This is a genomic window from Streptomyces sp. NPDC020747, from assembly GCF_044334695.1.
In the GTDB taxonomy this organism is placed as follows: Bacteria; Actinomycetota; Actinomycetes; order Streptomycetales; family Streptomycetaceae; genus Streptomyces.
Genome location: NZ_JBIRTJ010000001.1, coordinates 57672 through 173014, shown reverse-complemented (window position 1 = coordinate 173014; position 115343 = coordinate 57672). Strand labels below are relative to the sequence as shown.

Genomic DNA, 115343 nt, shown 5'->3' with positions numbered 1-115343 from the left:
ATCGGTCTCGTAGGCGTTGATGCCCTCGGCTTCGAGCGCCTCGTTGAGGCCGATCTCCTGCGTGGCCATCGACTTGACCTTGACGACCTCGCTCTCGCCGGTCGCCTTGACGAGGTACGTGACGATCCGGTTGGCCTCGTCCGCGTCGGCGGCCCAGTGCACGGTGCCGCCGGCCGCCGTGACCGACTCCTCCAACTGCACCAGATACCGGTCGAGATGACGGAGTGTGTGGTCCTTGATCTGCTTGCCGGCCTCGCGCAGCTCGGCCCAGTCGGAGACCTCCGCGACCGCGTTCGCGCGCTTGGCGCGGATGGTGTGGGTGGCGTGGCGCAGATTGCCGCGCAGGGTCTGGTTGTGGACGGCCTCGTGCGCGGCCTTCGGGAAGGACGGCATCCCGACGAAGGTCCCACCGCTCATGCGCTCGGCTCCTCTCCACTGTGGCTGTTCACGCCGACGAACGTCCCGTTCATGAGAGGGGCTCCTCCTCGGTGCTCGCCAGGATCTCCGCGATGTGCACCGGACGCATCTCCGTCCTGAGCCGGGTCATGGTGCCGCCGATGTGCATGAGGCAGGAGTTGTCGGCGGCGCACAGTACGTCGGCGCCCGTCGACTCGGCGTTGCGCACCTTGTCGGCACCCATCGCCGCCGATACATCGGAGTTCTTGACGGCGAACGTGCCCCCGAAGCCACAGCACTCGTCCGCGCCGGGCAACTCCTTGAGCTCAAGTCCCTTGACGGACTGGAGCAGTCGGCGCGGCCGGTCGCCGAGCCCGAGGCTCCGCAGCCCGTGACAGGTGGGGTGGTAGGTGACGGTGTGCGGGTAGTACGCGCCCACGTCCGTCACCCCGAGCACGTCCACCACGAACTCGGTGAGCTCGTACGTCTTCGGCACGACCGGCGCGAGAGTGGCCGCCAGGGTGTCCCCGCGGCCCTCGGCGCGCGCCCGCTCGCCCATCCGCGGATACAGCTCCCGCACCATCGCGCCGCACGAACCGGACGGGGTCACGATCGCTTCGTACCCACCGAAAACATCGGAGAAATGCCGGGCCATCGGCTCGGCCTGGTGGCGGTAGCCGGTGTTGTAGTGAGCCTGCCCGCAGCACGTCTGCGCCATCGGGAAATCAACGTCCATGCCCAGCCTGGTCAGCAGTTTCACCACGGCGCGGCCGGTGTCCGGATAGAGCGTGTCGTTGACACAGGTCAGGAACAGAGCGACACGCATCGCGGCTCCTTGGGATCGATCATCGGATGAGTGCACGATACGCGGCGCCGGCTTTGCTGGGAATGAGGTTGCCCTCCGTGCGGGGTGCCGTTTCCGGGCCGACGTTCCCTGGACGCGCCTTTCGGGTCCACAGGTCGTTCGTGGCTGGGCGCGAAGTTCCCCGCGCCCCTTTGGGGCGCGTCATCGCTCGGCCAGCCGAGCCTCGGCCGCTTGCCATATTGCGGCGGAGGTCCGCGGCTCGTAGCGGGTCAACGACTGCGTACGCGCCAGCAGTTCGCGCATCGAGGTGCGGTCGCCCACCAGGCCGTGGGTTCGGGCCTGTACGAGGACGTTGCCCAGGGCCGCCGCTTCCGCGGGGCCCGACACGACCGGGAGGCCGCAGGCGTCGGCGGTCAGCTGGCAGAGCAGGGCGTTGCGGGTGCCGCCGCCCACGATGTGTACGACGTCGACCGGGTGGTCGGCCAGTTCCTGGGCCTGGGTGATCGCCCGGCGGTGGGCCAGGGCGAGTGAGTCGAGGATGCACCGCGTGATCTCGGCGGGTGACCCGGGCACGGGCTGCCCCGACTCCCGGCAGGCGTCGGCGATCCGGGCCGGCATCCGCCCGGGAGCCAGGAAGGCGGCGTCGCCCGCGTCCACGACGGACCGCAGTACCGGTACCTCGGCGGCGGCCGACAGGAGGTCCCCCAGGTCGGGATCCCCCCATTCCCGTACGCACTCCTGGAGCAGCCAGAGCCCCATGATGTTCCGGAGGTAGCGGACCGTGCCGTCCAGGCCGAGCTCGTTGGTGAAGTTGGCCGCGCGGCTCTCCTCGGTGAGGACCGGCGCCTCCAGTTCCAGGCCCGCCAGGGACCAGGTGCCGGTGCAGATGTACGCGAAGCGCTCGCCGCCCACGGCCGGAACCGCGGCCACCGCGGAGGCGGTGTCGTGCGAGCCGACCGTCGTCACCGGCACGGGACCGGTCAGCCCGGTCTCGTCCAGCACGCTCTGCCGGAGCAGCCCCGCCGGGTCCCCTGGCTGCCGCAGCGGCGCGAACAGCGTCAGGTCGATGCCGAGGCGCTCCGCGATGTCGTACGACCAGTCGCGGGTGCGCGGGTCGATCAGCTGGGTCGTGGAGGCGTTGGTGAGCTCGGTGCCCAGCTCGCCCGTGAGCCAGTACGTCAGCAGGTCGGGGATGAGCAACAGGCGGCGCGCGTAAGCCAGTTGGGGCGTCGAGCGGGCGGCCACCAGCTGGTACAGCGTGTTGAAGGGCGCGTACTGGAGCCCGGTCGCCGCGTACAGCTCGGCGGCGGGCACGGTGGCCCACACCTTCTCCGCGACGCCCTGGGTGCGGGCGTCGCGGTAGTGCACCGGGTTGCCGAGGAGCGCCCCGTCGGCGTCGAGCAGGCCGTGGTCCACGGCCCAGCTGTCGATGCCGACCGAGTCGACCTGCCCTGCCGCGCGCAGCCCGTCGAGGACGCCCGAGTACAGCGCGAGGATGTCCCAGCGCAGCCCTTCGGGCGTCCGCACCGGCCGGTTCGGGAAGCGGTGCGCCTCCGTCAGCTCCAGCGTGTCGGGGCCCACGCGGCCGACCATGACGCGCCCGCTGGACGCGCCGAGGTCGACCGCGGCGTACGACTTCACAGCCGCCTCCTGAGGTTCACTGTCGCTTCCTGAGTCACGTTCGTCACCGGAGGAACGCGGCGGCGACACCGGCGTCGACCGGGACGTGCAGACCGGTGGTGTGCGTGAGGTCGCCGCCCGTCAGGGCGAAGACGGCGTTGGCGACGTGCTCGGGCAGTACCTCGCGCTTGAGGATGGTCCGCTGGGCGTAGAACTCGCCGAGCTTCTCCTCCTCGATGCCGTACGTGGCCGCGCGCTGAGCACCCCAGCCGCCCGCGAAGATCCCGGAGCCGCGGACTACCCCGTCGGGGTTGATGCCGTTGACCCGGATCCCGTGCTCACCCAACTCGGCGGCCAGCAAACGCACTTGATGGGCCTGGTCGGCCTTGGTGGCGGAGTAGGCGATGTTGTTCGGACCGGCGAACACGGCGTTCTTGGACGCGATGTAGATGACATCCCCGCCGAGCCCCTGCGCGATCATCACCCGGGCCGCCTCGCGCGAGACGAGGAAGGAGCCGCGGGCCATGATGTCGTGCTGGAGGTCCCAGTCCTTGGCCGTGGTCTCCAGGAGAGGCTTGGAGATGGAGATACCGGCGTTGTTCACGACCAGGTCGACGCCGCCGAAGGCGAGCACCGCCGCCTTGAAGGCCTCGGCGATCTGCTCCTCGGAGGTCACGTCGACGGTGACGGCGACGGCCTTGTCGGGCCCGCCGAGCGCGGTGGCGACGTCGGCCGCGTTCTCCGCGTTCAGGTCCGCGATCACGACACACGCGCCCTCGGCCACCAGCCGCTCGGCGATCGCCTTGCCGATACCGCTGCCCGCACCCGTCACCAGCGCCACGCGCGTGGCCAGCGGCTTGGGCTTCGGCATCCGCTGGAGCTTGGCCTCCTCAAGGGCCCAGTACTCGATGCGGAACTTCTCCGACTCCTCGATCGGCGCGTACGTCGAGACCGCCTCGGCCCCGCGCATCACGTTGATCGCGTTGACGTAGAACTCGCCGGCCACGCGCGCGGTCTGCTTGTCCTTGCCGAAGCTGAACATGCCGACTCCGGGGACGAGCACGATCGCCGGGTCGGCGCCGCGCATCGCGGGGGAGTCGGGCAGGGCGTGCCGCTGGTAGTAGGCGGCGTACTCCTCGCGGTACTCGGCGTGCAGTTCGTTCAGCCGCGCGATCGCCTCGTCCAGTCCGACGGTCGGCGGCAGATCGAGGACGAGCGGCCTGACCTTCGTACGGAGGAAGTGGTCCGGGCAGGAGGTGCCGAGCGCGGCGAGCCGCGGGTGCTCGGCGCTCGCGAGGAAGTCGAGCACGACCTCGGAGTCGGTGAAGTGACCGACCTGCGGACGGTCCTGCGAGGCCAGCGACCGGATCACGGGCGCGAGGGCGGCGGCCCGCTCCCGGCGCTCGGCGCCACCGAGAGCCGCGTACCCCTCGATCACCGGACCGAAGGGCTCGTCCTTCCCGCGCTCGACGAGGAACTCCTCGGCGGTACGGATGATGTGCAGCGAGTTCCGCTCGCACTCCTCGGCCGTGCCGCCCCAGGCGGTGATGCCGTGCCCGCCGAGGACGCAGCCGACGGCCTGCGGGTTCGCTTCCTTCACGGCGGCGATGTCGAGACCGAGCTGGAAGCCGGGCCGACGCCACGGCACCCACACCACACTGTCCCCGAAACACTCGGCGGTCAGCTTCTCCCCGTCGGCCGCACAGGCGAGCGCGATCCCGGAGTCGGGATGCAGATGATCCACATGTGCCGCGTCCACCAGCCCGTGCATGGCCGTGTCGATCGACGGAGCCGCCCCGCCCTTCCCGTGCAGGCAGTAGTCGAACGCGGCCACCATCTCGTCCTCGCGCTCCACCCCCGGATACACGTCCTTCAGCGCCAGCAGCCGGTCGATCCGCAACACCGCGAGCCCGGACTCGGTGAGGGTCCCCAGGTCGCCCCCGGACCCCTTGACCCACATCAACTCGACGTCCCCACCGGTCACGGGATCGGTGTCGGTGCCCTTCGCGGAGGTGTTCCCGCCCGCGTAGTTCGTGTTCCGCGGATCAGCGCCAAGCCGATTGGACCGGGCCAGCAGAGCGGCGGCTTCGGGATGGGGTGCCATGTTCCTAGTCCTTAAGAAGAGTGCGTACGTATGCTCGTGCCCCGTAAGGGGCACGGGGAACTGCGCGATCAACTGAAGCCGACCCGCAGTCAGCCACCGACCTGCGGTCCTCCGGTGAATGGACCGGTCAAGCCCGTGCAACGGCTACGCCCCCCATCCGGCCTGCTGCCCACCAACCCGCTCCCCAGCGATCTTCTCCGCCCACCCGGAGCGGCGGTACGCCGCCATCGGGTCCGCATCCAACTCCAGCTCTTCACGAACCTCCGCCACCAACGGCCGCACATCCGTGTTGTACGCGTCCATGACGACGGCGTTCGCAGCCAGCACGTCCCCCGACCGCTGGGCGACGACAAGAGCCTCGCGGTCCACCAGGAGCGCCTTCGCCGTGGCCTCCTGGACATTCATCACGGACCGGATGATCGCCGGGATCTTCGCCTCGATGTTGTGGCACTGGTCGAGCATGAACGCCACATCCGGACTGAAGCCACCCCCACGGATCACCTCGTACATGATCCGGAACAGCTGGAACGGGTCGGCGGCCCCGACCATCAGGTCGTCATCGGCGTAGAACCGCGAGTTGAAGTCGAACGCCCCGAGTTTCCCCTCGCGCAGCAGCGTCGCCACGATGAACTCGATGTTGGTCCCGGGAGCGTGGTGCCCGGTGTCGACGACGACCTGTGCCTTGGGCCCGAGCTTCAGACAGTGGGCGTACGCCGTGCCCCAGTCGGGCACGTCCGTCGTATAGAAGGCGGGCTCGAAGAACTTGTACTCCAGCAGCATCCGCTGGTCGTCGCCGAGCCGCTCGTACACCCGGGCCAGGCCCTCGGCGAGCCGGTCCTGGCGCTCGCGGATGTCGTCCTGGCCGGGATAGTTCGTACCGTCCGCGAACCACAGCTTCAGGTCCTTCGAACCCGTGGCGTCCATGATGTCGACGCACTCCAGCAGGTGGTCGAGCGCCTTGCGGCGGACCGCCGCGTCCGGGTGGCAGACGCTGCCCAGCTTGTAGTCGTCGTCCTGGAAGGTGTTGGAGTTGATCGCGCCGAGCTTCAGACCGCGCTCCTCGGCGTGCTTCGCCAGGGCCGCGTAGTCCTCGACCCTGTCCCACGGAATGTGCAGCGCCACGGTCGGCGCGGCCCCCGTGAACTCGTGCACCTTCGCCGCGTCGTCCAGCTTCTCGAAAGGATTGCGGGGGACTCCGGGCTGCGCGAACACCTTGAAGCGGGTCCCCGAGTTCCCGTACGCCCATGAAGGCGTCTCGATGGCCTGGGTCCTGAGGGCGGCCTTCACAGCGGAAACGTCGGATCGGCTCGTCATCGTCAGCGCTCCTGTATGCCATGCGGTCGGTCAAGCGGGTGGCTCACCGAGAGAAGTGTGAATCGTTTCATTGCCGTGAAGCTAGGCGTGGCCGCCAGGGCTGTCAAGAGGGTGAGCGGTGATGGTCGCGTGACCGGGGCGTTATATGACCCAGCAGCGAAACTTTCGGACTCAGACCCATTGACTCCGCCGGGCTGGCGCGTCTAGCTTCCGTGAAACCTTATTGAAACCTTTCACGACGTCAAGAGATCGCCTTCGACGTTGAGGAGCCCTCATGAACGACTCCGACGCGGGCCCGGCCCCTGTCCTGGCCCTGAAGGACGTCTCCAAGTCCTTCGGCGCCGTGCGGGCCCTGCATGACGTCTCGCTGCAGCTCTTCCCGGGCGAGGCCCACGCGCTCGCCGGGGAGAACGGCGCGGGCAAGTCCACTCTCATCAAGACGCTCGCGGGCGTGCACCGGCCGGACGCCGGCCAGGTGCTGCTCGACGACTCTCCTGTCACCTTCCACGGCCCGGCGGACGCCCGGGACGCGGGGATCGCTGTGATCTACCAGGAACCGACGCTGTTCCCCGACCTCTCGATCGCCGAGAACATCTTCATGGGCCGCCAGCCCCGCCGGGCGCTCGGCCGCATCGACCGCAAGGCGGTGCACGCGGCCACCGCGGAACTCATGGCCCGGCTCGGCGTCACCCTCGACCCGCAGCGCCCCGCACGTGGTCTGTCCATCGCCGACCAGCAGATCGTCGAGATCGCCAAAGCGCTCTCCTTCGACGCCCGCGTGCTGATCATGGACGAGCCCACGGCGGCCCTCACCGGCAGCGAGACCGCGCGTCTCTTCTCCGTCGTGGAGACGCTGCGCGCCGAGGGCGCGGCGGTGCTGTTCATCTCGCACCGGCTGGAGGAGATCTTCCGGCTCTGCCAGCGGGTCACCACGCTGCGGGACGGCCGCTGGATCTCCTCCGAGCCGATCGACAGCCTCACCGAGGACGACCTCGTCCGCCGGATGGTCGGGCGTGACCTCGGAGAGCTCTACCCCAAGCAGGAGACACGGATCGGCGAGACCGCGCTGTCCGTGCAGCGCCTGACGCGTGAGGGTGTCTTCCGGGACGTCTCCTTCGAAGTGCGGCGCGGCGAGATCGTGGCCCTGGCCGGACTCGTCGGCGCCGGGCGCAGCGAGGTCGTCCAGGCCGTCTTCGGTGTGGACCGCGCCGACGCGGGCGAGGTGCACGTGGACGGCAAGCGCCTGACCGTGGGCTCGCCCACCGCCGCCATGGACGCCGGCGTCGCCCTCGTCCCCGAGGACCGCCGGCAGTGCGGGCTCGTCATGGAGATGTCCATCGAGCGCAACATCGCCCTCACCGGCCTCGACAAGCTCGGCAAGGGCGGACTCGTGCGCCGCGCCCTCGAACAGGGCCGCGCTGCCGACTGGTCCGTCAAGCTGCAGCTCAAGTACAACAAGCTGTCCGACAGTGTCGGCGTCCTGTCGGGCGGCAACCAGCAGAAGGTCGTCCTCGCCAAGTGGCTCGCCACCGAGCCCTCCGTGCTCATCGTCGACGAGCCCACCCGCGGCATCGACGTCGGCACCAAGGCCGAGGTGCACCGTCTGCTCTCCTCACTCGCCGCGGAGGGGCTCGCCGTACTGATGGTCTCCTCCGATCTGCCCGAAGTCCTCGGCATGGCCGACCGCGTCCTCGTCATGCACGAGGGCCGGCTCGTCGCCGAGATCCCCCGCACCGAGGCCACCGAGGAATCCGTGATGGCCGCGGCGACGGGACGTAACGGAAAGGAGAGGGCAGCATGAAGTCGGCACCGTCGGCACTGTCGGCACGCGAGAAGCCCTCCGCCGCGCCCGCTCCGGAGAAGAGCGACGCCCGCAACCTCGTCGACGCGGTCTTCCGGGCCCGCGAGATCAGCATCGGCGGCGCGCTCGTCCTGCTGATCCTCGGCACCTGGCTCGCCAACCACTCCTTCCTGGACAGCCAGGGCGTCAAGGACCTCTTGCTCAACTCCTCGATCCTGGTGCTGCTGGCCGTCGGCCAGTCCGTCGTCGTGGTGACCCGCAACATCGACCTGTCGGTCGGCTCGGTCGTCGGTCTCACCGCCTTCACCTGCGGCGACTTCGTCTCGGGCACCAACCACGGACCCTTGACCGTGATGCTCCTCGGTATCGCCATCGGAGCCCTGTGCGGCCTCGTCAGCGGTGCCCTCGTCAGCATCGGCAAGGTGCCCGCGCTGGTCGTGACCCTCGGCATGCTGTACGTCGTCCAGGGCATCGACTACGCCCTGGCCGAGGGCGGCCAGATCAACGCCGTCAACCTGCCCGACTCGGTGCTCTCGCTCGGCAGCGGCAGCATCCTCGGCATCCCGTACCTGCCGCTGATCTCGGTCGCCGTACTCGCCGCCACCGCCTACTTCCTGCGGACCTACCGCAGCGGCCGTGAGCTGTACGCCATCGGGTCCAGCCCCGAGGCCGCCCGGCTCGCCGGCATCCCCATCCGCCGCCGGGTCCTCGTCGCCTACGTGTTCTCGGGCGCCATCGCGGGCCTCGCCGGAGCTCTGTGGCTGGCCCGCTTCGGTACCGTCGTCGCCAACGCGGCCAGCGGCTGGGAACTCACCGTGGTCAGCGCCGTCGTCGTCGGCGGCGTGGCGATCACCGGCGGCATCGGCTCGGTGTGGGGCGCGGCGCTCGGTGCCCTGCTGCTCACCACCATCTCCGGCGCGCTGATCGTCCTCAAGGTCGACCCCTTCTGGGAGCAGGCCATCACCGGTGCCCTGCTGATCCTCGCCATCACCGCCGACCGCATCGTGCAGGTCCGCACCACCAACGCCCTGAGGAAGAGGAGCAGGCGATGACCGCGCTCACCAAGTTTTTGCGCTGGGACAGCGTCGTCGGCATCCTGCTGATCTCCGTGTTCCTCGTCGGCACCGGCAGCACCGAGGGCTTCGCGGACACCGCCAACCTCTCCGCCGCCCTCAACGACATCGCCGAAGTCGCCCTGATCGCTCTGCCGATGACCCTGCTGGTCGTCGCAGGGCAGGTGGACCTGTCCGTCGCCTCGATGCTGGGCCTGTCCAGCGCGTTGGCGGGTTCGCTGTGGGACGCCGGCTACGCCTTCGAGATGATCGTGCCGATCTGCCTGCTGGTCGGCGCGCTCGGCGGATTCCTCAACGGCTGGCTGGTGACCCGTGTCGGGCTGCCCTCCCTCGCCGTCACCATCGGCACCCTTGCCCTCTTTCGAGGCCTGGCCTCGGTGGTCCTCGGAACCAAGGCCGTCGCCGACTTCCCGGCGACGTACGCCGAGTGGGCCACGTACACCGAGACCGTGCCCGGCACGTTCATCCCGTACCCGGTCGCGCTGTTCATCGTGCTCGCGGTGATCACCGCGGTCGTGCTGCACTGCACCGGCTTCGGGCGCTCCCTGTTCGCCATCGGCGCGCAGGAGGACGCCGCCTACTTCGCGGGCATCCGGGTCAAGCGCTTCAAGCTGGCGCTGTTCGTCGTCTCCGGAGTGGTCGCCTCCTTCGCCGGGATCGTCTACACCCTGCGGTACGGAAGCGCCCGCGCCGACAACGGCCTCGGTCTCGAACTCGTCGTCATCGCCTCCGTCCTGCTCGGCGGCATCGACTTCGACGGCGGCAAGGGCACCCTCGGCGGCGCGGTCGCCGGAGTACTCCTCATCGGGCTGCTGCGCAATCTGCTCACCCTCAACGACATCTCCAGCGAGATCCAGGTCGTGGTCACCGGGCTGCTCCTCATCGCCTCGGTACTGACCCCGCGCATCATCTCCGTGGTCTCCGAACGCCGACATCGGCGTGCCGCGACGACACCCGGTCCAAAAGCTCCACAACCCAGTTCATAAGCCGCGCTTTTTCCACCTCGTACACCGTCGTACGTCCCGAAAGGCACCCTCATGCGACTCCACACCCGAACCCGAGGCCGCGTGCTCGCCGCCGCCTCCGTCGTCTGCGCACTCACGGTCACCCTGGCCGGGTGCAGCGGCACGACCAAGGACTCCGCGAAGAGCGACACGAAGTCGAACGGCAGCAGCGCCAAGGCCAACCCCGACGCGGAGCTGAAGAAGGGCCTCAAGCTGGCCTTCCTGCCCAAGCAGATCAACAACCCGTACGAGAAGATCGTCGACGACGCCGGCATCGCGGCCACCAAGGAGTTCGGCGGCACCGGCAAGGAGGTCGGCCCCTCCGACTCCAGCGCCTCCTCCCAGGTCTCGTACATCAACACGCTGATCCAGCAGCGGCAGGACGCCATCCTCATCGCGGCCAACGACCCCAACGCGGTCTGTACCCCGCTGAAGAACGCGATGAAGAAGGACATCAAGGTCGTCGCCTACGACTCGGACACCGCCAAGGACTGCCGCCAGCTCTTCATCAACCAGGCCAGCTCCGAGGAGATCGGCCGCAGCCAGGTCCAGCACATCGCCAAGCAGCTCGACTTCAAGGGCGAGATCGCGATCCTGTCGGCCACCCAGAACGCGACCAACCAGAACACCTGGATCGACTTCATGAAGGACGAGCTGAAGAAGCCCGCCTACAAGAACATGAAGCTGGTCAAGGTCGCCTACGGTGACGACGACGACCAGAAGTCCTTCCAGGAGACCCAGGGTCTGCTGAAGGCGTACCCGAAGCTGAAGGGCATCATCTCGCCCACCACGGTCGGCATCGCGGCCGCTGCCCGCTACATCAGCTCCTCCTCGTACAAGGGCAAGGTCGTCCTCAACGGCCTCGGTACGCCCAACCAGATGCGCAAGTACGTCAAGGACGGCACGGTCGAACAGTTCTCGCTGTGGGACCCGAAGAAGCTCGGCTACCTCGGCGCGTACGCGGCGGCGGCCCTGGCGTCCAGGCAGATCACCGGCGCCGAGGGTGAGAAGTTCAAGGCCGGCGAGCTCGGTGACTACACGGTCGGCAAGGACGGTGAGGTCATCCTCGGCCCGCCCACCGTCTTCAACAAGGACAACATCGACGACTTCGACTTCTAGGAGTCCCGCACCATGCAGCGTGTCTGCTTCTTGCTGAAGGTCCGTCAGGACCGCCTGGAGGAGTACCGCGAACGGCATGCGGCCGTCTGGCCCGAGATGCTCGACGCGCTCTCCGCCACCGGCTGGCACAACTACTCGCTGTTCCTGCGTGAGGACGGCCTGCTGGTGGGCTATCTGGAGACCGAGGACTTCGCCAAGGCGCAGGCCGCCATGGCCGCGACCGAGGTCAACGCCCGCTGGCAGGCCGAGATGGGCGACTTCTTCGAAGCGCTCGACGGGGACCGCCCCGACGCGGCGATGAAACCGCTCACCGAAGTGTTCCACCTCGCCTGACCGAGGCGTCCCCCGCATAGGAGCATGACCATGAGAAGACGGTCCCTGGCCGCCGCGGCGGTGGCCACCGCACTGCTCTCCGCCGCATCCCTGACCGGCACCGCTCGCGCGGCCGACCCCGCCCCGGCGGTCAGCAGGATCGCCGACACCCAACTCGACGCCCAGGCCCTGTACTTTGTGTCGTACGACGGCCTGGTCAACAACAACTCCTTCCAGAAGAACGGGTTGCTGACCTACAAGGGCTATCAGTACGCGGCCTGGTACACCGCCGACCGCAGCGCGGTGATCGCCCGCCGCGCGCTGGGAGCGTCGAGCTGGCAGACCGCCGAACTCCCGCACAAGCTGCGGTACAACGACTCCCACAACGTCATCTCCATGGGCGTCTCACGCATCGACGGACGCCTGCACATCAACATGGACTCGCACAGTGACGGCTTCTTCTACGTGAAGTCCGAGGCGGGGCTCCTCGACGATCCGGCCAGCCGGTCCTGGACCGCGAGCCGCTTCGGCTCCGTGCAGACCACCCTCGACGGCGTGGGCCTCACCTCGCAGTTCACCTACCCGCAGTTCGTCGCCACGCCCGAGGGCCGGCTGCAGCTCAGCTACCGGGTCGCCGTCTCCGGCAACGGCCGCAACGCCCTTGCCGAGTACGACGGTTCGAAGTGGACGGCGCTCGGCGAGTGGTCCAGCTCCACCGGCACGTACACCAGCGAGCACGGCTCCAGCACCGCCCGCAACATGTACCTGCACGGCATCGACTACAGCGCCGACGGCACCCTGCACGCCTTCTTCACCTGGCGCGAGCAGAACGGCGCCGTGATGTGCAACGGCGGCGGCATCACCAACCACGACACCGGTTACGTCTATTCGACCGACCGCGGCCGCACCTGGCGCAACGCGGCCGGCACGGCCGTCGGCACCACCGGCGGCAGCGACAAGGTCGCCGTCAACGACGCCGGGCTCGTCGTGGACGCGCTCAACCCCGACCACTCCCTGATGAACCAGGAGAGCCAGGCCACCGACTCCGCGAACCGCCCGCACGCGATCATCAGCTATGTCCCGGGCCGCTTCACGCAGTGCACCACCAACTACGTGGACGACCGTACCGCCAACGGCCGCGCCTTCCACGTCCGCAAGGACATCACCACCGGCGCCTGGCGGAAGACCGAGATCCCGGTGCCGCTCAACTCCAGCCAGCGCACCAAGCTGATCCTCGACAAGTACGACAACGCCTACGCGATCATGCCGTTCGGACGCATCGTCGGAGCCTCGAAGGCCTCCAACTACACCGACTGGAAGGTGCTGTTCGACGGCAGCGGTCTCAACGCCTTCGGTGAGGTCGTGCTCGACGAGGCCCGGGTCGCCCAGGACGGCGTGCTGTCCATCATGTACCAGCAGAAGTCCAGCGGAACGACGCCGTCGCCGATCCGTGTCGTCGACTTCGCCCTGCCCAAGTGACTCTGCCCAAGTGACCGTGCCCAACCGACCGGCCCCGTGACCGGAGGGACCACCATGACCGCCGTACGCACTCCCGCCGTCGCCCGCAAGCCCCGTATCGGGCTCGTCGCGGGCGGACTCGGTGCCTACTGGCCCCAGTTCCCCGAACTGCTGCCCCAACTCCAGCGCTCCGCCACCCGGGTCACCGAGCGGATGCAGGAGTTCGACGCCGAGGTCATCGACGTGGGCTTCATCTCCGACGCCCAGGAGGGCGCGGCCGCCGCCGAGAAGCTGCGCGCAGCCGACTGCGACCTCATCGTCGGTTTCCTCACCACCTACATGACCGCGACCATGCTGGTCCCGATCGCCCAGCGCAGCGGTGCTCCCGTGCTGCTCATCAACCTCCAGCCCACCGAGTCGATGGACCACGCCTCCTTCGACACCGGCGCCTGGCTCGCCTACTGCGGCGCCTGCCCGCTGCCCGAGATGGCCAACGCCTTCGAGCGGGTCGGCGTCCCCTTCCGCTCGGTGTCCGGGCATCTGGAGGACGAGCGGGCCTGGCAGCGCATCGGCCGCTGGATCCGTGCCGCGGGCGTCCGGTCGGTGCTGAGCCACGGCCGGCACGGCCTCATGGGACACCTGTATCCCGGCATGTACGACGTCTCCACCGACCTGACGATGGTTCCGGGCAACACGGGCGGCCATGTCGAGGTCCTGGAGTTCGACGACCTGCGGGTCCGCGTCGAGCAGGTCGGGGACGACCAGGTGGCGGCCAAGCTCGCCGAGACCCGCAAGACCTTCGAACTCGCCGACTCCGTCGTCGAGGACGACCTGGTCTGGGCGGCCCGGGTCTCCGCCGGACTCGACCAGTTGGTCGCCGACTTCGATCTGGACTCGCTGGCCTACTACCACCGGGGCCTCGACGGCGAGATCCACGAACGGCTCGGCGCCGGCATGATCCTCGGCTCCTCGCTGCTCACCGCACGCGGCATCCCGGCCTGCGGCGAGTACGAGTTGCGCACGTCACTGGCCATGCTGATCGCCGACCGCCTCGGCGCGGGCGGTTCCTTCACCGAGCTGCAGGCCCTCAACTTCCGAGACGGCGTGGTCGAGATGGGCCACGACGGGCCCGGCCACCTCGCCATCAGCGAACGCAAGCCCCTGTTGCGTGGGCTGGGCGTCTACCATGGCAAGCGGGGCTGGGGCGTGTCCGTCGAGTTCGATGTCAAGCACGGACCGGTGACACTCATCGGCCTGGGCCAGGCACGCGACGGCCGGTACAAGCTGATCGCATCCGAGGGTGAGGTCGTCGGGGGACCGCTGCTGGAGATCGGCAACACCACCTCGCGCGTCGACTTCGGCGTCGACCCGGGCGAGTGGACCGACGCGTGGAGCGCGAGCGGTGTCGGCCACCACTGGGCTCTCGCCACCGGCCGTCTGCTGCCGGAGCTCCGGGCCGTCGCGGAGCTCACGGACCTGGAGCTGGTGGAGGTGACCGGCTGACCGCTTCCCACAGGGAGGGGCGTGGCGGGCAGCCACGCGGATACGCTGGCACTCTCGGCCCGAAGGGGCAGGACAGCAGGACGGAGTACGTGAGGCACATGGTCGGCATCAAGGACGTGGCACGGCACGCCGGGGTGTCGGTGGGGACGGTCTCGAACGTCATCAACCGCCCGGACACGGTCGCCTCCGAGACCCGCGCCCGCGTGCTCTCCGCCATCGACCGGCTCGGCTACGTCCGCAGCGAGTCGGCCCGGCAGCTGCGCGCCGGACGCAGCCGGATCATGGGCCTGCTCGTCCTCGACATGGGCAACCCCTTCTTCGTGGACGTGGCGCGCGGCGCCGAGCGGGCCGCCCGTGAGACAGGGCTCGGCGTGATGGTCTGCAACAGCGCGCAGAGCGCCGGCGAGGAGGCCGACTACCTCTCCCTCTTCGCCGAGCAGCGGGTGCGGGGCGTCCTGCTGACCCCCGCCGACGCCACCGGGCGCAACATCGAGGCGTTCCGCCGCCACGGCATCCCCTTCGTGCTCGTCGACCGCGTCGCCGAGGGCACCACCGAGTGCTCGGTGTCGGTCGACGACGTGGCGGGCGGCGCCCTGGCCGTACGACACCTGATCGACGCCGGCCACCGCTCCATCGCGTACGTGAGCGGCCCGCCCGGCCTGAACCAGGTCAGGGACCGCCGTACGGGCGCCCTGAAGGCGCTGGACGAGGCGGGGCTCGGCCCGGAGTGCCTGCGCGAGCTGCCCACCGAGCGGCTCGACGTGGCCGCGGGCCGGGACGCCGGTGCCCGCCTCCTCGGCCTCGGCGACCGTCCGACCGCCGTGTTCTGCGCCAACGACCTGCTCGCCCTCGGCGTCCTTCAGGCCATGTTCGCGGCCGGGGTGACCGTCCCGGACGACCTCGCGATCGTCGGCTACGACGACATCGAGTTCGCGGCCGCGGCGGCCGTCCCGCTGACCTCCGTACGGCAGCCCGCCGTGACGATGGGCGCGCTCGCCGCCTCGCTCCTCCTGGAGGAGACCGAGGCCGAGACGGCACCCACCCCGCACGAGCACCAGCGCGTGGTCCTCCAGCCGGAGCTGGTGGTGCGGCGCTCCAGCCTCCCGCCGCGCTGAGCGGTTGTTCGGTACGCAGGCGGTTCCCGGCCTGATCGGCCGGTCAGTACGAATTTCTTGATCCCCGGCCTCGGCTCGCCGGAGAACTTGTGCTGAACTGGTTCGCAGTCAGGAATCCATCCGTCTCGGGAGCCCCTTTTGAGTGCCAGCTATCGTCAGCCCGGTGTCGTCCTCAGCGACCGCCGCTTCACCGTGCCCCTCGATCACGACAACCCCTCCGGGGAGACGATCGAGCTGTACGCCCGTGAAGTGGTCGGCAGCGACAAGGCGGACCAGGATCTGCCCTGGCTGGTGTACCTCCAGGGCGGCCCCGGCTTCGGGGCGAATCGTTTCGTCGGCCAGCAGGCCTGGCTCGGCCGCGCCCTGGAGGAGTACCGCGTCCTGCTGCTCGACCAGCGCGGCACCGGCAGCTCCACGCCCCTCAACCGGCAGACCCTCCCGCTGCGCGGCGGCCCCCGCGAACAGGCCGACCACCTCGCGCTGTTCCGCGCCGACTCCATCGTCCGCGACTGCGAGGCGATCCGCCCGGCCGTCACCGGCGGCGCCCCCTGGGCCGTCCTCGGCCAGAGCTTCGGCGGCTTCTGCACGGTCAACTACCTCTCCACCGCGCCCGAGGGCCTCAGCACCGCCCTGATCACCGGCGGCCTGCCCACCCTGGACGGCCACGCCGACGACGTCTACCGGGCCGCCTACCCGCGTATCGAGCGCAAGGTCGCCGCGCACTACGCGCGTTACCCCCAGGACATCGAGCGGGCCCGGCGCATCGCCGAGCACCTGCTGCGGCACGAGCCCGTCCTGAACGGCGGCTACCGCCTCACCGTCGAGGCCTTCCAGTCCCTCGGCATCCTCCTCGGCGGCAGCGAGGGCAGCCACCGCCTGCACTACCTCCTGGAGAACGCCTTCGTCCGCACGGCCCAGGGCCCGGCCCTCTCCGACGCCTTCCAGGAAGACGTCCTGTCCGTCCTCTCGTTCGCGGGCCATCCGCTGTACGCACTGGTCCACGAGGCCTCCTACGCCCAGGGCGACCGCCCCACCGCCTGGTCCGCCGAGCGGATCCGCGCCGACTTTCCGCAGTTCGACGCCGCCAAGACCCTCGCGGGCGACGGTCCGGTCCTCTTCACCGGCGAGTCCGTCCACCCCTGGACCTTCGACTGCGACCCGGCCCTGCGCCCCCTCCGCGAAACGGCCGACCTCCTCGCCGAGCGCACCGACTGGGCGCCGCTGTACGACCCCGACCGCCTCGCCGCCAACGAGGTCCCCGTGGCCGCGGCCGTCTACCACGACGACATGTACGTCGACACCGAACACTCCCTGAGCACCGCCCGCACGATCCGCGGCCTGCGCACGTACGTGACGAACGAGTTCGAACACGACGGCGTACGGGCGGGCGGCCCACGGGTTCTGGACCGCCTGCTGGCGCTCACACGCGACGAGGCCTGACGACAGGGGCGCGCCCAGCCGCACGCCGCCCGCGGAATTCGGATGACAAGGCCGACGAAACGCCTATTCTGCGACCATGACCGTCTCGACGAACGACCAGCTCAAGCCCATGCCCGAGGACTGGAAGCGCGCGCTCGCCGTCGTCGCCCACCCCGATGACCTGGAATACGGCTGCTCCGCGGCGATCGCGTCGTGGACGGACGGCGGCCGCGAGGTCACGTACGTCCTGGCAACGCGAGGCGAGGCGGGGATCGACACCCTGGAGCCGGAGAAATGCGCCCCGCTGCGCGAACGCGAGCAGCGGGCCAGCGCCGCCGTCGTGGGCGTCACCGAGGTGGAGTTCCTCGACCACAAGGACGGTGTCGTCGAATACGGCACCGCCCTGAGGCGGGACATCGCCGCGGCGATCCGCAGGCACCGCCCCGAGTTGGTGATCACCCTCAACCACCGCGACACCTGGGGCGGGGTCGCCTGGAACACACCCGACCATGTCGCCGTGGGCCGGGCCACCCTGGACGCGGCCTCGGACGCCGGTAACCGCTGGATCTTCCCGGAGCTGGGCCTGGAGCCCTGGAACGGAGTGCGCTGGGTCGCCGTGGCGGGCTCCAGCACCCCCACGCACGCGGTGGACGCGACCCCCGGCATGGAGCGCGCGGTGCTCTCCCTGCTCGAACACCGCACCTACATCGAGGTGTTGACGGACGAGGAGCCGGAAGCGTACGTACGAACCTTCCTCACCGGCTTCGCGCAGACGACGGGCGAACGCTTCGGTGGCAAGCCCGCTGTCGCCTTCGAACTCTTCGGCCGCTGAGCGAGGACGACCGACCCGCGAAGACGCCCTCAGGCCGCCACCGGCTCGCGCATCGTGCGCAGCGGGCCCACGACGCGTCCGTCCGGCAGGAGTTCGCCGGTGTCGTCGAAGACGACGGTGCCGTTGCACAGCAGGTTCCAGCCCTGTTCCGGGTGGGCGGACACGGTGACCGCGTCGTGGTGGTCGGGGCTGTCGGCGGTGGGGCACGTGGGCCAGTGGGTGCACATGATGGCTCTCCGGGGTCTGTGAAGGGGCTCTTTCCTCCGCGGTGGCGGAGTCTGTTCTCAGCTGTATTGGAGACGCCTCCGGCGCCGAGAACTCATCGGTGAGTTCGTTCCCCGCGAGGGAGTTGGATGCGCGCTGCGTAGGGTGGGAGACATGCAAGACGAAACCGGCACCGAAGCATCCGCCCCCACCGAACTCAAGGCGGACTGCACCCAGTGCTTCGGGCTGTGCTGTGTGGCACTGCCCTTCACCGCCTCGGCGGACTTCGCGATCGACAAGGCCGCCGGAAGCCCCTGCCGGAACCTCCGGACGGACAACCGCTGCGGCATCCACACGGAGTTGCGGCAGCGCGGCTTCAACGGCTGCACGGTCTACGACTGCTTCGGCGCGGGCCAGAAGGTCTCGCAGGTGACCTTCGAAGGCGCGGACTGGCGCTCGGGCTCCGGGGAGCGGGCCCGGCTCATGTTCGACGTGTTCCCGGTCGTACGACAGCTCCACGAGCTTCTCCGGTATCTCACCGAGGCGTTGGACCTGTCCGCGGCCCGCCCGATCCACTCCGAACTGCGCCGCGAGCTCGACAGGACCGAGGCGCTGACCCGTCGGGCCCCGGAAGAGCTCGCCGGGCTGGACGTGTCGTCGGTCCGCCAGGACGTCAACGTCCTGCTGCTGCGCGCGAGTGAGCTGGCGCGTGCCGGCCTCGGCCGGGGCAGGAAGAAGGAGCGTCGGGGCGCCGACCTCATGGGCGCCCGGCTCAAGGGCGCCGACCTGAGCGGCGCCAACCTCCGTGGCGCGTACCTCATCGCCGCCGACCTGACGGGCGCCGATCTGCGGAGCGCGGATCTGATCGGCGCCGACCTGCGTGACACCGATCTCACGGACGCCGACCTGACCGGCGCGCTCTTCCTCACCCAGCCGCAGGTCAACGCCGCGAAGGGCGGCCCCGGCACCAGGCTTCCGGCGTCAGTCACCCGCCCCGGTCACTGGACACCGTGAGGCCGAGGGCGTCTCCGACACCGCCGGGACCTCCGGTTGCGCGGGAGCCGCGGGAGAGCGGCGGTCGAGGTGCAGTGTCAGCCCCTCCGGCATCAGCGTGAGCCGCTCGGCCACCCGCAGCCGGTACGCCGGATCCGGCCGCAGCTCGTAGCGGCGCAGCAGCAGCCCGAGCACCAGCGTCGCCTCGTGCAGCGCGAACTGCCGCCCGATGCACGCCCGCGCACCGGTGCCGAACGGCTTGAACGTGTGTGCGGGCCGGGCCCGTACGGCACCCGGCCCGAAGCGGTCGGGATCGAACCCCTCCGCGTCCGCGCCCCACACCTCCGGGTCGCGGTGCAGCAGTGGGATCAGGACCAGGGCCCACGCGCCCCGGCGCATCGGATGGACACCGCCGAGGACCGTGTCCTGTTTGGCCTCGCGGGCGTACGCCGGCGCCGTCGGCCACAGGCGCAGCGACTCGTCGAGCACCCGTCGTACGTACCGGAGCCTGGCGACCTGCTCGTAGGCGGGCCGGGGTGTGTCGCCCCAGACGCGGTCGACCTCCGCGCGGGCGCGGGCGGCGATGTCGGGGTGCTGCGCGAGGTAGTGCAGGGCGAAGGAGAGCGCGCCGGACGTCGTCTCGTGGCCCGCGATCAGGAAGGTGATCACCTGGCGGCGGATGTTCTCCGGTGTGAGGCGCTCACCCGTCTCGGGATGGGCCGTGTCCAGCATCCGGTCCAGCAGATCGCCTTCCCCCGCAGGCCCGTTGACGCGTGCCTCGACCACGTTGTCGACCGTGCGGTTCAGGTACGCCACGTCCGCGTCGTTGCGGCGGGTGGCGGAGCGCATCAGCACCGGGGCCAGCGGCACGGGGACGACGTTGAGCCGCTGCGCGTACATCAGGGCGCCCACCATGGACGTGACGAAGGGGTGCGGCCGGGTGCGTTCGAACGAGCCGAAGTCGTGGCCGAAGCCGGTGCGGGCGATCGTCTCCAGCGTCAGCTTGGTCATGTCGCCGGGCACGTCGACGGCCCGGCCCGCCGCCCGCTCGCCGTCCCAGCGGTCCGTCAGCCGGCCCGTGACCTCCAGCATCATCGCGTGATAGCTCTCCATCGCGTCGCGGCTGAAGCCGGGCGCCAACACGTCGTGCGCCAGCCGCCAGTTGGGCTCGTGGTTGTACGCGGTGAACAGGCCGTCCCCGGCGACCGGCCGCAGGTTGGCGACCCCAAGGCCCACGTGCTTGGCGAACCGCGACTCGTCCGCCAGCTCGCCCGAGAGCTTCGCACCCCACACGAAGACGATCTCCTTGCCGAACCCCTTGCGCCGGAAGATCGGCCCGAGTTGTCGCCCGACGCGCAGCGAATCCTGCAACGGGGTGCGGAGGTTGACGCCGACGACGTCACCGACCAACGGCACGCGGTGCGGCGGACGCGGGATGCGGCGCAGTTCGGGCCAGCCCAGCTCGGCACTGCGGAACCCCTTCGGCAGCGTGCTCCTCGTCGTCCCCGCCATCACGCCATCTCCCTTGTGCCGAACGCCGGTTGGGCTTGTTGTACGCGGATTCAATAGCGACTGTCAGTCTGATCCCGCTGTTGAACCGACGTCAAGTAAGGTGCGGACATGGCCGCCAACGAGGGGGAGCGCACACGCCGTCGGCTCAGCACCGAGGAGCGTCGTGAGCAGTTGCTCTCGGTCGGAGCGCGGCTGTTCTCGGAGAGCCCGTACGACGACGTGTGGATCGAGCAGGTCGCCGAACTCGCGGGCGTCTCACGTGGGTTGCTCTACCACTACTTCCCGACCAAGCGGGACTTCTTCGCGGCCGTGGTGGAGCGCGAGAGCAAGCGGATGCTGCGGGTCACCGCCGCCGTGCCCGGGGTGCCGGTGCGCGAACAGATCGACGCCGGACTCGACACCTTCCTGGAGTACGTGCAGGCGCACGCGCACGGCTTCCGCGCCTTCCACCGCGCCGAGGCGGCGGGCGACCAGGCCGTGCGCAGGGTGTACCGCGAGACGCTCGCCGAGCAGCAGCGGCAGATCCTGGAGGCGCTGGCGGCGGACCCGGAGACGGCCTGGACCGAGGAGGACCTGCCGACGCTGCGGATCGCCGTGCGGGGCTGGCTCGCCTTCATGGCGGCGGCCTGTCTGGAGTGGCTCAAGGAGCCCGGGCTGTCCCGGGATCAGGTGCGCGACCTGTGCGCACGGGCGCTGTTGGGTGCCATCACTCCGTGAATTCCCCGTCACCAAGGTGTGACGACCGGTGCCATGTGGTTGGCGTACACCTCGATCTTCGGTAGGTTAGGCAAGGCTTACCTAAGGGAGGTTTGGGATGGGTGACCGTCACAGCTGGACGGCCGCGCCGGCCACGGCACAGCGTGCCCGCTCGGTGCTCGCCGCGGCATGGTCCTGCGCGGTGACCGCGGAGGGCGGTCGGGAGGAGTTCATCGGCGTGCACACCGTCGCCGAGGACGGCCGGGTGCTGCTGCACCTGCCGGACGACAGCACGCTCGCGGCGGCCGCGATCTGCGCGCCGCGCGGAGAGCCGTCCGCCGTCCTGGAGTTCGCCGACGTGGCGCCCGTTCCCGTACGGAACCGGATCCGCGCCAGGCTCTGGATGGCCGGCTGGTTCGCGCCCGAGGAAGGGCACTTGGCGTTCCACGCCACGCGCGCCGTGCTCCGCGAGCCCGGCGGGGCGGTCGTCGTCGACCTCGACGAGTTCGCCGTCGCCGAACCCGACCCGCTGGCCCTCGCGGAGGCGCAGCTCCTCACACACCTCGCCGACGCGCACCCGGACGCGGTCGAGCGGCTGACCCGCCTCGTCGAACCGGACAGCCTGCACGGCGCCGTGCGCGTACAGCCGCTCGCCGTCGACCGGCACGGACTGACGCTGCGCATCGAGCGGGCGCGCGGCCACGGCGACGTACGGCTGCCCTTCCACCGGCCCGCCGACAACGTCGGACAGCTCACCGAGCGCATGCACGTCCTGCTCACCCAGGCGAGCAGCGCGAGCTGCCCGCGTGCGCTGCAGCGGCAGCGCACGGAGGGCGACGGGTGAGGTGAACACTCCGGCCGCGGGCCGGAGCCGGTTTCACCACTCGCCGTCCACGACGGGCTGGCCCGGTGCGTCTCCCAGCGGCTTCACCTGCTGGGGCGACGGCGGCTGCCACGGAGTGTGGTCGTCGCCGAGCCAGTCGCCGACCGGCTTGACGTCGCCGAGCGTGTCCGTGGGAGCGAGGTCCGCGGCGTCCTGGTCGTAGTAGTCGAACCAGGGCAGCCCGGCCCGGGTGTAGGCCGCCCGGTCGACGGGCGACGGCGGGGGCGCCTCGCCCGTGATGCGGCGCCACTCGGGCGGCGTCACGAGGTGTACGAAGACACGGCCGGCCGCCGCGGTCGCCCAGTCCGACAGCGGACGGTCGTCCTCGTAGACCTCCTGACGCATCGAGCCGCCGACGCCGAGCCCCATCGCCGCCGCGGCGCGCGGCGCACCGCCCGCCGGAGCCGGCGCCGGAGCGCCCCACTGGGGCGCGGAACCTGGCGCCATGGGCATCGCCGCGCCGTAGCCACCCGCCGCGGCGCTCCTGCGGCGCTGCTCCACCGCCTCCGCCAGCCGCCGCTGCTCCTCACGCCAGGCGTGCAGCGCGGTGTCGTTCAGCGGGAACGACTGCAGCTGTACGCCGCCCCACACCTCCTCGCCGGTGACCTGGCCCTCGACCGTGGCACCGAGACCGAGCGGGACCGCCACGAACTGACGGACCGTGCCCTTCCCGGAGTTGATGCCGTCGAGCCACGGCTGACGGGGCAGGACCACGTAGTTCTGCGGCTTCCGCGACGGCCCGGGGCTCCACGGCTTGCCGGAGACCGCGCACACCTTCCCGACGCCCACCTGGAGAGCGGCCGGTTCCGAGGTGCCGCCGAAGCTCAGCCACATCGCCTCGCGCAGATACACCGGCAGCATCACCCCGCCGCGCGCCAGCCACTCGGCGGGCACCGTCTCCGGGTAGTCCTCCACGCGCCGCAGCGGGAACTCGCCGAGCCCCGGGGGCAGGGGATGCGTACCCGTCTCGGGCAGGCGCAGGGTGCGGATGAACCGGACCTGGACACCGCCCGCCAGCCGCAGTGAGTTCCCGTCGATCCGCACGGTGCCGTCGGCCATCCGTAACTCCCTCTGTCTTCATATGGACATGTCGTTCCGCGGTCGCCATGGACGTCCGTCGTCGGGACGTCGTACGGCGATCAGCACGTCACGTAGTACGACGTGACGGGGCGGTACGGTTCCGCCGGGCGGAGCGCAGCCGTCGGCGGAGGCGGTCCAGGCGGGGCATGCGATCGCGCTGTTCCTGCGCGCAGCGGTCCAGCTCCTCCAGGAGCCGGCGCGATCGGTGCTCCATGTCGAGTTCGTCGAGTATCCGGGTGACCTCGGTGAGGACGGCCCCGTGGAACTGCCACTGCCGGGCGTCCCGCTGGACCTCCTCCAGGAGGAGCTGGCCCAGCTTGTCGCGGGTGGCGGTCGCGGCGACGAGCTCGGAGGCGAGCCGGGACTCCGCCGACTCCGCGCTGTGACTGACATCCGTGGTGACGAGGACGGCGAAGCTGACCACCGCGTCCCCGACCTCGGCGAGCAACTGCTCCAGGGTCGCCCCGATCTCCGTCTCGAACAACGGCTCGGGCGCCCGCTCCTTGGCGAGGTCCGTGAGGGTGCGGGCGAGGACCCGCAGCACCACCGTGCAGATCTCCAGCGTGTCGAGGCCGGTGCGCAGCACGACCCGGTGCAGCAGCCCCTCCCGTACACGCGGATTGAGCCGCAGGCTGTCCTCGGCCTGTTTGAGGGCCGCGTCCACGTCGACGATGTCGTGGTCGAGCTCCCGTGCCTCGTGGAGCCGCGCCGCCGCGACCGCCACCGGAGTGCGGCCGGCGGCCTCCTCGCCGACGCGCAGCAGCAACTGCCGCATCCTGCGCGCCAGATCCTCGATGGAGTCGCCCGCCGCGCCGACCCACACCGGGGGAGCGAACAGCAGATTGCAGCCGAACCCCACCAGAGCGCCGATCACCGTCTCCAGGATCCGCGCCCAGGCCGTGTCGCCGACCCGGGTGACACCGAGGACCAGCATCGCGCTGATCGCCACCTCGGGCACGAACTCGCTGACCCGTACCAGGTGTCCGACGGCCAGCGAGGCGAGGATGAGCAACCCCAGGCTCCACCAGGTCAGCCCCACGAGGGCGCTGAAGCCGATGGCGATGAGGACGCCCGCCACCACGGCGTTGACCCGTCGTATGCCGGTCGTGAGGGTGGCGTAGAGCGTGACCTGGACGACGAGGAGCGCGGTCAGGGGAGCGGTGAGAGGCGCGGCCTCGGGACTGAACCGCAGCGCCACCACGTACGCGATCGTCGCGGCGGCCGCGGAACGGACCGTCTGGACGATCACCGGCTCCTGGCGCCACTTCGCGACCCGGGCCCTGCCCGCGGCCCACGCCTCACGTACATCTCGCATCCTTGGGCACTTCCCGTTCCACAGCCGCACCGAACCAGTCCAGACGGCGCAGCTCACCCGAGACGATGGCAAGGAGGCACAGGCCGAGCGGCCAGTCTGACACGGCCGAGAACGCGTTGACCAGGGCCGTTCGTGCCCCGTCCGCGTCGCACGCGGCGGCCGTCCTGAGGAAGACCACAGGCGTGCGCACGTGGCTGACCTCAGGAGAGAACGGGGGTGTGCCGGATGGTCCCGGGCCGTGTTCGCGCGCGAGCCTTGGATCATGAAATGGCATAGGTCGGGATTCGTCTTAGCCCTGCTCGTCTGTCTCGGCATCGTGGCGTCCGGCGCGACACCGGCGTCGGCCGCACCCACGGACAGGGAGGTCGTCGAGGCCCTTCAGCGCGCCGCCCATCCGCTGCGAACCGTCGAACCGCGGGGCGACACCCGCGATCTCCGCCCCCTCGCCCGCATGATCGGTGACGCACGTGTCGTGGGCCTGGGCGAGGCCACCCACAGCTCGCACGACTTCTTCGCCATGAAGCACCGCGTCTTCCGCCATCTCGTCGAGGAGAAGGGCTTCCGCACCTTCGCCCTGGAGGCCAGCTGGAGCACGGGCCTGCGCCTGAACGACTACGTCCTGTACGGCACCGGCGACCCGCGGCGCATCATGCGGGACGAGTTCCAGCGCGACTACCGGCTGTGGAACAACTCCGAGTACCTGGAACTCGTCGAGTGGATGCGCGCGTACAACCGCCAGCACCCGGACGATCCGGTGCGGTTCATGGGCGACGACTTCGCCTACAACGGCCCCGAGCTGTACGACCTCGTCACCGACTATGTGGCCCGCAACCACCCCGGCCTGCTGGACCGTGTCAACAGGCTCTACCGCGGCCTGCGTCCGACCGTCCAGGCCGGCGAGTACATCGAGCGGTACCTGAACCGTCCGCTCGCCGAACGCAGGGAGATGGCGGTCAGGACCGGTGAGGCACTGGAGCTGATCAAGGGCGCCAGTGGGGCCGGCGAGGCGTACGACTGGGCGGTCCAGCACGCGACAGCCATCGACCAGACAGCCCGCGGGTACGACTTCGACGCCGAGGACCCCGAGCAGGTCGCCGCCTGCATGCTCTACCGCGACCGGATCATGGCGGACAACGTGGCCTGGTGGCAGCGGCACACAGGCGCCAAGGTCCTGCTGTCGGCGCACAACGCCCACGTCGGCTATGTGACGCACGAGCCGGAGTGGTACCCGAAGATGCAGGGCGCGTTCCTGCGTGACGCACTCGGCCGTGACTACGTCAGCGTCGGATTCACCTTCGACCGGGGCTCGTTCAACGCGACGGGACCGGACGGCAGGCTCCAGCGCTTCACGGTGGGGCCGGCGGCCCCGGGGAGCAACGAAGCCACCCTGGACCGCGTGCGCCACCGTGACTACGTACTCGACCTGCGTACCGCCCCGGCCGCCGCCCGTGCGTGGCTGTCGACGGCGAGGCCGACGCGCAGCATAGGCACGGACTACCCGGAAGCGGACCGCGACATCGCACTCGCCCCGTCCCACGACATCCTCATCCACCTTCACCGGGTGGAGGCCTCGCGGCTGCGGGACGGTTAGGCGCGGCGATCCGTCAGGCGTACAGCCGGTCCAGGAAGGCCGACAGATGGCCGGTCGCTCGGGCGATCTGCTGGTCCAGGGTGAGGCTCTCCTCGATACGGGAGCCGGAGTCGAGCTGTTTCCTGCCGCGTAGGTAGAGGGAGCAGGCGAGGTCGGCGCACATGTAGATGCCGACCGAGTTGCCCTCGCGGCCGGCCGGCCCCGTCTTGCGTGCCGTCATCAGGGAGACGCCGTTGCCCGGGTGGGTCGTCAGGCAGACCGAGCACATGCTGCGGTGCGGGAAGCCGCGTTGCCGGGAGGGGAAGCGCAGGGTCACACCGGTGAGCCGGTCGGCCCGCTCGGTCACCAGATAGCTTCGGTCGGGTGCTCCGGGGTCTCGCCAGCCCAGGAAGTCCAGGTCGTCCCATGGTCGTTCCGCCAGATCGCGCGGTATCGGCAGTCGTTTGGCCTCGCCCTTGGAACAGTTGATGAAACAGGTTCGGATGTCCTGCTCGGTGAGTGGTCTCATTGTGAGGGGTTCTCCTGGTGAGTCGTGACCGGCTGGGCTGAACCTAGGGGTACTAGGTTCTGACCTAGGCTACTTAGTCGCGTCGAGGGAGATCCAGTGAATTTCGGGGACACCGGCTCACCGCGGGCGCGGGCCCTGCTCCATGTCGCGGCGCTGTCGTCCGGGCCCGCCGTCGATCCGGCACTGAGGGTGACGCTGAATCTGCACCCGGACCGGCTGGCGCGCGGGCGCCCGATCCTGGAGGCGCTGGCCGAGGACGGCACGTACCACTCGCAGTTCGTCACGGGTACCAGTAACGGCGGGCTGACGGCGCGTCCGGGCGGCGACCGTTGGCGTTGGGAGAGCCGGATGTTCGGCGGGGCGTACGACGCGGCGGCCCCGCACGAGCGGCCGGTGTACGGCGCGCTGAACTTCCGGCACCAAGTGGTCGGCGCCGCACCGAGATTCGGCTCCGCGCACTTCCGGCTGACCTCGGACGCGCTGTGGCGTGCCACGTTCTGCTATCCCGACAGCTCTGTCGATCCGACGGCGTTCGGGGTCGCCGACGGGATGTCCCTCATCGGCCTGGCCGAGGCGGACGACCGGGACGCCCTCGACGACTACATCGAGGCGCAGGTGCACGGACGGGTCGCCCTGGAGCGGGACATGGAGGCACTGGTCCTGGACCCCTGCTACCGCGGCACCACCGTCGAGGCCGCGGCCCGGCGGCTGCCCTGCCCGGTCGAATGGCACCCCGGATACCGGCTCTCCGTCGAGGAGTTGAGCCGCCATCCGGATTTTCGCGGTCCGCGGTACGTCGAGTTGGGGGCGCGGATCGCCGAGGACGGGCACCTCGACCCTCGGGTCATCGGTGACGCCGCGCGCACGGGGCGTCACGACCCGCAGGACCTGAAGAAGGTGTGGCACTGCCTGGCCAGGTTCGGGGCGCCCGCCGGGCGACCCGCCTCGGCCGGCGAGGCTGCGGGCCGGGCGGCTCGTTAGCCGAGGGGAGCGGCGGACGGCGGCCAGGTGCCGGGGGTGAGCACGCCCAGGGCGTAGGCGCGGGCGACGAGTTCCGTCCGGTTGGCAGCGTTCCAGCGGCGGGTCAGGCGGCGCAGATGGTAGTTGACGCCGTCCACGGTGAGGCTTGTCTCGCGGGCGGCGTGCGCGGTGGTCGCGCCGCCCGCGAGCAGGGCCAGGATGCGGGCCTCGGCCGGAGTGGCGGGCGGCTCGGCGGGAGCGGGCGCCGGTGTCTTCGGCTCTTGCTCACCGAGCATCCGTAGCAGGACGAGCAGGGTGGTGGTCGCGTCGACGGTGTCGCTGACAGGGTCCGCCGTCAGCTCGCCGTACCGCTCGGTGCCGCCGGGGGTCCGCCAGCGGACCGAGATCTGGTAGCGCGAGCGGTGACGCAGACGCAGCGCCTGGGCGATGCGCTCCACCTGTGTCGCCTCCTGGGGCTGGAAGAGATCCAGTACGTCCCGGCCGCGGAGGCCTCCCGGAGTCGCGCCCCATTCCGCCGCCATCGCCGGGTTGGCCAGGATGATCGCCCCGTAGACGTCACACACCGCGATGGGCATGGGGATGCGGTCGAAGAGGGTCATGGCGCGGTTGCGCCAGACCACCGCGGATTCGGGAGGCACGTCGGACATGGTCAGGCGTCGTCGTCGCTGTCGTCGCTGTCGTCGTTGTCCGTGCGCGTGTTCGAGTTGGACAGGCGGAGTGCGAGCCCGCGCAGGAGTTCGGTGCTCTTGATGTCGATGCGGCCGGTGTCGTGGACCTCGGCGAGTTCCGAGAACAGGAAGGCGAAGGCGCCGACCAGGGAGATCGCCGCGGGCATCAGGGCGTCGACGACGGCCTGACCCGCCTCTGCCGGGGTCGCGTCGCCGGGGACCTCGACCGACGGGAACACCTCGGTCACCAGCCTGCCGAGCTGCGCCTCTCCGGCGTCTATGTCGACCTCGACATCCTCGTTGAGCCTGCGCACCATCTCCTGGGTCTCGGTCAGGACGCCGATGGCTCGCAGGATGATCTCGCTCTGTTCCATGTGGCGGAGCCTATGCGCTCCGCTTGTTCGGCGGGGGAGACGGCCGGGCGTGTGTGTTGGGTGCGGGTCCGCTGTGGCTGATCGCGCAGTTCCTCCCACCCCTGAAGGGGCGGGAGGGGTGACCGGTGCTTCAAGGGGCGCCCCGGTTGCAAGGGCCGCCGGACGGAAAGCGCTACACGATCGTGTAGCTCTGTGGCGCGAACGGTCCCGAGGACTGGTTGAAGCTGGGACGGCAGTGACTTCCGTACCACGAAAGGCAGTTGTCGCGTCATGCCCCCCACCGTGTCGCATCCGCAGGTCGTCGGGACCCTTGACGGTGTTCCTGTCGTCGACATTTCCGCCGTTGGACCCGGCCGCACCCCGCTGCAGCAGGTCATGGAGTTGAGCCGTGCCCACGGGTCGGTGCTCGTGCGGCGGCTGCACGGCCGGGACACCCTGTTCGTGAGTGACCTGGAGCTGGTGACCGAACTCGCCGACGAGACGCGGTTCGCCAAGCATGTCGGGCCCGCTCTGCAGAACGTGCGGGAGTTCGCCGCCGACGGACTCTTCACGGCGTACAACGACGAGCCGAACTGGGCCAAGGCGCACGACATCCTCATGCCGGCCTTCGCACTCGGGTCGATGCGGACGTATCACCCGGTGATGCTGAAGGTGGCGCGCAGGCTGATCGGCTCGTGGGATCGCGGGGCCCGGGACGGGGCTCCGGTGAACGTCCCCGACGACATGACGCGGATGACGCTCGACACCATCGGTCTTGCCGGGTTCGGCTACGACTTCGGGTCCTTCGAGCGGGACGAGCCGCATCCGTTCGTCGAGGCCATGGTCCGGTGCCTGGAGTGGAGCATGACCAGGCTGAGCCGTCTTCCCGGCCAGGACCACTCCGCGGCGGACGCGGCCTTCCAGAGCGACTCCGACTACCTGGCGCAGGTGGTCGACGACGTGATCGAGGCCCGGGTCTCCGAAGGAGACGGCACCGCCGACGACCTGCTCGGACTCATGCTCTCCGCCGAGCACCCCGCCGACGGCACCACGCTCGACACCGCCAACATCCGCAACCAGGTGATCACCTTCCTGATCGCGGGCCACGAGACCACGTCCGGCGCCATGTCGTTCGCGCTCCACTACCTCTCCAAGCACCCCGCCGTGCTCCAGCTCGTACAGCGTGAGGTGGACGCGTTGTGGGGCGACACGGCCGACCCCGAGCCGACGTTCGAGGAGGTCGGGCAGCTCGCGTACACCCGGCAGGTGCTCAACGAAGCGCTGCGGCTGTGGCCGACGGCCGCCGTGTTCGGCAGGCACGCACGTGAGGACACGCTGCTCGGCGGGCGGATCCCGGTGCGGGCCGGGCAGGGCGTCATGGTGCTCGCTCCGATGCTGCACCGGCAGCCGGTGTGGGGCGACAACCCCGAGCTGTTCGACCCCTCGCGCTTCACACCGGAGGCGGAGGCCGCGCGCTCACCGCATGCGTTCAAGCCGTTCGGCACCGGTGAACGCGCCTGTATCGGGCGGCAGTTCGCGCTCCACGAGGCGACCATGCTGCTGGCGATGCTCGTCCACCGCTACCGGCTGCGCGACCACGCCGACTACCGGCTCACGGTGAAGGAGACGCTGACACTGAAGCCCGACGGCTTCACGCTCACGCTCACCCCGCGCGCGACGGCCGACCGGGAGCACGCCCAACTCCCGGGCGCCGTGCGGCAACAGGACACGGTGGCCGACGAGAGGACGCTGCCCGCCCGGGTACGATCCGGCACCCGAGCGCTCTTCCTGCACGGCAGTAACTACGGGACCTGTCGTGAGTTCGCCGCTCAAATGGCCGACGAGGCAGCCGTGTTGGGGTGCGAGACCGAGGTGGCGGCGCTGGACGCGTACGCCGACGGGCTGCCCACCGGCCGCCCCGTCGTCATCACCGCGGCCTCCTACAACGGCCGGCCCACCGACGACGCCACCGCGTTCGCCGCCTGGCTCGACGGGGCCCCGGCCGCGCCGGACCTGACGTACGCCGTCCTGGGAGTCGGCGACCGCAACTGGGCCGCCACGTACCAGCACTTCCCGACCCGCATCGACGACCGGCTGGCCGGACTGGGCGGTACCCGGCTCCTGGACCGCGCGGCCGCCGACGCCTCGGGCGACCTGAACGGGACCGTCCGCGGCTTCACCGCCGAGCTGCGCACCGCCCTGCTGGAGAAGTACGGCGACCCCGACGCCACGGACGACACCGCACCGGACGACACGGCGGCCTACGAGGTCCGTACGCTGACCGGCGGCCCCCTCGACACGCTCGCCGCCCGGCACGACCTCGTCCCGATGACGGTCACCGAGGCCTACGACCTCACCGCCCCAGGGCACCCGCGGACCAAGCGCTTCGTGCGGCTCGCGCTGCCCGACGGCACCGCCTACCGCACCGGCGACCACCTCACCGTGCTGCCCGTCAACTCGCCGGAACTCGTCGAGAGGGCAGCGACCGCGCTCGGCGTGGACCTCGACGACGTGCTCGACATCCGGGCGAGTCGTCCGCGCCGCGACGGGATCGCAGTGGACCGGCCATTGACGGTCCGTCAACTGCTCCTGCACCACGTGGAGTTGCAGGAGCGTCCCACCGCCGACCGGTTGGCGGTACTCGCCGCCACCAACCCGTGCCCGCCGGAACGGGCCGCCCTCGCCAAGCTCCAGGACTCCGATCCGCGCACCCTGATCGAGCTCGTCGAGGCGTACCCCGCGCTGTGCGGCGCACTGGACTGGCCGCTGCTGCTCGAAGAGATCCTCACGCCGCTGCGCCCCCGCACCTACTCGATCTCGTCCTCGCCCGCCACCGACCCCTCTCACGCCGACCTGATGGTCTCGCTGCTGGAGGCGCCGGCCCGCTCGGGGAACGGCATCTACACGGGGACCGGCTCCGGTCATCTGAGCGCGGTCAAGCCGGGTGACACGGTGCTCGCCCGGGTCCAGCCGTGCCGGGAGGCCTTCCGCGTCGACCACTCGGCACCGGTCGTCATGGTGGCCGCGGGAACGGGCCTCGCCCCCTTCCGCGGAGCCATCGCCGACCGTGCCGCTGTCGGCAGCCAACTGGCCCCCGCTCTCTGCTACTTCGGCTGCGACGCCCCGGACGCGGACTTCCTGCACGCCGAGGAGCTCCTCGCCGCCGAGACCGCCGGAGCCGTCTCCCTGCGCCCTGCCTTCAGTGCGGCTCCCGTCGACGGCGTGAGCTTCGTCCAGCACCGGATCGCCGCCGAGGCGGACGAGGTGTGGGACCTGCTGAACTCCGGTGCCCGCGTCTATGTCTGCGGCGACGGTTCACGGATGGCACCCGGGGTGCGCGACGCCTTCCGTATCCTGTACCGGGACCGTACGCAGGACGCCGACGACGCGGCCTGCGAGCGGTGGCTCGACGAGCTGATCGCGGCGGGCCGCTATGTGGAGGACGTCTACGCGGCCGGGTGAGTCGCGCGGCGGCGGTCGCCGACCGAGCGACGCAACGACGAGAACGGGGTGGGGCGGAATGTCGGAGGAGCGGGCCCGACGGATCCTGGAGGCGGCCGGGTTCCCGCCCGGCAGCCTCGTCGGCTGCCGGGCGATGAGCGGCGGGACGTACAACACCGTCGAGGAACTCCGCCTCACCGACGGCAGCCGGTACATGTTGAAGATCCCGCCCCCGCCGGCCGTCCCCGGCATGAGCCACGAGCGTGAACTCCTCGTCTCGGAGGCGGAGTTCTACCGCGCCGCCGCCACGGTCGACCTGCCCGCGCCGCGAGTCGTGCACGTCTGCCTGGACGCGCCCGAAGGCTCCCACCTCCTGATGACGGCCTGCCCCGGCGATTCATGGGACACCTACCCAGAGGCTGAACAGGCAACTCTGCGCCGGGAGTTGGGGCGACATGTGGCCCGCCTCCACCAGGTGACCGGCCCCGGCTTCGGCTACCCGTCCGGTGCCCTCGGCCCCCTGTCCGCAGACTGGCGTACGGCCTTCACCGCCATCTACGACGCCGTCCTTGAGGACGCCCGCCGGTACGAGGCCTGGCTGCCGCGCCCGGTGGACGAGGTGGCCCGCGCGGCCAAGTCGGCGTACGACGCCCTGGACGAGGTCACGGTCCCGCGCCTGGTGCACTTCGACCTGTGGCAGGGGAACATCCTGGTCGACCGCCCGGAAGGTGGCGGCGAGCCCAGGATCGGCGGACTGATCGACGGCGAGCGGATGTTCTGGGGAGACCCGCTCGCCGACTTCGTCTCGCTGGCGCTGCTCGGTGACATCGGGAAGGACCACGACTTCCTGACGGGATATCAAGAAGAGGGCGGACAAGCTGAGTTCACCCACTCGGCCCGTCAACGCCTCGCCCTCTACCGCAGCTATCTCTACCTGATCATGCTCATCGAGACCGTCCCGCGTGGCGCGGGGGACGAGCAGGTCGCCTGGGTCAGGGAACGCGTCGCCCCGGAACTCACCGCGGCCCTGGACGAACTGGGCCAGTGAGCCTCGGACTCGGCCGGCGAGCCTCGGACTCGGCCAGTGAGTCCCGGACTCGGTCGGTGAGCTCCGGAGGAACTCCGCCGGTGAGCCTCAGGCCGCCCTCCGCGCCCTCCCGCCGTGCTCCCGGATGATCTCCGCGTACCGTCGCCCGCTGCCCTTCACCGTGCGCCGCTGCGTCCGGTAGTCGACGTGCACGAGCCCGAAACGCTTGTCGTAGCCGTACGCCCACTCGAAGTTGTCCAGCAGCGACCAGGCGAAGTAGCCCGCCAGTGGAGCCCCCTTGCGGGCGGCCGACGCGCAGGCAGCCAGATGCTGTTCCAGGTACAGGGCGCGCTCGGGGTCGTCGACCGTACCGTCGGCGCGGACGACGTCCGGGTAGGCGGAGCCGTTCTCGGTGACGTACAGCCGCCGGGCGCCGTAGTCGTCGGTGAGGCGCAGCAGCAGGCTCTCGATGCCGGACGCGTCGACCTCCCAGTCCATGCCCGTGCGCGGGATGCCCGGCCGGCGGACCGACCGGGCGAACGGAGCCGGGCCGCCGGGGTCGTCGGCCACGGCCGACGGGAAGTAGTAGTTGAGGCCCAGCCAGTTCAGCGGCTGGGCGATCGTTGCCAAGTCGCCCGCCCGCTCGGGCAGTTCGACTCCGTACGCCTCGCGCATGTCCGCCGGGAAGCCGCGGCCGTGCACCGGGTCGAGCCACCAGCGGTTGGTGTGGCCGTCCACGCGCCGGGCCGCCGCGATGTCCTCGGGGCGGTCGGTGGCCGGCTCGATGCTGGAGAGGTTGTTGACGATGCCGACCTCGGCGCCCGGGGCCGCGGCGCGGATCGCCTGCGTGGCGAGGCCGTGGCCGAGCAGCAGGTGGTACGAGGCGCGGACGGCCGCCGTGAGATCCGTGAGCCCGGGAGCCATCAGCCCTTCCAGGTGGCCGATCCATGCGGAGCACAGCGGCTCGTTGAGGGTCGTCCAGTGCCGGACCCGGTCACCGAGACGTTCGGCTACGGCCGTCGCGTACGCCGCAAGGTGGTACGCCGTGTCGCGCTCGGGCCAGCCGCCCCGGTCCTGGAGCACCTGCGGCAGATCCCAGTGGTAGAGCGTCACCGACGGGGTGATCCCCGCCTCCAACAGGCCGTCGACCAACGCGTCGTAGAAGTCGAGCCCCTTGGCGTTCACCGGACCGTCGCCGCCCGGCACGACCCGCGGCCAGGCCACCGACAGCCGGTACGCGTTGGTGCCCAGCTCCTTCATCAGGGCGATGTCCTCGCGCCAGCGGTGGTAGTGGTCGCAGGCGACGTCCCCGTGGTCGTCGCCGTCCACCCGTCCCGGCGTGTGCGAGAAGGTGTCCCAGATGGAGGGCGAGCGGCCGTCCTCGGCGACGGCACCCTCGATCTGGTACGCCGACGTGGCCGTCCCCCACACGAAGTCCTGGGGGAGCGCGGCGAGGTCGATGGTCACAGAAGTCCTTTCGGAGAAGGGGGAGTCGGAGCGCACGGAGGAGACGCGGGAGGTGGCGGAGTCGGTCACTTCACGGCCCCGGCGGTGAGCCCTGCGACCAGATAGCGCTGGAGCAGCAGGAACCCGGCGACCACGGGGACGCTCACGACGAGCGAGGCGGCCATGACCTGGTTCCAGTACACGTCGTTCTGTGTGGCGTAGCCCTGGAGGCCGACGGCGAGCGTGCGGGTGGTGTCGTTGGTCATCACCGACGCGAACAGCACCTCGCCCCACGCGGTCATGAACGCGTACACCGCGACCGCGACGATCCCGGGGACCGCGGCGGGCACGACGACCCGGAAGAGCGCGCCGAGCGGCCCGCAGCCGTCCACCATCGCCGCCTCGTCCAGGTCCCGCGGCACCGACTCGAAGTACCCGATCAGCATCCAGATCGAGAACGGCAGCGAGAACGTCAGATACGTGAGGATCAGACCGATCCGCGAGCCGAACAGTGCGATGCCGGTGGCGTTGCCGATGTTCACGTAGATCAGGAACAGCGGGAGCAGGAAGAGGATCCCGGGGAACATCTGGGTGGACAGCACGGTCACGGTGAACAGGCGCTTCCCGCGGAAGCGGTAGCGGCTCACCCCGTAGGCGGCGAAGATCGCGATCATCACCGAGAGAATCGTCGCCGTGCCCGCCACGATCAGCGAGTTGACGAAGTACTTGGCCAGCGGAACGGTCGACCAGATGTCGATGTAGGGGCGGATCGTCAGCCCGCTGGGCACCCAGCGGAACTCGCCCGACACGTCCTGCAGCGGTTTCAGCGAGCTGGACAGCATCACGTACACGGGCAGCAGGACGAAGCCGGTCAGCAGAGTGAGGAAGATCCGGCGCGACCAGAGGAAGGAGCGCGGCGCGGCCATCGGCGACCGCGGCGCCGACAGCGACCGCTTGGGCGGTGACTGGCTGGACGACTCCTTGGACAGTGACTGGCTAGACATCGGCGGCCCTCCGTCCGCGCGAGGTCAGGGCGAGGTAGACGCCCGTCACGACCAGCAGGAACAGCAACAGCAGCACGGACATCGCCGACCCCGTCCCGAAGTTCCAAGTCACGAACGACGACTGGTAGATGTGGATCGAGATCAGGTCCGCCGCCTCCGGAGCCGCCTTGCCGAACAGCACGTACGGCGTGTTGAAGTCGTTGAACGTCCACAGGAAGAGCACCAGGACCAGCACCTGGTTGACCGGCCGCAGCGAGGGCAGCGTGATGCGGCGGAGCTGCTGGAGCATGCCGGCCCCGTCGATGGCCGCCGCCTCGTACAGCTCCTTGGGGATGTTCTGCAGGCCCGCCATCACGATGAGGAAGGCGAAGGGCCAGCCCTTCCAGACCGACACGACGAGCAGCGCGACGAAGCTGTTGTCGCCGATCAGCCAGAAGGACGGGCTGTCGGTGAGGCCCAGCTGGTCGTGCAGCACGTGGTTCACCAGGCCGTTGTCACGCTGGAACATGAACGCCCAGGTGATGACGGCCGCGTAGACCGGAAGCGCGTACGGGACGAGGAAGATCGCCCTTAGGAGGCCGCGCCCGCGGAACGTCTCCTGCATGTAGACCGCGGCCGTCGTGCCGAGCAGCCAGCACAGGCCGACGGACAGCACGGTGAAGGCGCAGGTCACGACGAAGGAGTGGAGCAGCGCCTCGCCGACGGGCGCGTCGAAGTCCACGGACAGGCTGTAGTTGTCGAACCCCGCCCAGGGCGCGGCGCCCCAGTCGCGGATGTAGAACTGCGTGAGCTCCTTGAAGCTCATCACGATGCCGATGACCATCGGCACCAGATGCACGAGGAGTTCGAGCAGCAGGGCGGGCAGCAGGAGCAGATACGGCAGGGCGATACGGCGTACTCGCCCGGTGCGGCGGCGCGGGGTCGGCCCCGTCGCACCGGGCAACGCCTCCTCCCCGACCGCGGGTTGAGCGGTCACGGTCATCGAACGCTCACTTCTTCGGCATCTGCTGCTGAGCCTCGGAGAGCTTCTCCTCGACCGAGGCGGTCGTCACCGGCCGTCCGGCCGCCGCCTCCGCGAACAGCTCCTTCACGGCTGTGCCGACCGCCGTCTCGAACTGCGACTCGTTGGGCACCTGCGGCAGTGGGGCCGCGCTCTTGGCGAGCGTGTCCCGGATGACCTTCAGGGCGGGCGTGTTGAACGCGGGGTCCTGCTGGGCCGCCTTGACCGGCGGGATCGACCCGTAGGTCTTGTTGAGGATCGTCTGCTCGTCCGCGCTCGTCATGAAGTTCACGAACTTCACTGCGCCGTCGATGTTGTCGGTGTTCTTGAAGACGGCCAGGTTGATGCCCGCCACCATCGAGTTGACGGCGGTGTCCGCCCCCGGGCTGCCGGACTGGACCGGCACCGGCGCGACGCCCCACTCGTCGGCGCTCATGCCGTGTGCCTTGAGCGTGGTCGCGGCGGTCTGCCACAGCACCATCGCAGTCTTGTCCTTGGCGAAGTCCCGCAGCGACTGGTTCTGCGCGTACTCGGCGTTGCCGGGCGCGACGACCTTGTCCTTGCCCATCAGGTCGACGTACTGCTTGACCGCCGCGACGGCCCCGTCGGAGGTGAAGTCGGGCATCCCGTCGGCGTCGAAGAAGTCGGCGCCGTGCTGCTTGCCGAGGACGAAGACGTGGTGGATGTTCTCCGACGGGTTCGAACCCTCTGCGCCCAGCGCCCACTTGCCGTCCTTGGAGATCTTCTTCCCGTCGGCGACCAGGTCGTCCCAGGTGGCGGGCGGCCCGGATATCCCCGCGTCCGCGAACATCTTCTTGTTGTAGTAGAGCGCGTACGCCATCGAGTACAGCGGCACCGCCGCCGGATCCGAACCGGTCGCCCCGGCCGAACCGAGCGCCGACCCGACGAACCGGTCCCTGCCGCCGATCTTGCCGAAGTTCTCGGCGTCCCAGGGCACTAGAGCCCCCGTCGCCTGGAGCGAGGCCGACCATGTGTTGCCGATGTTGAGGACGTCCGGGCCCTGGCCCGAAGTGGCCGCGGCGAGAATGCGGTTGAGGAGGTCGGACCAGGGGATGACCTCCAACTCGACCTTGATCCCGGTGTCCTTCTCGAACTTCTTCAGCTCGGGCGTGAGGATCTTCTTGTCGGCCTCGATGCTCGGACCCTGGTTGGAGGCCCAGTAGGTGAGCGTCTTCGGCGAGTCGTTGGACCCGCCGTCCGTCGACGAGCCACCGCCGCAGGCGGTCACGGCGGCCAGCAGTGAGACGGTGACCGCGCTCGCGGCCGCGGCTCGGGTTCTGCGCATGACGTCTGGCGTCCCTTCCCGGAGGGCGATGCGCGAGGGCCCCGCGTTCACTTCCCGAACACCCTCACGGCTTAATTTAGAACGTGAGTTAAGACGCGGAGGAAACTCGCGTCAAGGGATGGCGCAGCGGTATCTTGCAGGTCGGGGGACGGCGGGAAGGAACCACATGGCGGGGCGGAACGGACGCACGGTGCGTGACCTGCGGCGGGGCAATCGCACAGCTGTGCTGCGGCGGCTCTACTTCGAGGGGCCGATGAGCCGCTTCGAGCTCGGCCCGGCCACCGGACTGAGTTCCGGTTCCATCAGCAATGTCGTCGCCGAGCTCGTCGCCGACGGTCTGGTGGAGGAGGCGGGCAGCGTCGACTCGGACGGGGGCCGCCCACGCACTCTGCTGCGGGTCGCCCCCGCCAGCGGTTACATGATCGGCGTGGACGTCGGCGAGACCCGCGTACGCGTCGAGCTCTTCGACCTGACCCTCACCGAACTCGCCCGCACGGAACGGCCCTTGGAGCATCAGGGCTACGACGTCGACGTCATCGTCGGCCACATCCGCGACGGCATCGCGGAGGTCCTCGGCGCCGCCGGGATCGCCCCGGAGAGGCTGCTGGGCGTCGGCATCGGAGTGCCCGGGATCGTGGAGCGCACCCCGGCCGAGGGCGCCGTGGTGCACGGCCAGACCATCGGCTGGCCGGCCGTCCCGCTGGAGTCCCTGCTCCGAACCGCCTGCGGGCTCCCGGACTCCGTCCCGTACTTCACCGACAACGGAGCCAAGACGCTCGGCCAGGCCGAGATGTGGTTCGGCGCCGGACGCGGCGCGGACAACGCGGTCGTCGTCCTCTTCGGCTCCGGCGTCGGCGCCAGTCTCGTCACGGACGACGTGGAGCGGGGTCGGGCCGTGGAGTGGGGGCATCTGACCGTACGGGTCAGGGGGCGCCGCTGCCGGTGCGGTGCGCTCGGCTGTCTGGAGGCCTACGCGGGTGCCGAAGCCCTCCTGGAGCGCTGGGAGGAGGCGGGCGGACGGCCACCGAAGCGGGTCGACGAGGAGACCGCCCTCACCGCGATGCTTGCCGCCGCCTATCCCGCCGACGGCTCGGCGGCCGACCCGATGGCGCTCGCCGTGCTGGAGGAGACGGCCGAGTACCTGGGCGCGGGCCTGTCCGACCTGATCAACCTCTTCCAGCCCGAGCGCATCCTGATCGGCGGCTGGGCCGGACTCCAGCTCGGCTCCCGCTTCCTGCCCGCCGTCCGCGAACACGCCGTCTCGTACGCGCTGCGCCATCCCGCCGAGCGGGTCACCATCGAGCTCGGCGCCCTCGGCCCCGACGCGGTCACGGTCGGCGCCGCGATCCTCCCGCTCGCCGACTTCTTCGCCCGCGGCGGACGACGCCCGGGCCCCGTACCGGGCGACAACCAGCTCCCGGCATGGCGCGCGGCCATGGAGGAACGCTCCCCGCACTGACGCCCTCCGGGGGTTTCACCGGCCGCGTCGGCAGGTACCCGCACCAGGGCCGACAAGGACGAGTTCCGTCCGGTCCGTCCGGCAAAGGGTTCCGTCCGACGAGGAGTGCCGCCGGGCGGGGAGTGCCACCGGGCCGGGAGTTCGGGTCGGCCAGGAGTTTCACCCGACGAGGAGGGGAGCGCGCCGTGAGCGACGACCGGACGAAGAGGCCCGAGGAGGACGCGGGTCCCGTCCCCCGGGACATGCCGGACCAGCAGGCCCAGGAGGGCGGGGACCGCTGGGACATCACGCCCGCCGACCCCACGCGGCGCGAGGGCTCCGCCGAGGACGCGCCGGAGCAGCACACCGACATCCCCGACACCGACGAGGCGGGCACACGACGCCGGGGCGACGAGCACTCCAGCAGCACCGTGCACCCCGAACACCCGGGGCCGGAGGAGTCTCCGGCCTGAGCGGACGAGGCGGAGCCGCGTGACGTCACAGCCCCGCGCCGCTCAGGGGGTCTGCGGCGAACCGGACGTCACCGGCCCGCGCGGTCGTGGTCGGGCGGGTGCTCAGGCGAAGGCGTTCACGCCCGTGAGTTCTGCGGAGAGGCGGAGAAAGGGAAAGGCCCCGACCGGACGGGGGAATCACGGTCGGGGCCGTCTGTGGGTGGCCACGGATGGCGGTCGCCTCTCGGCGGAATGCTCCACAGGGCTTCAGCCGAACGATCTTCCCTGTGGGCGGAAGGTGAGGCCCGGGGACACTGTTCCATCCGCACCCACAGTTCATTCAACGGGAAACTACTGGTGAGTGTTCCCAGCTCCGCTCGGCGTTTTCCCGTGACGTGTGTCACGAGCGTGGAGGTGCGCCCGACGGGGCGGCGGAGCGGTCGCGGCCGATGAGCCGCCATGGGGAGGCGGCGGTCAGGGACCGGGCACGCCCGACGGGGTCTCACGACGCCCCGTCCACGCCAGCAGCTCCTCCGCGGTCCAGGTATTGACCACGCGCTCCGGAGGCACCCCGCACTCCTCGGCCCGCGCGCATCCGTACACCTGCCAGTCGAGCTGACCGGGCGCGTGGGCGTCGGTGTCCACGGAGAACAGCACACCCGCTGCGACCGCCCGGCGGAGCAGCCGGCGCGGTGGGTCGAGCCGCTCCGGGCGGCTGTTGATCTCGACCGCCGTGCCTGTCTCCGCGCAGGCGGCGAAGACCTCGTCCGCGTCGAACTCCGACTCGGGCCGCCCACGCCCGGTGACCAGCCGCCCCGTGCAGTGCCCCAGTACGTCGGAGTGCGGATCGCGTACGGCGGCGACCATCCGGCGCGTCATCGCGGCCGCGTTCATCCGCAGCTTGGAGTGCACGGACACGACCACGAGATCGAGCCGGTCCAGCAGTTCGGGCTCCTGGTCCAGGGACCCGTCGTCGAGGATGTCGCACTCGATTCCGGTGAGCAGCCGGAAGGGAGCCCAGTGCTCGTTGAGTTCCGCGACGAGGGCGAGCTGTTCCCGCAGCCGCTCGGGGGACAGCCCGCGCGCCACCGTGAGCCGCGGCGAGTGGTCGGTCAGCACCGCATACTCGTGCCCGAGCCGCGCCGCCGTACGGCCCATCTCCTCGACGGGGCTGCCGCCGTCCGACCAGTCCGAGTGCAGATGACAGTCGCCGCGCAGCAGCGCCCGCAGTTCCTCCCCGCCCCGCACGAGAGGGCCCGCTGCCGCCTGTTCCTGTTCCAGCTTCTCCAGATAGCCCGGCGTCTGTCCGTCCAGCGCCTCGCGCACCACCTGCGCGGTCTTCGGCCCGATGCCCTTCAGGGACTCCAGCGACCTCTCGGCGGACCGCCGGGCCACCTCGTCGGCGGGCAGCCCCGTGACCACGCCCTCCGCCGTGCGGAACGCCTGTACGCGGTAGGTGGGGGCCAGGGACCGCTCCAGCAGGAACGCGATCCGGTCCAGGGCCTCGGCCGGGTCCATGGCTCCAGCGTGGCGCAGCCGGCCGCGGCCCGCACGGCAGCCGACATGGCCGCCTTGTGCCACCATGAACTGCGACCTCGTACGGACGCCGGGCACACCGGCGCCGCCGAGTGCCACGACGACCGACAGCGCCGCCCGGGCAGGCTTATCGGCGGCACGCGTGTGGAACCGGTGGGATCATGACTGAAATCGCAAGCCCCTACATCTCGCACCCCCGGATCACGGTCCTGGGCGTTCAGCCCGGCGATCCGCCCTTCCGTATCGTGGAGATCGACGGCGCTGTCATCGGCGAGGCCAGGAGCTTCACGGACGTCCTGATGGCCGCCGCGGCGTACGGGATTCCGGTGCATGACGCCGATGACCCCGCGGTGGTGCGGTGGGTCGGCGGCGACAAGCTCACCTGGCATCTGCGCTAGCGGTCCGCCGGGGAGCGTGGGTACACCGCGGGCCGGTGGGGGCTTGTCGCGCCCGCGCGGCGGAGCCGCATGGTGTCCCAGCCCCGCGCCCCTGCCCGGGGCGCGCTGTGCGTCTCGTCCGCTGTTCGGGTGAATGCTCGGGGGAGCGCGCGGACCTGGGGTTTTCGCGCCGTGGTGAGCCGTCGCGGACGGGACGGCTTCGTGCATCGGCAGGTGTCGGGAGGCGAGCGTGGCCGCGCATGGGACCGCTCCCACTAGGGCACTTTGATCTTGGCGGTCACCGTGATCACGATCCGGCCCGGTCGCCCTGCGCGTATCCCTCCCTCGTACGACTGGAGTCGTCATGTTCCGTCGCCTCGCCCTGCCCGGTGCCCTGCTCGCCGCCGTCGCCGTCCTGGGCGCGGCTCCCGCCACGACGGCCGCGCCCACGGCACCCGCCGCGGGCTCCGTGTGCTTCTGGACCGGGGCCGGACAGCACGGCACGTCCTGGTGCTACACACCACCGGGCGATACGGACGTACCGGAGTCCGTGCACGACAAGGCGGCCTCGTTCCGCTCGGACGCGGACACCGCCGTGTACGCCATCGACTGGGCCCGCGGCACCTGCTACTACCGGCTGATCCGGGCGCACGACCTGGCCGACAACTGGCCCTGGGGCGCCCGGCTCGACGGGGTGTCCGACACCACGATGGGCTGCGAGGTCGGCTGAGCCGTGCGACTGCCGCGTGCGCTCGGCGCCGCCGCCTTGGCCGTCCTGGCGCTGCTGACGCTGGGCGGCTGCGCCGCGACGACCGGCGGGGGACGGGACGCGCCCGCGCTGCCCAGGACCCAGCGGGAGCGGGACGACCTCATCAAGGCCGCTCAGCAGGTTCTCGTCGAACGGTGCCTGGCCGGGCGGGGACTGTCCTCGAAAGTAGCCGTCGGCGAACGGCAGAGGGACGGAAAGGGCGACGCCGCGGATCGGCGGATGCAGGACGCCCTCTTCGGCCGCGGCCGTCCCGAACTGTCCATCACCCTCGCCACCGGATACACCGTCAAGGCGCACACCGACGGCTGCCTCGCCGCCGCGCAGCGCGAGCTGTACGGGGACGAGCGGCGCTGGTTCCGCGCCGAGGTCGTCGTGAACAACCTCCGCGCCGAGGCCGGGCTGCGACTGAAGGACGACCCCGACTACCGCGCGGCGCACGGCCGTTGGGCCCACTGCGCCACACCTGACGAGGGCTCCGGGCCCGAGCGGCCCACCCCGTCCGTCGCCGCGCGCTGCGCACGCGAGAGCGGCCTCGACGAGGTGCGCGCCCGGCTGGCACCGGCCCTGCTGGACCAGGTCCGCGCCGACCGGCGCGACCAGTTGACCACCTACCGGCAGCTGCGCACCCGCGCACTGCACCGCGCGGCGGATCTGTACGCCGAGCGGACCGTTCCGGAGAACCGAGAGAAAGGCAGTTCCCCTTCGTGATCATCAAGCGCTTCGCCGTCTCCGCCGCCGCGGCCGTCCTCGCCCTGAGCGGCGGTCTGGCCCTGGCCTCGCCCGCCGGCGCCGCCAGCTGTCCGAGCGGTGAGTTCTGCGTCTGGGAGAACGCGAACTTCGCCGGTCAGCGAGCCAACTGGTCGGGCGACGACGGCTGGTGGGAGAGCTGGATCGCCGACACCGACTCCTCCTGGGCCAACCACGGCATCTCCGGACCCGGCATCAAGGACCACGTCAGGGTGTACGAGAACTCCGGGCAGGGCGGCGACATGACGATCTGCCTCTCACCCGGACAGGAGGTCGGTTACAACGGCGTGGCCAACGACCGGGGCGACTCGCACACGTGGGCCATGAACTGCTGACAGCCACCGGCCGCGCGCCCGACGGGTGACCTCAGGAGGGGAGCGGCACGCCCGAGCGATCGGGCGTGCCGCGTGACGAACGGGTCGCACGACGGGGTTCGTGACGAATGTGCGGTAGCTGTCCGGGAACGGCAACAGCGACGGAGGAGAGCACAACGCCCGCCGGGGGGCGGCGGGTCTGCTCCTGTGACCAGCCCAAACTCATGGGCACAGCAAGGAAAAACGGGGTACCTCACATGTTCCGCACCGTCACGCGCCCGACCAGGCCCGTCGCGCTCGCCCTCGGTTGCGCGGCCGTCCTCGGACTCGGACTCGCTTCCACCGCACCGGCCTCCGCCGCACCTGCCGTGGACCCGAACGGCCGCTACACCGCTGAGGAGATCCACACCTTCCTCGGGGACTTCTACGGCGACCACGGGCCCGGCGACTTCGCCCGGAAGTACGGCATCTCCGAGCACCTGAAGGAGAAGGTCGCGCAGAGCGAGGGCGTCGACGTCCTGCTCTGCGCGCAGAACGAGCCGCGGTCCATCGACATCGGCCCGGTCAGCACGGCCCAGTCCGCGGGTGTCGGCTACGCCACGGTGACCACGCACTGGGGCGAGCAGGGCGAGGACACGGCGACCTTCACGGCGTACGTCGGTCTGGACGCCACGCGGCCGATCCAGCTGCAGGACACGGACTGCGGGGCGACCGGCTGACAGGCCGGTGCGGGCGTACGGCCGGCTTCCCGCGTCAGTCGGCCGTACGCCCGCACCGGCTGCGGGTGGTGCTCCCGCACCGGCGGGTGGTGCTCCCGCTTCGGTCAGTCGTTCCGGCCGGTCAGCCGACGGTCCACTTCTGGTTGGCTCCGCCCGAGCACGTCCAGATCTGGAGCCGTGTGCCGTTGGCGGAGTTGTTACCCGTCACGTCCAGGCACTTGTCGGCCTGTGGGTTCACGATGTCGCCTGCCGCGGTGACCACCCAGCGTTGATTGGCCCCGCCCCCGCAGTCCCAGAGCTGCACGGTCGAACCGTCCGCGGTGCCGTTGCCCGTGACGTCCAGGCACTTGCCCAGCGCCCTGATCGAGCCGTCGGAGGCCACGGTCCACTGCTGGGCGGCGGAGCTGTTGCAGTCGTAGAGCTGAACGGGCGTGCCGTTGGCGGAACTTGCCCCGGCCACATCGACGCACTTGCCCGCGAGCCCCCGGATGGGCACACCGCCACCGGAGCCGTCGCTCGTCGTCACCTTCACCTCGTCCACGACGAGTTGCTGGGGGAACGAGGTCGAGCCGTCCGGGTCGCCCGGCCAGTAGCCGCCCACCGCGAGGTTGAGGATCAGGAAGAACGGCTTGTTGAACACCCACTGCCTGCCGCCCAGATCGGCGGGGGTGCGGCGCTGGTAGACGTTGCCGTCCACGGACCAGGTGACCGCGTCGGGGCTCCAGTCGACGGCGAAGGTGTGGAAGGCGTCCGCGAATGCCTGGCCGCCGGGCAGCGAGTAGGCGGCGCCGATGCCGCCCGAGCCGGAGTAGCCGGGGCCGTGCAGGGTGCCGTGGACCGTCGAGGGCTCGTAGCCGACGTTCTCCATGACGTCGATCTCGCCCGAGTTCGGCCAGCCGACCTGCCCGATGTCGTTGCCGAGCATCCAGAAGGCGGGCCACATGCCCTGCCCGCGCGGCACCTTCAGCCGGGCCTCGACCCGGCCGTACGTCGTCGTGAACCTGCCCGCCGTGTTGAGGCGGGCCGAGGTGTACTCACAACGGCCGTACCAGCACTGGTAGTTGTTCGGGTTCTCGCGGCGGGCCGTGATCACCAGGTGGCCCTGGCCGTCCAGGGCCGCGTTGTTGGCACCGGACGTGTAGTACTGCCGCTCGTGGTTGTTGACGTTGTCGCCGGTCTCGATCTGCCATTTCGAGGAGTTGACGCCCGAACCGGCGGGACCGTCGAAGGTGTCCGAGAACGTCACGGCCGCGGCGGCCTTCGGCTCGGGGGCCGCTTTCCCGGTGGTGGTCCGCCCCGCGTCCGCCTGTGCGGGCAGGACCGCGGCGGATGCGAGGAGCACGGCGGACAGGGTGGCGAGGAGGCATCTGCGGAGCAGGCGTGGCGAGTCCACGACTCTCCCTTCCGTACGGCGATCCCTGTGGGGGATGGGTGCCGACTGAGGTGGGGGGTGCGTGCTTCGACTCTTGATTTAAGAGGTGAGGTAAGGGAGCGTCAAGACTTTGGTACATACCATTCGTTCACGACTTGACGCTTGCCCTCACGCCCACACGCCTTGAAGCCCCCGTGCCCCTCGCTCCAGGATCCGTGCGTTCACACCTTCGAGCCTTCACACCTTCGAGCCTTCACGCCTTCAGGCCTTCACGCCTCCAAGTTCTTGCGGCGGCGCTTGCGCGGATGTACCGCGCGGTTCAGCCGCCGGCCGAGGAGCAGGTAACCGACCAGCGCCCCGCTGGTGTTGAGGATGACGTCGTCGACGTCGAAGGCACGCCCGGTGATCACCGCCCCCTGCACGAGCTCGACCATCATCATCACGGCCGCCGTCAGGAGGAGTACGCGCAGGATCCCGCGCACCTTGGGGACCAGTACGGGCAGCAGCACCCCGAAGGGGATGCCGAGGAGGAGGTTGCCGCCGATCTGCCTGAACGCGTCGCGCAGTTCGGGCTGGTCCAGATAGGCGCGCAGGGAACGGCCCGGATGCAGGTTGCTGTGCGTCAGGGCCTCCGAGGCCGGCGACGGCTGCAACGTGATCCGGGCCAGCGCGGCGGCGAAGGCCACCATGGCCGCGAACGCGACGAGCATGACCAGGAACCGTACGACAAAGGGAAGTGGCCGTCGTTCACCCGGAGCCCCCGACGAGGGGGGATCGGACTTGGGGGCGGGGGAGCGCGACTTCTTGGTGCGAGGGCTGGCTTTCTTGGCGCCGGAATGAGATGTGGAGCGGAGGCGTAGTGCGGTGCGGGGACGTGACACTGCGCGGGCCATTCAACCCTCCAGTTTTCAACTGTCGTTCGATGACGGGCGAGTACCCCCGAAGGGGCCGAGGATGCCGAGGACATGTGTGCCGGGCCCGAGCCGCCGATCGCCCCGGCTTCCTGCGTGGTGCCGGGGCGATCGGTGTGTTCGAGCCGGAGAGGCGACGGTCGCGTCGACGAGCGTGCGCGAGGCCGAGGTCGTGGGCCGGAGTCATGGGTCGAGGCTCATGACGGGAAGCTCATGACCCGTACGTCACCTTCACCTCCTTGAAGCCCAGGGAGCCCAGCAGCCCCTTGAGCATGCCGGTGGTGTTCTCCTCGGCGCGGGCGGTCAGCTCGGTCTTCTTCGCGGCGTCACCGATGTGCCGGGCGGCGAGCCGCTGGACGGCCCGCTCGTCGTTCGGGTTGTCCGAGAAGACGTCGCCGAGCCGGTCGAGGAGGCCGCGCTGCTTGGAGACGGCGTAGGACTGATCGGGGTCGAGTGCGGGCTTGCCCAGGGCGGCGTGCGGGAGCCTGAGCGTGGCCGATGTGCGGTCCTTGTTGACCTTCACATCCTCGTCGCGGATCTTTCCGAGGTCGACGTAGGCGTCCACGGTGCCCGCGCCCACGTACAGGGTTCGGGTGCCGCGGACCGCGTCCGGGAGGTACTTGGTGTCCTTCTCCAGATCCACCACCACCTGGAAGTTGCCCGAGGCGGCGTCGTAACGGCTCATGTCCTGAATGGACTTGAGGAGTGTGGGTCCTGTCCGGTCGTGGGTTTCCTCGCGGAACACGTCACGCAGGCCGGGCAGCAGGCTCAGCTGCAGTCCGGCACCGAGTATCACCAGAACCAGCACGACCGCGCTCAGGATCTTGGCCCATCCGGGCATGCGCTTCAGGGACGTCGTCATGTGGCCGCCCTCCTTCCTCCTTCCTAGTGCCCCTCAAATCCCCGGCCAGACAGGCGTGTTGACCGAATGGTCGACCGCGTCATGACCCCGGTGACCGTCTGGTGCGAGGGTTGTTGCCCGGGGCGCACCACGAGCAACGGACGGTCGCACGAGGCACCTTCCGGCTCTTCGCCCTCAGGCGTCGCGTGAGCCTTCACGATTCCTGGCACGCTCACATCACCCGGGTGATCAGGAGGGCTTCCAGCGGCCAAGGCCAGGTCCGAGCGGACCGAGCCGCACGTCAACATGACGGTGGGTGCCGGTCAGGGCACCAAGATCCTCAAGTGGCGGCGCGCTGTCATAAGGACTCGGAGGCGGCCTCGGGCCGGCCGAGGGCCTCGTCCATGCTCGACAGCGGAGGCAGCACGTCGTCGAGGCCGGTCACGTGCAGGATGCGCAAGGTCAGCGGGTGGGTGCAGATCAGGTGCAGCTGCCCGCCCCGGGCGAGGACCCGGCGCCGGGCGCGGTACAGCAGGCGCAGGCCCGAGCAGTCGAAGAACTCGATGTGCCGCAGGTCGAGCACGACCTGCGCTGCCGGGTGTCCGGTGGCCGCGTCCAGGGCCGGGACGATGTCCAGCGCCGCGATGATGTCGATCTCTCCGTGGAACTCCAGCACGGTGTGCCCGCGGTCGTGGTGGACGCGCAGATGAGGAGTGAACGGCGCGGAGTCGTTGCGCACGACGACATCACCTCCAACAGGGTCACCGGGGACCAGGGTGACGTCGTTCCGTGGGCGTAGACGCGGCCGTGTGTGGTTTGGCGGCCGCCAAACCGTTCCCCACTCAGCAAGTTACCCCCGATGGGGTGAATCTCAGCATGTTCGATTGACATATGTCTTCGATTTAAAGGACGTGTCGCCCGTCAGTTTCAGGACAGCGACTGCCACGCCTTCGACAGCGCCTGCCGGAACTGGTCCGTCTGGTGTGCCGTGAGATCCCGGACCATGCGCTCCTCCAGCTCCCGCACGGGCTCGGCGTGCCGAGCGAGCACATTGCGGCCAGACTCGGTGAGGAGGATGAGCAGCTCGCGGCGGTTGCGGGGATTGCGCTCGCGTCGTACGAGGCCGCGGGTCTCCAGGGCCCGGATCACATCGGCCACGGACTGCGCGGTCACGAACGAGTCGCGTGCGAGCTGTGCCGCGGACAGGCCGTCGTGCCGCTCCAGGACGGTGAGCGAGGTGTACTGCAGAGCTGTGACCCCCGTGGGCTTCAGCAACTCGTCGAGGCGGGACCGCACGACGAGCTCCACCTGCTTGACCATGTACAGGAGCGAGGGGGGTGCCTTGGTGACGACCATGTGTTGAGCGTAAAGCATTGACAGGAAACCTGTCTGTAAAGAGACTGCGAACCAACAGGAATCCTGTTGGTTGAAATCTTGGCGATCAAGGCTGAGGAGTGGGCAATGACGACCACCTTCGAGAGCGGGCCCGGGCGGCTGTTCATCGGTGGACAGTGGCGCGAGGCGGCCGACGGAGCACGTACGGACGTGTTCGATCCGTCCACAGGTCAGGTGGTCACGACGGTCGCGGAGGCCTCCGCCACCGACGTCGACACGGCCGTACGCGCCGCGCGGGACGCGTTCGACAACGGACCGTGGGCCACGATGAGCGGTCGCGACCGCGGCCGGGTGCTGCACCGCGTCGCCGAACTGATCCGGGAGAACGCGGACGACATCGCGGCCCTGGAGAGCCAGGACGTCGGCAAGCCGATCACGCTGTGCCACGCCGTCGACGTGACGAACGCGGCGAACGACTACGAGTACTTCGCCTCCCTCGCCTGGACCCTGGACGGCGCGACCCGGGACACCCCGCTCAACGGCCTCGCCTACACCAAGCCCGGCCCGATCGGTGTCGTCGCCGCGATCACGCCCTTCAACTTCCCGCTGATCCTCGCGGGCTCGAAGATCGCCCCGGCGCTCGCGGCCGGCAACACGGTCGTGCACAAGCCGGCCGAGGAGACCCCGCTCAGCGCCCTCTACATGGCAGGCCTGCTCCAGAGGGCGGGCGTCCCGGACGGTGTCTACAACGTCGTCACCGGCACGGGACCGGTCGCGGGCGAGGCGCTCCTGCGCAACCCCGGCGTCGACAAGATCGCCTTCACCGGGTCGACCGCGGTCGGCCGGCACGCGGCGAGCGTCGCCGGCGAGGGCCTGAAGTCGGTCACCATGGAGCTCGGCGGCAACGCGGCACACATCGTCTTCGAGGACGCCGACGTCGAGAAGGCCATCGGCGCGGTCATCAAGGGCTTCGTCTTCAACACCGGCCAGTTCTGCATGGGCGGCCCGCGCCTGCTCGTCGCGCGCCCGCTCTACAACACCGTGGTCGGCATCCTCGCCGACGCCGTCCCCGGCGTACCGGTCGGCGACCCCCGGCAGCCCGAGACCGTCGTCGGGCCGATGGCGGGGGAGAGGCACCTGAAGAAGGTCGAGGAGTACGTCGAACTGGCCCGCAAGGAGGGCGGCCGCATCGTGTGCGGCGGCGAGCGCCTCGACCTGAACGGCGGCTTCTACTACAAGCCCACGGTCATCGCGGGCCTGTCCAACGACTCCCGGGTGATCCAGGAGGAGATCTTCGGCCCGGTCCTGACCGTGCAGCCCTTCGACTCCGAGGACGAGGCCGTCGAGCTGGCCAACTCCACGCCGTACGGCCTGGCTTCGGGTCTGCAGACCACCGACCTCGCCCGTGCGCACCGCGTCGCCGACCGGCTCCAGGCGGGCATCGTGTGGGTCAACGACTGGGCGATGCTCGACCCCGCGGTGCCCTTCGGAGGCGTCAAGGCCTCCGGCTTCGGCCGCGAGTACGGGCCCGAGGCGCTCGCCTCCTACACCAAGGTCAAGTCCGTCGTCATCTCGTTCGACTGAGCGCCCCGCAGTCAGAGCACACCTTCAACTCACCCCTCACTCAAGGGAGTTCGCAGATGTCCACCACCACTCGCGCGGCCGTGGTCGAGTCCGGGGGCGCGCCCTTCACCCTCGCCGACGTGGAGCTCGACGAGCCCCGCGCCCATGAGGTCCTGGTCCGCATAGTGGCCGCGGGACTGTGTCACACGGACCTCGGTGTCGCGAGCGGCGGCCTGCCGTTCCCGCTGCCCGGCGTACTGGGCCACGAGGGCGCCGGGATCGTCGAGGCCGTCGGCCCGGACGTCGCGGGCGTCGAGCCCGGCGACCACGTCGTGCTGTCCTTCACCTCCTGCGGCTCCTGCCGCAACTGCCGCGACGGCCACCCGGCGTACTGCGCCACCTGGCTGCCGCTGAACCTCCTCGGCGGCCGCCGCGCCGACGGCTCCGCCACCATCAGCCGTGACGGGGCCCCGCTCGGCGGCCACTTCTTCGGCCAGTCCTCCTTCGCCGAGCGGGCGCTGGTGGACGAGCGCAGCCTCGTCAAGGTCGACAGGGACATCCCGCTGGAGTCCCTCGCGCCGCTGGGCTGCGGCGTACAGACAGGAGTGGGCGCGGTCTGGAACGTCCTTGAACCCCGTACGGGGGACACGATCGTGATCCTCGGCGCCGGCGCGGTCGGTCTGTCGGCGGTGATGGCCGCGGCGCTGACGCCCGCGACCACCGTGATCGCCATCGACAAGGTCGTCGAACGGCTGGAACTGGCAAGGGAGTTGGGCGCCACCCACACGGTGAACGCCAACGAGGCGGACATCGTCGAGGCGGTCCAGCTGATCACGAGCGGGGCGGGGGCCGACGGGGTCGTCGAGACCACCGGCAACGTCATCGTCCTGCGTAAGGGCGTGGACGCGCTCGCCGCCCGCGGTACGGCGGTGATCGTCGGCGCCCCGCCGTTCGGTTCCGAGGTCGCCCTGGACGTCAACGGAATGCTCGGCGGCAAGCGGCTGGTGGGCCTGACCCTCGGCGACCAGGAGACCCAGACCGCGATCCCGGCCCTGGTCAAACTGGTCCGCGAGGGCCGACTGCCCCTGGAGCGGCTGATCAGCACCTACGCGTTCGAGGACATCGGCCAGGCCGTCCAGGACATGAGCGCGGGCAAGACGATCAAGCCGGTACTGACGTTCACCTGAGCACCCCGTAAGGGGCGCGGGGAACTGCGCGACCAGCCACAGCCGGCCCGCAGCTCAACACCACCTGTGGTACCCGCGCCCCACAAGGTGCTACCGAACCTGAAGAACGAGCTTCCCCACGGTCCGCCCGGTGTCGCCCAGCGCATGCGCCTTCGCGGCCTCGGCCAACGGAAACACCTCGGCAACCGTGGCACGCAGCTTCCCCGCGGCGACAAGCTCGGCGATCGCCCGCATCCCGCCCTGATCGGCCTCCACGAGCAGCTCCACCGCCCGCACACCGAGCCCCCGCGCCTCCTCGGCGAGCGCCGGTGACCCGGACGGCAGGATCGACACCAGTAGCCCGCCAGGCCGAAGGGTCCTGAGCGACCGCGACCGGTAGTCGCCCCCGATCGTGTCCAGCACGACATCGACGTCCCGCAGGACCTCGGCGAAGTCGGTCTCGCGATAGTCGACCGTCTCATCGACGCCCAGGCTCCGCAGGAACTCGTGCTTGCCCGCGCTGGCCGTACCGATCACATGGGCGCCCCGCTCCTTGGCGATCTGCACGGCGAGATGTCCCACTCCGCCGGCCGCCGCGTGGATCAGCACCCGCTGCCCCGGCCGGACGTCCGCCGTGTCGACCAGTGCCTGCCAGGCGGTCAGCGCGGCCAGCGGAATCGCGCCCGCCTGCGTGTGGTCGACCTCGGCCGGCTTGTGTGCGAAGGCCCGTGCGGGACCGGTGACGTACTCGGCGTGCGCCCCCACGCCGTACGGGTACGGCAGCATGCCGAAGACCTCGTCGCCCGGCTTGTGGAGGGTGACGCCGAGGCCGATCGCCTCGACGACCCCGGACACGTCCCAGCCGAGGACGAACGGCGGCTTCCCGAGGAAGCCGCCGTTCGCCCGGTGCTTCCAGTCGGTCGGGTTGAGGCCCGCCGCGTGCACCCGGATCAGCACCTCGCTCGGCCCGGGCCCCGGGATCTCCCGCTCCACTTCCTTGAGGACCTCGGGACCGCCGAGGACGTCCTGACTGATCGCGCGCATCGTGTTCTCAGTGCTCATGCGCTCCAGCCTGCCGGGCCACGACAACTGAGGAAATGGCAAGATTGCCATTGTTCGATAGGATCGTGCCATGCTGCTTCAGACGTCCTGCGGGGAGCGCCCCGACCCGACTGAGAACTCCCGGCACGGGGAGTACGACGGACCCGTGGAGCGGGTCGTCGTCCTGGCCCTGGACGGGGTCTACCCCTTCGAACTCGGCATCCCGAACCGGGTCTTCGGCTCGGCCGAGGGCCGGTACGAGATCCTGACCTGCACGGTCGACGGGCAGCCGGTGCGCAGCAGCTCGGACTTCTCGATCACCGTCGAACACGGCCCGGAAGCGCTGCGTACGGCCGACACCGTGGTCATCCCGCCGTTCGCCCTGTCGCGGATCAGCGCCGATCTCCCCGAGGCGGTGACCGCCGCGCTGGCGGCCATCCGGCCGGACGCCCGGATCGTATCCATCTGCACGGGGGCCTTCGTCCTGGCGGCGGCGGGGATGCTCGCCGGACGCCGGGCGACCACGCACTGGCAGCTGGCCCCGCTGTTCCGGAAGATGTTCCCGGACGTGGACCTGGACGCCGATGTGCTGTTCGTCGACGAGGACGCGATCCTCACCTCGGCGGGAGCCGCGTCCGGTGTGGACGTCTGCCTGCATCTCGTGCGCAAGGACCACGGCAGCGAGCTGGCCAACCGGGTGGCGCGGTCCTGCGTGGTGCCGCCGTGGCGGGACGGCGGTCAGGCCCAGTACATCGAGCAGCCCGTGCCCGAACCCTCGGCCGCGGGCACCTCGGCCACCCGCCAGTGGGCCCTGGAACGCCTCGGCGAGCCGCTGACCCTGGCCGATCTGGCCGCCCATGCCCGGATGAGCCTGCGTACGTTCGCCCGCCGGTTCAACGACGAGGTCGGGATGAGCCCCGGCCGCTGGCTCATCCAGCAACGCGTCGTCCGCGCACGGCAGTTGCTCGAAGCCAGCGATCTGCCGGTGGACCAGATCGCCGGCGAGGTCGGCTTCGCGACCGGCACATCGCTCCGGCAGCATCTGCACGCGGCGATAGGCGTCTCACCACAGGCCTACCGGCGTACGTTCCAGGCGGCCCGGCAGGGCTGAAGGGCGACGAACTCCGCCTGAACGTCCTGCGGGGCTCGTGCGTCGGAGGAGGGACACGCCGACACGGCAGGCAGGGGGCGTCATGCGGGGGATGAGGGCGGGCGGACTGGCGGTGGCGGGCATCGCGACGGTCGCGACACTCGTGACAGTGCTGGTGGAGAGCGAGAAGGGGCACACCGACGGAGGGCTCATCGCGGGCGGGCCCGCTTCGACCACGCCCTACGCCGGACCGCTGCGCGTGCCGCACAAGGAGTACGACGAGGACAGCCAACGGGCGACCGAGGCGGAGTCGGGTGCGGCGGGGCTGGCCCTGGAGTGCGAGGGGGACATCCACTCGGGCGGGTTCGGGGGCAACTGGAGCAAGGGGGACGGCGGTTCGACCCCGGCGGAAGGGCTCCGGGCGTACTTCGACATCGAGCAGCCGGACGTTCCGAGGTCCGGCTACCGCGTGGAGCGTGACGACGGGGACCGTGTGCTGTTCTCGTACGACGTCGGGGGTCTGACCAAGGTGGCCGTCGTCGTCGCCAAGGACCAGCCGAACAGGCCCGGTTGGGGCCCGGAGACGACCGCCTCGTGCGACCCGGCCGAGTTCCCCGAGAGCTTCACCGACGACCAGGGCTACGAGGTCTGGACCGACGCGCGCGGACGTCGGCTGCCGGTCACCACCATCAGCAGTTCCCAGGGTTCGGAGCACTGTGACTGGCAGTCGGCCCATTTCCTCGCTCTCGGCCAGGGCGCGAAGCGCGCGCTGTACGCCCGTGATCCCGAGGGCGTGCTGTCCGGGCTGCTCACGGCTCCGTACGACGGCGATGTCACCCTGCCCGACGGTGCGCGCGACACCGGCTACCGCCACGGCGAGCGGGAGCTGTGGCTGACGGCCGACAGGAAGAAGGCGTACGTCCGCACGTCCCACGGGGTGGAGGCGTGGCCGGCGGTGAAGAAGGGGATGGGCTGCGGCTGACGTCCTACCGGCCGGTGTCCCAGCGGGTCGCGTGCAGCGCCACGAGCAGCCGCCACACCTTGTGGGCGATCTCCTCAGGAGTGGCATCGAGGAGCCCGTGCAGCCAGTCGGCGAGGACGCCCGCGAAGGTCGCGGCGACGGCGGAGGCGATGAGAGGGGCCTCCGGCGCACCGACGAGTTCACGCTCGGCGAGGCTGCGGGCGCGCAGATCCTGGTGGAGCACGCGGCCGAGTGGCCCACCGCCACCCGGGCTCAACAGGGCGCGGTAGAGCGGGGCATGAGGGGGCAGGCCCGCGAAGAACGTGAGCAGGGCGTCCGGCGCCGACCTGGGGTCCGGCCTGCCCCGCCAGGCGTGCAGGGCGTCCACGGCGTCCCGTACGACATCGGCGCAGGCGTCGACGGCCAGTGCCTCCAGGTCGGCGTAGTGCAGATAGAACGTGGCCCGGCCGACCCCGGCCGCGCGCACCAGTGCCGCGACACTGACCTCCGCGAGCGGCCGTCGGGCGCACTCGTCGAGGAGGGCCCGGCGCAGCTTGGCCCGGGTGCGCTCGGCCCTGGGGTCGGCCCTGGGGGCGGAGCTCACCGGGCGACGAGGACGGCGGCCAGGGCGAGCGCGCCGGGCAGGGCCTGCGCGAAGAGGATGCGACGGTTCGCGGTGACGGTTCCGTACACACCCGCGACGATCACGCATGCCAGGAAGAAGACCTGTACGCGGAAGCCCGTGGGGTCGTCGGCGATCAGTCCCCAGACGAGGCCGGCCGCGAGAAAGCCGTTGTAGAGCCCCTGGTTGGCGGCGAGTGCGGCGGTGGCCCGCGCCATCTCGGGGTCGAACCCGTGCAGCCCGCGCCCCGGCTTCTTCTCCCACAGGAACATCTCCAGAACCAGGATGTACGCGTGAAGGGCGGCGACGAGGCCGACCAGCACGTTCGCGAGTGTCTGCATGGGGGGTGGGCTCCTTCAAAGGGATTTCCTGGACAGGTGTCCACTATACATGGACAGCCGTCCAGGAAATCCGCGCGTCGACGAACGCCGGCCGGTGGCACTGTCAGACCCGGCCACTACCGTCCTGTCCCATGAGTGACCACCACGACCAGCCAGTCGTACGCCGGGCCCGCACCGAGGACATCCCGGCGCTCGTCGCCTCCAGCGCGGCCCTGTTCGCCGAGGACGCGGGCACCCGGGACGCGACCGTCGACATCAACTGGCCCCTCGCACAAGGCGCGGAGAGATTCGCCGCGGGCATTGACGATCCGGCCCGGCTGTCGCTCGTGGCCGAGCACGACGGGGAGGTCATGGGCCACCTCGTGGGCACGGTCGCGGAGGGCTCGGCCATGCGCCCGGCGAAGACAGCCACCCTGCACAGCCTGTACGTGCGCCCGGCCCACCGCGGCACCCTGACGGGAGCGCGGCTCGTGGCGGCCTTCCTCGACTGGGCACGGGAACAGGGCGCCCAGCTGGCGGAGGTGACGGCGTACGCGGCCAACGCGGACGCGATCCGGTTCTACGAGCGCAACGGCTTCGGACCGCACACGCTTACCCTCGGCCAGCCGCTGTGATGGTCGCCTTCGGTGAGTCGCCATGACGGTCACCCTCGGCCGGTCCCTGTGACCCTCACCGTGCCCGGGCCGCCCTCCGGAGCTTGAGCGCCCGCAGTGCAAGCTGCATCTCGAACTGGGTGGTGGGGTCGTGGAGCCGGTCGCCGAACAACTCGTCGAGCTGACGCATGCGGTAGCGGACCGTCTGCGGATGGACGGCGAGACGGGCGGCCACCTCGCTCGCGTTGTGGCCGCATTCGAGCCAGCTGAGGAGCGTCTCCGCGAGGCGCTCGCGCTGGGGCAGCCGGATCGTGTCCAGCGGGCGCAGATGCCGGTCGGCCATCGCCTCCACCAGCGCCTCGTCGCGGAACAGCATCAGCGTGGCCAGATGGTCCCGGCAGCGCACCATCCGCGTGTCCGGCAGCACGCCCCGCCGGGCCAGATCGAGCGCTTCAACCGCCCATCGCAGCGACCTCGCACCCTCCTGGAGTGCGACGCTCGGCCCCATGACGGCCCGTAGGCCCTGCAGCGCACCGGCGACGGCGCGCGCCCTTCCCGGGCCCTCCGGATCGGGCACCACCAGCACGGCCGGGCGCACATCGAACCTCGCCAGGAACTCCGGTGGCACGATGGGCGGTTGGACAGCCCCGGCCTGCGCCCCGTGATCGATGACGACCACGGCCAGCGAGCGAGGCACGGGCCACTGCGCGGTGTGCGCGAGGTCGGTGATGGCCGCGACCGACGCGGGCGGGTCCACGATCAGCAGATCGATCAGCCGCGTACGCCGCTGCTGCAGCTCACCGGCCGCGTGCAGCCGCGCCTCCGTGTAGCCGGCCGTCGTCGCGGCCGCCATCTCGTCCAGGTGCAGGAACAGTGCCTCGCCGAACGCGGCCAGCACATGACGCGGCAGCAGATCGGCGTCGACCAGCGCGTTGATCCGGCGCCATGTCACCCGCGCACCGAGCCGCAGCGCCGACTGGAACGCGTCGAGACTGCGCCCCTCGTCCGCCTCGCCCCGGCCGATGCGCTGATACGTGGCCGTCACCGGCTCCCAGTCGGTGTCGGGCTTCGCCATCCGCTCCAGGAACCCCTGCAGCGCGTGCTCCACGCCCTGGTGCACGACCTGCATGTACGTGTCGTCCGTCGGCCGCGCGTACTCCGGGATCTCGGTTCTGATCGCCCGTACGATTTCTTCGGTGATGTCGTCGAAGAACGGTCTGAGATGGTCGTGCAGACCCGAAGGGAACGCCTTGAACGGGCCGTGGGCCTCCTCGGCCCGCCCTGTGGCGTTCGTGGCCTCGATCTTCTCCAGAATGCGGAATCCGGTCACGCAGCGACTCCTTCTGCGCACGGGAAGTGGGGCACGGTGACGATACCCGCACAGATTCTGCCCAGCTTCATCGGCGACTGACAGACCTGCGCCGAGGGCTTGTCACTTCATGACAAGGGGAATCCTGCTCCTGCTCCGTGCCACCACCCGCCGATGACGACCACGACGACGCAGCGTCACCAGCGTCACGAACGCTCCCGCGAGTACGCAGCACGCCGCGAGCCGGAGACCGAGGTCGTAGCCCTCCAGGAACGCGTCGCGCGGATCGGCGCCGGAGCGCAGCTCGGAACTCTCACGCCGGGTGAGCACCACGCCCACCAGGACCACTCCGAACACACCGGAGACCTCGCGTGCCGCGCTCACCAGACCGGTCGCCATCCCCATCCCGGTTTCCGGGACTTGAACGAGACTGCGCACGGTCAGGGGAGTGGTGAACGCGGAACCCCAGCCGATCAGCAGCAGCCCCGGCTGCAGATCCCAGAAGCCGGCCCGCGCACCCGCGCCCGAGACGTACAGCAGACCGACCGCCACCAGGCAGAGGCCACCCGCGATCGAGACATGCGCGCCCAGCGCACGGGCCGCCCGCTCGGCCATCGGCGTCCCCAGCAGCAGCGCGCCCGCCAGCGGCAGAAACGCCAGCCCCGCCCCGGTCGGCGAGAAGCCGAGCACCCGCTGGAGATAGAGGGCCGTGAAGAAGAACACGCCGTTGACGCCGATGCCCCACAGCACCTGCGCGACGATCCCGCCGGTGAGGAACCGGTCGCGCAGCAGCGGCAGTTCGACGAGCGGCCGGGCGGTCCGCGCCTCCACGACGACGAACACACAGGCGGCGACCGCCGAAACCCCCAGGCACAGCGGTACGGGCGCGGTGCCGAACCCGTGCTCCTGACCGCGCACCAGACCGTAGGTGAGCAGATAGAGCGCGAGCACGGACAGCAGCACGCCGGGCAGATCGAGACCGCCGCGCCGGGGCGCGGACCGGCCGGGCACGGCCGGCATCAGCAACAGCGCGATCAGCCCGAACGGGACGTTGAGCGCGAACACCCAGCCCCAGCCCCACCGTTGGGTGACGAAGCCGCCCACCACGGGACCCAGGGCCAGCGCCACGGCCAGTGCCGCCGTCCACAGGCCGACGGCCGTCGAGCGCAGCCGCGCGGGCAGGTCGACCGCGATGACGGCGAGCGAGGCCGGGATGACCAGCGCGGCCCCGACCCCCTGCACCGTACGGGCCGCGATCAGGGTGCCTCCGCTGTCCGCGAGGGCGGCCGCCGCCGACGCGGCCGTGAACACCAGGATCCCGGCGGCCAGCACGGGTCTGCGCCCGAACAGGTCGGTCAGCCGCCCGCCGGGCAGCAGCAGCGCGCCGAAACTGAGCACATAGCTGGCCGCGACCCATTCCAGGTCCGGCACCGTCAGGCCCAGTTCGCGCTGCACGGTCGGCAGGGCCACATTGATGACCGTGTTGTCGAGCGTCGTGATGAACCCGGTCAGCGTGAGCAGGGAGAACAGCGCGAACAGCCGTGCACGTGCCACAGGACGCTCCTTCCGCCGTCGCACGGATTGTCGGCGGCGCAGAGCCGCCCGGGCTCTGGCCCACGGCATGGAATCCACGGCACGCCTTTGTCAGCGAACTGACAGAACGCGGCAGACGAACTGTCAGCACGTCGTCTAACCCACCCCTCGCCCGGAGGCGGAACCTGGGGCACCGCCCCGAGCGGACGCACTCGTCCCCCTCGCCCCCTCGCTCTCACTCAACTCGCGCCGCAGCCGACCCAGTTGGAGCCCCCCATGACCTCCGTCCGGCCCGCCGCCGCATCCGCCTCGCTCACGGACCACCTGAGGCACTGGGCCAGACACCGGCCGCAGCAACGAGCCTTCAGCCACGTCGACTTCCCCGACAGCGCCCCCACCGGAATGCACCGGGCCCTCGGGTGGCGTGCCCTCGACGCCAGGGCCCGAGCCGTCGCCGACCGACTGGTCCAGATCGCCTCCCCCGGCGAACGCGCCGCCCTCGTCATGCCCCAGGGGCTCGACTACGCGGCCGGTTTCCTCGGCTGCCTGTACGCCCGCGTCATCGCGGTACCCCTCTTCGGGCCCCAACTCCCCGGCCACGAAGGGAGGCTGGCGGCCGTCCTGGCCGACTGCGAACCGGCCTGTCTGCTCAGCGACTCCGCAACGGCCCACGCGACCGGCGAGTTCATCCGCGGGCGCGGTCTGCCGCAGGTCCCGGTGGTTCCCATCGACCAACTCCCCGTCCAGCGCGGCGGATTCATCGACACGGGCGACCCCCCGGCGGCCCCCGAGCCGGACGACATCGCGTACCTCCAGTACACCTCCGGCTCCACCCGCAGCCCGGCCGGCGTGATGATCAGCCACGCCAACGTCGTCGCCAACGCCCGGCAGGCCATCGACGCGTTCATCGCCGACCCGGACGCCGCCACCTCGGTCGGCTGGCTGCCCCTCTTCCACGACATGGGCCTCGTCCTCAGCATCGCCGCGCCCGTCGTGGGCGGTTTCCCGTCCGTCCTCATGGACCCCTCGGCCTTCCTCCAGGACCCCGCCCGCTGGCTGCGCCTCCTCGGCTCGTACGAGGGCACCGTCAGCGCCGCCCCGAACTTCGCGTACGACTACTGCGTGGCCCGCACCGCCCCCGCGCTCGTCGACGAACTCCGGCTGGACCGCGTACGGGTGCTCATCAACGGCAGCGAACCGGTGCGCGCCGGCACGGTGGACCGCTTCCACGCGACGTTCGCCCCCGCCGGGCTCGACCCGGCCGCGCACTGTCCCGCGTACGGCCTGGCCGAGGCCACCGTGTTCGTGACGGCGAGCTCCCGGGACGAACCGTCCTCGGCCGTCCACTGCGACGCCGACGCGCTCACGGAGGGGCGGATCGAGGAGACGTCGGACGAGGAGGCGGCCGTGCTCGTCCCGTGCGGGACGCCCGTCGGGCAGGAGCTGCGGATCGTCGGCCGCGACGGTGCGGTACTGCCGCAAGGGCTGGTCGGCGAGATCCAGTTGCGCGGCCCCAACATCGGACTCGGCTACTGGAAGCGCGCCGGACTCACCGCCGAGACCTTCGGCTTCGGCGCCGCCGAGGACTGGCTGCGCACCGGTGACCTCGGCGCGCTGCACGACGGGCGGCTTCTCGTCACCGGCCGCCTCAAGGACGTACTCATCGTGGACGGGCGCAACCACTACCCCCAGGACATCGAGGAGACCGTACAGACGGCCGTGGCCCTGATCCGCCGGGACCACCTCGCCGCGTTCGGAGTGACCCGGGCGGACGAGGCGGGCGAGGATCTCGTCGTGGTCGCGGAGCACCGGCGCGACGTCGATCCGACGCCGGAGGACACACGGAGCGCCGAACGGGCGGTGCGCGCCGCGATCTCCGCCCGTCACGGACTGCGCCTCGGCTCACTGCGGCTCGTACCGCCGGGCTCCGTCCCCCGCACGAGCAGCGGCAAGGTGTCCCGAGGGGCAGCCCGGGCGCGCTTCCTCGACGGCGGGTTCGGGCCGCGATGAACGTGTCACGCAGGGAGATCCGCGAGCTGGTCGCCGGGCGGCTCCAGGAGTGGTACGGGGTCAGCTCGGGCCAGCTCCCCGACGACAGGCCGCTGGCGGAGGTGGGACTCACCTCCCGAGACGCGGTGGCGCTGACCGCCGAACTGAGCGAACTGGCCGGGAGACGCCTGCCGGACACGCTGCTGTGGGAGGCACCGACGATCGACGCACTGGTGAGACGGCTGAGGGAGACCGCGCCCCATCAGGGGCGCGAGGCGGTGACACATACGGCCCCGCCGCCGCGTGGGCGCGATCAACCACAGACGCCCGGGACTCTCCACACCGCACCGATCCCCGTCGCCGTGGTCGGCCTCGGCTGCCGCTTCCCCGGCGGAGTCACGTCCCCCGACGCCTACTGGCGGCTCCTCACCGAAGGCCGCGACGCCGTCGGCATGCTTCCGCCCGGCCGCTGGGACCCCTTCGTACGGGATCCGCAGCGGCTGCCGGACGACGTCACCCGGCACGGCGCCTTCCTCGGCGGACTCGACGACATCGCCGGCTTCGACGCCGAGTTCTTCGGCATCCCCGCCCACGAGGCGACCGCCATGGACCCCCAGCACCGCATGCTCCTCGAAGTCACCAGGGAGGCCCTCGACCACGCGGCCCTCGCCGTGCCCACACTCGCGGGCACCCGCACCGGTGTCTTCGTGGGCATCAGCGGCAACGAGTACGCGCACCTCACGACCGCCGACCTCCACGCCGTGGACGCCTGGACCGCCACCGGCGCGTCCATGAGCATCGCCGCGGGCCGCCTGTCGTACGCCCTCGACCTGCGCGGCCCAAGTCTCGCCGTCGACACGGCGTGCTCGTCGTCGCTGGTCGCGGTGCACCACGCCGTACGCAGCCTGGTGACGGGCGAGAGCGACACGGCGCTCGCCGCAGGCGTGAACCTGCTGCTGACCCCCGCCGTCACCCTCGGCTTCCAGCGCGCCGGCGCCCTCGCCCCGGACGGCCGCTGCAAGGCCTTCGACGCGGCGGCCGACGGGATCGTACGCGGCGAGGGCTGCGGAGCCGTCGTACTGAAACGGCTCACGGACGCCGAACGCGACGGCGACCGCGTCCTGGCGGTGATCCACGCGACGGCCGTCAACTCCGACGGCCGCTCCAACGGGCTGACCGCCCCCAACGCCGAAGCCCAGTGCGCCCTCCTGGCCGAGGCGCACACCGCCCCGGCGACCGTGGACTACGTGGAGGCGCACGGCACGGGCACCGCCCTCGGCGACCCCATCGAGGCGAGCGCCCTCGGCGCCGTGCTCGGCCGCGACCGCTCCCTGGACCAGCCACTCCTGATCGGCTCCGCCAAGACGAACCTCGGCCACCTGGAAGCGGCCGCCGGTATCGCGGGCCTGATCAAGACCGTGCTCGCCCTGCACCACGGCGAGATCCCCGCCCACCTGCACTTCACCCGCCCCGGCCCGCACGCCGACCTCGACGCGCTCGGCCTGCGTGTGGTCGGCTCGCCCGAACCTTGGCCCCGCTACTCGGGCACGGCCACCGCGGGCGTCTCGGCCTTCGGCTTCGGCGGTACGAACGCCCATGTCGTCCTCGCCGAACACCGCCCGGCAGCCAGGGCGAAGGCTCCAGCCGGGCGCCCCGCGCTGCTCCTGCTCGACGGCCCGACCAAGGACCGTGTACGCGCTCATGCGGGCGAGTTGGCGGGCTGGCTGGGCACCTCCGACGGCCGGCGCGTACGTGACGCCGACCTCGCCCGCACCCTCGCGGGGCGCACCGGCCGTGGCCGCCATCGCGCGGCTCTCGTCACCCGCGACCGCACCGAGACCCTCACCGCACTCGGCCGCCTCGCGGTGGGCGACCCCTCCCCGCGGCTGGTCATGGGGGAAGGCAGGCCGGGCGGGCCCGGACCCATGGTGTGGGTCTTCTCCGGCTACGGCTCGCAGTGGCCCGGCATGGGCAGCCAACTCCTCGCGACGGAACCGGTGTTCGCCGCCGCCGTCGACCGGCTGGAACCCCTGGTGCGCTACCACGCGGGGCTCTCCCTGCGCGCCGGACTCGGGCCCGACGCCGACCTCTCGACCCCCGCGACCGTCATGCCCGTGCTCTACGGCATCCAGGTCGCCCTCGCCGAACTGTGGCGCTCGTACGGCGTCGAACCCGATGCCGTCATCGGCCACTCCCTGGGCGAGATCGCGGCGGCCGTCGTGTCGGGCGCGCTGGACCAGGCCACCGGCGCCCGGATCGTCGCCGTACGCTCCCGGCTGCTGGACCGGCTGACCGGCGGAGCCATGGCGGTCGTGGAGCTGCCCGCGTCCGAAATTCCGTTGCTGACAAGGGAGTTCGGCACACTGGAAGTGGCCGTGCACTCCTCGCCCAGGCAGAGTGTGGTCACGGGCTCGGCCGAGGACGTGGCCGGGCTGGTCGCCCGGGTGACCGAGAACGGCGGCTTCGCCCGTTCGCTGGGCGTGTCGGGAGCGGGCCACTCGCCCGAAGTCGAGCCGCTGCTCCCGGAGTTCGCGTGGGAACTGGGCGAGGTAAGGCACTCCGCCCCCCGCTGCCGCCGCTACTCCACCGCGCTCGGCGATCCCCGCGAGACCGTGCCCTGCGACACGGAGTACTGGGCGGCCAACCTGCGCAACCCCGTCCGGTTCGCACAGGCGGTGCGCGCCGCCGCCGAGGACGGCCACCGCGTCTTCGTCGAAGTCGCCCCGCACGCCACGCAGTTGCATCCGCTGACCGACACCCTGCGCGACGCCGGCGCCGGGGACGCGCTGATCGTTCCCACGCTGCGGCGCGACACCGACGACGCGCTCACCTTCCGTACGTCGCTGGCCACGCTGCTCGTCCACGGCGTACGGGTGGCCCAGCCGCGGGAGGGCCTGCACCCCGAGGGCCGCATCGTGGACGTCCCGCCGCCCCGCTGGCGGCACCGCCGCTTCTGGGCGGGGGAGGAGCCGTCCGAGGAACCGCCCAGAGCGGAGCCTCTCGACCCGGCCGCAGGTCCCCTCGAACGGCTTCGGCTGTGCGTGGCAGCGGTCATGGGCTACAGCCCCGAACGCCTCGACCCCGACACCCCGTTGACCGACCTCGGACTGGACTCCCTCACGGCGGTGCGGATAAAGGCCGCGGTGGAGCGGGAGTTCGGCGTCGAGGTAGAGCCGGGGGTCCTGCTCAGACGCGGGACGCTGAGGGCCGTGGCCGAGCTGCTGGAGACAGGGGGAGAGGCGGACACGGTCGGTGACCAGGGACGGCAGGCGACGCCCGGCGATCCGAACGAGCGCGGGACGGCGGTCGGTTCCGCCGCCGACACGCCCGCACGAGGAGAGACCGCGCCCCGGCCCGACGCCCCGACCCCTCTCCGCGCGTTCCCGGGAACCGGCCCCGGCACCCCCCTCTTCCTGGCCCACGCCGCGGGCGGATCCGCCGATGTCTACGCCCGACTGGCCCAACGCCTCGACGGCGACCGCCCGGTGTACGGCTTCGACCGGCAGCCCGACCCCGACGACGTGCCGGGACGGGCCGAGGAGTTCGCCCGGAGGATACGAGAGGAGTTGCCCAAAGGCCCCTGGATCCTTGGTGGTTGGTCCTACGGCGGGCTGGTGGCGCAGGAGGCGGTCCGGCTTCTCGGCCCGCACGGCAGGGTCCCCGCCCTAGTCCTGCTCGACTCGGTCCTGCCCCTGCCCACCCGCCTCACCACGACCGACCTGGCCCTGCGGCACTTCCGGGACTTCGCCGCGTACGTGGAACGCACCTACGGCACCGCGCTCGACCTGCCGTACGAGGAACTCGCCGGGCTCGACGACGCGGGACGGATCGACCTCGTCATCAAGGTGCTGCGAGACACCGTCGACCTGCCGGAAGCGGTCCTCGAACACCAGCGGAGCTCCTACCTGGACCTGCGCAGCGGTGAGCGCCACCGGCCCGGCCGGTACGCGGGCCGCACCCTGCTCTACCGGGCGAGCGAGACCGCCCCGCACACCGTCCACGACCCCCGTTACGAACGCGGCGACGCGACGCTCGGCTGGGACGCGCACTGCACCGACCTGACCGTCGTCCCGTTGCCCGGCCACCATCTGTCGCTCCTCGACCCCCCGGTCGTCGACACACTGGCCGCACTGCTGACACGCGATCTGCGGGACTCCTGAAGGGACTTGCCCCATGACTCGTAAGCGGAGATCAGCCGCGCTCGCGGTGACGACGGCGCTGCTCGGTACGGGAGTGGCGCTCAACGCCCCACCCGCCACGGCCGCCCCACCCGCGATGGCCGCTCCCGAGACGGCCGCTCCCGCCGCCGCGGTGGCAGCGGGCGCCACGGTCGTCGCCGAGAAGTGGCTCGACGCCCGAACCGTCGACCTCACGGTCGCCTCCCCGGCGGTGGGGGCGTCCCTGCCCGTCCGGGTGGTCCTGCCGACCGGGTACGCCGCGCAGCCCGACCGCACCTGGCCCGTGCTCTATCTGCTCCAGGGCGCGCACGACGACTACACGTCCTGGACGAGGGAGACGGACGTCGTCGACTTCCTCGCCGGCCAGGACGTCATCACCGTCATGCCGTCGTCCGGCCCCACCGGCATCCCCACCGACTGGTGGAACTACGGCAGCGCCGGCGCGGACTACGAGACGTTCCAGGTCGACGAGTTGATGGGGCTGTTGCAGCAGAAGTTCCGGGCGGGGACGAAGCGTGCCGTCGCCGGTGTCTCCACCGGCGGCTACGGCGCCCTGGCCTTCGCCGCACGGCACCCCGGGACCTTCACGGCGGCCGCCTCGTACAGCGGGATCCTCGACACCACCGCCTTCGGCATGCCGACCGTGCTCAACGCGATCGTCGCCCGGGAGCAACTGCTGCCGCTGACCCTCTGGGGCAGCCCGCTGCTCAACCGGGACAACTGGAACCGCCACAACCCCTCCGCGCAGGCCGCCGGCCTCAAGGGCACGAAGCTGTACATCTCCCAGGGCAGCGGCCTGGCGGGCGGCGACCTCGACAACCTCGAAGGCGCGGTACTCGAAGGCGCGCTCTGGTCCCAGGCGCACAGGTTCACCGAACGGCTGGGTGCCCTGGGCGTCCCGGCCCAGGTGCACTTCTACAACGGCGGAGCACACGCGTGGCCGTACTGGCGACAGGAGTTCAAGGCGTCCTGGCCCATGCTCGCGGCGGGCCTCGGCCTGAGCTGACCCCCAGGGCCTGTCCGACGGACAGGCCCTGGCCCGAGCCGACCCCCTCAAGGAGGAACCACCATGGATGCCCTGGCCGAGGCCGTCGTCGCGGGAGCCGCCCGCGACGAACTGGAGCGCCTGTCCCCACCCGACCGCTTCACCGCCGCCCACCTGCGCGCGGAGGACGTCGACAGCTTCACCGGAGTCGCCGACAAGGACGTACGGAAATCCATCCACATCGGCGCGGTGCCGATGCCCGAACTCGCCCCGAACGAGGTGCTGGTGGCCGTCATGGCCAGTGGCATCAACTACAACACCGTCTGGTCGGCGATGTTCGAACCCATCCCGACCTTCACCTTCCTGAAGCACTTCGGCCGCCAGGACCGCTGGGCGGCCCGGCACGACCAGCCCTTCCACGTCATCGGCTCGGACGCCTCCGGCGTCGTCGTCCGCGCGGGTTCGGGTGTACGCAGATGGCGGGTCGGCGACCACGTCGTGGTGAGCCCCGTGTACGTCGACGAGGAGGACCCGGCGACCCACGCCGACGGCATGCTGGGCACGGGCATGCTGGCGTGGGGCTTCGAGACCAACTACGGAGGACTGGCCCACTACGCCGTCGCCAGGACCAGCCAACTCCTCCCCAAACCCGCTCACTTGACCTGGGAGGAGGCGGCCTCGAACCCACTGTGCGCGGGCACGGCGTACCGCATGCTGGTCAGTGAACGGGGCGCCCGGATGACCCAGGGCGACGTGGTGCTGATCTGGGGAGCGGCGGGCGGCCTCGGCGCGTACGCGGTCCAACTCGTGCGCAACGGCGGGGGGATAGCCGTCGGCGTCGTCAGCAGCGAGCAGAAGGCGGAGTACGCCCGGCGGCTGGGCTGCCACCACGTGATCAACCGGGAGGAGATCGGCCTCAGCGGCAACGAGCCGCCCGCCGATCCCGCCGTGGTCGGCAAACGGCTCGGCAAGCTGATCCGGGCCGCGACCGGGGAGGACCCGCACATCGTCTTCGAGCATGTCGGCCGGGCCACCTTCGGCGTCTCCGTCTTCGTCGTCCGGCGCGGCGGGGCGGTGGTGACGTGCGGCTCCAGCACCGGCTACCAGCACGAGTTCGACAACCGGTACCTCTGGATGCGCCTCAAGCGGATCATCGGCAGCCACGGCTCCAACCTCCACGAACAGGCCGCCGTGGGCCGCCTCCTCGACCTCGGCCACCTCACCCCCGCCCTCACCGAGACCTACCCCCTCTCCGACACGGCCGAGGCGGCCCGCCTGGTCCAGAACAACGCCCACCTGGGCAAGGTCGGCGTACTCGCGCTCGCTCCCGGGCCCGGCCTCGGGGTCATGGACACCGAGCGCCGGGAGCGCCTCACCGGGAGGTGACCGTTCTCAGGAAGGGGCGGGTTGCTCCTCCTGCTCCTGGGCCTTCGTCGGGACCCGCGACCGCGGTGTCATCGAGAGCTTGTCGGGTTTGACCGTGACGATGGCCTGGGGGCGCGGGGGAGCGGACGTGAGGGTCAGCCGCCAGCGCTGGACGACGGTGGCCAGGACGATGAGGAGTTCGGTCCAGGCGAACTCCTCGCCGATGCACTTGCGCCGGCCGTCCCCGAAGGCGAGGAACGAGGAGCGGCCGATGCTCTTGGCGCGCTCGGGCTCCCAACGGCCCGGGTCGAAGGCCGCCGGATCCGCATAGACCTCGGGGTCGTGCTGGTGGACGTACGGGCTGTACACGACGTCCGCGCCCTCGGGGATCGTGACTCCGTCGAGGACGACCGGGCGGGTGGTGATCCGCGTGACGAGCCAGGCGGGTCCGTACATGCGCATGGCCTCCTTGAGGACACTGCGCATGTACGGCAGGGAGCCCAGGTCCTCCTGGCGCAGCGGGCGTCCGCCGCAGACGGCGTCGAGTTCGGCGTGCAGTTTCCGCTCGATCCCCGGGTTGCGGCTGATCTCGTACAGGGTCCAGGCCAGGGTCGTCCCGGTGGTCTCGATCGCGCCCGTGAGGAGGGTGATCGCCTCGTCCTGGAGCTGTTGGCGGGACAGGGGGCCCGTCTCGGGGTCGTCGGTCGTGAGGAGGGTGGAGAAGAGACCGGCCTGCGACGCTGTGTCCTCGGCCCGCGCGCCGTTCTGATGGGCTGGGCAGCCCGGTGGCGGCGCGGGCTGCTCCGCGGACGCCAGCTGGGCCCGGTGGTGGTCGATGGCCTGGTCGATGAGGGTCCGAAGCCGAGCCACCCGCCGCTCGTGCGCGCGGTTCGCGGGCAGGGGCAGCTTCGTCACCCAACCGGGCAGGATGGTCTGCCGGATCGTGCCCCGCATGATCTCCGGCATGAGTCCCTGGAACTCCTGCTCGACATGTCCCGGCAGGCCCGAACCGAAGAGGGCCACGAGGAAGGTCGACAGCGTCAGGTCGTTCATGTCCTCGTACGTGTCACGCGCGACCCCCTCCGCCCACGCCTCGGTCGCCGTTCGTACGTGGCTGATCATGACGTCGCCACGGGTGGCGACGTGCGACTTGTTGAACATGGGCTGCATCAGGCGCCGGTGCTTCATGTGCAGGTCGCCGTCGGCGATCGTGGCGAGGCCGTCGCCGAAGAACACCCGCAGCGCGTCGATGATCTTGCCGCCCTTTGCGAACGCGTCGACCTCCGTCACCAGCACGCGGCGGGTGACGGCCGGGTCGGTGACCACATAGGCGGCGGTGGGGCCCATCAGGATCTTCACGACGCTGCCCTGTTCGCGCAGCGCGTTCATGAACTCCAGCGGACGTCTGGCCAGTTGGTATCCGTGTCCGATCAAGGGCAGGCGGCCGGGCGCGGTCGGTGCCGCGGCGGGAGGACCTGATACGCCGCTCATCGGTGACTCTCCTCAAGATCAACTTGATGGTGTGATCATGACATGCATGCCCACGCGATCCATGTCGTACCCACCGTTTTCGTCACACCGCCCGGTATGCGCGGCGATGCGTGGGTGATGGGTGGGCGATGAGTAAAGGGATTTGTCGACTGATTTGAGCTGGCCGGAGCCTTGCCAAAGCTTCACAGAAGTGGGCCGGTGAGGTTGATCCGAGGTAGATCAAACCCGATAAGGTTCCCTGAGGCGCGGCGAGTTGACGCGACAGCAATCGGTTGTCGCTCGCTGTCCACGCATGCCCGTCGCGGGGTGGATCACCGCGCGACGAGTGCTGCCCCGAGCTTTCTCTCCCCTGTTCGATCGTGTTGCTTCGAAGGATGCAGATGGAACTTGCCACTCCGCCACCGGAGGCGCGGGCACCGGCCGCCTGGTACAGCTGGTGGCTGATGCCACTGGCCCTGGGCGCTGGAACCGTCGCCGCCGCGGTCGCCGGACCCGACTCGACCCAGATACCCGCGATAGTCTCCGGGGTCGCGGCGACGGCTGCGAGCGCCATCTCCGTACGGCTTCTTGTCCGCTCCCAGCTTCAGATGCGCCGCAGTGCCGGCGAGTTCAGGAACGCACAGGCCGAACACTCCCAGCAGTGGCAGCAGCACGTGGCCGGTCTTGAGCGCAAGTACGCCGCCGAACGCGCCACGTACGACGCCCAGTTGGCCGAGCAGGCCAAGGCCTACGACGCGCGGATCGCCGAGCAGACGCAGGCCTGGCAGGAGCAGCTCGACCGGCAGCTCGCGGCCGTCGCCCTGCTCGCCGACCAGCAACTGCCCGAGGCGCTGGAGCGGTTGCGGGCCGGTGACGCCATTGACGACGTCCTGCCCTCCGTCAACCAGTGCGCCGAGGTCGGCGCCGATCTGCAGGCCCAACTGCGCAAGGTGCTCAGGACCGCGCTCATCGGCGTGGAGCAGGAGTTCAACCGCTCCACGTCCGCCGAGCAGGCCGTCATCAGCATCGGCAGCCGTATCCACGTGCTGACCAGCAAGCTGCGCGGCCGGCTCCACGAGATGCAGGGCGAACACGGCAGGCTGCCCTCCGTCGCCCAGGGCCTGATGGAGCTCGACCAGCAGCTCGGCCCCGCCGACTCGCTGGCCGCGAGCATCGGTGTGCTCGGCGGCTCGGACCGGCCCGGCCGACAGTGGCAGGAGTCGCAGCGGCTGCTCAGTGTGGTGCGCGGCGGCATCGGCCGGATCAAGGACTTCGACCGCGTCCAGGTCCAGCACCTGCCCGAACTCGGCGTCGACGGCGGGATGGTGGACCACCTCACGCTGGTCTTCGCCCACCTGCTGGACAACGCGGCGCGCTACTCCCCGCCCACCGAGCCGGTGATCGTTTCCGGCAAGGAGGTGCCCAACGGCGTCGGCATCGAGATCCAGGACTCCGGCAAGGGCCTCAACGAGGAGAAGAAGCAGGAGGCCCTGCAGTCGCTGGAGGGCGTGGCCCCCGGCCCCGGCCTCGGCGGGGTGTCCGAGGACGCCCACCTCGGTCTGCGCGTGGTGGGAGCCCTGGCCCGCCGGTACGGCATCAGGGTCACCTTCGCGGACTCCCCGTGGCTCGGCACCTCGGTGGTCATCGTGGTACCTCACAAGTACTTCAGCCAGCTGCCCGCCGCCGCCACGGCACCGGCTCCCGCCGCTGAGGTCTCCGCCGCGCCGGGCACCGGTTCGGCCGCGGCCGAGGAACCGGTTCAGGCCGAGGAGCCGGAGGAGACCGGGGACACCACGCCCGGCGGTCTGCCCAGGCGCCGCAGGCGAGCCGAGTCCGAGAGGCCCAGGTCGGCCGTACGGGAGGAAGGATCCACCGCCTCGCACGCGGTGCCCCCGGACGAGTCCTTCACCGGCCTGGCCGCCTTCGCCACGGCCGGACGTGAGCCGACCGCCGGGCGTGAGCCGGCTGCCGGACCCGAGCCGACCACCGGACGTGAGTCCACAGAGCACCGCACTGAAGAGAGCGACTAGTCCACATGACGCAACAGGGAACCGACGTGAGCTGGGCGCTCCGCGATCTGGTGGAGAGCATCCAGGAGATCCGCTTCGCCCTCGTGGCCTCCAGCGACGGCAAGGCCATCACCTCCTACGGCGCCGACGACCCCGACGACGTGGACCGTTTCGCAGCCGTGGTGGCGGGCCTGCAGGCGCTGGCCCAGCCCGTGGCCGAGCAGTTCCCCAAATACGCCGGGCAACTGCGCCTCGCGATGATCGAGGTCGACGGCGGTCACCTCTTCGTGGTTCGCGCCGGCGTGGAGACGTACCTCGGAGTCCTCGCCAGGGAGGGGCTCGACCAGGGCCTGCTCGGTCACCAGATGAGGGACCTGGCCCGCAGGATGGGTGAGCTCCTCGGCACCACTCCGCGCCTGGAGGAGCACTCTGGATGAGTGGTCCCCGCCGACCCACGGACCCGTCCGGTCTCGAGCGCTACTACGTCCTCACGGGCGGTCGCAGCGGACCGGGCGGTTCGGCGTCGAGCCTTGACGTGGCGACCCTCATCACCTCCCGTGCCGCGGCCGTCCCCGGTCTGCAGCACGAGCACGAGGAGATCCTCCGGCGCTGCCGCGATCCGCTGTCGGTGGCCGAACTCGGTGCCCATCTCGGATTGCCCTTCAACATTCTCGCGGTGCTCTTGGCCGATCTGCTGGACGCAGGCCGCGTTGAAGCCCGCCACCCCATCCCGGCGTCAGGCGCCGGTCGCGGGCCAGACCTCGCGCTCCTTGAGGAGGTACTCAGTGGACTTGAAAGGCTTTGACCATCCCGACCGGTACTCGGCCGACGGCACCCTGCCGGCCGGCGCCCGCTCGGTGAAGGTGATGATCGCCGGCGGTTTCGGCACCGGTAAGACCACCATGGTCCGTTCGGTCAGCGACATCAAGCCGCTCACCACCGAGGAGACGCTGACCCAGGCCAGCGCCGACGTCGACAACCTGATCGGGGTGGCGGACAAGCAGGAGACCACCGTCAGCCTCGACTTCGGCAAGATCGGCATCAACGACCAGCTGGTGCTGTACCTGTTCGGCACGCCCGGCCAGGAGCGGTTCTGGTTCCTGTGGAACGGGCTGTTCAAGGGCGCGCTCGGGGCCGTGGTCCTGGTCGACACGCGTCGACTGGCCTCCAGCTTCCGGGCGATCGAGGAGATGGAGCGGCAGAACGTCCCGTTCGTGATCGCCCTCAACGTCTTCCCCGACTCGAAGGACCATCCGGTCGAGGAGATCCGCGACGCCCTGGACATCTCCCCGCACACCCCGATCGTGGCCTGCGACGCCCGCGACCGGGCCTCCAGCCGTGATGTGCTCATCACGCTGATACGCCATCTCAAGGAACGCTCCGCAGTCGCTCTGGAGTCCCGATGACCGACCAGCCCTCGAACGGTCCCGACGCCCCGCGCGGCTGCCCGGTCGCGCACGGCGGGGGAGACGGACTCACCCGTCTCTACGGGCCCGACGCGGCGACCGACCCGATCGGTATCTACTCGCGGCTGCGCAAGCAGCACGGGCCCGTCGCGCCGGTACTGCTGGAGGGCGACATCCCGGCGTGGCTGGTCCTCGGCTACCGGGAGAACCGGCGGGTACTCGACAACCCCCGTCAGTTCAGCCGGGATTCGCGGATCTGGCGGGACTGGAAGGACGGGCGCGTCGAGAGCACCTCGCCACTGATTCCTATGCTCGGGTGGCGGCCCGACTGCGTCTCCCAGGACGGCGAACCGCACCGCAGACTGCGCGGTGCGGTCACGGACAACCTCCAGGCCGTCGCGAGCCGCGGCATCCGCCGCCATGTCACACACTTCGCGAACAAACTGATCGACGGGTTCGCCGGGGCAGGCAGTGCCGACCTGGTGGCCGAGTACTCCGAGTACCTGCCGATGCTCGTACTGACCAGGGTGTTCGGGCTCGCGGAAGGGGAGGGGCGGCAGCTGGCCGAGTCCTGCGCCCAGGTGATGAAGGGCGGCGCGGACGCCCTCGTACACAACGACCGCATCATGCAGATCCTCGGTGAACTGGCCGAGCGCAAGCGGGTGGAACCGGGCTCCGACTTCACCACCGGGCTGCTGGAGCACCACGCAGAGCTCGACGACGACGAGATCCTCAACCATCTGCGGCTGGTGCTGATCACCGCCCACGCCACCACCAGCAATCTGCTGGCCCGGGTGCTCCAGCTGGTGCTCACCGACACCAACCGGCTCTCCGGTCTGGTCAGCGGGCAGCTGAACATCTCCTCCGTCGTCGAGGAGGTCATGTGGAACACCCCGCCGCTGGCCGTCCTGCCGGGTCGGTTCGCGACCGCCGACCTCGAACTCGGCGGGCATCACGTGCAGGAGGGCGACCTGCTGGTGCTCGGCCTGACCGCCGGCAACGTGGACCCGGAGATCCGGCCCGACGTCGGTATCTCCGTGCACGGCAACCAGTCGCACCTCGCGTTCAGCGGGGGGCCGCACGAGTGCCCCGGGCAGAACATCGGCCAGGCCATCATCGAGACGGCCGTCGACGTCCTGCTGCACCGGCTGCCGGGGCTGCGGCTCGCGGTGACACCGGACGAGCTCACCTCCACGGCCTCCACGTGGGAGGCGAAACTCAACCGGCTTCCGGTCAAGTTCGCGGCGTAGGCGCTCCGCCGGGTGGGGGCTGCTGCGGCTCTCGCGCGGTTCCCCGCGCCCCTTCCGGGGTGCGGGGAACCGCGTTCGGCTGCCGCGTTCAGACTGCCAGGAGGTCGTCCAGTGAGCCCTTGCCCGCCAACTCGGCCTTGGCGGCCGGGGATTCCTTGTCCGCGGCGTAGCGGCCCGAGGTCAGGGCCCACTCGTAGTTGCCGTTTATCCAGTGCTGGATGGCCTCGACGCCCATCCGGACCTTCTCGCGGTCGTCGTCGTCCAGGCCGAGTTCGTCGCACATCTGCGGTACCTGCGCCTCCAGTTCGAGGTACCCGGCAAGGCTGTCCGTGGTCATCCTGACCGCCTCGTCGGCGGCCTCCTTCCAGCCGCAGCGGCGCTCGCGGTGCAGGACGGCTATCAGGTTGTGGCCGTCCCCTCGTCGTTTCTCGCGCTCGAAGGAATGGATGTCGTTCATGAAGCCGATGGTGTCGGCGGCCAGGTCCCGCATTCTCTCCATCAGCGCATGTGCCTGCACCTCGGCGGGAACCTCGAAGCCGCGGCTGCGCTCACCGGCGTCGATGCTGTGGTGGATGCCGACCGTACGGCGGCGGAACTCGGCGTACTCCTGAAGGTCGAGCGTGCCGGCCAGGCCGCGGGCGGCCAGGTCGACCTCCTCGGTGTGCGCCACGAGGAATCGGCCCCAGGAAGCCGCGAACCGCGTACGCCATGTCAGAGACATGCCATCCGAAAGGTGGGCCCAGACCTCCGCCCAGGCCATGGTGATCGGGCATGCCACACGAGGGGTGATGCCCGCCGGACGCAGGGGAGTGGCGATGAGTTCCCGCGCGACCTCCGCCACCCGGTCGGCGCGATCCGGCCTACTTGAGTCGAACTGGTCATCGAAAAGAAAGGCCAGCGAGAACCAGTTCATCAGGACGACCATGTCGTCGGCCGAAGCGTGGGGGTAGGTGCGGGCGGCCGCCTGGGGCAGATCCCAGGAGCGGTATTCCTCGAACCCGGCCTGGCTGCGCACCAGGCCCTTGTCCCATACCCAGCGCAGATGGCGGGCGCGGGCGAATTCGAGATGGTCGCTGACGGGGGTGGTGAAGGGGAGATCGAACCTGACGTCCTGCGGCATTCGCGTCCTCTCTTGAGACGGTTCACAGGGCCCCCCCATCCCTGTGGGCGGACATCGAAATTGACGCCCGCTGGCTCGAACAGCGCTTCCCGAGACGAAAGTTGACTCGATTTACACGCTACGAGGCTGCCCTGATCGTAAATGATCTATGCCGCGACCTCGGTGACTTGACCGTGACCTGCGTTACACCACTCCGTGACCTCGGTGATTCGTCGGCCTCCATGGCCGAATGAGCGCGCTCGCGCTCCGACGGGCCGGGGCCTGGGCCCGCGGCCGACTGATTTCCGCGGGCGGGGTACCCGGTCACCGTGGAGCCGTGGGCGGAGCGCCGCTCGTGGTCGGTCGGCGTACGGAGGAGACATGGCACTGGTAGTGGCGGGCGTCGTGGTGCTGGACTGCGCCGAGCCCGAGAAACTCGCCGCGTTCTACAAGGAGTTCCTCGACGCGGAACAGACGGACGCCTCGGCGAACCGTGTGGAGATCAAGGGAGCCGACGGATTCCGGATCGCGTTCCGGCGGGACGTGAACGCCACTCCGCCGAGCTGGCCGCGCCCAGAGAACTCGCTGCAGGCCCACATCGACTTCCACGTCGAGGACCTGGACGCGGCCGAGCGCAAGGTCATCGGGCTCGGCGGCCGGCCGCTGGAGGCCAAGGACCCGTCCGGTCCGTTCGAGGAGAGGGGATACGCCGACCCGGCCGGCCACTCGTTCACCGTGCGTGCCAACCGGACCACCGCCCCGAAGCAGGGCTGACCTCAGCCGAACAGGTCCCTGCCAGGGGTGATCGCCCCAGGCAGGGTTGAGCGAACGGGACTTCCGGGTTCAGCCGTTGTGCGTGCGCAGGGCCGCCAGGGCGCGGTCCGCGTGCGCGCTCATCTTGAACTCGCTGCGCACGACCTCCAGTACCTTCCGGTCCTCGGCGATCACGAAGGTGACCCGCTTCGTGGGCGCCAGCGAGAAGCCCCGCTTCACACCGAACCGCTCGCGGATCAGCCCCTCCGGGTCGGACAGCAGCGGGAACCCGAGGGTGTGCTTCCCGGCGAACTCCTGCTGACGCTCGACCGTGTCACCGCTGATCCCCACCGGACGAGCCCCGGCGGCGGTGAACTCGGCGGCCAGATCGCGGAAGTGGCACGCCTCGGCGGTGCAGCCGGCGGTCATCGCCGCGGGATAGAAGAACAGCACGACCGGCCCCTCGCCCAGCAGCTCGGAGAGCTTGCGTGAGGTCCCGGTCTCGTCGAGGAGCTCGAAGTCCTAGACGGTGTCGCCGACCTCTATCTGGTTCTTCACGATCGCTCCCCTGACTCCCGGCCGGCTCCGGGCCGACTGTGTGGAGGCCAACCGTACTGGACGGTACGGGAGTCAGTCGCGGCCCCCCTTGTCGCCGGAGGGCCACACTCCGGTCGACCGCTCGATGGCCGTCGCCCCCGTACGGTCCACCGCGCTGCGGACGACCGCGAAGAGGGCGCCCTGGATGGCCGCGGCCAGCAGCACCTCGCCCCAACCGCGGTCCTTGTCCAGCGCGTCGGGCGCGTCCTCCTCGTGGCGTATCGCCTTCCAGGTCGCCTGGAACGCCATCCCGGCGAGGGCCCCGCTCGCCCAGCCGAGCACGAACCCGAGGGGCTTGTAGACGAGTGGCAGCTTTTTCTTCTGCACCTGGATCTCCTTCGGTTCGCATTCCCGGACTCACCATGGCGAGTGTCCAGTTCAGCGGCACATACGCAAAGACCCGGCGGATGCTCAGGGCCGGCCCGCCGCCGGAACCTCCTCGCCCTCGCGCACGGGCCCCGGCGGACTCCCGTCCCCGAAGGGGCGCCCGCCCAGCTCCTCGCGGCCGTGCGAGGTGAGCCAGCCGGACAGGTCCGGCCCGAGCGGCACGATGCCGGTCGGGTTGATGCCCGTGTGGACCTCGTAGTAGTGCCGCTTGATGTGGTCGAAGTCGACGGTGTCCCCGAATCCGGGCGTCTGGTAGAGGTCACGGGAGTACGCCCACAGGACCTGGTCCTCGGCCAGCTTCCAGCGGTTGCACTTGAAGTGGCCGTGATAGACGGCGTCGAAGCGGACCAGCGTGGTGAACAGCCGGATGTCCCCCTCGGTGATCGTGTCCCCGACCAGGTACCGCCGACCCGCGAGCCGCTCCGACAGCAGCTCCAGCCGCCGGAACACGCCCTCGCAGGCCGCCGCGTACTGCTTCTGACCGGTGGCGAACCCGGCCCGGTACACCCCGTTGTTGACGTCCTCGTACACCTCCGCCATGACCTCGTCGATCTCGTCGCGGAGGTCCGCCGGGTAGAGGTCGGGTGCCCCTTCCCGGTGCAGGGCGGTCCACTCGGTGGCGAGGTCCAGGGTGAGCCGCTGGTAGTCGTTGGTCACCAGACGGCCGGTCGGCACGTCCACGAGCGCGGGCACGCTGACGCCGCCCGGAGCGCCCGGCTCCCGGGCCTCGTACGCCTCGCCGAGAAACCGGATGCCGAGTACGGGGTCCCGGCCGCCGGGGTCCAGGGTGAACCGCCAGCTGCGGTCGTCCTGGATCGGGTCGGCGATCGCCATCGACAGCGCGTCCTCCAGCCCCAGCAGCCGCCGGGAGATGACGGCGCGGCTCGCCCACGGGCACGCCCGGCTGACGACCAGGCGGTAGCGGCCCGCCTCGACCGGCCAGCCGTCCCGGCCGTCCGCCGTGACGCGGTCCGCGAAGTGGCTCCTGGACCGCTTGAAGGACTTCTTCCCGTACGCCCTGTTGCCCTCGGTGTCGCTCATCCCTCGCTCCTTCCGTGCACGTGCTCTGGGGAGGGTTCCCCGAAAACCGCTGTCGCCCCGTGTGAGGGCCGGTGCGAGGGGCATTCGGCCGAGATGAGTCACAAGCCCTCCACACCGTCCGATCGCAGGACCCGGGTCACCGTGCTGGTGGCGCTGGCCGCGAACCTCGTGATCGCCGTGGCCAAGGCCGTGGGCGGGCTGATCGCGGGATCCCCCGCGCTGCTCTCGGAGGCCGCGCACTCCGTGGCCGACAGCCTGAACGAGGTCTTCCTCCTCGCCGCCCTGCGCCGCAGCCGACGCCCCGCCGACAGCAGGCACCCGTTCGGCTACGGAAAGGAACGCTTCTTCTGGTCCCTGCTCGCCGCCGTCGGGATCTTCGTGATGGGCGGCTGCTTCTCCTTCTACCAGGGCTTCGACGCCCTCAGCAGCGGGAGCACGGAGACCCACGACGGCTATGTGGTCGGACTGATCGTCCTCGTCGTCGCCCTGTTCGCCGAGGGCGCGTCCCTGCTACGGGCCCTCCACCAGGTGCACGAACAGGGCGGCCTCGCCGCCGGAGCCCGGGACCCCGCCCTGCGTACCGTCGTCGCCGAGGACGGCACCGCCGTGCTCGGAGTGACTCTCGCGATCGCCGGAATGGCCCTGCACATGGTCACCGGCCGGATCGTCTGGGAGGCGTCGGCGTCGCTCGCCATCGGGGCCCTGCTCGTCTACGTGGCGTACCGGCTGGGCCGTGACGCACGCGACCAGCTGATCGGCCAGGCCGCGGACGTGGAGTCGAGCCGCCGTATCCGCGCACTGCTGGACGCCCAGCCCGAGATCGACTCGGTGGAGTCCCTGCTGACCATGCAGCTCGGCCCCGACTCGGCCCTCGTCGCCGCCCGGGTCGACCTGGTCCCCGGCCTGGACAGTGAGGAGGTCGAACTGGTCGCCGAGCGCATCAAGCGGTCCGTCGCCCACACGGTCCCGGAGGCCGACCAGATCTTCCTCGACGTGACGGACGCCGCCATCGCGCGCCGCGCCGCACGGGCCGAGCACGTGGGCTCCAGCACCGGTGCACACGTCGGCGGCCCCGCCACGACGGGGGAGCGCGGCGGGGCCTGAGCGTCGGGTGCCCGGCGGTCCGGGAATCATGCCAACTTTTTTCGAACGAGTTCCGGGAGCCGCCGCGGAGCCCCTGCCGGGCCCAGGACGACGGGCCGTACCGGGACGGCGCCCCGGTACGGCCCTGGGTCATGTGCCCGCGCCGCTCACTTCCCGGCGGCCGGCTCCAGCACGAAGACAGGAATGTCGCGGTCGGTCTTCTTCTGGTAGTCGGCGTACGCCGGATACGCCGCGACCGCCCGCTCCCACCATCGGGCCTTCTCCTCGCCGGTCACTTCCCGTGCCGTCATGTCCTGGCGCGTCCCGCCGTCCTGGAGTTCCACGCGGGGGTCGGCGACGACGTTGTGGTACCAGACGGGGTGCTTGGGAGCGCCGCCCAGCGAGGCGACGGCGGCGTAGGTGCCGTCGTGCTCCACGCGCATGAGCGGTGTCTTGCGGATCTTCCCGCTCTTGGCACCCAGGGTGGTCAGCACGATCACGGGCAACCCCGTGTCCATCAGCGTCGTTCCCTCGGTTCCGTTCGAGCTCTCGTACAACTCGACCTGGTCGCGTACCCACTGGGTGGGGCTGGGCTCGTACTCACCCTTGAGAGGCATGACATCCATCCCATCGATCGTCGTTCGTGTGACTCGTGCCGACTTCCGATTGAACACGGGGACCCCAGGGATTTCATCCCTCGCGCGCACGCCGCGGTCCGTCACGACGGCGCCACCAGCATGCGTACGGCCAGTGCCAGGATCACGGCGCTGGACACCAGCGCCGTCACCAGCCGCCCCCGCCGACCGGTCAGCACCCGGCCCAGCAGCGCGCCGCCGCCCGCGAGCAGCAGCTGCCAGCCGGCCGACGCGGCGAAGGCGGCGAGGACGAACACCCCCTGTTCCACGGGGTCGGCGGCGGCACCGGCACTGCTGCCGAGGACCAGCGCCGTGAAGTACACGACGGTGGTGGGGTTCAGCATCGTGATGCCCAGGAGCGCCAGGTACGCGCGGCCGGGGCCCACCGGCGTCCGGTCGGAGCGGGTGGCGAGCCGCTGCTCGCGGTATCGGCGGAATGCCGTGACTCCACCTCGTACGGCGAGCGCGACGAGTACGAGTGCCGAGGTCCGGCTCAGCGGGACCAGTACGGGCTGGAGGGCGGTGGCGAGTGCGGAGCCGCCGAGCGCGGCGACCAGGGCGTAGAGCCCGTCGGCAGTCGCCACGCCGAGCGCGGCGCACACGCCGATCCGCAGGGACGTACGGGCGGTGAGGGAGACGAGATAGGTCGCGACCGCTCCCACGGGGATGGCGATGCCAAAGCCCGCGAGGAGCCCCGCGACGAGCGCGGCGGTCACGACCGTGGAGGTGAGAGCCTCCGCGGTCGGCCGGACTGCTGCTGGACCCGCACCGGACGAGCGGTGGCGAAGGTCGGCGGCAGAAGGGCTTCGGTCGTGGTCATGGCCAGATGGTGGCGTCGGGGCAGTCGCCGGGGCAACTCATTTGTCGCGCACGGGAACGTGCCACGGACCGGGGAGGGGAAGGGCTCAGCCCGACGGGACGTCGGTCAATGGCCGACGGTCCCGCCGTACGCCTCCACCAGCGTCCGAGCCGCCCGCCCGGCCTGCTCGGCGGGCTTCGAGCCGCTCCGCTCGATCCCGGCGGTGACCATGGCCCCCTCCGCCAGTAGACAGACCTGCTCGGCCAGGTCCGGGGGCAGCCCGGCGTCGCGCACGAGGCCGGCCAGGTAGTCCTTGAAAGCCCGCTTGTGGGCGCGGACCTGGGCGGTGACCCGTTCCGACGTCGCGCCGAGCTCCCCGTACGAGTTGATCCAGGCGCAGCCCCGGAAGTCGGGCTCGCGGAACCACTCGCCGAGCCAGTCGAAGACCGCGAGGACGCGCAGCCCGGGATCCGCGTGCCCGGCCACATGGTCGGCCAGCCGCTGCCGCCAGCGGACGTCGCGCCGCTCCAGGTAGGCCACGACCAGTTGCTCCTTGGCGGGAAACAGCTGGTAGAGCCGCTTGAGGGAGACCCCCGACGCGCCGCGGATGTCGTCCATGCCGACGGTCTGGATGCCCCGCCCGTAGAACAGGGTTTCCGCCGCGTCCAGTGCCTGTTCCCTGGCGACCGCGCTGTCCATGTACCGGCCCACTCCTTGACGTCTTGACGGGAGAACCGTCGTTCTCTACGTTAGCAGCCGTAGCGGAGAACGCACGTTCTCCCGCTCGTCGCACCGCCATTGAGCCGCAACTCCCTTGAGACGCCACTTACTTGAGCCGCACCGCCATCGAGAGGAAGCCGTCATGACCGACCGCCCGCCCCTGCCGCCCTTCACCCGTGAGACCGCGGCCCAGAAGGTCCAGGCGGCCGAGGACGCCTGGAACACCCGCGATCCCCACAAGGTCTCGCTCGCCTACTCGCGGGACTCGGTCTGGCGCAACCGCGACACCTTCGTCACCGGCCGCACCCAGATCGTGGAACTGCTCACCGACAAATGGGAGCGCGAACAGGAGTACGCCCTGCGCAAGGACCTCTGGGCCTTCGACGGCAACCGCATCGCCGTCCGCTTCCAGTACGAGTGCCGCGACACCGACGGCCAGTGGTGGCGCTCCTACGGCAACGAGCTGTGGGAGTTCGACGAGCACGGCCTGATGACCCGGCGCGAGGCCGGCATCAACGACGTACCGATCGAGGAGAAGGAACGCAGGATCCACGGACCGCGTCCGGACGCGGAGCGAGGGGATTCGTTCCCCGTTCAGTAGGGTTCCCGGGTGACTGAACAGGCCCGGAAGCCCTTCCTGTACGTCGTCGTCTGCGCCGCCGGAGTCGCCGAGGGGGTCGATGAGTTGATCACCCTGGCGCAGGAGCGGAACTGGGAGGTCGGGGTCATCGCGACCCCGATCGCGACGGGCTTCTTCGACACCGCGGCGGTCGAGTCGCGGACCGGCAGACCGATCCGGTCCGCCTGGCGTTCTCCCGGCGACCCGCGCCCGTTCCCCGACCCGGACGCCGTCACCGTGGCGCCCGCGACCTTCAACACCATCAACAAATGGGCGGCCGGGATCTCCGACACCCTCGCCCTGGGCACGCTCTGCGAGGCGTACGGGATGGGAGTGCCCATCTCCGTACTCCCCTGTGTGAGCCAGGCGTTGACGGCCCACCCCGCGTACCAGGACAGTCTGAAGCGACTGCGCGGGATGGGCGTCCGGTTCGGCGAACACGCCTTCGGCGGCCCGGTGGACCGGGAGTTCCGCTGGGAACAGGCCCTGGACCTCCTGGAGCGGTGACCCGGTCCGGTCGGGTCAGGGCCCGGTGTCAGTGCCCCAGTTCCTCCCTCAACTCCGGCTGCAGCAGCTCCCGATGAGCCCGTACGAGGTCGTCGCACAGGTCCCAGATCCGCTCGACCGGAAGGGCCGCCGCCGTCGCGGGGTCGGCCATCGCGGCATGGCGGATGTGCCGCGGGTCGCCGTCCGTGGCCGCGCGGACGACCAGGTCGGTGACGGAGACGTACGAGCTGTTGAGCGCCGCGCACTGCGGGGGCAGTGACCCGACCCTGGTCGGCTGGACGCCCAACGCGTCGGCGAGGCACGGCACTTCGACCACGGAGTCGGCGGGCAGGTTGTCGATGAGCCCGCGGTTCGGGACGTTCCCGTAGATCGTGCGCGGGGTCCCGGTGACGACACTGTGGATCACCTGGGGCGCGTACTCCATCGTGCCCTCGACGGGCAGCGGAGTGTCCGCGAGCAGGGCCCGGCGGGTGCGCTCGTAGTCGGCGGTGTTCTCCTCGATGATTCCCAAGTACGCGCCCACCGGCAGCCGGAGACGTTCGATCTCGGTGTCGTGGTGCAGATACCAGGGGACGTACTCGGCCGAGTGCTCGCTCGTCTCGGTGGGGTAGTGGCCCAGCCTGCGGTACATGTCGACCCGTACGCGGCGCAGGAGCCCCGGGTCCTTGGCGATCGCGGCGTCGAGGAGCGGGTGGAGGTCGCGGCCGTCGCGCTCGAAGCGCAGCACCCAGGCCTGGTGGTTCACGCCGGCGGCCAGATAGGAGACGTCCTCGAAGGGGACGCCCACCAGGTCCGAGAGGTCGTGCATCGTCCAGTACACCGAGTGGCACAGACCGGTGACGCGCAGGGCCGGTGCGATCCGCGAAAGGTACAGGACGTTCATCGCCATCGGGTTGGTGTAGTTCAACAGCTGGGCGTCCGGGCAGAGTTCGGCCATGTCCTCGGCGAGGCCGCGCAGCACCGGGAAGGTGCGCAGGGCGCGGAAGATGCCGCCGACACCGAGCGTGTCGCCGATGGTCTGGCGCACTCCGTAGCGGGCCGGGACGTCGAAGTCCGTGCGGGTGGCCTCGTTCATGCCGACCTGGACGGTGTTGACGACGAAGTCGGCGCCTTCGAGGGCCGCGCGCCGGTCGAGGTGCGCGGTGATCGTCGGTTTGGCGCCGCGCTCGTCCGCGATGTGGCGGGCGGCTCCCTCCGCGGTGGCCAGCCGTTCCTCGTCGATGTCGTGCAGGGCGATCCGGGCGTGCCCCAGCTCGGGGAAGGCGAACAGGTCGGCCAGCAGCCCCTGCGTGAACACCACGCTGCCTGCTCCCACGAAGGCGATCTTTACGTCAGTCATGTGCGGCTCTCCAGGTCGGTGTGGGCGTAGGCCTCGTGCCACGTCGGCTGCGCCGCCGTACCGCCGTGGCCGCGGGTCGAGAGCGAACCGCACGCGGCGGCGAGCGTGAGCGATGAGTACAGGTCAAGACCGCGCAGGGTCGCCGTGACGAAACCGGCGTCGAAGCTGTCGCCGGCGCCCACGGTGTCGATCGGCTCGACCGGCACGGCCGGTACGCGTCTGACCCGTTCTCCGTCATGGGCGAGGGCGCCCTCGGAGCCGTCCTTGACTACGACCAGCGGGACGACTCCCGCCAACGCGGCCGCCGCCGACCCCAGTTGGGACTCGCCGGTGAGCGCGCGGGCCTCGGCGGCGTTCGGCAGCAGGATGTCGGTGAACTCCAGTACGGCGTCGAGCGGTTCGCGGTCCCACCTGCCGTCGGGATCGTCGTTGGTGTCGAGCGAGGTGCTCGCCCCGTGGGACCTCGCCCGGGCGAACACGGCTGCCAGGGACCGTGCCAGACGGGGCATCAGGAAGAAGGACGCCGCGTGCACGTGCCGGGCATCGGACAGCAGCGCCTCGGGCACGTCCCGCGCACTCGTCGCCGTCAGACAGCCGGGCGAGGTGAGGATGGCCCGGTCACCGTCCTTGTCGTTGAGCACCACCGTTAAGGGCGTGGGCAGTTGAGGGTCGGTGGTCAGGTGAGTGACGTCCACGCCGCGGTCGGTGAGCGCTCCACGGACGAACGCGCCCGCCGGATCGGCCCCCACACGCCCGGCGAAGGCCACCCGCAGCCCCAGCCGTGCCGCGCCGCACGCCATGATCGCCGCAGAGCCGCCGAGGACCAGCCCGCCCCGCTCGACGAGTTGTTCACGCTGGCCGAAGGCCATCGCGCGGGACACCGGACCCACCACGACATCGGGATTGACGTCCCCGATCACCAGGAGGTCGAAGGAACGGGACAAGGCGGCTACCCCTTCAGTCCGCTGGACGTGAGCGACTGGACGAACGTCTTCTGTGCCAGCAGGAACGCCACCAGCACCGGCAGCACCGTGATGACGTTGCCCGCCATCACCGCGGACCACCGTGCGTGGTGCTGCCCCTGGAAGGTGGTCAGGCCCAGCTGGAGCGTGTACTGCGTGTCGTGGTTGATCGCGATCAGCGGCCAGGACAGGTCGTTCCACGTGGTCAGGAACGTCAGCACCGCGACCGTCGCGAGGGCCGGCCGGGCCAGCGGCATGACGATCGAGAAGAGCACGCGCAGCCGCGAACACCCGTCGATCCAGGCGGCCTCCTCGATCTCCCTCGGCAGCGTCAGGAAGAACTGCCGGAACAGGAACACGGCGAAGGGCGTCACCAGCGACGGCACGATCAGCGCGCCCAGCGTGTCGATCAGACCGAGCCACTTCATCACCAGGAAGGTCGGGATCATCGTCAGCTGGAACGGGACGACCATGGTCGCCAGCATCAGCCCGAGCAGCACCCGCGACCCCGCGAACCGCATCCGCGCGAACGCGTAGCCGCCGAGCGATCCGAGCAGCAGATTCGACACCACGGCGACCGACGCGACGATCAGCGAGTTCGCGAACCAGCGCGGGAACATCGCGTTGCCCAGCACATACCGGTAGCCGCCCAGATCGATGCCGTCGGGCCACAGCGACGGCGGAAACCGGTTGATCTCCGCGTTCGTCATCACCGAACTCAGCAGCAGCCACACCAGCGGCAGCGCGAACGCCAGCGCCAGCGGGGCGAGCAGCAGATGCCAGAGGCTCACTCTGCGCGGAACCCTGCGCGAACTCGCCCCGCGTGCGCTCCACTTGAGCGCACTCATCGACCGGGTGCTCATCGGAGGGCTCCTTCCGCGACGCGCCCCTGCCGGCGCCGGGTGACACGCAGTGCCACCCCGGCGACCAGCAGGGCCAGCGCGAGGACGTACGCGGCCGCGGCCCCGTATCCGGCCGTGAACATCTGGAACGCCTGCTGCCAGACGAAGTACACGATCACGGTGGTCGAGCCGAGCGGGCCGCCCTTCGTGGTCACGTACACGAGGTCGAAGACCTGGAGCGCGGTGATCAGCTGCCACAGCAGCAGGAAGACCGTCACCGGGGTGAGCGCCGGGAGGGTGATGTGCCGCAGTACGCGCCACCGGCCGGCCCCGTCGATGCGGGCGGCCTCGACGAGTTCGCGCGGTACGTCCTGCAGCGCGGCGAGATAGACGACCACGCAGAAGCCGACACCGCTCCACAGCGAGATCAGGACCAGCAGATGGATGGCCTGGTCGGGGTCGGTCAGGAAGCCCTGCGGCGAGATGCCGAACTTGTGCAGCAGCGAGTTGGCCGCGCCGAACTCCGGATCGAGGATGAAGGAGAACAGCACGCCCTGCGCCGCCGCGGACACCACGAACGGGATGAAGAGCAGGGTCCGGTAGAGGCCGATGAAACGGATACGCCGGTTCAGGGCGAGCGCGAGCGCCAGCCCGCCGAGCAGGCTCAGCGGCACGAACAACGCCGAGTACAGCAGCGTATTGCCCACCGCCGTATGGAAGTTGGGGTCCTGGGCCAGCGCCCGGTAGTTGTCGAGGCCCACCCAGCGGCCCGGCGTGACCAGGTCGTCGGCGCGGAACGACAGCAGCAGCGACCAGATCACCGGGACGATGCCCAGGCCCAGGATGACGAGAACCGACGGGGCGATGAACGCCCAGGCGGTGATCTTCTCCCGCCGGGCACGCCGCCGAGCACCGCGCCGTGCGGCGGCCGGTGCCCGCGGCTGGGACTGTGGCGCGAGGGTGATGGCGCGGGGCAGTGATGTCATGCGGCCTTCCTCCCTTGGTACAGCGCGGGATCAGCACAGGTCGAGCGAGGGATCCGTGAGGGGTCTGGATGCGGCGAGTTCAGCGCGGGATGAGCAGTGCCGCGTCGGCCTTGTCGGCACACCGGCGCAGCGCCTTGGCGGGGGAGTCCCGGCCGAGCAGGACGGAGACGATCGCCTCGCCGAGCGCCTGGGAGATCTGCGGATACGCGGCATGGACGGGCCGGACCCGGGCGGAGTCCAGCGTGTCGGTGAACACCCTGAGCCCCGTGGTCTGTCGGGAGTGCTCGCGCCACTGCGGGCGCCGCTCCGTCGCGGAACCGAGTGGCAGACTCCCGGCCCGGATGTCCCACCGGGCGTCCTGCTCCGGCCGCATCATCCACTGGACGAACTCCACGGCTGCCCGCGAGCGCGCCGAGCCGTTGTCGAAGACGGTCCAGGTGTCGGGGCCGGAGATCGTCACAGGCCGCCCGCTGTAGGACGGCAACGGTACGACGTCGTAGTCCACCTCGGCGTCCAGGATGTCCGGCAGCTGCCAGGGCCCGGTCGCCACCATCGCCATCCGGCCGCCCAGGAACACCTGGTACATCTGCTCGCCGCCGGGCTTCGGGTCGACGTACACGCTCTTGTCCGCGACGAGTCGCCGCAGGGTGTCGAGCGCCCGGACGCCCTGGCCGGCGAAGCCGATGCTCCTGCCGTCGGCGGCGACGACGTCACCGCCAAGGTCCCAGATCATCGGCCACAGCCGCCAGACCGTGTCCTCGTCACCCGTGCCGGGCCAGCCCGTTCCGAAGACGCCCCGGCCGGAGTCGGTCAACTTCCTTGCCGTGTCGGCGAATTCGTCCCAGGTCCAGCCCGCTTCGGGGAAGGGGACACCGGCCTGCCGGAACAGTTTCCTGTTGTAGACGACGGCCAGCGAGTCGAGCAGGGCGGGGGCGGCCCGTACCTTGCCGTTGACGGTGACCGCCTCGCGCACCGGCGCCCAGAAGCCGTTCCAGGCCGTGGGGCCGCCGCGCATCGCGTCGGTCAGGTCGACGACCCGGGGGCTGCGGGCGATGCTGGCGAGGTCGGAGCCGAAGACGTACGCGATGTCCGGATAGGAGCCGGCGGCCAGTGCGGCCGTCACCTTCTGCAGCATCGCGTCGGAGATGACCCCGCCGCCACCGGCGTCCACCCGGATCCCCGGATGCGTCCGGTTGAACTCCGTGACCAGCGCCTGTATCGCCTCCTTCGCCGTGTCGACCTGGCCGTGCCACAGCTCCACGGTCACCTTCCCGTCGGCGCCCACGCCGTCGGACGCGCCTTGCGAACAGGCGCCCAGCAGCGGCGCGGCGGCGACAGCGGCAGCCCCTTTGAACAGGCCGCGGCGCTCAACAGGGCACAACACACCTCGGGTTCGAGCCATCGGGAGCCTCCGTCAGCGGGTCTTGCGGACGTAGTCGGCGCTGTCGGGGGTCGACACCAGCACATCCCGGCGCACGATGCTCAGCCGGTCGCCGAAGCCCGAACGGGCCTTCCTGAAACCTTTGTCGGTGTACTCGATGACGACGACCCGGTCGTCGAACGCCTCGGCGTACTCACCGCACTCGTCGTACTCGCCACACTCCTCCGCCACCGCGAAGTCGAGCCCCGTACCGCCGCGTTGACCCGCCAGCTCCACGGTGTTCTTCTGCCCGATGGCCAGGCCCCGGGAGTGCGCGTGGTCCGAGAGCAGCCTGACGAAGGCGGTGGCGTCGGCCGCGCTCAGCAGACCGCGGGAGCGGGTGAAGCTGTCGAGGTTGTCCGGCTCGACGGCGTCGTAGCCCTTGTCCGCGCAGCCGTCGATCCACTCGTTGATCCTGGCCGCGACGCGCTCGCGCTTGGCGGGCGTGCCGATGTCGAGCAGGGCCTCGTCCCAGTCGCCGTCCACGACGACCTTGCCCTTCTTGTCGCGCAGCAGCAGATCGGCGGGCCAGTCGTCCTGCTCGTCCGGCTGGGCCTGGAACGCGTTGACATAACAGATGTTGTAGACACCGCGGGCGGGTTCGGCCTTGCGGTCGCGGGCGACGACACGGACGCCGGCGGGCGGCGGATAGGCGCCGCCGATCTGGTAGTCGAAGCCCGCGTGCACGGGGGGCAGTCGAAGGGCCTTCGAGCTCGGCCTCGTGGACTTCTCCGGGCCCTTGTCGTCCGGATCCGACGTACAGGAGGCCAGTGCCGCGAGGACGATCAGGGCGGCGGCCGCCCTGAACACTCCCACGCGGGCGCCACGCTTGACGGACATGTCCGCTCCATCAATCGCGAGTACGTCCCCGCCTCGGACCCCGTGACGGTCCTGGCGACTTTGGCCGGACTGAGAACCTTGTCCGATACCGGCTGGGCGTACCTCTGCGTGCCGGGCTGCGCGCCTCGGCACGCTCTGGATCAAACCGTGCGGACTCCGCCGCGTCAAGCCGCGGCGGGTGCTGGGCCCGGCCCGGGGTTCTCCTCGGAACTCCGAGACAAGGGCGGCGGCTCCACGCCATGGTGCCGTGCCGGGAGTGCCGGGCTACCGTTTCGTGAGGCCGACGCCAGTGCCTGTACGAGACCGTGACGGACGCAAGGAGAGCCGTGAGCACCCCGCACAAGCCGCTCGTGATCCTTCAGGCCGAGCCGCACCCCAAGGAACGTATCTTCACCCCGGACGCGCTGGCCCGGCTCGGCGACCGCTTCACCGTCGTGGAACCGGACTCCGAGGAAGCCTTCGACAAGGCACTGCCCGACGCGTTCGCCGTTGTCGGCCAGCCCGACCTGCCGGCCGAACGCCTCGCCCGGGCAGGGGAGTTGAGGGCCCTGCTCAACGTCGAGGGCAACTTCTTCCCGAACGTCGACTACGACGGGTGCTTCCGGCGCGGCATCCACGTCCTGGGCTGCGGACCGGCCTACGCCCAGGCCGTCGCCGAGTACGCCCTCGGGCTCGCGCTGGACCTCGCGCGCGGCATCAGCCGCGAGGACCGCGCCTTCCGCGCCGGACGCGAACGGTACGTGTCCGACGGCAACACCGATGCCGTACTGCTGCGCGGCGCGGACGTCGGCCTGATCGGATTCGGGAACCTCGGCCGCAGCCTCCACCCGCTCCTGGCACCCTTCCGCCCCACCCTCCGCGTCTACGACCCCTGGCTGCCGGCCGCCGTCCTGCGCGAGCAGGGACTTGTCCCGGCCGGCCTCGACGAGACCCTGACCCGCAGCCGGTTCGTCTTCGTCCTCGCGACCGTCACGGACGACAGCCGCCATCTGCTCGGCGAGCGTGAGCTGGGGCTGCTGCCCGACGGCGCCAGGCTCGTACTGGTGAGCCGGGCACCCGTCGTGGACTTCCCCGCGCTGCTCGCACGGGTCGCCGAGGGCAGGCTGCTCGCGGGCATCGACGTCTGGCCCGACGAACCCGTCGCCGCCGACGACCCGTCCCGCGAACTGGAGGGACTGGTCCTCTCCGCGCATCGCGCGGGCGGCATTCCGGAGGCCTTCCTGACCATCGGCGACATGGTCGTCGACGACCTGACCCTGCTGGCCGACGGGCTGCCGCCCGCCCGGATGCAGACCGCGGCGCGTGAACTCGTCGGCCGCTACCGCAACCGCCCCGTCACCTGAAGGCCCGGCCACGCTGTGCTTTCCCGGAGGCCGCCCGCCCCCGGGAGAGCAGACCGGCCGACGTGCCGCAACCGCCCCCGTGAGGAGCATTTTCAGTGAACATCCCCTGCGAGGGCCTCCTGTTCGACAACGACGGCGTGCTGGTCGACTCCGACCTCGGCGTCGACCAGGCATGGAGCCAGTGGGCCCGCGCCCGCGGTCTCGCCGCCGACCGGGTCACCGCGATGGTGCACGGCCGGCGCTCCGCCGACACCGTCGCGCTGCTCGTGCCCGACCCCGGGGAACGGCCCGCCGCCCTCGCCGAGATCGACCGCCTGGAGATCGAGGCGGCGGCCACCACAACCGCACTGCCCGGCGCACTCGACCTGCTGACGAGCCTGCCGCAGGGCAGCTGGGCCGTGGTGACCTCCGGCGTGAACGCGCTCGCCCGGGCCCGAATCGCCGCCGCGGGCCTGCCCCTGCCTCCCGTGCTCATCACCGCGGACGACGTCAGCCACGGCAAACCCGCCCCCGACGGCTATCTTGCGGCCGCCGGGAAGCTGGGCACGGACCCGGCACGCACGGTCGTCTTCGAGGACAGCGCGGCCGGTGCCACGGCGGGCGCGGCGGCCGGGGCGTACGTCATCGGCGTCGGGCCGCGCGGTCTGGACACCGACGCCCCCGTCGTCGTACGGGATCTGCGCGGGCTGACCTGGCACGACGGCGTACTCGACCTGGGCGCCGCGGAGTTGCTGCGCTCCTGACCAGGCGGGATTCCGACGGACTCAGTGCGGGCCCGCCGGTTCGAACTCCGTGCCGCACGGGCCCGCGCCCTCGCTCTCCCGCAGTGGCACCGGGTCCCCGCTCATCGTCAGAGTGGGGTAGAACCGGCCGATGCGCTCGGCGGAGCGGCCGACGTAGTGGCCGATGTACGAGCGGCGGAAGCGGTCGGCGCTGCGGTTGGGCTGGGAGCCGTGCACCAGGCTGCCGTTGAAGAACAGGACGTCCCCCGGCTCCATGTCGACCGGAACGGGGGCCAGTCCGGGCGGCGGCGGGACGTACTCACGGGCGAACGACAGCCCCTCGTCGGCCTCTTCGGGGCAGAACACGTCCATCCGGTGGGTGCCCGGGACCACTTCGAGGCCGCCGTTCTCCCGGTCGATCACATCGCAGGCGACCCAGGCGGCCACACAGGTGCCCGGCTCCACCCGCAGATAGAAGTTGTCCTGGTGCAGGGCCTGGCCGCGGGCGCCCGGCGGCTTGAAGTAGAACATGCTCTGCGCGGCCAACACCTCCTCGCCCAGCAGCAGTTCGAGGATGTCCCGCAGCCGGGGTTCGAGCAGGTGGCGCAGCGCCAGGTCGTTGATGCGGTGCGGGTTCATGACCCGGGGGTGGACGCGCAGCGGGTCCGCGGTGCCGGTGGTCTCGGTCGCACGGGGTTCGAAGTGTCCGGGGACCGGTCCGCGGGCGTGCAGCGTGGCGAACTCGGCGCACAGCGCGTCGATCTCGGCCGGGGTGAACAGCCCGCGCGCCACGGTGAAGCCGTCCTCCTCGAAGCGCCGCACGATGTCCCCGCCCCCGCCCCCGCCCGCGCCCGCGCCCCCGCTCGGGTCCGTGTTCGTGCCCCTGTCCGTGACTGTCATGCGACCGTCCCTTCGCGTCGGTGTCCTGCATGCCTCACGCTAGGCAGTAGCGCCTTCCTGGAGGATGCCTGTGCGTGCTGACCAGTTGCCCGAGCCTGCTGTCCCGTCCCCGCCGCCCGGCCTGGTGACGGTCGGCCGCTTCGACCAGCGCCCCGGCTACAGCGTCAGCAGGCCGGGCGGCGCCGACAGCTGGCTCTTCGTCTGGACCACCGGCGGTGCGGGCCGACTCGCCCAGGGCGCCGCGGAGACGAGGGCAGGCGCGGGAGACCTCGTCGTCCTCGGCCCGGACGTGCCCCACCACTACGCCGTCGCACCGGGCGCGAGGCACTGGGCCTTCTGGTGGGTGCACTGCCAGGCGCGGCCGGCCTGGACGGAGTGGCTGCGGCCGTACGCGCTCGGGGACCGGCTGTACGCCGTCACACCGGTCCCGGACGGCGTGCGCGCCCGACTGGAGCCGGCGTTCCGGCGGATGCTCGCGGACGCCCGGTGGACCGGGGCCGGGGCTCCACCCGAGCGAGAGCCGGAGACGGAGTCCGAGGGAAAGCCCGAGGCAGAGCTTGATGGGGAGTCCGAGGACGGCCGGGTCGCCGTGGCCCACGGAACCGCCGCCCGCGAGCTCACCCTCTGCTCCCTGGAGTCCGTCGTCCTGCTCGCCACCACCACGGCACGCGGGGAACCCGACCGGTCCGGCCTCGACGTACGGATCCGGCAGGCCGAGGCGCTCATCGCGGCCGACCCGGGCGCCCCGCACACCGTGGAGTCGCTGGCCGCGGGGGTCTCGCTCTCGCCCTCCCGCTTCGCGCACCTCTTCACCCAGCAGCTGGGCCTGTCCCCGATGCGGGCACTCCTTGCCGCCCGGCTGCTGCACTCCGCCCGGCTGCTGGAGGCCACCGACCTGCCGGTGGAACGGGTCGCCGCGGCCTCCGGCTTCAGCAGCCCGTTCCACTTCAACCGCGTCTTCCGGCAGCGCTACGGAGCCCCGCCCGGCGCGTACCGGGCCGGGCTCCGACGCTGACGAGTGCCGCTGCCTATTCGCGCGGCGGGCAGCGCTCGGCGGCGAAGGCCGCCAGCCAGGCCAACGGGGCGTTCCAGTTGACCGTCACCTCGTTGGTGGAGTACGAGCCGATGTCGTCGATGTAGCAGGCCGCGGGGGAGCAGCCGGCCAGGTGCTCCTGTGCCACCGGGTCCTGCAGACCGCTGTTGGGGCCGCCCGCGAGGGAGCCCGCCGGCGGGTTCGGCAGCGAGGCGTCGTACTGGTTCGCCCAGAACCGGTGGTGCTGGTTGCGGGCGTACGTGTCGCCGTAACCGGTGACGTAGGAGAGATCGAGGGCGTTGCGGCCCAAGAGGTAGTCCATTGACTCCAACACCCCGGCGCGGTAACGCTGTTGACCGGTGAGCGCGTAGGCGGTGGCCATCACGATCGCGTTGTTGGTGACCTGGCTGTTGGAACCCCACACGTACCCGTTCGCGGGGATGGGCACCGCGTAGCCCTGGCCCGCCATCATGGCGAGGTGTCCGTCGGCCGCGGCCGTCACGGACGCGCGCACCCGCCTGATGTCGGAGGCGGGCAGCCCGGTCGGCACGGTCGCCAGGGTCAGCCGGCCGAGCGCCGCGGTGTCGGCCCAGTTGAAGCCGGTCGGTGTGAGCGCGCCGGACGAGGTGTGCCAGGGCGAGGAGGTGACCGCGTCCCGGTAGGCACGCTCGCCGGTCGCCGCGTACAGCTCGGTCGCCGCCCAGTAGAAGTCGTCGGTGACCTGGGTGTCGTTGTAGGGGCCGCCGCCCGTGCTGTCCGACTCCGGGGCGTAGATCGCGGGGTTGGCCTTCGCCGCGGTCCACGCCGTGCGGGCCACGCTCAGACACCGCTTGGCGTACGTGGAGTCGTACGGCTTGAATACCCGCGCGCACTGGGCCGCTGTGGCGGCGAGGTTGAGCGTGGCCGCGGTGGACGGGCGGTGCAACTCGCGCGGCTGGGCGTCGAGTTCGGGACGGGTCGGGATGCCCGTCCAGGCCGCGTCGTGGATCTTGTGGAAGGCCATACCGGCGTACTGCCTGCCGTTCGGCACCTGCATCCGCATCAGGAATTCGAGCTCCCAGCGGGCCTCGTCCAGCACGTCCGGGACGCCGTTGCCGCGCTCGGGTATCCGCAGGGTCGAGTCGCCGAGCGCGGACGCGTTGCCCGCGCGCTTGGCCCGCGCGAAGGAGTCGACGAGCGTCCAGGCGGAGATCCCGCCGTTGACGACGTACTTGCCGTGGTCGCCGGCGTCGTACCAGCCGCCCCGCACGTCCTGGGTGTAGTCGCACACCCCGGCCTGACAGGGCACGTTCGTGTCGCCCTGGTTCGGGGCGACTCCGATGTGCGCGGCCGGGCGCGCGTAGGCGGGACCCACCAGCGAGGCCTCGATCGGCGTGCCGCTGCGCTGGTGGTAGAAGAACGCCATCGCGTCCGAGCGCAGGCTGTCGTAGAGGTCCGCGCGGATGTCGAAGGGAGCGCTGTTCTGCCCGTCGACCACCAGGACGAACCCCGAGCCCGCCTTCCGGTACGCGGAGAAGTCCGCGGTGTGGGTCGCCTCGCCCGAGGCTGTGTCCGTGCCGTGCACGACGGTCCGGCCGGAGGCGGTCACGGCGCCCGACGCGTCGCGCAACTGCCAGGTCAGGGGCTGGGTGGCCGGGGTCACCACCGTGGCCCGCTTGGGGCCGTCCGGCAGGTAGCCCGCCTGGTTGACGCGCACCGGCGTCGTCGCGGCGGCGGCCGGATCCGCGGCGGTCGGCGATGCGGCCGACGGTGACCCGGCGGACGACAGCCCGGTCGCGCCGGGTGCGAGGGCCGTGCCGCCGGAGAGCAGGGCCGCCGTCAGCAGGGCGGCCGTCGTGCGTTTTCTCGCACGGCGTCCTGTGGGGCGGCGGTGCACGTGCGGGAACGTGAGCATGGAGCCCCTCCCGGTGCCTGGACTGGGTCCACGGATGCCGTCCCACGGGGACGGCAGGACGATGGGAGCGCTCCCAAAACGGAGCATTGCATGGCCATGTCACAGCGTCAATGCTCCGCGCACGACCTGGCCGGGGCACGACGGCCGACCTGGTCGAGGTGGGCGGAAGGCGCGCGTCATCAGCCTCCGAACACGCGCAACGAGAGCCAGAGGGCCACCACGGCCGGGATCAGGGTGGCGGGCACGGTGATCAGACCGAGCCGCGTGAACTCGCCGAGATCGACGTCGTGTTCGTGCTGGTGCACGATGCGCCGCCACAGCAGCGTGGCCAGCGACCCGGCGTAGGTGAGGTTGGGGCCGATGTTCACCCCGAGCAGTACGGCGAGGACCGGGCCGGGGCCCGCCACGGCCGCGAGGGGCAGCAGCACCAGGACCGCGGGCAGGTTGTTGATGAGGTTCGCCAGGACGGCGGCGAGGGCCGCGGTGCCGAGCAGCGCCAACAGGCTCGACGAATCGGGGACCAGGTGGCCGAGCACGTCCGCGAGGCCGTTGTCGACCACGGCACGCACCACGATCCCGAGTGCCAGGACGAAGGCGAGGAAGGCCGGCGAGGTGGCGCGCAGGACGGCGAGCGGTGTGGTGTGCCCGCGGATCAGCGCCCGGCCGGCCAGGACGAGTGCCCCGGCCAGTGCCGCCCAGGCAGGTTCGACACCGAGCGCGGACGCCACGGCGAAGCCCGCGAGCGTACAGGCGACCGTGACCAGCGCGAACACGGGCAGTTCGACGGGCTCGACCGTGGTCGGCCCCGGGGCGTGGCCCTTGAGGTCGTTGTCGCTCTTGAGGTCGTCGGCGAAGAAGCGCCGGAAGACCAGGTACTCGGCCGCGATGGCGACCGCCCACGCGGGACCCATCAGCACGGCGAACCGGGTGAAGCTCAGGCCGCTGGCCGCGAACGCCAGCAGGTTGGTGAGGTTGGAGACCGGCAGCAGCAGCGAGGCCGTGTTCGACAGATGGGCGGTGGCGTACACATGGGGCTTCGGGCGGGCGCCGAGCCGGGCCACGGTCGCGAACACCACCGGGGTGAGCAGGACGACGGTGGCGTCCAGGCTCAGTACGGCCGTGATCACCGAGGCGAGAAGGAAGTTGGCGGCCAGCAGTCGTTGCGGCCGCCCCTTGGACGTACGGGCCAGCCAGGCACCGCAGGCCTGGAACAGCCCCTCGTCGTCGCAGAGTTTGGCGAGCACGAGCACTGCCGCCAGGAAGCCCACGACGGGCCCGAGCAGCTCGGCCTCCGCGCGTGCGTGATCGACCGGGATCGCGCCGGCGGCGATCACCACGCCGGCGGCCGGGACCGCCACGGTGGCCTCCGGCAGGCCGAAGGGGCGGATCACGGCACAGGCCAGTACCGCCACGAGGAGAGCGGCGGAAAGGGCTGTGGCGAGTGTGGAACTCAGGGTTCGTCCTTCGGGAGTGATTGTCGGTTTCGTTGAATCGAATCAGACGGCATGTTGCGGAGGCGAACCGGGGCGTGTCGAGGACCTGCCGTCAAGCTCCTTCTCTCCGTTCTTGGGTTGCATATTCCAACGAATTACCGGCTGCGGCCCCCTTCTCCACTGATGCCAAATCGGTACTTACTTCGGGTAACTTGAGAGTGAGACATTCCGAATCGCTTTGCTTCGGGCTTCTGTTGACGCTTTGTCTCCGCAAAGGTGCTGTGCGGAATGGGGGATTGAGAGCGTTCTCTTGTTCCGGGGCGGTGTGTTGTGCAAAGGTGCACCCGTAAGCGTGCAGGAAAAATTCCGTACCCCTTGGTATGGACTATTTCTGCGGGGGCAATGGAGGAAAGTGCACGTGAGCGACGCGACTCCGTCGAATTCACCTACAACCGGAAGCCTGTTCGATGCGACGGACGAACGGCTCGCGGCAGACCTGAAGCAGGGCTCGGGCAGGACACCCGCCCAGTATCCCTCGGGGGAACTGCTCTCCCGGCACTGGGTGCCGGTCTTCTCGTACGCGCGACTGTGCACGAGCGGTGCGCAGTACGCCGGAATGCTCACCACCGCAGCATTCACCCGGCTCTTCGGGGAGTCGGTGCGGCACACCGGCCCCAAGGCCGCATGGCGGCCACAACTGCTGGTGACCGTGCGCCGAATAGCGGGCGAATGGGACGCGGACAAACGCCGGGAGCTGCTCCATCCCGAGTTGCGGTCCGACCCGAACGACAAGGACGGGGCCGCGGACCGGCTTCTCCCGCCGGAGAACCGGCGGCTCGTGTCCCGCGCGTTCCATCGGCTGCCGGAGGCCGCCCGCTGCGTGCTGTGGCATGCGGAGGTGGAGGCCGAGGACCTCGCCGTACCGGCCCGCCTGCTCGGAATCACCGTCGAGGACGCTTCCGTCGCGCTGGACCGGGCGCGGGAACTGCTGCGCCAGACCTGCCTGGAGAACCATCGCGAACTAGCCCCGGACGAGGAGTGCCGCCGCTACAGCCGGCTGCTCGACGTCTCGCTCCGGCTCGGCGGCAGGATCTGCCCCGATCTGCAGGCGCACATGGCCGGCTGCCCGCACTGCCAGTCCTCGGCCGGCCAGCTGGACCAGTCGGGCGGCCGGCTGGCCGGCCTCCTGGCCGAAGGGGTGCTCGGGTGGGCGGCCCAGCAGTATCTCGACTCCAGGCCGGGACGCCGGGTCCGGGCCGAGGAGGCGCCGGCGGGTCCCGTGGTGTCGGTGGCTCCGGGCATGGCCCCTCATCCGGGTGTGGGCTCCTACCCGCCGGCCGCGGGATCACAGCCGGGCACCGGGCCCGGTACCGCTCCGGGGCCGGTGCCTCAGCAGGGTGCCGGACATCCCTCGGAGGCCGACTTCTTCTCGGACAACGATTCCGTCTGGGGCCCCAGTCCTCAGCGGGCCGCTGATCCCTCGGGCACGGGCTCACACCCGGGTCTCGCCCCTCATCCGGCAGCAGGCGCCCACCCGGCTGCCTACCCGAGCGCCGATCCCGGTCCGGGGACCGGGTCCTACCCGGCTGTGAGCGGTCACGCGAGTGCGGACGGCGCCCCGGGCGCCGGCTCCCACCGGGCCGCCGGTCGTCGGCCGGGCGCCGCCTTCCACGGCGCGGGTCCGCGCCATGCCGTACGGCTTCCCCCGCATGCGGACAGCCGCCCGGGCGAGCCCGGCAGGCGCTCCCCGCGCCGACGCAACCTGGCCCTGGCCATCCTCGCCGTGAGCGGCTGCGTACTCGTGCCGCTGGCCCTGTGGTCCGGTGGCGACAACACGGGGCAGACCTCCTCCTCGGATGCCGGAACGGCGTCGCAGGAACCCGACCCCAGGCCGACCAGGGTCGGCACCGGCGGCACGGAGACCGGCACCCTGAGCGGGCGGCTCCGCAACGTCGCGAGCGACGACTGCGTCGGGATCGCCGACGGCAAGGCCGCCACGGGCGTGGAGGCCGTCGTCTCCACCTGCAGCTCCTCGGAGCGACAGCAGTGGGCGTACGAGAGCGACGGCCTGCTGCGCAGCCTCGCCGACAAGGACCTGTGCCTCGACTCCCGGCTCCCTTCCTCCGTCCGGCTGGGTCCGTGCGACGGCGACAAGGACGAGGTGGCCGTCCGCTACGACCTCACCCTTGAGGGAAACCTGGTGCCCCTGGGGCGCCCGAAGCTCGCGCTGGCGCCCGTCTCGGGGGACGAGGAGACGGGCCTGGTCCTCAAGACCCGTAACGAGGGCAAGGCCCAGCGCTGGGAGATCGACACCTCGGTGGACTCGCTCCAGATGGAGTGGATCACGTCGTACACGAACAGCGACACGGCCCAGCCGACGCGCACCCCGAGCTCGGAGCCCACCCGCACACCGCCCCCGCCGCCGAAGCCCACGCCTTCCCAGACGCCCCCGCCCCAGCCGCCTCCGCCCCCGGCGCCCGAACCCGCACCGAGCTGGGTGTGCTACGGCTACTACTGCTACGACGGCGCGTCCGGCGGCGGTTATGGAGGCGGCGGCGGTTACGGCGGCGGCTATGGAGGTGGCTACGGCTATGGCGGTTATGGCGGCTACGGTTACGGCGGCTATGGGGGAGGCGCCTACGGCGGCCGGTGAGCCGACGGTTCGTCAGGCACCCCGGGGCTTCGGGCGCGTCACTCCTCCTCGCCGAGTGTCAGCTCCGCCCAGATCGTCTTGCCCTCGGGGGTGTGGCGGCTGCCCCAGCGCTGGGTGAGCTGGGCGACCAGGAGCAGCCCGCGCCCGCCCTCGTCGAAGATCTTGGCGCGACGCAGATGCGGCGCGGTGTGGCTGGAGTCCGACACCTCGACGATCAGCGTGGTGGCGTCGTGGATCAGCCGCAGCCGGATCGGACGCTCGCCGTACCGGATGGCGTTGGTGACGAGTTCGCTGACCACCAGCTCGGTCGTGAACGCCGCCTCGCTCAGGTCCCATGTCGCCAGCTGCTGGACGGCCTGCTTGCGGATCGGGGCGACGAGGGCGGGATCGGCCGGGATGTCCCAGGTCGCCACCTGCGAGGTCGGCAGCCCCTTCGTGCGGGCGAGCAGCAGCGCCACGTCGTCGGAGGCGCCGGTCGGCGGGAGCAGCGATTGGAGGATGTCGTGGCAGGTCTCGTCCAGGGAGCCCGAACCGTGCGCCAGCGCCCGGCTCAGCGCCGCGCGGCTCTCGTCCGGGTCACGGTCGCGGCTCTCGACCAGACCGTCGGTGTAGAGGGCGAGCACGGTGCCCTCGGGCAGCCGGAGCTCGACCGACTCGAACGGCAGCCCGCCCAGGCCCAGCGGAGGCCCCGGCGGTACGTCGATCTCCTCGGGCGAGCCGTTCGGCCGCAGCATCAGCGGTGGCGGGTGGCCGGCCCGGGCGAGGGTGCAGACGCGGGTGACCGGGTCGTACACGGCGTACAGACAGGTGGCCCCCACCTCGCCGGTCGTTCCCTCGCCGCCCGCCTCCGAGGAGAGCCGCACTACCAGGTCGTCGAGGTGGGTCAGCAGTTCGTCCGGTGCCAGGTCGATGTCGGCGAGGGTGCGCACGGCGGTCCGTAGCCGCCCCATCGTGGCGGAGGCCTGGACCCCGTGGCCGACGACGTCTCCGACGACCATGGCGACGCGCATTCCCGACAGCGGGATCACGTCGAACCAGTCGCCGCCGACCCCGGCCCGGGCCGCGGGCAGATAGCGCGAGGCCGCCTCGACGGCGGCCGTCCGAGGGAGCGAACGGGGCAGCAGACTGCGCTGCAGGGCGATCGCGGTCTCGCGCTCGCGGGAGAAACGCCGGGCGTTGTCGATGCAGACGGCCGCCCTGGCCGTGACCTCCTCGGCCAGCAGGACGTCGTCGGCCGTGAAGGCGTCGGGGCGCCGGAACCGGGTGAAGACGGCGACGCCCAGCGTCGCACCACGGGCCTGGATCGGAACGGACATCGTCGTGTGGATGCCGAGTTCCCTGACGCGCTCGCCGCGCGCCGGATCCCAGGCGAGCCAGTCCGCCAGTGTGCTCATGGGATCCGTGGCCACGATGGGCCGGCCGGCCACCAGGGAGTCGGCCTGGGGCGATTGGGCCGGGTAGACATCGATCTGGCCCAGCTTGGTCACGGCCTCCGGATTGCCGGGGTTCACCGACCGGTGGGCGGCGCGGCGCAGGCTCACGGGAGCGGAGATCGGCCCGGTGTACGGCTCGCCGCCGTGTTCCGGCGGGTCCACGAGGTCGATGCTGACGAAGTCGGCGAGCGCGGGCACGCAGACATCGGCCAGCTCCTGGGCCGTACGGGTGACGTCGAGGGTGGAGCCGATGCGGATGCTCGCCTCGTTCACGATCTGGAGGCGCTCCCGGGCGCGGTACTGGTCGGTGAAGTCGTGGGCGGACAGACAGACGCCGACCACCCGGCCCTCGGCGTCGGTCAGCGGCGCCATCCGCGCCAGCCAGGCCAGCGCGCCGTCCACGTTGCCGGTGCCCAGGGTCTGTACGTCCTTGCGCTGCCCGGTCAGGAGCACCTGGAGCATGGATGCCTCGAGCTCCTCGTTCTGCGGTCTGCCGCCGATCTCGGTGATGCGCAGCCCGCGGATACGTTTCTCCGGGAGGCCCATCGTCTCGGCCATCACCGCGTTGACCCGCCGAAGCCGCAGGCGCTCGTCGAAGAGGGCGGTGGCGCAGGGTGACTGCTCCAGGAACATCGCGGAGAGGGAACCGGCCTCCGCCGGCGGCTCGCCGTTCTCCAGCGGGGTGACGACGAGCCAGTCGCTGCGGTCGCCGAGGTCGGGTCTGCGCCGGTGCGCGAGCAGCCACACGTTCAGGGTCCGGCCGTCCCGGTGGCGCAGCGCGAGTGTCTCGTTCCAGCGGCGGTCGGCCGACGGGGGGAGCGGGGCTCCGGCGTCCGGGGCCAGCAGGTTCGCGGCGGGCAGGCCCACGACTTCGGCCGGGTCGTGGCCCAGCAGGCGCCGGGCGCCCTCGTTCCACTCGACGAGAATGCCGTCGCGGTCGATGACGGCCCGCGCCGTGGCGGTCTCGTCGAACGGGTACCCCGGGCTGTCGTCCGAGGATTCGTTGTGGCTCCTCATCGCCGCCACTCCATTTGCGCACACCCACAGTCAACAAGCGCGTCACTTGTGTTCCACCCTAGTGCGTCGGGGTCCTCCGCACATGGCACACGGGCCCGCGCACCGGCCCGCTGCCGGGCCTCTCCGCCACCGTGGGATTCAGGCCGATGTGACGCCCGGGACAGGAAGCGCTTACCGGAGTCTTGACGGTCACACGTGTCGCACTGTCAGAATCTGTTTGATCGCGAGCAGTTGTGAGCAAATGTGAGCCCTTACGAAAGGGAAAACACCGTGACGGTGACTCGCAGGTCCGTACTGATCGCCGGCACAGCGACTCCCGTGGTCCTCGCGGGCGGCTCCGTCGCAGGGGCCGCCGAGGAAACCGCTCTCCGCGCCCGGACCGCCACGGGAGGGCGGACCGTCCCGCTCCGCGACGGCTGGCGCTTCGCGCTCGTCAATCCGGGTGGCCTCACCGACCCCACCGGCGCGTACGCCCGGGCCGCCGAGCCCGACTACGACGACTCGGCGTGGCGGCGGATCGCCGTACCGCACGACTGGAGCATCGAGCTCAGCCCCACCACGGAGCACGGCACGACCGGCGGCACCGGATTCTTCCCCGGCGGCCTCGGCTGGTACCGCATCGCCTTCACCCTCCCGAAGGCGTACGCGGACAAGCGGATCTCCGTCGAGTTCGACGGCGTCTACATGGACTCGGCCGTCCACTGCAACGGGCAGCTCGTCGGCCAACACCCGTACGGCTACACGGGGTTCGCCCTGGATCTCACCGATCTGCTGCACACGGACGGCACCACCGTGAACGTCATCGCGGTCAAGGTCCAGAACCGGCTCCCCAGCAGCCGCTGGTACTCGGGCAGCGGGATCCACCGCGAGGCCCGCCTGGTCGTCACCGATCCGGTGCACGTCCAGCGGTGGGGCACCCAGGTGACGACACCGGAGATCCGGAAGGACCGCGCGCTGGTACGGGCGCGGACGAGCGTCGTGAACGCGTCGGGCGACGCGAGACGGGTCGAGGTGCGATCGGCGGTCGTCGACCCGGACGGCCGTACGGTGGCGCGCGGGACGTCCACGGTCACGGTCGGCGCGGACCCCGCGACCGTCACGCACGACCTCACCGTCCGAGGTCCCCAGATGTGGGACATCGACACACCCGCGCTCCACACCCTCAAGACCGAACTCCGTGTCGACGGCCGCACCGTCGACACCTACGAAACCCCCTTCGGTATCCGCCACTTCACCGTCGACGCCGACAACGGCCTGACTCTGAACGGCCGTTACCTCAAACTCCGCGGCGTCAACCTCCACCACGACCTGGGCGCCCTCGGCGCGGCGGTGAACGCGGACGCCGTGGAACGCCAGCTGAAGATCATGAAGAGTATGGGTGTCAACGCCCTGCGCACCTCGCACAACCCGCCCGCCCCCGAGGTGATCGCGGCCTGTGAGCGGCTCGGCATCGTGATGATGGTGGAGGCCTTCGACTGCTGGCGGCGCGGCAAGAACCGGTACGACTACGGGCGCTTCTTCGACGCGCACAGCGACGCCGACATCGCCGAGATGGTCCTGGCCGCCCGCAACTCGCCCGCCGTCATCATGTGGTCCATCGGCAACGAGATCTCCGAGTTCACCTCCACGGAAGGTCTCGGCATCGCGGACCGGCTGATCGCCGGGGTGAAGGCGCTGGACACCACCCGCCCGATCGTCATCGGCTCCCACCGGCACCGCAGCCTGCCCGCCGTCGGATCGCCCGCCGACCTGATCCTCGCCAAGATCGACGGTCTCGGCCTCAACTACAACACCGCCGCCTCGGTCGACGCCCTGCACGCCCGCTATCCGCGCCTCTTCCTCTTCGAGTCGGAGTCCTCGTCCGAGACCTCCACCCGTGGGGCGTACCAGGAGCCGGAGCGCCTCAACACGGGCGAGAACCACACCCCCGGCCGGCGCGCGACCTCCTCGTACGACAACAACCTCGCAGCCTGGACGATGAGCGGCGAGTACGGGCTGAAGAAGGACCGGGACCGGAAATGGTTCACGGGCGAATTCCTGTGGTCGGGAATCGACTACATCGGCGAACCGACGCCGTACGACGTCTTCCCGGTCAAGGCGTCCTTCTTCGGCGCGGTCGACACGGCCGGCTTCCCGAAGGACATGTACCACCTCTTCAAGAGCCAGTGGACCGACAGGCCCATGGTCCATCTGCTCCCGATGAACTGGACCGACCACCGCCCGGGCGAGCTGGTCGATGTCCGGGCGTACGCCAACGTCGACACGGTGGAACTCTTCCTCGACGGAAAGTCCCTGGGCACAAGGAAGTTCGACGAGAAGAGGACCACCGACGGGCGTACGTACCTGGAGACCACCGAGGCCACGGGCGACGACAAGACCGTCACCGGTGGTCCCTGGCCCGGGAGTTACACCAGCCCCAACGGCAGCGCGGGCAAGCTCCACCTCGCCTGGAAGGTGCCGTTCGCGCCGGGCGAACTGAAGGCGGTGGCGCGGAGGGACGGCAGGACCGTGGCCACCGATGTCCTGCGCACCGCCGGGAAACCGTACGCGCTGCGCCTCACCTCCGACCGCAAGTCCCTTGCCGCCGACGGCCGTTCACTGTGCTTCGTGACCGCCGAGGTGGTCGACGCCCGTGGCGTGGTGGTGCCCGGCGCCGACCACACCATCGCCTTCGACGTGGACGGCGGATCGCTGGCCGGCGTCGACAACGGACGCGAGGAGAGCGCCGAGCGCTACCAGGCGAGCACCCGAACGGCCTTCCACGGCAAGGCCCTGGCGATCGTCCGTTCCGGCACCGAGGACGGACGGCTCACGCTGCGGGCGCGCTCGGCGGGACTGCGGACGGCGACCGTGACCGTCCGCGCCACGGTCGCCCGCCCGAAAGTCCTCACCCCGGCGGCCGACTTCGCCCCCGACCCCGGACCGGGGGCACCCAACTACCCGCTGGCAGACGCCAGTTACTCGGGCCGTCCGGACACCCTGCCCGCCGCGATGCTCGACGGCGACCCGGCCACCGGCTGGTCCAACGCGTTCCTCAAGGCGGCCACGGCCCTGCTGCCCGCCTTCGACGGCGCCCGCGAGGAGGACTGGGTGTCCGTCGAGTGGGGCCGTGCCCGCTCCTTCGACCGGATCGAGGTCTCCTTCACGGTCGGCGCCACGCACTCCCTGCCCGCCTCGGTGGAGGTCGCCGCCTGGGACGGGCACCGCTATCGGCCCGTGAAGGGAGCCGACGTCGACTGGGCCACCGCGTCCGACGCACCGACGGTGATCACCTTCGACGCGGTACGCGGCAGCCGGCTCCGGCTCACCATGAAGAGCCGCCACCCGGGCGAGGTCCGGGGTGCCCTGCGGATCAGCCGTCTGGAGGTCCCGCCTCGCTGACCTGACGCCCACTCACCTGCCTTTCACTCACCTGATGTTCACTCAGCTGCCGTTCCCCCGGCTGCTGTTCGAGGGCCGGGTGTTCGTCAGCCGGGTGCTCGTCGGTCCGGTGGGCCTCCCGGTACTCCTCGGCCGTCGGCTTCGCCACCTGGGCGCCTTCGCCGTACAGCGCGCGCGAGAGACGGGCCCGCAGGCGCCGCATGGGCAGCCGCCCGTTCGGGCTCGGCACGCCGTTCGCGTCCTCGGCCGGGCCGAGTTCGAGCGGCCGGGGCTGCTCGTGCTGGGTGAGGGTGTGCAGTTCGGCGGGGGAGAGGGGCCGGTGCTGTTCGACGTACTCGCCGTGCGGGAGCCGTTTGATCACGCCGGTCTCCCGGCCGTGCAACACCAGCTCCCGGTCCCGGAGTTGGAGGGCCAGACAGATGCGCCGGGTCGCGACGAAGACGATCACCGGGACCACGAAGAGCGCGATCCGGACGGCCCAGGTGACCGTGTTGATCGACAGCTGGAAGCGGGTGGCCACGATGTCGTTGCCGCCGCCCGCGAGCAGGATGAGGTAGACGCTGATCCACGCCGTGCCGATGGACGTACGGACCGGCCGGTTGCGCGGACGGTCCAGGAGGTGGTGCTCGCGCTTGTCACCGGTGATCCAGGACTCCAGGAACGGATAGGCGCCGATGAAGATCAGCAGAAGCGGGAAGACGACGATCGGGATCAGCACGCCGAGGACCAGCGTGTGCCCGGCCACGTTGATCTCCCAGCCGGGCATGATGCGCACCAGGCCTTCCGCGAAGCCCAGATACCAGTCCGGCTGCGCCCCCGTGGACACCTGGTCGGCGCGGTAGGGACCGTACGACCAGACCGGGTTGATCGACGCGATCGCCGAGATGAACGCGATCATCCCGAACACCAGGAAGAAGAAACCGCCCGCCTTCGCCAGGTAGACGGGCATGAACGGCGTGCCCACGACGTTCCGTTCGGTCTTCCCGGGGCCTGGGAACTGGGTGTGCTTGTGGTAGACGACCAGGATCAGATGCGCGACCACCAGGGCTGCCATGATCCCCGGGATCACCAGAATGTGCAGCGAGTAGAAGCGCCCGATGATGTCGTGCCCGGGGAACTCGCCGCCGAACAGGAAGAACGACAGATACGTTCCGACGATCGGCACGGACAGGATCGCGCCGTCCACGAACCGCATCCCGGTGCCGGACAGCAGGTCGTCCGGCAGCGAGTAGCCGAAGAGACCCTCGAACAGTCCGAGGAGCAACAGCGTCCAGCCGAACAGCCAGTTGACCTCACGGGGCCTGCGGAACGAGCCCGTGAAGAAGTGCCGCATCATGTGCATGAGCATCCCGGCGATGAAGATCAGCGCCGCCCAGTGGTGGATCTGCCGGATCAGCAGACCGCCCCGCACGTCGAAGCTGATGTCCAGCGTGGACGCGTACGCCTCGGACATCCGGACGCCGTTCAGCGGGACGTAACTGCCGTGGTAGGTCACCTCGTTCATCGACGGATGGAAGAACAGCGTCAGATAGACGCCGGTCAGGATCAGGATGACGAAGCTGTAGAGGCAGATCTCCCCGAGCAGGAACGACCAGTGGTCCGGGAAGACCTTGCGCAGGTACTTCTTGCCGAGGGTGTGGGTGCCGAGGCGGCCGTCGAACCAGTCGGCGACGCGCTGACCCGAGGACTCCTTCGCCGCCCGTCGTTCGGTGGTGGTCACGCGGTCCCCTCCTTCTGGTCCTTCTCGCCCAGGTGCACGTGCGTGAGCTTCTCGGGGTTGGAGACGATGTAGAGACCGGACACCCGGTCGCCCTCCGGGGTGAGGTCCATGACCATGACCGCGTACGGGGAATCGCCCGCGAACAGCACCGCGGCGTCGTCGCCGTTGACGCGCCGGTAGCGGATGTCCAGCCCCGGCACGCCGCCCCTTGAGGCGTAGGAGGCGATGAGGCGGATCGCCTTGTCCCGCCCGTGAATCGGCCGCAGCCCCGCCGGACGCCGTTTGCCGCCGCCGTCGGTCCACATCGTCACGTCCGGCGCGAGGATCTCCATCAGGGCGCCGATGTCCCCGCCGAGAGCGGCCTCGACGAACCGCTCGGTCGCCTCTCTTCGTACTCGCGGATGCGCCTCGTACAGCGGCCGACGGGCATGTACGTGCCGGCGGGCGCGATGCGCGAGCTGGCGGACGGCCGCGGGGCTGCGGTCGATGACCTCGGCGATCTCGGTGTGGGCGTAGCCGAACACCTCGTTCAGGACGAACACCGCCCGCTCCAGCGGGGACAGCGACTCCAGGACGACGAGCATCGCCATCGACACCGACTCCCCGCGCAGCACACGGTCGGCGGCGTCCGCGGACGCCGTCTCGGCGGACGCGGCCACGAGCGGCTCGGGCAGCCAGGGCCCGACGTACGTCTCGCGCCGGCGGCTGATCACGGCCCGTCGTTTCAACGCGTGGTTCACCGCGATGCGTACGAGGTAGGCGCGCGGGTTGTCGATCTCCCGGAGCGGGGACCGGTCGCGGCTGCCGGACCAGGACAGCCAGGTGTCCTGGAGTACGTCCTCGGTGTCCGCGACGCCGCCGAGCATGGTGTAGACGATCGCGAACAACAGCTCGCGGTGGTCGATGAACAGCCGGGTCGCCGTGTTCGGTGCCTCGACGGTCTCCGGTGCCGGACTTTCGGACATGCGTGTGCCTCCCGTAGCGCGCTCACCCATGCGAGGGCCGCGGAGGTCCGGAATGTGACAGACGGCGGCTGGAATGTGACGCAGGTCTCAGGCGGGCCGCCTCGGGTTCGTGGGGGCCGTACCTGCTGGGTACCGATTCGTATGGCACTTGACCTGCATGTATTTACGAGTCAGTACCCGCGCGGTACCGTGAGGGCATGCCTGCTCTCAACGTGGAATTCAGCGAGCGTGAGCTCGAGGATCTGCGCCAGATCGCCAAGGAGCGCGGTACGTCGATGAAGGCCCTGGTTCGCGAGGCGGCCGCGGCCGACATCGTGCGGCACCGAGCGCTGCAGGAAGGCGCGGACGTCTTCCGCCAGTTCTTCGCGGCGCACGCGGACGAGTTCGCCGAGGCCTTCCCCGACGACGAATCACCCACCAGGGGCGAGGGGCGGGCCGCCTGACTCATGGCACCCGTCATCCATATCGACGTGCCCTGGCTGCTCCAGCGCCATGAAGAGGTGCTGCCCGACCAGCCGACCGTCAACGACTTCTCGGTGCTCGTGGCCGCCGTGGCCCGGCACCGGGTGGACCCGCCCCGGCTCGGGGTGGACTCGGACCCGGCCTGGCGTGCCGCCGCGCTGCTGCACACCCTGGCCCTGCTGAAGCCGCTGCCGTCCGCCAACGCCCGTTTCGCCTGCGCGACGGCGGTCTCGTACATGTTCGTGAGCGGCGTCGGGATCGACCCGCCGTACGGGGCGCTCGTGGACCTCGCCCGCGACCTGATCTCCGGCAAGGTGGACGTCTTCGCGGCGGCCGACCGTCTGCGGTCCTGGCAGATCTGAGCGACCCGCCCTCGGGGCCGCCGACCGAGGGCGGGAGGATCGGGGTCGGCGGCCTGTTTCGCGCGGGAGAGCCGCCGTCCCGTGCGGGGCCTCCGAGAAGGGCCGGTACCAGTGGACTACGCCCTGGCGCGCGCGGGGAGCGTGCGAGAGGCGCCGGCGCGGGCGCGCGCTTCACACGGGGCGCGCATGGCAACGATTGCCATTTCGAAATGTGATGCGGCCGGGGCGAGTTGACCCGGGCGGGGCTGACTTTCCTTCAATGCGCGGATGTTGCTGAAGTACCTCAAGTGCCTTGTTGGGTGTGAGAGTTTTGTGCAAGGGTGAACTTCTTCGCACATGGCCAATGGTCAGGTCTGATTCGCTGCTCGGGATTTCATCGTGTCGTCGGGCTCAAAAGGCTCACGGCCGATGGACGTCGAGTGGTCGACATCCCGGCCGCTTTCCGTGCGTCAAGCCAAGAAGGTATGCACCAACCAGGCGCTCCTTTTCGGCGGTCACGACTTCTGTGTGCCACCTTGTGCCTTGGAAGGAAACCGCTCAGTGCACACCCCCCACCCGCCTCGTCCCCCGTATCCGCCCGGCTCCGGAGCCGCTCCCGGGGAATCCGACGAGAGCCTCGCCGCCCTCCTCAGAGCGCAGCCGGAGGGCGAGCTCACCCACTCGGTCGCGCTGCTGCTCGCGCGACACTGGCAGCCGACACACGACTACGCGGTCATCTGCCTCGCTTCCTCGGCGAACGTCGCCTCCATGGTCACCGCCGCCGCGTTCCAGCAGGTGCTGGAACACCTGCGGCGTGCCGGGTCCGCCGTCGCCCTGCGCCCCCAGCTCCTGGTGGCCGTGCGGGACATCATCAAGGCGTGGTCCGCGGAGGACCGGATATCCGCGGTGCTGCCGGATCTCCGGAAACCCGCCGGGGGTCGCGGTATGCGCGCGACGAAGTCCATGACGCCGGAAAATCGCAAGCTCGCCGAACGTTCTTTCCAGTCCCTCCCTGGACTCGCCCAGTGCGTGCTGTGGCACACCGAGGTGGAGGCCGAGCCCATATCCGTACCGGCCGGTCTGCTGGGTATGGATACCGACACCGCGTCGGCAGCGCTGGAGCAGGCCCGGGAGAAATTCCGGGAGGGCTGTGTTCGGGCCCATCGTGAACTCGCGCCGAACAAAGACTGCCGCTACTACAACCGTCTCCTGGACGTTCCGATTCGCTGCGGGGGCGCACTGCTCCCCGATGTGCAGCAGCATCTCCTGGAGTGCCGCTTCTGCCGTTACGCGGCCGAGCAACTCAGTCATTTCGAGGGCGGGTTGGGCGGTCTGCTCGCCGAGTCGATGCTCGGCTGGGGTGCCCGCCGCTATCTCGAGTCGCGGCCCAGCCGCGGCCACTCGGGTGCCCGTCCCGGCCGCAACAGCGGCAGACGCCCGGGCGGCGGCGACCGCCCCCGTCTGCTGTCCCAGCTCTCCCCCCGGCCGTCCCGGCAGGGGCGCCACTCCTCGCCGGGCTCCCGGCACTCGAAGGCGCTCCTCACCGGAGCGGGCCTCGTCTCGGTGGCTCTGCTCGCCTCCGTCCTGGTCGCCAGCGTGTGGTCGTCGGACGACGGCGACGCGGACCCCTCGGCCTCCGCCGGTGCGTCCAGCAGCGTCGTTCCGGGGGCCGGCGGACAGACCCCGCCCGCCAGGTCCTCGTCCCCGCCCAACTCGGCGGGCCTGCCGACGCCCCCCGGGCAGACCCGGCTGCGCAACCTCGCCGCGGACCTCTGCCTCGACATCAAGGACGGCCGGGCCAAGGCCGGTGTCGGCACCAAACTGGAGACGTGCTCCGCCGCCGCGACACAGAAGTGGTCGTACGAGGAGGACGGACTCCTGCGCAGCGTCTCCGAACCCGAGCTGTGCCTGGACTCCCACGTGGACGCCGGCGTCGTCGTCCTGGGCCGCTGCGTCGCCGCGTCGGCCAAGCGGGGCGACGACGTGCGCTACGACCTCACCGTCCAGGGCGAGTTGCTGCCCCGCTGGCAGGAGGGGCTCGCCGTCGCCCCCTCCTCCACGGACCCGGACGCGGAGGTCGTGGTGAAGATCCGCGACAGGTCGGACGAACAGCGCTGGCTGACGGACGCCACCGCCGCCAGCCCCGAGTCACTGTCGATCGCCGGTACGGGCACGCCCTCGTCCGACCGGCCGGCCACCGCCTCGCCGTCCGCCGAATCGGACTCCGGACCCGACTCCGACTGTGCCGAGTCCCCGTGCGAGGTGGAGCCGTCGGCGGCGGAGAAGGACGCGGAGCCGGAGCCGACCACGACCGTGTCCGGGCCCTACTCGGAGCGCCGCGCCATAACCGTGGACGACTCCGCCTCGCGGCCCGTCGCGCCGGTGCCCCTTCTGTCGGCGCGGACGGTCTCGAACCTCCGTCTCTGACCCGGTCCTCCCGGGATCCGGTCCCGTTCCAGCCACGTCTCGCGCCGACCGGGTCCCGCTCCGGCCGGGTGCCAGGAGACGACGTCCCGGGGTGGTGCGCCCGCCAGGAGCCCGGTGACGTTCTGGACGGCGGCCGGCGCGATCCGTACGAGGGTCTCGCGGGTGACGCCGGCGACGTGCGGCGGCGAGAGCACCACGTGCGGGGCCTTGAGCAGCCGCAGGGCCGGTGTGGGAGGTTCGGGGTCGAAGACGTCGATGCCCGCCCCGGCCAGGGCACCGGACTCCAGCGCGTCCGCGAGGGCCTCCTGGTCGATCAGCGCGTGCAGCGTGACGTAGTCCGACGCGCGCAGCAGCTCGTCGAGGCCGACGTGGTGGGCGCCGTCGAGCCGCGCTTCGGTCTCGGGTCCGACGGGCCGCGGTCCGGCGTACAGGACGGTCATGTCGGAGGCGACCGCGCGGCGGGCGACCTCCTGGCCGATGTGGCCGAGTCCGATCACGCCGAGGGTCTTGCCGGACAGTTCGGTGATGGACCGCTGGAGCCGATGGTGCACACGGGGACGTTCCGGGCGCGGGCCGCTTCGAGGTCCACGTGGCCGAAGCCGCGGCCGCGCACTGGACCAGCTCCGACTCCCGTGCGGAGGCGATGTGTCGGGCGGTGACGGGAGCGAGCCCGGTGCTGACGACGTGCGCCTCGCGCAGCGCGGCCGGGTCCTCGTCGGCCGGCTCGACGACGGTGCCGCGGGCCTCCTTCGGGAACAGCGTGGCGAGCCCGGCACCGCCCGAACGGCCGCCCACGTGGGGCGGGATGACGACCGGGACGTTCGTCGACGTGGACGCGGGGACAGAGGCGGAAGCGGCGGGAGCAGGGCCGGGGGAGTCGCCGGTCATCCGGTCTCCTCTTCGAGGTCGTCGGCGCTGACCGTCGCCGGGCCCGCGTGACCGGACAGGGCGAGGGTGAGGTCGAGTTCGGCGAGCAGACAGCGGATGACGTGTTCCACCCCCGCCTGGCCGTCGAGGCCGAGCCCGTACGCGTACGGACGTCCGACGAGTACCGCCTCGGCGCCCAGCGCGAGCGCCTTGAAGATGTCGTCGCCCGTGCGGATCCCGCCGTCGAAGAGGACGGTGAGCCGGTCGCCGGCCGCCTCGACGACCCGGGGCAGCGCGTCGGCGGCGCCGACGGAGCCGGCCACCTGGCGCCCGCCGTGGTTGGAGACGACCACCCCGTTCATGCCGGCGGTGACGGCCCGGCGGGCGTCGTCCGGGTGCAGGATGCCCTTGAGGACGATGGGACCGTCCCAGTTCTCGCGCAGGAACTCCAGGTCGGGCCAGGTCTTCGCGGGATCGGCGAACATCCCGATGAAGTGCATGACCGCCGCGTTCGGGTCCTCGTCCACCGGCTTGGCCAGGCCCGCCTGGAACGCCGGGTCGGAGAAGTAGTTGGCGGTGCCGATCCCGTGCAGGAACGGCAGATACGCCTGGTCCAGGTCGCGTGGCCGCCAGGCGAGCAGCGGTGTGTCCAGCGTGACGAACAGCGTGCTGAATCCGGCCGCCTTCGCCCGGTTCAGGAAACTCCTCGTGACCTCGCGGTCCTTCGCCCAGTACAGCTGGAACCAGCGCTCCGCGTCACCCATCGCCTCGGCGACCTGCTCCATGGGGGTGCTGGACGCCGACGACAGGATGTACGGCACCCCCTGCGCCGCGGCGGCCCGGGCGGCGGCCGACTCGGCGTCCGGGTGCATGATCGACAGCACGCCGACCGGCGCGAGGGCGAGGGGAGCGGGCAGCGGGCGCCCCAACACCTCGACGGACAGATCGCGTTCGTGGACATCGCGCAGCATGCGGGGCACGATCCGGCGCTGTTCCAGCGCGGCCCGGTTCGCCCGTGCCGTACTGCCGTTGCCCGCACTGCCCGCCACATAGCCGACCGGACCGGGTTCGAGCCGCTGCTCCGCCAGCTCCTCCAGCCGGGTCAGATCGGTGGGCAGCCGGGGCACCGCGCCCGTCATGCCGTTCAGGTAGATCTCGTACTGGAAGTCCGCCCAGTGCTTCGTCATCCGTACGTCCCGCCTCTCGCCCTTGATCCCGCCGTCGAGACCGTGCCGCTCGCGCTGGAGACCGTGCCCTGTTTCCGCGGACACCACGCTGCTCCTGCGATGATCCTGACGAGCGGGACAAGATCCGTCCACCGCCGACGCGAAGATCGCCCGGCCCGCCGGGCCCAGCCGGTGAACGGGCCGCTCTCAGCTCGTGAACGACACGCGTACGGCGACCAGTTCGCCGGCCGGACCGAGCTCCGCCGACACGGGGAACCAGCCGTCGCCCTGACCGGGCATCGTGCAGAGCACGCGCGCGCCGCCGACCTCGACGGTTCCGGACTCGACCGCGGAGGCGCGGACCTCGCGCATGACCTGCCAGTGGTGGGAGTGCGGGCGGAAGTCCACCATCAGCCGCCGTCCAGGGTCGGCGTCCTTCCAGTCGAAGAGGGCACCGGCCCGGCGCATCGCCTCCGGCACGGTCAGCCCCGTCCAGCCCCTGACCCCGTCCTCGCCCACCTCACCGAGCGCGGGAGCCCCGAACTCGGCGGCGGCCTCCTCCTCGGCGGCTCCCCAGAACGCGACGTCGGCCAGTCCGTCCACGGGCTCGGCGTGCTGCCAGGCGTTCAGCGCGTCGGCGTCCCCGAAGAGCAGCCGCGCCCAGTCGACCCGGATGTCGCCGAGTTCCACGCGCTTGGCGGCGGGGGCCGGGTCCACCGGGATCACGATGCCGGCGCCCGACGCCAGTACCGGGAGGGCCCGGTCGCGGGGCAGGCCGCCGAGCGCCACGACCGGTACACCGTGCATCAGGAAGCTGCCGCCGCCCCGTGCCGCGCACCGCCGGACCCGCTCCCGGTGCGGCACTCGCTCGGCACAGGCCTCCAGCCGGGCGTCGAAGCCGTGCTCCTGGCAGTGCGCGTCGAAGAGTTCACGTATCCGCGCGACTCCGGACGCCGGTATGTCGTGGAGCGTGCGGCCGGGCTGCCGGTCGAAGGAGTGGGCCGCGGTGTCGGCGTCGGGGCCGGTGATCGTGAAGTCGGTCGCTCCGCTCACATCGGCGGCGACCTCCGGATCCTGGACGCCGAACGCACCGGGGTCCACCTCCGCCGGTGACCGCTCCCCGCTCCACATGCCCAGGTGGCCACCGTCGAGGACCACCAACTCACCGGACGGACACGTGATCGCGCCCAGCTCGTAGATCTCTTCCATGGCGCGGCAGTCTACGAAGGCACCGCACCCGGACGGCCCCGAGCCGAGCCGGCTGTCCGGTTTTCGCCCTCCGAAGTGCTCAGAAGCCGTCAGAAGTCGTCACGGGCCCTCGGTGGCCAGTACCGGTCGGCTCTCGGCGACCTCGCCGCCCGGTCCGGTGACGGGTGGTACCGGTACATCGACGGTACGCACCAGGCGGGCGCCCTCCGGCCCGTACGCGGCCCGCGGTTCGGGGAAGAACCACAGCAGCGACAGGAACAGCACGGCGGAGACCGCCAGGGAGATCGGCAGGCCGATGTCGACCCCGCCGGCCAGGTCCCCGAGCGGGCCCACGAACTGGCCGGGGATGTTCGTGAAGAGGACGCCGATGACGGCGGACACCCACCAGGCGGTCATCCCGCGCCAGTTCCAGCCGTGCGCGAACCAGTAACGGCCGCCCCGCTGGCGCCGGTTGAAGACCTGGAGCGCGTCGGGGTCGTACCAGCCGCGCCGGGTGAGGAAGCCCAGCATCATCACGACCATCCACGGCGTCGTACATGTGATGATCATCGTGGCGAACGTCGAGATGCTCTGTACGAGGTCGAAGCCGAAGCGCCCTACGAAGATGAACGCAATGGACAGCACGCCCACCAGCACCGTCGCCTGCACCCGGGACAGCCGGGGGAACACGGACGAGAAGTCGAGCCCGGTCCCGTACAGCGCGGTCGTGCCTGTCGCCATGCCGCCGATCAGCGCGAGCAGACACACCGGCAGGAAGAACCAGCTCGGCGAGATCGCCAACAGTCCGCCCACGAAGTTCGGGGCCGCGGGGTCGACGTATTCCGGTGCCTTGGCCGCGATGATGCTGGCGGTTCCCAGGCCGAAAACGAACGGCAGCAGGGTGGCGATCTGCGACAGGAACGCGGCGCCGATCACCCTGCGGCGCGGAGTGCTCGCCGGGATGTAGCGCGACCAGTCGCCGAGGAACGCGCCGAAGGAGACCGGGTTCGACAGCACGATCAGCGCGGAGCCGATGAACGACGGCCAGAACAGGTCCTGGGTCGCCGCGTCGGCCGACGCCGTGAAGGTCCCCGCGTACGAGGGGTCGAAGTCCCCGGCGAAGGCCACGGCGCCGAGCAGGAACAGCAGGGTCGCCGAGGTCACCGCGACCTTGTTGACGAACAGCATGAAGCGGAACCCGTACACGCACACCGCGAGCACCAGCACGGCGAACAGCGCGTACGCGACGACGTACGACAGGTCGCCGCGGCTCAGTCCGAAGAGCCGGTGGGCGCCGCCGACCAGGGCGTCGCCCGAGCTCCACACCGAGATGGAGAAGAACGCGACCGCGGTGAGCAGCGACAGGAACGAACCGACGACCCGGCCGTGCACGCCCAGGTGGGCGGAGGAGGAGACGGCGTTGTTCGTGCCGTTGACCGGGCCGAAGACCGCCATCGGACACAGGATCAGAGCGCCCGCGATCACTCCGAGGAGCGTTGCCGCGAGCCCCTGCCAGAACGAGAGGCCGAAGAGGATCGGGAAGGCCCCGAGTACGCAGGTGGAGAAGGTGTTGGCCCCGCCGAAGGCGAGCCGGAAGAGGTCGAGCGGGCTCGCGGAGCGGTCCGCGTCGGGGATCCGCTCCACGCCGTAGGGCTCGACCTCGGTGAGCGACGGCGGCTGCGTGGCGGGGGAGTTCTGGGACAAGGAGGGGCTCCAGCGAAGGACCGACACCCCGAGGGGCGGCAGGGCGGGGGAGCGCGTGGTGACGCGGCTGGCCGGACGGCGTGTCGCTGTCGCTGGGGTGCGCGGAGCGCGGGGAAGCCGTCCCTTGGTGCGGTGATCTGCCGAAGTTAAGGGGCGGACCGGGCACCGCACCAGTGGACGAACCGTCCATCTCCGCGGTCGTCAGTGGATGAATCGCACAGTCTGACGGCCGGCCTTGTCCTTCAGGTGAACAGGGCCGTCACGGGCCGTGGCTCACGGGTGCCAGAGCCGCGAATCCGCAGGCGAGCAGCGCGAGCACGGTCAGATGTGCCCGGAGGTTGTGGACCACTCTGCGCATGGAGTCCTCCCGTTGACGTCGTTTCCTGGATCGGCTCGGGTGTCAGCCGTCGGTCGGAGTGTCCTCGGGGTCCGCGTCCTCGGCAATGGGGCCCGGAGCGTCGGGCCCCTGCGAGCGGACCCGCTGTACGTGTTCAAGGGAG

At 70.7% G+C, this 115343-nt stretch carries 101 protein-coding genes and 2 pseudogenes (2 of these 103 cut by a window edge); 50 read left to right on the top strand and 53 right to left on the bottom strand.

Features of this window, described 5'->3' with window-relative positions:
* The 5 genes from ACH4YP_RS00730 to rhaI all read right to left on the bottom strand — a co-directional run.
* A protein-coding gene (locus ACH4YP_RS00730) for a LutB/LldF family L-lactate oxidation iron-sulfur protein (RefSeq protein ID WP_398489426.1) crosses the window boundary here: on the bottom strand, positions 1-393 show its start. 1065 nt of this gene lie to the left of the window's left edge; the window shows 393 of its 1458 coding nt (coding positions 1-393); its start codon is at positions 391-393; the stop codon falls past the left edge of the window.
* Positions 394-466: 73 nt separating this feature from the next.
* On the bottom strand, positions 467-1222 hold the full coding sequence (locus ACH4YP_RS00725) for a (Fe-S)-binding protein (RefSeq protein WP_398488711.1): 756 nt from the start codon (positions 1220-1222) through the stop codon (positions 467-469).
* 180 nt (positions 1223-1402) lie between these two features.
* Positions 1403-2842 carry a rhamnulokinase family protein gene (locus ACH4YP_RS00720; protein WP_398488709.1) on the bottom strand — a complete coding sequence of 480 codons (1440 nt, stop codon included), beginning with the start codon at positions 2840-2842 and terminating at the stop codon, positions 1403-1405.
* A 43-nt stretch (positions 2843-2885) separates the two neighbouring features.
* On the bottom strand, positions 2886-4925 hold the full coding sequence (locus tag ACH4YP_RS00715) for a bifunctional aldolase/short-chain dehydrogenase (protein WP_398488707.1): 2040 nt from the start codon (positions 4923-4925) through the stop codon (positions 2886-2888).
* A gap of 144 nt (positions 4926-5069) precedes the next feature.
* Positions 5070-6239, bottom strand: a complete 1170-nt coding sequence (rhaI, locus tag ACH4YP_RS00710) for an L-rhamnose isomerase (protein ID WP_398488705.1) — start codon at positions 6237-6239, stop codon at positions 5070-5072.
* Between the two features lie 274 nt (positions 6240-6513).
* Here rhaI and ACH4YP_RS00705 point away from each other — a divergent pair, with 274 nt between their 5' ends.
* From ACH4YP_RS00705 to ACH4YP_RS00660, 10 genes are all read left to right on the top strand, one after another.
* Positions 6514-8040 carry a sugar ABC transporter ATP-binding protein gene (locus ACH4YP_RS00705; RefSeq protein ID WP_361052468.1) on the top strand — a complete coding sequence of 509 codons (1527 nt, stop codon included), beginning with the start codon at positions 6514-6516 and terminating at the stop codon, positions 8038-8040.
* Positions 8037-9092, top strand: coding sequence for an ABC transporter permease (locus ACH4YP_RS00700; protein WP_361052471.1), 1056 nt, complete (start codon positions 8037-8039; stop codon positions 9090-9092). Before ACH4YP_RS00705 ends, ACH4YP_RS00700 begins: the two co-directional genes overlap by 4 nt.
* Positions 9089-10099 carry an ABC transporter permease gene (locus tag ACH4YP_RS00695; RefSeq protein WP_361052474.1) on the top strand — a complete coding sequence of 337 codons (1011 nt, stop codon included), beginning with the start codon at positions 9089-9091 and terminating at the stop codon, positions 10097-10099. Before ACH4YP_RS00700 ends, ACH4YP_RS00695 begins: the two co-directional genes overlap by 4 nt.
* A 51-nt stretch (positions 10100-10150) precedes the next feature.
* Positions 10151-11236 carry a rhamnose ABC transporter substrate-binding protein gene (gene rhaS / locus ACH4YP_RS00690; protein ID WP_398488702.1) on the top strand — a complete coding sequence of 362 codons (1086 nt, stop codon included), beginning with the start codon at positions 10151-10153 and terminating at the stop codon, positions 11234-11236.
* Positions 11237-11248: 12 nt separating this feature from the next.
* Entirely contained in the window at positions 11249-11569 is a 321-nt protein-coding gene (locus ACH4YP_RS00685) for an L-rhamnose mutarotase (protein ID WP_398488701.1), read from the top strand.
* Between the two features lie 30 nt (positions 11570-11599).
* On the top strand, positions 11600-13027 hold the full coding sequence (locus ACH4YP_RS00680) for a BNR repeat-containing protein (RefSeq protein ID WP_398488699.1): 1428 nt from the start codon (positions 11600-11602) through the stop codon (positions 13025-13027).
* A 54-nt stretch (positions 13028-13081) separates the two neighbouring features.
* Positions 13082-14509: an arabinose isomerase gene (locus ACH4YP_RS00675; RefSeq protein ID WP_398488697.1), complete on the top strand. Its 1428-nt coding sequence runs from the start codon at positions 13082-13084 to the stop codon at positions 14507-14509.
* Positions 14510-14598: 89 nt separating this feature from the next.
* Positions 14599-15624 carry a LacI family DNA-binding transcriptional regulator gene (locus tag ACH4YP_RS00670; RefSeq protein ID WP_361052490.1) on the top strand — a complete coding sequence of 342 codons (1026 nt, stop codon included), beginning with the start codon at positions 14599-14601 and terminating at the stop codon, positions 15622-15624.
* Positions 15625-15762: 138 nt separating this feature from the next.
* On the top strand, positions 15763-17064 hold the full coding sequence (locus tag ACH4YP_RS00665; protein ID WP_361052493.1) for an alpha/beta fold hydrolase: 1302 nt from the start codon (positions 15763-15765) through the stop codon (positions 17062-17064).
* Between the two features lie 76 nt (positions 17065-17140).
* Entirely contained in the window at positions 17141-17875 is a 735-nt protein-coding gene (locus ACH4YP_RS00660) for a PIG-L deacetylase family protein (RefSeq protein WP_361052496.1), read from the top strand.
* 29 nt (positions 17876-17904) lie between these two features.
* Here ACH4YP_RS00660 and ACH4YP_RS00655 read toward each other — a convergent pair whose 3' ends face one another.
* Positions 17905-18102 (bottom strand): DUF5999 family protein, encoded by a 198-nt coding sequence (locus ACH4YP_RS00655; protein ID WP_398488695.1) that lies wholly within the window; start codon positions 18100-18102, stop codon positions 17905-17907.
* 151 nt (positions 18103-18253) lie between these two features.
* Between ACH4YP_RS00655 and ACH4YP_RS00650 the strand changes: the two genes are divergently transcribed.
* Complete coding sequence (locus ACH4YP_RS00650) at positions 18254-19093, top strand: pentapeptide repeat-containing protein (RefSeq protein WP_361052533.1); 840 nt, start codon at positions 18254-18256, stop codon at positions 19091-19093.
* Here the strand turns inward: ACH4YP_RS00650 and ACH4YP_RS00645 are convergent.
* A complete protein-coding gene (locus ACH4YP_RS00645; protein ID WP_361052536.1) occupies positions 19061-20584 on the bottom strand; it encodes a cytochrome P450 in 1524 nt (507 codons plus the stop codon). The genes ACH4YP_RS00650 and ACH4YP_RS00645 overlap by 33 nt on opposite strands.
* A gap of 108 nt (positions 20585-20692) precedes the next feature.
* On the opposite strand from ACH4YP_RS00645, the gene ACH4YP_RS00640 reads away from it, so the two are divergent.
* Both ACH4YP_RS00640 and ACH4YP_RS00635 read left to right on the top strand, forming a co-directional pair.
* Complete coding sequence (locus ACH4YP_RS00640; RefSeq protein ID WP_361052539.1) at positions 20693-21301, top strand: TetR/AcrR family transcriptional regulator; 609 nt, start codon at positions 20693-20695, stop codon at positions 21299-21301.
* A 97-nt stretch (positions 21302-21398) separates the two neighbouring features.
* Positions 21399-22124 carry a DUF2470 domain-containing protein gene (locus ACH4YP_RS00635; RefSeq protein ID WP_361052542.1) on the top strand — a complete coding sequence of 242 codons (726 nt, stop codon included), beginning with the start codon at positions 21399-21401 and terminating at the stop codon, positions 22122-22124.
* 33 nt (positions 22125-22157) lie between these two features.
* On the opposite strand, the gene ACH4YP_RS00630 is transcribed toward ACH4YP_RS00635, so the two are convergent.
* The 3 genes from ACH4YP_RS00630 to ACH4YP_RS00620 all read right to left on the bottom strand — a co-directional run bounded on the left by ACH4YP_RS00630 (position 22158) and on the right by ACH4YP_RS00620 (position 24748).
* Positions 22158-23222: a hypothetical protein gene (locus tag ACH4YP_RS00630; RefSeq protein WP_398488693.1), complete on the bottom strand. Its 1065-nt coding sequence runs from the start codon at positions 23220-23222 to the stop codon at positions 22158-22160.
* An 88-nt stretch (positions 23223-23310) separates the two neighbouring features.
* On the bottom strand, positions 23311-24558 hold the full coding sequence (locus tag ACH4YP_RS00625; RefSeq protein ID WP_398488692.1) for an aromatic acid exporter family protein: 1248 nt from the start codon (positions 24556-24558) through the stop codon (positions 23311-23313).
* A complete protein-coding gene (locus tag ACH4YP_RS00620) occupies positions 24542-24748 on the bottom strand; it encodes a hypothetical protein (protein ID WP_398488691.1) in 207 nt (68 codons plus the stop codon). Before ACH4YP_RS00620 ends, ACH4YP_RS00625 begins: the two co-directional genes overlap by 17 nt.
* Before the next feature lie 72 nt (positions 24749-24820).
* Between ACH4YP_RS00620 and ACH4YP_RS00615 the strand changes: the two genes are divergently transcribed.
* On the top strand, positions 24821-26149 hold the full coding sequence (locus ACH4YP_RS00615) for an erythromycin esterase family protein (RefSeq protein ID WP_398488689.1): 1329 nt from the start codon (positions 24821-24823) through the stop codon (positions 26147-26149).
* Between the two features lie 13 nt (positions 26150-26162).
* Here ACH4YP_RS00615 and ACH4YP_RS00610 read toward each other — a convergent pair whose 3' ends face one another.
* Entirely contained in the window at positions 26163-26657 is a 495-nt protein-coding gene (locus ACH4YP_RS00610) for an FBP domain-containing protein (protein WP_398488688.1), read from the bottom strand.
* Between the two features lie 96 nt (positions 26658-26753).
* Here ACH4YP_RS00610 and ACH4YP_RS00605 point away from each other — a divergent pair, with 96 nt between their 5' ends.
* Positions 26754-27638 (top strand): DUF3626 domain-containing protein, encoded by an 885-nt coding sequence (locus ACH4YP_RS00605; protein WP_398488687.1) that lies wholly within the window; start codon positions 26754-26756, stop codon positions 27636-27638.
* Here the strand turns inward: ACH4YP_RS00605 and ACH4YP_RS00600 are convergent.
* Positions 27635-28285, bottom strand: coding sequence for a PAS domain-containing protein (locus tag ACH4YP_RS00600; RefSeq protein WP_361052564.1), 651 nt, complete (start codon positions 28283-28285; stop codon positions 27635-27637). The two genes, ACH4YP_RS00605 and ACH4YP_RS00600, sit on opposite strands and share 4 nt — an antisense overlap.
* Positions 28286-28287: 2 nt before the next feature.
* Entirely contained in the window at positions 28288-28680 is a 393-nt protein-coding gene (locus ACH4YP_RS00595) for a hypothetical protein (RefSeq protein ID WP_361052567.1), read from the bottom strand.
* A 270-nt stretch (positions 28681-28950) separates the two neighbouring features.
* Between ACH4YP_RS00595 and ACH4YP_RS00590 the strand changes: the two genes are divergently transcribed.
* Together ACH4YP_RS00590 and ACH4YP_RS00585 are read left to right on the top strand one after the other, a co-directional pair.
* Positions 28951-32121: a cytochrome P450 gene (locus tag ACH4YP_RS00590; protein WP_398488686.1), complete on the top strand. Its 3171-nt coding sequence runs from the start codon at positions 28951-28953 to the stop codon at positions 32119-32121.
* A gap of 58 nt (positions 32122-32179) precedes the next feature.
* Positions 32180-33148 (top strand): aminoglycoside phosphotransferase family protein, encoded by a 969-nt coding sequence (locus ACH4YP_RS00585; protein WP_361052573.1) that lies wholly within the window; start codon positions 32180-32182, stop codon positions 33146-33148.
* An 87-nt stretch (positions 33149-33235) separates the two neighbouring features.
* Here the strand turns inward: ACH4YP_RS00585 and ACH4YP_RS00580 are convergent, their stop codons facing one another.
* The 4 genes from ACH4YP_RS00580 to ACH4YP_RS00565 form a co-directional block, all read right to left on the bottom strand.
* Positions 33236-34594, bottom strand: a complete 1359-nt coding sequence (locus ACH4YP_RS00580) for a GH1 family beta-glucosidase (protein WP_361052576.1) — start codon at positions 34592-34594, stop codon at positions 33236-33238.
* 65 nt (positions 34595-34659) lie between these two features.
* Complete coding sequence (locus ACH4YP_RS00575; RefSeq protein ID WP_361052579.1) at positions 34660-35577, bottom strand: carbohydrate ABC transporter permease; 918 nt, start codon at positions 35575-35577, stop codon at positions 34660-34662.
* Positions 35570-36559 carry a sugar ABC transporter permease gene (locus tag ACH4YP_RS00570; RefSeq protein ID WP_361052582.1) on the bottom strand — a complete coding sequence of 330 codons (990 nt, stop codon included), beginning with the start codon at positions 36557-36559 and terminating at the stop codon, positions 35570-35572. Before ACH4YP_RS00570 ends, ACH4YP_RS00575 begins: the two co-directional genes overlap by 8 nt.
* A 7-nt stretch (positions 36560-36566) precedes the next feature.
* A complete protein-coding gene (locus ACH4YP_RS00565) occupies positions 36567-37883 on the bottom strand; it encodes a sugar ABC transporter substrate-binding protein (RefSeq protein ID WP_361052586.1) in 1317 nt (438 codons plus the stop codon).
* Between the two features lie 166 nt (positions 37884-38049).
* Between ACH4YP_RS00565 and ACH4YP_RS00560 the strand changes: the two genes are divergently transcribed.
* Both ACH4YP_RS00560 and ACH4YP_RS00555 read left to right on the top strand, forming a co-directional pair.
* Positions 38050-39342: an ROK family protein gene (locus tag ACH4YP_RS00560; protein ID WP_398488685.1), complete on the top strand. Its 1293-nt coding sequence runs from the start codon at positions 38050-38052 to the stop codon at positions 39340-39342.
* Between the two features lie 185 nt (positions 39343-39527).
* The gene (locus ACH4YP_RS00555; protein WP_361052592.1) at positions 39528-39794 is read left to right on the top strand and encodes a hypothetical protein; all 267 of its coding nucleotides are present in this window, start codon (positions 39528-39530) and stop codon (positions 39792-39794) included.
* A 453-nt stretch (positions 39795-40247) separates the two neighbouring features.
* On the opposite strand, the gene ACH4YP_RS00550 is transcribed toward ACH4YP_RS00555, so the two are convergent.
* Positions 40248-41291, bottom strand: a complete 1044-nt coding sequence (locus ACH4YP_RS00550) for a PHP domain-containing protein (protein ID WP_361052595.1) — start codon at positions 41289-41291, stop codon at positions 40248-40250.
* A 179-nt stretch (positions 41292-41470) separates the two neighbouring features.
* Here ACH4YP_RS00550 and ACH4YP_RS00545 point away from each other — a divergent pair, with 179 nt between their 5' ends.
* The 5 genes from ACH4YP_RS00545 (at position 41471) to ACH4YP_RS00525 (ending at position 44235) form a co-directional block, all read left to right on the top strand.
* A complete protein-coding gene (locus tag ACH4YP_RS00545; RefSeq protein ID WP_200394372.1) occupies positions 41471-41707 on the top strand; it encodes a hypothetical protein in 237 nt (78 codons plus the stop codon).
* Positions 41708-42050: 343 nt separating this feature from the next.
* Complete coding sequence (locus ACH4YP_RS00540) at positions 42051-42416, top strand: hypothetical protein (RefSeq protein ID WP_361052598.1); 366 nt, start codon at positions 42051-42053, stop codon at positions 42414-42416.
* A 3-nt stretch (positions 42417-42419) separates the two neighbouring features.
* On the top strand, positions 42420-43163 hold the full coding sequence (locus tag ACH4YP_RS00535) for a hypothetical protein (protein ID WP_361052601.1): 744 nt from the start codon (positions 42420-42422) through the stop codon (positions 43161-43163).
* 2 nt (positions 43164-43165) lie between these two features.
* Positions 43166-43537 (top strand): peptidase inhibitor family I36 protein, encoded by a 372-nt coding sequence (locus ACH4YP_RS00530; RefSeq protein WP_189844258.1) that lies wholly within the window; start codon positions 43166-43168, stop codon positions 43535-43537.
* A 236-nt stretch (positions 43538-43773) separates the two neighbouring features.
* The gene (locus tag ACH4YP_RS00525; RefSeq protein WP_361052604.1) at positions 43774-44235 is read left to right on the top strand and encodes a hypothetical protein; all 462 of its coding nucleotides are present in this window, start codon (positions 43774-43776) and stop codon (positions 44233-44235) included.
* 121 nt (positions 44236-44356) lie between these two features.
* Here the strand turns inward: ACH4YP_RS00525 and ACH4YP_RS00520 are convergent, their stop codons facing one another.
* From ACH4YP_RS00520 to ACH4YP_RS00500, 5 genes are all read right to left on the bottom strand, one after another.
* The gene (locus tag ACH4YP_RS00520) at positions 44357-45628 is read right to left on the bottom strand and encodes a ricin-type beta-trefoil lectin domain protein (protein ID WP_361052607.1); all 1272 of its coding nucleotides are present in this window, start codon (positions 45626-45628) and stop codon (positions 44357-44359) included.
* A 248-nt stretch (positions 45629-45876) separates the two neighbouring features.
* Positions 45877-46500, bottom strand: a complete 624-nt coding sequence (locus tag ACH4YP_RS00515) for a VanZ family protein (protein WP_398488684.1) — start codon at positions 46498-46500, stop codon at positions 45877-45879.
* A gap of 229 nt (positions 46501-46729) precedes the next feature.
* Positions 46730-47380, bottom strand: a complete 651-nt coding sequence (locus tag ACH4YP_RS00510) for a DUF4230 domain-containing protein (RefSeq protein WP_266758159.1) — start codon at positions 47378-47380, stop codon at positions 46730-46732.
* A gap of 337 nt (positions 47381-47717) precedes the next feature.
* Positions 47718-48098: an anti-sigma factor antagonist gene (locus ACH4YP_RS00505; RefSeq protein ID WP_398488683.1), complete on the bottom strand. Its 381-nt coding sequence runs from the start codon at positions 48096-48098 to the stop codon at positions 47718-47720.
* Positions 48099-48286: 188 nt separating this feature from the next.
* Entirely contained in the window at positions 48287-48715 is a 429-nt protein-coding gene (locus ACH4YP_RS00500) for a MarR family winged helix-turn-helix transcriptional regulator (RefSeq protein ID WP_398488682.1), read from the bottom strand.
* 105 nt (positions 48716-48820) lie between these two features.
* On the opposite strand from ACH4YP_RS00500, the gene ACH4YP_RS00495 reads away from it, so the two are divergent.
* On the top strand, positions 48821-50278 hold the full coding sequence (locus ACH4YP_RS00495) for an aldehyde dehydrogenase family protein (protein WP_398488681.1): 1458 nt from the start codon (positions 48821-48823) through the stop codon (positions 50276-50278).
* Positions 50279-50334: 56 nt separating this feature from the next.
* Positions 50335-51444, top strand: a complete 1110-nt coding sequence (locus ACH4YP_RS00490) for an NAD(P)-dependent alcohol dehydrogenase (RefSeq protein ID WP_361052622.1) — start codon at positions 50335-50337, stop codon at positions 51442-51444.
* 90 nt (positions 51445-51534) lie between these two features.
* On the opposite strand, the gene ACH4YP_RS00485 is transcribed toward ACH4YP_RS00490, so the two are convergent.
* Positions 51535-52485: an NADP-dependent oxidoreductase gene (locus ACH4YP_RS00485; RefSeq protein ID WP_361052625.1), complete on the bottom strand. Its 951-nt coding sequence runs from the start codon at positions 52483-52485 to the stop codon at positions 51535-51537.
* Positions 52486-52555: 70 nt separating this feature from the next.
* Here ACH4YP_RS00485 and ACH4YP_RS00480 point away from each other — a divergent pair, with 70 nt between their 5' ends.
* Positions 52556-53575: a GlxA family transcriptional regulator gene (locus ACH4YP_RS00480; RefSeq protein ID WP_398488680.1), complete on the top strand. Its 1020-nt coding sequence runs from the start codon at positions 52556-52558 to the stop codon at positions 53573-53575.
* A gap of 91 nt (positions 53576-53666) precedes the next feature.
* Positions 53667-54536, top strand: coding sequence for a hypothetical protein (locus tag ACH4YP_RS00475; RefSeq protein WP_398489425.1), 870 nt, complete (start codon positions 53667-53669; stop codon positions 54534-54536).
* A 4-nt stretch (positions 54537-54540) separates the two neighbouring features.
* On the opposite strand, the gene ACH4YP_RS00470 is transcribed toward ACH4YP_RS00475, so the two are convergent.
* Together ACH4YP_RS00470 and ACH4YP_RS00465 are read right to left on the bottom strand one after the other, a co-directional pair.
* Positions 54541-55119, bottom strand: a complete 579-nt coding sequence (locus ACH4YP_RS00470; RefSeq protein ID WP_398488679.1) for a TetR/AcrR family transcriptional regulator — start codon at positions 55117-55119, stop codon at positions 54541-54543.
* Positions 55116-55478, bottom strand: coding sequence for a DUF1304 domain-containing protein (locus ACH4YP_RS00465; RefSeq protein ID WP_189844178.1), 363 nt, complete (start codon positions 55476-55478; stop codon positions 55116-55118). Before ACH4YP_RS00465 ends, ACH4YP_RS00470 begins: the two co-directional genes overlap by 4 nt.
* Positions 55479-55609: 131 nt before the next feature.
* Between ACH4YP_RS00465 and ACH4YP_RS00460 the strand changes: the two genes are divergently transcribed.
* Complete coding sequence (locus tag ACH4YP_RS00460) at positions 55610-56092, top strand: GNAT family N-acetyltransferase (protein WP_361052635.1); 483 nt, start codon at positions 55610-55612, stop codon at positions 56090-56092.
* 55 nt (positions 56093-56147) lie between these two features.
* Here the strand turns inward: ACH4YP_RS00460 and ACH4YP_RS00455 are convergent, their stop codons facing one another.
* The gene (locus tag ACH4YP_RS00455) at positions 56148-57401 is read right to left on the bottom strand and encodes a helix-turn-helix domain-containing protein (RefSeq protein WP_361052638.1); all 1254 of its coding nucleotides are present in this window, start codon (positions 57399-57401) and stop codon (positions 56148-56150) included.
* Between the two features lie 102 nt (positions 57402-57503).
* Positions 57504-58934 (bottom strand): MFS transporter, encoded by a 1431-nt coding sequence (locus ACH4YP_RS00450; RefSeq protein WP_398488678.1) that lies wholly within the window; start codon positions 58932-58934, stop codon positions 57504-57506.
* 255 nt (positions 58935-59189) lie between these two features.
* Here ACH4YP_RS00450 and ACH4YP_RS00445 point away from each other — a divergent pair, with 255 nt between their 5' ends.
* The 4 genes from ACH4YP_RS00445 (at position 59190) to ccrA (ending at position 67451) form a co-directional block, all read left to right on the top strand.
* Entirely contained in the window at positions 59190-60923 is a 1734-nt protein-coding gene (locus tag ACH4YP_RS00445; protein WP_361052644.1) for a fatty acyl-AMP ligase, read from the top strand.
* Entirely contained in the window at positions 60920-65062 is a 4143-nt protein-coding gene (locus ACH4YP_RS00440; protein WP_398488677.1) for an alpha/beta fold hydrolase, read from the top strand. Before ACH4YP_RS00445 ends, ACH4YP_RS00440 begins: the two co-directional genes overlap by 4 nt.
* A gap of 115 nt (positions 65063-65177) precedes the next feature.
* Positions 65178-66086, top strand: a complete 909-nt coding sequence (locus ACH4YP_RS00435) for an alpha/beta hydrolase (protein ID WP_398489424.1) — start codon at positions 65178-65180, stop codon at positions 66084-66086.
* A gap of 63 nt (positions 66087-66149) precedes the next feature.
* Entirely contained in the window at positions 66150-67451 is a 1302-nt protein-coding gene (gene ccrA / locus ACH4YP_RS00430; protein WP_398488676.1) for a crotonyl-CoA carboxylase/reductase, read from the top strand.
* A 6-nt stretch (positions 67452-67457) separates the two neighbouring features.
* Here ccrA and ACH4YP_RS00425 read toward each other — a convergent pair whose 3' ends face one another.
* A complete protein-coding gene (locus tag ACH4YP_RS00425) occupies positions 67458-68921 on the bottom strand; it encodes a cytochrome P450 (RefSeq protein WP_398488675.1) in 1464 nt (487 codons plus the stop codon).
* Between the two features lie 380 nt (positions 68922-69301).
* Between ACH4YP_RS00425 and ACH4YP_RS00420 the strand changes: the two genes are divergently transcribed.
* The 5 genes from ACH4YP_RS00420 to ACH4YP_RS00400 are packed head-to-tail and all read left to right on the top strand — an operon-like array spanning position 69302 to position 73565.
* Positions 69302-70930: an ATP-binding protein gene (locus tag ACH4YP_RS00420; protein WP_398488674.1), complete on the top strand. Its 1629-nt coding sequence runs from the start codon at positions 69302-69304 to the stop codon at positions 70928-70930.
* A gap of 5 nt (positions 70931-70935) precedes the next feature.
* Positions 70936-71346 carry a roadblock/LC7 domain-containing protein gene (locus ACH4YP_RS00415; protein WP_055611716.1) on the top strand — a complete coding sequence of 137 codons (411 nt, stop codon included), beginning with the start codon at positions 70936-70938 and terminating at the stop codon, positions 71344-71346.
* Positions 71343-71714, top strand: coding sequence for a DUF742 domain-containing protein (locus ACH4YP_RS00410; RefSeq protein WP_143634907.1), 372 nt, complete (start codon positions 71343-71345; stop codon positions 71712-71714). The genes ACH4YP_RS00415 and ACH4YP_RS00410 overlap by 4 nt, the downstream gene beginning before the upstream one ends.
* Complete coding sequence (locus ACH4YP_RS00405; protein WP_361052664.1) at positions 71695-72315, top strand: ATP/GTP-binding protein; 621 nt, start codon at positions 71695-71697, stop codon at positions 72313-72315. Before ACH4YP_RS00410 ends, ACH4YP_RS00405 begins: the two co-directional genes overlap by 20 nt.
* Entirely contained in the window at positions 72312-73565 is a 1254-nt protein-coding gene (locus ACH4YP_RS00400) for a cytochrome P450 (RefSeq protein ID WP_361052667.1), read from the top strand. Before ACH4YP_RS00405 ends, ACH4YP_RS00400 begins: the two co-directional genes overlap by 4 nt.
* Positions 73566-73653: 88 nt before the next feature.
* Here the strand turns inward: ACH4YP_RS00400 and ACH4YP_RS00395 are convergent, their stop codons facing one another.
* On the bottom strand, positions 73654-74685 hold the full coding sequence (locus ACH4YP_RS00395; protein ID WP_398488673.1) for a 7-epi-alpha-eudesmol synthase: 1032 nt from the start codon (positions 74683-74685) through the stop codon (positions 73654-73656).
* A 360-nt stretch (positions 74686-75045) separates the two neighbouring features.
* Here ACH4YP_RS00395 and ACH4YP_RS00390 point away from each other — a divergent pair, with 360 nt between their 5' ends.
* Positions 75046-75438 (top strand): VOC family protein, encoded by a 393-nt coding sequence (locus ACH4YP_RS00390; protein WP_361052674.1) that lies wholly within the window; start codon positions 75046-75048, stop codon positions 75436-75438.
* A gap of 69 nt (positions 75439-75507) precedes the next feature.
* Here ACH4YP_RS00390 and ACH4YP_RS00385 read toward each other — a convergent pair.
* The 3 genes and pseudogenes from ACH4YP_RS00385 to ACH4YP_RS00375 form a co-directional block, all read right to left on the bottom strand.
* Positions 75508-75975: pseudogene (locus tag ACH4YP_RS00385) on the bottom strand (peroxiredoxin).
* A gap of 72 nt (positions 75976-76047) precedes the next feature.
* Positions 76048-76341: a DUF4235 domain-containing protein gene (locus ACH4YP_RS00380; protein WP_359840653.1), complete on the bottom strand. Its 294-nt coding sequence runs from the start codon at positions 76339-76341 to the stop codon at positions 76048-76050.
* 84 nt (positions 76342-76425) lie between these two features.
* Complete coding sequence (locus ACH4YP_RS00375) at positions 76426-77442, bottom strand: glutathione S-transferase family protein (protein WP_398488671.1); 1017 nt, start codon at positions 77440-77442, stop codon at positions 76426-76428.
* A gap of 93 nt (positions 77443-77535) precedes the next feature.
* On the opposite strand from ACH4YP_RS00375, the gene ACH4YP_RS00370 reads away from it, so the two are divergent.
* Positions 77536-78546, top strand: a complete 1011-nt coding sequence (locus ACH4YP_RS00370; RefSeq protein WP_398488670.1) for a cation diffusion facilitator family transporter — start codon at positions 77536-77538, stop codon at positions 78544-78546.
* A gap of 146 nt (positions 78547-78692) precedes the next feature.
* Here ACH4YP_RS00370 and ACH4YP_RS00365 read toward each other — a convergent pair whose 3' ends face one another.
* The 3 genes from ACH4YP_RS00365 to ACH4YP_RS00355 form a co-directional block, all read right to left on the bottom strand.
* Complete coding sequence (locus ACH4YP_RS00365) at positions 78693-79142, bottom strand: nitroreductase family deazaflavin-dependent oxidoreductase (protein WP_398489423.1); 450 nt, start codon at positions 79140-79142, stop codon at positions 78693-78695.
* A 101-nt stretch (positions 79143-79243) separates the two neighbouring features.
* A complete protein-coding gene (locus tag ACH4YP_RS00360; RefSeq protein WP_398488668.1) occupies positions 79244-79876 on the bottom strand; it encodes a LysE family transporter in 633 nt (210 codons plus the stop codon).
* A gap of 209 nt (positions 79877-80085) precedes the next feature.
* On the bottom strand, positions 80086-80658 hold the full coding sequence (locus tag ACH4YP_RS00355; RefSeq protein WP_398488666.1) for a TetR/AcrR family transcriptional regulator: 573 nt from the start codon (positions 80656-80658) through the stop codon (positions 80086-80088).
* 163 nt (positions 80659-80821) lie between these two features.
* On the opposite strand from ACH4YP_RS00355, the gene ACH4YP_RS00350 reads away from it, so the two are divergent.
* Both ACH4YP_RS00350 and ACH4YP_RS00345 read left to right on the top strand, forming a co-directional pair.
* Entirely contained in the window at positions 80822-81280 is a 459-nt protein-coding gene (locus tag ACH4YP_RS00350; protein WP_398488664.1) for a DUF1348 family protein, read from the top strand.
* A 9-nt stretch (positions 81281-81289) separates the two neighbouring features.
* A complete protein-coding gene (locus tag ACH4YP_RS00345) occupies positions 81290-81805 on the top strand; it encodes a flavoprotein (RefSeq protein ID WP_398488662.1) in 516 nt (171 codons plus the stop codon).
* 28 nt (positions 81806-81833) lie between these two features.
* Here ACH4YP_RS00345 and ACH4YP_RS00340 read toward each other — a convergent pair whose 3' ends face one another.
* The 6 genes from ACH4YP_RS00340 to ACH4YP_RS00315 all read right to left on the bottom strand — a co-directional run bounded on the left by ACH4YP_RS00340 (position 81834) and on the right by ACH4YP_RS00315 (position 88194).
* Positions 81834-83144 (bottom strand): alpha-glucosidase/alpha-galactosidase, encoded by a 1311-nt coding sequence (locus tag ACH4YP_RS00340; RefSeq protein WP_398488661.1) that lies wholly within the window; start codon positions 83142-83144, stop codon positions 81834-81836.
* A complete protein-coding gene (locus ACH4YP_RS00335; protein ID WP_398488659.1) occupies positions 83141-84088 on the bottom strand; it encodes a carbohydrate kinase family protein in 948 nt (315 codons plus the stop codon). Before ACH4YP_RS00335 ends, ACH4YP_RS00340 begins: the two co-directional genes overlap by 4 nt.
* A gap of 5 nt (positions 84089-84093) precedes the next feature.
* On the bottom strand, positions 84094-84954 hold the full coding sequence (locus ACH4YP_RS00330; protein ID WP_398489422.1) for a carbohydrate ABC transporter permease: 861 nt from the start codon (positions 84952-84954) through the stop codon (positions 84094-84096).
* Positions 84955-84965: 11 nt separating this feature from the next.
* On the bottom strand, positions 84966-85934 hold the full coding sequence (locus ACH4YP_RS00325; RefSeq protein WP_398488657.1) for a carbohydrate ABC transporter permease: 969 nt from the start codon (positions 85932-85934) through the stop codon (positions 84966-84968).
* Positions 85935-86013: 79 nt separating this feature from the next.
* Positions 86014-87336 (bottom strand): ABC transporter substrate-binding protein, encoded by a 1323-nt coding sequence (locus tag ACH4YP_RS00320; protein WP_398488656.1) that lies wholly within the window; start codon positions 87334-87336, stop codon positions 86014-86016.
* 12 nt (positions 87337-87348) lie between these two features.
* Positions 87349-88194: an endo alpha-1,4 polygalactosaminidase gene (locus tag ACH4YP_RS00315; RefSeq protein ID WP_398488655.1), complete on the bottom strand. Its 846-nt coding sequence runs from the start codon at positions 88192-88194 to the stop codon at positions 87349-87351.
* 326 nt (positions 88195-88520) lie between these two features.
* On the opposite strand from ACH4YP_RS00315, the gene ACH4YP_RS00310 reads away from it, so the two are divergent.
* Both ACH4YP_RS00310 and ACH4YP_RS00305 read left to right on the top strand, forming a co-directional pair.
* A complete protein-coding gene (locus ACH4YP_RS00310; RefSeq protein WP_398488653.1) occupies positions 88521-89537 on the top strand; it encodes an NAD(P)-dependent oxidoreductase in 1017 nt (338 codons plus the stop codon).
* 95 nt (positions 89538-89632) lie between these two features.
* Positions 89633-90280: an HAD-IA family hydrolase gene (locus ACH4YP_RS00305; protein ID WP_361067945.1), complete on the top strand. Its 648-nt coding sequence runs from the start codon at positions 89633-89635 to the stop codon at positions 90278-90280.
* 21 nt (positions 90281-90301) lie between these two features.
* Here ACH4YP_RS00305 and ACH4YP_RS00300 read toward each other — a convergent pair whose 3' ends face one another.
* Entirely contained in the window at positions 90302-91159 is an 858-nt protein-coding gene (locus ACH4YP_RS00300) for a phytanoyl-CoA dioxygenase family protein (protein ID WP_398488651.1), read from the bottom strand.
* 64 nt (positions 91160-91223) lie between these two features.
* Here ACH4YP_RS00300 and ACH4YP_RS00295 point away from each other — a divergent pair, with 64 nt between their 5' ends.
* Positions 91224-92174: a helix-turn-helix domain-containing protein gene (locus ACH4YP_RS00295; RefSeq protein WP_398488650.1), complete on the top strand. Its 951-nt coding sequence runs from the start codon at positions 91224-91226 to the stop codon at positions 92172-92174.
* Positions 92175-92187: 13 nt separating this feature from the next.
* Here the strand turns inward: ACH4YP_RS00295 and ACH4YP_RS00290 are convergent, their stop codons facing one another.
* Entirely contained in the window at positions 92188-94086 is a 1899-nt protein-coding gene (locus ACH4YP_RS00290) for a glycoside hydrolase family 9 protein (protein WP_398488649.1), read from the bottom strand.
* 179 nt (positions 94087-94265) lie between these two features.
* Positions 94266-95540: an SLC13 family permease gene (locus ACH4YP_RS00285; protein ID WP_398489421.1), complete on the bottom strand. Its 1275-nt coding sequence runs from the start codon at positions 95538-95540 to the stop codon at positions 94266-94268.
* Between the two features lie 397 nt (positions 95541-95937).
* Here ACH4YP_RS00285 and ACH4YP_RS00280 point away from each other — a divergent pair, with 397 nt between their 5' ends.
* Complete coding sequence (locus ACH4YP_RS00280; RefSeq protein ID WP_398488648.1) at positions 95938-98172, top strand: ricin-type beta-trefoil lectin domain protein; 2235 nt, start codon at positions 95938-95940, stop codon at positions 98170-98172.
* A gap of 38 nt (positions 98173-98210) precedes the next feature.
* Here the strand turns inward: ACH4YP_RS00280 and ACH4YP_RS00275 are convergent, their stop codons facing one another.
* A complete protein-coding gene (locus tag ACH4YP_RS00275; protein WP_398488647.1) occupies positions 98211-100622 on the bottom strand; it encodes a SpoIIE family protein phosphatase in 2412 nt (803 codons plus the stop codon).
* 270 nt (positions 100623-100892) lie between these two features.
* Here ACH4YP_RS00275 and ACH4YP_RS00270 point away from each other — a divergent pair, with 270 nt between their 5' ends.
* The gene (locus tag ACH4YP_RS00270) at positions 100893-104003 is read left to right on the top strand and encodes a glycoside hydrolase family 2 TIM barrel-domain containing protein (RefSeq protein WP_398488646.1); all 3111 of its coding nucleotides are present in this window, start codon (positions 100893-100895) and stop codon (positions 104001-104003) included.
* On the opposite strand, the gene ACH4YP_RS00265 is transcribed toward ACH4YP_RS00270, so the two are convergent.
* Both ACH4YP_RS00265 and sigJ read right to left on the bottom strand, forming a co-directional pair.
* Positions 103975-105723 carry a cytochrome bc complex cytochrome b subunit gene (locus ACH4YP_RS00265; protein WP_398488644.1) on the bottom strand — a complete coding sequence of 583 codons (1749 nt, stop codon included), beginning with the start codon at positions 105721-105723 and terminating at the stop codon, positions 103975-103977. The genes ACH4YP_RS00270 and ACH4YP_RS00265 overlap by 29 nt on opposite strands.
* Positions 105720-106688, bottom strand: coding sequence for an RNA polymerase sigma factor SigJ (gene sigJ, locus ACH4YP_RS00260; protein ID WP_398488643.1), 969 nt, complete (start codon positions 106686-106688; stop codon positions 105720-105722). Before sigJ ends, ACH4YP_RS00265 begins: the two co-directional genes overlap by 4 nt.
* 197 nt (positions 106689-106885) lie before the next feature.
* Here sigJ and ACH4YP_RS00255 point away from each other — a divergent pair, with 197 nt between their 5' ends.
* From ACH4YP_RS00255 to ACH4YP_RS00245, 3 genes are all read left to right on the top strand, one after another.
* Complete coding sequence (locus ACH4YP_RS00255; protein WP_361067971.1) at positions 106886-107131, top strand: hypothetical protein; 246 nt, start codon at positions 106886-106888, stop codon at positions 107129-107131.
* Between the two features lie 3 nt (positions 107132-107134).
* A complete protein-coding gene (locus ACH4YP_RS00250) occupies positions 107135-107512 on the top strand; it encodes a hypothetical protein (RefSeq protein WP_055617647.1) in 378 nt (125 codons plus the stop codon).
* 540 nt (positions 107513-108052) lie between these two features.
* On the top strand, positions 108053-109918 hold the full coding sequence (locus tag ACH4YP_RS00245) for an RICIN domain-containing protein (protein ID WP_398488642.1): 1866 nt from the start codon (positions 108053-108055) through the stop codon (positions 109916-109918).
* Between the two features lie 74 nt (positions 109919-109992).
* Here ACH4YP_RS00245 and ACH4YP_RS00240 read toward each other — a convergent pair.
* From ACH4YP_RS00240 to ACH4YP_RS00220, 5 genes and pseudogenes are all read right to left on the bottom strand, one after another.
* A pseudogene (locus ACH4YP_RS00240) lies at positions 109993-110806 on the bottom strand (2-hydroxyacid dehydrogenase); the annotation flags it as partial.
* Entirely contained in the window at positions 110803-111972 is a 1170-nt protein-coding gene (locus ACH4YP_RS00235; protein ID WP_398489420.1) for a lactate 2-monooxygenase, read from the bottom strand. The gene ACH4YP_RS00235 and the pseudogene ACH4YP_RS00240, both read right to left, overlap by 4 nt.
* Before the next feature lie 186 nt (positions 111973-112158).
* The gene (locus ACH4YP_RS00230; protein WP_398488640.1) at positions 112159-113160 is read right to left on the bottom strand and encodes a hypothetical protein; all 1002 of its coding nucleotides are present in this window, start codon (positions 113158-113160) and stop codon (positions 112159-112161) included.
* 99 nt (positions 113161-113259) lie between these two features.
* Entirely contained in the window at positions 113260-114843 is a 1584-nt protein-coding gene (locus tag ACH4YP_RS00225; RefSeq protein WP_361067980.1) for a cytosine permease, read from the bottom strand.
* A 400-nt stretch (positions 114844-115243) separates the two neighbouring features.
* On the bottom strand, positions 115244-115343 hold the end of the coding sequence (locus ACH4YP_RS00220) for a hypothetical protein (protein ID WP_398488639.1). 473 nt of this gene lie beyond the right edge of the window; only the last 100 of its 573 coding nucleotides appear in the window; the start codon falls outside the window, past its right edge; the stop codon is at positions 115244-115246.

Coding starts and splice junctions, on each gene's coding strand:
- ACH4YP_RS00560 (WP_398488685.1), top strand. CDS start 38,050: ATGGCGGGGCGGAACGGACGCACGGTGCGTGACCTGCGGCGGGGCAAT.
- rhaI (WP_398488705.1), bottom strand. CDS start 6,239: ATGACGAGCCGATCCGACGTTTCCGCTGTGAAGGCCGCCCTCAGGACC.
- ACH4YP_RS00340 (WP_398488661.1), bottom strand. CDS start 83,144: ATGACTGACGTAAAGATCGCCTTCGTGGGAGCAGGCAGCGTGGTGTTC.
- ACH4YP_RS00715 (WP_398488707.1), bottom strand. CDS start 4,925: ATGGCACCCCATCCCGAAGCCGCCGCTCTGCTGGCCCGGTCCAATCGG.
- ACH4YP_RS00675 (WP_398488697.1), top strand. CDS start 13,082: ATGACCGCCGTACGCACTCCCGCCGTCGCCCGCAAGCCCCGTATCGGG.
- ACH4YP_RS00660 (WP_361052496.1), top strand. CDS start 17,141: ATGACCGTCTCGACGAACGACCAGCTCAAGCCCATGCCCGAGGACTGG.
- ACH4YP_RS00685 (WP_398488701.1), top strand. CDS start 11,249: ATGCAGCGTGTCTGCTTCTTGCTGAAGGTCCGTCAGGACCGCCTGGAG.
- ACH4YP_RS00595 (WP_361052567.1), bottom strand. CDS start 28,680: ATGGAACAGAGCGAGATCATCCTGCGAGCCATCGGCGTCCTGACCGAG.
- ACH4YP_RS00515 (WP_398488684.1), bottom strand. CDS start 46,500: ATGGCCCGCGCAGTGTCACGTCCCCGCACCGCACTACGCCTCCGCTCC.
- ACH4YP_RS00330 (WP_398489422.1), bottom strand. CDS start 84,954: ATGAGTGCGCTCAAGTGGAGCGCACGCGGGGCGAGTTCGCGCAGGGTT.
- ACH4YP_RS00640 (WP_361052539.1), top strand. CDS start 20,693: ATGGCCGCCAACGAGGGGGAGCGCACACGCCGTCGGCTCAGCACCGAG.
- ACH4YP_RS00635 (WP_361052542.1), top strand. CDS start 21,399: ATGGGTGACCGTCACAGCTGGACGGCCGCGCCGGCCACGGCACAGCGT.
- ACH4YP_RS00315 (WP_398488655.1), bottom strand. CDS start 88,194: ATGTCCGTCAAGCGTGGCGCCCGCGTGGGAGTGTTCAGGGCGGCCGCC.
- ACH4YP_RS00325 (WP_398488657.1), bottom strand. CDS start 85,934: ATGACATCACTGCCCCGCGCCATCACCCTCGCGCCACAGTCCCAGCCG.
- ACH4YP_RS00495 (WP_398488681.1), top strand. CDS start 48,821: ATGACGACCACCTTCGAGAGCGGGCCCGGGCGGCTGTTCATCGGTGGA.
- ACH4YP_RS00625 (WP_398488692.1), bottom strand. CDS start 24,558: ATGCGAGATGTACGTGAGGCGTGGGCCGCGGGCAGGGCCCGGGTCGCG.
- ACH4YP_RS00435 (WP_398489424.1), top strand. CDS start 65,178: ATGGCCGCTCCCGAGACGGCCGCTCCCGCCGCCGCGGTGGCAGCGGGC.
- ACH4YP_RS00705 (WP_361052468.1), top strand. CDS start 6,514: ATGAACGACTCCGACGCGGGCCCGGCCCCTGTCCTGGCCCTGAAGGAC.
- ACH4YP_RS00410 (WP_143634907.1), top strand. CDS start 71,343: ATGAGTGGTCCCCGCCGACCCACGGACCCGTCCGGTCTCGAGCGCTAC.
- ACH4YP_RS00365 (WP_398489423.1), bottom strand. CDS start 79,142: ATGCCTCTCAAGGGTGAGTACGAGCCCAGCCCCACCCAGTGGGTACGC.
- ACH4YP_RS00295 (WP_398488650.1), top strand. CDS start 91,224: ATGCCTGTGCGTGCTGACCAGTTGCCCGAGCCTGCTGTCCCGTCCCCG.
- ACH4YP_RS00680 (WP_398488699.1), top strand. CDS start 11,600: ATGAGAAGACGGTCCCTGGCCGCCGCGGCGGTGGCCACCGCACTGCTC.
- ACH4YP_RS00545 (WP_200394372.1), top strand. CDS start 41,471: ATGACTGAAATCGCAAGCCCCTACATCTCGCACCCCCGGATCACGGTC.
- sigJ (WP_398488643.1), bottom strand. CDS start 106,688: ATGTCCGAAAGTCCGGCACCGGAGACCGTCGAGGCACCGAACACGGCG.
- ACH4YP_RS00565 (WP_361052586.1), bottom strand. CDS start 37,883: ATGCGCAGAACCCGAGCCGCGGCCGCGAGCGCGGTCACCGTCTCACTG.
- ACH4YP_RS00350 (WP_398488664.1), top strand. CDS start 80,822: ATGACCGACCGCCCGCCCCTGCCGCCCTTCACCCGTGAGACCGCGGCC.
- ACH4YP_RS00420 (WP_398488674.1), top strand. CDS start 69,302: ATGGAACTTGCCACTCCGCCACCGGAGGCGCGGGCACCGGCCGCCTGG.
- ACH4YP_RS00485 (WP_361052625.1), bottom strand. CDS start 52,485: ATGAGCACTGAGAACACGATGCGCGCGATCAGTCAGGACGTCCTCGGC.
- ACH4YP_RS00550 (WP_361052595.1), bottom strand. CDS start 41,291: ATGGACCCGGCCGAGGCCCTGGACCGGATCGCGTTCCTGCTGGAGCGG.
- ACH4YP_RS00445 (WP_361052644.1), top strand. CDS start 59,190: ATGACCTCCGTCCGGCCCGCCGCCGCATCCGCCTCGCTCACGGACCAC.
- ACH4YP_RS00510 (WP_266758159.1), bottom strand. CDS start 47,380: ATGACGACGTCCCTGAAGCGCATGCCCGGATGGGCCAAGATCCTGAGC.
- ACH4YP_RS00540 (WP_361052598.1), top strand. CDS start 42,051: ATGTTCCGTCGCCTCGCCCTGCCCGGTGCCCTGCTCGCCGCCGTCGCC.
- ACH4YP_RS00525 (WP_361052604.1), top strand. CDS start 43,774: ATGTTCCGCACCGTCACGCGCCCGACCAGGCCCGTCGCGCTCGCCCTC.
- ACH4YP_RS00395 (WP_398488673.1), bottom strand. CDS start 74,685: ATGCCGCAGGACGTCAGGTTCGATCTCCCCTTCACCACCCCCGTCAGC.
- ACH4YP_RS00615 (WP_398488689.1), top strand. CDS start 24,821: ATGAAATGGCATAGGTCGGGATTCGTCTTAGCCCTGCTCGTCTGTCTC.
- ACH4YP_RS00230 (WP_398488640.1), bottom strand. CDS start 113,160: ATGGAAGAGATCTACGAGCTGGGCGCGATCACGTGTCCGTCCGGTGAG.
- ACH4YP_RS00490 (WP_361052622.1), top strand. CDS start 50,335: ATGTCCACCACCACTCGCGCGGCCGTGGTCGAGTCCGGGGGCGCGCCC.
- ACH4YP_RS00400 (WP_361052667.1), top strand. CDS start 72,312: ATGACCGACCAGCCCTCGAACGGTCCCGACGCCCCGCGCGGCTGCCCG.
- ACH4YP_RS00415 (WP_055611716.1), top strand. CDS start 70,936: ATGACGCAACAGGGAACCGACGTGAGCTGGGCGCTCCGCGATCTGGTG.
- ACH4YP_RS00700 (WP_361052471.1), top strand. CDS start 8,037: ATGAAGTCGGCACCGTCGGCACTGTCGGCACGCGAGAAGCCCTCCGCC.
- ACH4YP_RS00650 (WP_361052533.1), top strand. CDS start 18,254: ATGCAAGACGAAACCGGCACCGAAGCATCCGCCCCCACCGAACTCAAG.
- ACH4YP_RS00600 (WP_361052564.1), bottom strand. CDS start 28,285: ATGTCCGACGTGCCTCCCGAATCCGCGGTGGTCTGGCGCAACCGCGCC.
- ACH4YP_RS00725 (WP_398488711.1), bottom strand. CDS start 1,222: ATGCGTGTCGCTCTGTTCCTGACCTGTGTCAACGACACGCTCTATCCG.
- ACH4YP_RS00275 (WP_398488647.1), bottom strand. CDS start 100,622: ATGAGGAGCCACAACGAATCCTCGGACGACAGCCCGGGGTACCCGTTC.
- ACH4YP_RS00375 (WP_398488671.1), bottom strand. CDS start 77,442: ATGAGCGACACCGAGGGCAACAGGGCGTACGGGAAGAAGTCCTTCAAG.
- ACH4YP_RS00390 (WP_361052674.1), top strand. CDS start 75,046: ATGGCACTGGTAGTGGCGGGCGTCGTGGTGCTGGACTGCGCCGAGCCC.
- ACH4YP_RS00645 (WP_361052536.1), bottom strand. CDS start 20,584: ATGGCGGGGACGACGAGGAGCACGCTGCCGAAGGGGTTCCGCAGTGCC.
- ACH4YP_RS00440 (WP_398488677.1), top strand. CDS start 60,920: ATGAACGTGTCACGCAGGGAGATCCGCGAGCTGGTCGCCGGGCGGCTC.
- ACH4YP_RS00590 (WP_398488686.1), top strand. CDS start 28,951: ATGCCCCCCACCGTGTCGCATCCGCAGGTCGTCGGGACCCTTGACGGT.
- ACH4YP_RS00255 (WP_361067971.1), top strand. CDS start 106,886: ATGCCTGCTCTCAACGTGGAATTCAGCGAGCGTGAGCTCGAGGATCTG.
- ACH4YP_RS00570 (WP_361052582.1), bottom strand. CDS start 36,559: ATGACCGTGACCGCTCAACCCGCGGTCGGGGAGGAGGCGTTGCCCGGT.
- ACH4YP_RS00320 (WP_398488656.1), bottom strand. CDS start 87,336: ATGGCTCGAACCCGAGGTGTGTTGTGCCCTGTTGAGCGCCGCGGCCTG.
- ACH4YP_RS00290 (WP_398488649.1), bottom strand. CDS start 94,086: ATGCTCACGTTCCCGCACGTGCACCGCCGCCCCACAGGACGCCGTGCG.
- ACH4YP_RS00475 (WP_398489425.1), top strand. CDS start 53,667: ATGAGGGCGGGCGGACTGGCGGTGGCGGGCATCGCGACGGTCGCGACA.
- ACH4YP_RS00695 (WP_361052474.1), top strand. CDS start 9,089: ATGACCGCGCTCACCAAGTTTTTGCGCTGGGACAGCGTCGTCGGCATC.
- ACH4YP_RS00655 (WP_398488695.1), bottom strand. CDS start 18,102: ATGTGCACCCACTGGCCCACGTGCCCCACCGCCGACAGCCCCGACCAC.
- ACH4YP_RS00300 (WP_398488651.1), bottom strand. CDS start 91,159: ATGACAGTCACGGACAGGGGCACGAACACGGACCCGAGCGGGGGCGCG.
- ACH4YP_RS00630 (WP_398488693.1), bottom strand. CDS start 23,222: ATGGCCGACGGCACCGTGCGGATCGACGGGAACTCACTGCGGCTGGCG.
- ACH4YP_RS00425 (WP_398488675.1), bottom strand. CDS start 68,921: ATGAGCGGCGTATCAGGTCCTCCCGCCGCGGCACCGACCGCGCCCGGC.
- ACH4YP_RS00250 (WP_055617647.1), top strand. CDS start 107,135: ATGGCACCCGTCATCCATATCGACGTGCCCTGGCTGCTCCAGCGCCAT.
- ACH4YP_RS00480 (WP_398488680.1), top strand. CDS start 52,556: ATGCTGCTTCAGACGTCCTGCGGGGAGCGCCCCGACCCGACTGAGAAC.
- ACH4YP_RS00500 (WP_398488682.1), bottom strand. CDS start 48,715: ATGGTCGTCACCAAGGCACCCCCCTCGCTCCTGTACATGGTCAAGCAG.
- ccrA (WP_398488676.1), top strand. CDS start 66,150: ATGGATGCCCTGGCCGAGGCCGTCGTCGCGGGAGCCGCCCGCGACGAA.
- ACH4YP_RS00235 (WP_398489420.1), bottom strand. CDS start 111,972: ATGACGAAGCACTGGGCGGACTTCCAGTACGAGATCTACCTGAACGGC.
- ACH4YP_RS00610 (WP_398488688.1), bottom strand. CDS start 26,657: ATGAGACCACTCACCGAGCAGGACATCCGAACCTGTTTCATCAACTGT.
- ACH4YP_RS00460 (WP_361052635.1), top strand. CDS start 55,610: ATGAGTGACCACCACGACCAGCCAGTCGTACGCCGGGCCCGCACCGAG.
- rhaS (WP_398488702.1), top strand. CDS start 10,151: ATGCGACTCCACACCCGAACCCGAGGCCGCGTGCTCGCCGCCGCCTCC.
- ACH4YP_RS00370 (WP_398488670.1), top strand. CDS start 77,536: ATGAGTCACAAGCCCTCCACACCGTCCGATCGCAGGACCCGGGTCACC.
- ACH4YP_RS00355 (WP_398488666.1), bottom strand. CDS start 80,658: ATGGACAGCGCGGTCGCCAGGGAACAGGCACTGGACGCGGCGGAAACC.
- ACH4YP_RS00585 (WP_361052573.1), top strand. CDS start 32,180: ATGTCGGAGGAGCGGGCCCGACGGATCCTGGAGGCGGCCGGGTTCCCG.
- ACH4YP_RS00575 (WP_361052579.1), bottom strand. CDS start 35,577: ATGTCTAGCCAGTCACTGTCCAAGGAGTCGTCCAGCCAGTCACCGCCC.
- ACH4YP_RS00465 (WP_189844178.1), bottom strand. CDS start 55,478: ATGCAGACACTCGCGAACGTGCTGGTCGGCCTCGTCGCCGCCCTTCAC.